101 protein-coding genes and 1 tRNA gene are annotated in these 105,102 nt (G+C 67.6%); 48 read left to right on the top strand and 54 right to left on the bottom strand.

The window, feature by feature from the left end:
- Nucleotides 1-248: 248 nt before the first annotated feature.
- The 3 genes from FFS08_RS15605 to FFS08_RS15615 all read left to right on the top strand — a co-directional run bounded on the left by FFS08_RS15605 (nt 249) and on the right by FFS08_RS15615 (nt 2,087).
- A complete protein-coding gene (locus FFS08_RS15605; RefSeq protein WP_137865129.1) occupies nt 249-1,106 on the top strand; it encodes a flagellin in 858 nt (285 codons plus the stop codon).
- Nucleotides 1,107-1,255: 149 nt separating this feature from the next.
- Nucleotides 1,256-1,657, top strand: a complete 402-nt coding sequence (locus tag FFS08_RS15610; protein WP_137865128.1) for a hypothetical protein — start codon at nt 1,256-1,258, stop codon at nt 1,655-1,657.
- A gap of 97 nt (nt 1,658-1,754) precedes the next feature.
- Nucleotides 1,755-2,087, top strand: a complete 333-nt coding sequence (locus FFS08_RS15615; protein ID WP_137865127.1) for a hypothetical protein — start codon at nt 1,755-1,757, stop codon at nt 2,085-2,087.
- Between the two features lie 390 nt (nt 2,088-2,477).
- Here FFS08_RS15615 and FFS08_RS15620 read toward each other — a convergent pair whose 3' ends face one another.
- The 8 genes from FFS08_RS15620 to FFS08_RS15655 all read right to left on the bottom strand — a co-directional run bounded on the left by FFS08_RS15620 (nt 2,478) and on the right by FFS08_RS15655 (nt 12,127).
- On the bottom strand, nt 2,478-3,191 hold the full coding sequence (locus FFS08_RS15620; protein WP_137865126.1) for a flagellar hook assembly protein FlgD: 714 nt from the start codon (nt 3,189-3,191) through the stop codon (nt 2,478-2,480).
- An 11-nt stretch (nt 3,192-3,202) separates the two neighbouring features.
- Nucleotides 3,203-4,630: a flagellar hook-length control protein FliK gene (locus FFS08_RS15625; RefSeq protein WP_137871838.1), complete on the bottom strand. Its 1,428-nt coding sequence runs from the start codon at nt 4,628-4,630 to the stop codon at nt 3,203-3,205.
- 74 nt (nt 4,631-4,704) lie between these two features.
- Nucleotides 4,705-6,786: a flagellar biosynthesis protein FlhA gene (gene flhA, locus FFS08_RS15630; RefSeq protein WP_137863366.1), complete on the bottom strand. Its 2,082-nt coding sequence runs from the start codon at nt 6,784-6,786 to the stop codon at nt 4,705-4,707.
- A gap of 154 nt (nt 6,787-6,940) precedes the next feature.
- On the bottom strand, nt 6,941-8,263 hold the full coding sequence (locus FFS08_RS15635) for a sigma-54-dependent transcriptional regulator (protein ID WP_137863367.1): 1,323 nt from the start codon (nt 8,261-8,263) through the stop codon (nt 6,941-6,943).
- Nucleotides 8,264-8,280: 17 nt separating this feature from the next.
- A complete protein-coding gene (fliN, locus tag FFS08_RS15640) occupies nt 8,281-8,631 on the bottom strand; it encodes a flagellar motor switch protein FliN (protein WP_137863368.1) in 351 nt (116 codons plus the stop codon).
- A gap of 10 nt (nt 8,632-8,641) precedes the next feature.
- Entirely contained in the window at nt 8,642-10,252 is a 1,611-nt protein-coding gene (gene fliF / locus FFS08_RS15645; RefSeq protein WP_137863369.1) for a flagellar basal-body MS-ring/collar protein FliF, read from the bottom strand.
- A 165-nt stretch (nt 10,253-10,417) separates the two neighbouring features.
- A complete protein-coding gene (locus tag FFS08_RS15650; protein WP_249341135.1) occupies nt 10,418-11,080 on the bottom strand; it encodes a FliH/SctL family protein in 663 nt (220 codons plus the stop codon).
- 12 nt (nt 11,081-11,092) lie between these two features.
- Nucleotides 11,093-12,127, bottom strand: a complete 1,035-nt coding sequence (locus FFS08_RS15655) for a flagellar motor switch protein FliG (RefSeq protein WP_137863370.1) — start codon at nt 12,125-12,127, stop codon at nt 11,093-11,095.
- A 97-nt stretch (nt 12,128-12,224) separates the two neighbouring features.
- Between FFS08_RS15655 and FFS08_RS15660 the strand changes: the two genes are divergently transcribed.
- From FFS08_RS15660 to FFS08_RS15670, 3 genes are all read left to right on the top strand, one after another.
- Complete coding sequence (locus FFS08_RS15660) at nt 12,225-15,008, top strand: WD40 repeat domain-containing protein (protein ID WP_137863371.1); 2,784 nt, start codon at nt 12,225-12,227, stop codon at nt 15,006-15,008.
- Nucleotides 15,009-15,011: 3 nt separating this feature from the next.
- The gene (locus tag FFS08_RS15665) at nt 15,012-15,428 is read left to right on the top strand and encodes a flagellar basal body protein (protein ID WP_137863372.1); all 417 of its coding nucleotides are present in this window, start codon (nt 15,012-15,014) and stop codon (nt 15,426-15,428) included.
- A gap of 78 nt (nt 15,429-15,506) precedes the next feature.
- The gene (locus FFS08_RS15670) at nt 15,507-15,902 is read left to right on the top strand and encodes an endonuclease domain-containing protein (protein WP_137863373.1); all 396 of its coding nucleotides are present in this window, start codon (nt 15,507-15,509) and stop codon (nt 15,900-15,902) included.
- 187 nt (nt 15,903-16,089) lie between these two features.
- On the opposite strand, the gene FFS08_RS15675 is transcribed toward FFS08_RS15670, so the two are convergent.
- The 3 genes from FFS08_RS15675 to FFS08_RS15685 are packed head-to-tail and all read right to left on the bottom strand — an operon-like array spanning nt 16,090 to nt 17,921.
- Nucleotides 16,090-16,515, bottom strand: coding sequence for a flagellar protein FlgN (locus FFS08_RS15675; RefSeq protein WP_137863374.1), 426 nt, complete (start codon nt 16,513-16,515; stop codon nt 16,090-16,092).
- The gene (locus tag FFS08_RS15680) at nt 16,516-16,818 is read right to left on the bottom strand and encodes a rod-binding protein (protein ID WP_502702043.1); all 303 of its coding nucleotides are present in this window, start codon (nt 16,816-16,818) and stop codon (nt 16,516-16,518) included.
- A complete protein-coding gene (locus FFS08_RS15685; RefSeq protein ID WP_137863376.1) occupies nt 16,818-17,921 on the bottom strand; it encodes a flagellar basal body P-ring protein FlgI in 1,104 nt (367 codons plus the stop codon). Before FFS08_RS15685 ends, FFS08_RS15680 begins: the two co-directional genes overlap by 1 nt.
- 81 nt (nt 17,922-18,002) lie before the next feature.
- On the opposite strand from FFS08_RS15685, the gene FFS08_RS15690 reads away from it, so the two are divergent.
- From FFS08_RS15690 to FFS08_RS15700, 3 genes are all read left to right on the top strand, one after another.
- A complete protein-coding gene (locus FFS08_RS15690; RefSeq protein WP_249341136.1) occupies nt 18,003-18,425 on the top strand; it encodes a flagellar assembly protein FliX in 423 nt (140 codons plus the stop codon).
- A 182-nt stretch (nt 18,426-18,607) separates the two neighbouring features.
- Nucleotides 18,608-19,021 carry a DUF2147 domain-containing protein gene (locus FFS08_RS15695; RefSeq protein ID WP_137863377.1) on the top strand — a complete coding sequence of 138 codons (414 nt, stop codon included), beginning with the start codon at nt 18,608-18,610 and terminating at the stop codon, nt 19,019-19,021.
- 49 nt (nt 19,022-19,070) lie between these two features.
- Nucleotides 19,071-20,372, top strand: a complete 1,302-nt coding sequence (locus FFS08_RS15700) for an OmpP1/FadL family transporter (RefSeq protein ID WP_137863378.1) — start codon at nt 19,071-19,073, stop codon at nt 20,370-20,372.
- 33 nt (nt 20,373-20,405) lie between these two features.
- Here FFS08_RS15700 and flhB read toward each other — a convergent pair whose 3' ends face one another.
- Genes flhB through flgC form a run of 5 tightly spaced genes read right to left on the bottom strand, consistent with a single transcriptional unit; the run spans nt 20,406 to nt 23,237 of the window.
- Nucleotides 20,406-21,476: a flagellar biosynthesis protein FlhB gene (flhB, locus tag FFS08_RS15705; RefSeq protein ID WP_137863379.1), complete on the bottom strand. Its 1,071-nt coding sequence runs from the start codon at nt 21,474-21,476 to the stop codon at nt 20,406-20,408.
- Nucleotides 21,476-22,234, bottom strand: coding sequence for a flagellar biosynthetic protein FliR (gene fliR / locus FFS08_RS15710; RefSeq protein WP_137863380.1), 759 nt, complete (start codon nt 22,232-22,234; stop codon nt 21,476-21,478). The genes flhB and fliR overlap by 1 nt, the downstream gene beginning before the upstream one ends.
- Nucleotides 22,231-22,497 (bottom strand): flagellar biosynthetic protein FliQ, encoded by a 267-nt coding sequence (locus tag FFS08_RS15715; protein WP_086130151.1) that lies wholly within the window; start codon nt 22,495-22,497, stop codon nt 22,231-22,233. The genes fliR and FFS08_RS15715 overlap by 4 nt, the downstream gene beginning before the upstream one ends.
- A gap of 5 nt (nt 22,498-22,502) precedes the next feature.
- Entirely contained in the window at nt 22,503-22,817 is a 315-nt protein-coding gene (fliE, locus tag FFS08_RS15720; protein ID WP_137863381.1) for a flagellar hook-basal body complex protein FliE, read from the bottom strand.
- A 12-nt stretch (nt 22,818-22,829) separates the two neighbouring features.
- Nucleotides 22,830-23,237 carry a flagellar basal body rod protein FlgC gene (gene flgC / locus FFS08_RS15725; protein ID WP_137863382.1) on the bottom strand — a complete coding sequence of 136 codons (408 nt, stop codon included), beginning with the start codon at nt 23,235-23,237 and terminating at the stop codon, nt 22,830-22,832.
- Nucleotides 23,238-23,353: 116 nt separating this feature from the next.
- On the opposite strand from flgC, the gene FFS08_RS15730 reads away from it, so the two are divergent.
- The 4 genes from FFS08_RS15730 to FFS08_RS15745 all read left to right on the top strand — a co-directional run bounded on the left by FFS08_RS15730 (nt 23,354) and on the right by FFS08_RS15745 (nt 25,332).
- Nucleotides 23,354-23,590, top strand: coding sequence for a FliM/FliN family flagellar motor switch protein (locus tag FFS08_RS15730; RefSeq protein WP_086130154.1), 237 nt, complete (start codon nt 23,354-23,356; stop codon nt 23,588-23,590).
- The gene (locus FFS08_RS15735) at nt 23,590-24,117 is read left to right on the top strand and encodes a flagellar biosynthetic protein FliO (RefSeq protein WP_137863383.1); all 528 of its coding nucleotides are present in this window, start codon (nt 23,590-23,592) and stop codon (nt 24,115-24,117) included. The genes FFS08_RS15730 and FFS08_RS15735 overlap by 1 nt, the downstream gene beginning before the upstream one ends.
- Nucleotides 24,110-24,844, top strand: coding sequence for a flagellar type III secretion system pore protein FliP (fliP, locus tag FFS08_RS15740; protein WP_137863384.1), 735 nt, complete (start codon nt 24,110-24,112; stop codon nt 24,842-24,844). The genes FFS08_RS15735 and fliP overlap by 8 nt, the downstream gene beginning before the upstream one ends.
- Nucleotides 24,845-24,936: 92 nt before the next feature.
- A complete protein-coding gene (locus tag FFS08_RS15745) occupies nt 24,937-25,332 on the top strand; it encodes a hypothetical protein (RefSeq protein ID WP_137863385.1) in 396 nt (131 codons plus the stop codon).
- 78 nt (nt 25,333-25,410) lie between these two features.
- Here the strand turns inward: FFS08_RS15745 and FFS08_RS23565 are convergent, their stop codons facing one another.
- From FFS08_RS23565 to FFS08_RS15820, 15 genes are all read right to left on the bottom strand, one after another.
- Nucleotides 25,411-26,028 (bottom strand): PilZ domain-containing protein, encoded by a 618-nt coding sequence (locus FFS08_RS23565; protein ID WP_171012639.1) that lies wholly within the window; start codon nt 26,026-26,028, stop codon nt 25,411-25,413.
- Nucleotides 26,029-26,131: 103 nt separating this feature from the next.
- Nucleotides 26,132-26,578 (bottom strand): hypothetical protein, encoded by a 447-nt coding sequence (locus FFS08_RS15755; protein ID WP_137863387.1) that lies wholly within the window; start codon nt 26,576-26,578, stop codon nt 26,132-26,134.
- 11 nt (nt 26,579-26,589) lie between these two features.
- On the bottom strand, nt 26,590-27,444 hold the full coding sequence (locus tag FFS08_RS15760) for a flagellar motor protein MotB (protein WP_137863388.1): 855 nt from the start codon (nt 27,442-27,444) through the stop codon (nt 26,590-26,592).
- Between the two features lie 2 nt (nt 27,445-27,446).
- A complete protein-coding gene (locus FFS08_RS15765) occupies nt 27,447-27,782 on the bottom strand; it encodes a hypothetical protein (RefSeq protein WP_137863389.1) in 336 nt (111 codons plus the stop codon).
- Nucleotides 27,782-28,306, bottom strand: a complete 525-nt coding sequence (locus FFS08_RS15770; protein WP_137863390.1) for a chemotaxis protein CheD — start codon at nt 28,304-28,306, stop codon at nt 27,782-27,784. The genes FFS08_RS15765 and FFS08_RS15770 overlap by 1 nt, the downstream gene beginning before the upstream one ends.
- Entirely contained in the window at nt 28,306-28,695 is a 390-nt protein-coding gene (locus tag FFS08_RS15775; protein WP_171012640.1) for a response regulator, read from the bottom strand. The genes FFS08_RS15770 and FFS08_RS15775 overlap by 1 nt, the downstream gene beginning before the upstream one ends.
- Entirely contained in the window at nt 28,695-29,732 is a 1,038-nt protein-coding gene (locus FFS08_RS15780) for a protein-glutamate methylesterase/protein-glutamine glutaminase (RefSeq protein ID WP_137863391.1), read from the bottom strand. The genes FFS08_RS15775 and FFS08_RS15780 overlap by 1 nt, the downstream gene beginning before the upstream one ends.
- The gene (locus FFS08_RS15785) at nt 29,732-30,610 is read right to left on the bottom strand and encodes a CheR family methyltransferase (RefSeq protein ID WP_502702041.1); all 879 of its coding nucleotides are present in this window, start codon (nt 30,608-30,610) and stop codon (nt 29,732-29,734) included. Before FFS08_RS15785 ends, FFS08_RS15780 begins: the two co-directional genes overlap by 1 nt.
- The gene (locus FFS08_RS15790; protein ID WP_137863392.1) at nt 30,607-31,104 is read right to left on the bottom strand and encodes a chemotaxis protein CheW; all 498 of its coding nucleotides are present in this window, start codon (nt 31,102-31,104) and stop codon (nt 30,607-30,609) included. The genes FFS08_RS15785 and FFS08_RS15790 overlap by 4 nt, the downstream gene beginning before the upstream one ends.
- Nucleotides 31,101-33,233, bottom strand: a complete 2,133-nt coding sequence (locus tag FFS08_RS15795; RefSeq protein ID WP_137863393.1) for a chemotaxis protein CheA — start codon at nt 33,231-33,233, stop codon at nt 31,101-31,103. Before FFS08_RS15795 ends, FFS08_RS15790 begins: the two co-directional genes overlap by 4 nt.
- Nucleotides 33,230-33,595, bottom strand: coding sequence for a response regulator (locus FFS08_RS15800; protein ID WP_137863394.1), 366 nt, complete (start codon nt 33,593-33,595; stop codon nt 33,230-33,232). The genes FFS08_RS15795 and FFS08_RS15800 overlap by 4 nt, the downstream gene beginning before the upstream one ends.
- Nucleotides 33,592-33,915 carry an STAS domain-containing protein gene (locus tag FFS08_RS15805; protein WP_137863395.1) on the bottom strand — a complete coding sequence of 108 codons (324 nt, stop codon included), beginning with the start codon at nt 33,913-33,915 and terminating at the stop codon, nt 33,592-33,594. Before FFS08_RS15805 ends, FFS08_RS15800 begins: the two co-directional genes overlap by 4 nt.
- On the bottom strand, nt 33,884-34,774 hold the full coding sequence (motA, locus tag FFS08_RS15810) for a flagellar motor stator protein MotA (protein ID WP_137863396.1): 891 nt from the start codon (nt 34,772-34,774) through the stop codon (nt 33,884-33,886). Before motA ends, FFS08_RS15805 begins: the two co-directional genes overlap by 32 nt.
- A gap of 80 nt (nt 34,775-34,854) precedes the next feature.
- Entirely contained in the window at nt 34,855-35,673 is an 819-nt protein-coding gene (locus FFS08_RS15815) for a class I SAM-dependent methyltransferase (protein WP_137863397.1), read from the bottom strand.
- Nucleotides 35,670-38,069, bottom strand: a complete 2,400-nt coding sequence (locus FFS08_RS15820; protein WP_137863398.1) for an HAD family hydrolase — start codon at nt 38,067-38,069, stop codon at nt 35,670-35,672. Before FFS08_RS15820 ends, FFS08_RS15815 begins: the two co-directional genes overlap by 4 nt.
- A gap of 116 nt (nt 38,070-38,185) precedes the next feature.
- Here FFS08_RS15820 and flaF point away from each other — a divergent pair, with 116 nt between their 5' ends.
- Entirely contained in the window at nt 38,186-38,548 is a 363-nt protein-coding gene (gene flaF / locus FFS08_RS15825; protein ID WP_137863399.1) for a flagellar biosynthesis regulator FlaF, read from the top strand.
- 250 nt (nt 38,549-38,798) lie between these two features.
- Nucleotides 38,799-39,962, top strand: a complete 1,164-nt coding sequence (locus FFS08_RS15830; protein ID WP_171012641.1) for a serine hydrolase domain-containing protein — start codon at nt 38,799-38,801, stop codon at nt 39,960-39,962.
- Nucleotides 39,963-40,067: 105 nt separating this feature from the next.
- Here FFS08_RS15830 and FFS08_RS15835 read toward each other — a convergent pair whose 3' ends face one another.
- Both FFS08_RS15835 and FFS08_RS15840 read right to left on the bottom strand, forming a co-directional pair.
- Nucleotides 40,068-41,948 (bottom strand): HAMP domain-containing methyl-accepting chemotaxis protein, encoded by a 1,881-nt coding sequence (locus tag FFS08_RS15835; protein ID WP_137863401.1) that lies wholly within the window; start codon nt 41,946-41,948, stop codon nt 40,068-40,070.
- Nucleotides 41,949-42,023: 75 nt separating this feature from the next.
- Nucleotides 42,024-43,919, bottom strand: a complete 1,896-nt coding sequence (locus tag FFS08_RS15840) for a HAMP domain-containing methyl-accepting chemotaxis protein (protein WP_137863402.1) — start codon at nt 43,917-43,919, stop codon at nt 42,024-42,026.
- A 450-nt stretch (nt 43,920-44,369) separates the two neighbouring features.
- Here FFS08_RS15840 and FFS08_RS15845 point away from each other — a divergent pair, with 450 nt between their 5' ends.
- Both FFS08_RS15845 and FFS08_RS15850 read left to right on the top strand, forming a co-directional pair.
- Complete coding sequence (locus FFS08_RS15845) at nt 44,370-45,707, top strand: alginate export family protein (RefSeq protein WP_137863403.1); 1,338 nt, start codon at nt 44,370-44,372, stop codon at nt 45,705-45,707.
- Between the two features lie 118 nt (nt 45,708-45,825).
- Nucleotides 45,826-46,176, top strand: a complete 351-nt coding sequence (locus FFS08_RS15850; RefSeq protein WP_137863404.1) for a hypothetical protein — start codon at nt 45,826-45,828, stop codon at nt 46,174-46,176.
- A 13-nt stretch (nt 46,177-46,189) separates the two neighbouring features.
- Here the strand turns inward: FFS08_RS15850 and FFS08_RS15855 are convergent, their stop codons facing one another.
- Both FFS08_RS15855 and FFS08_RS15860 read right to left on the bottom strand, forming a co-directional pair.
- Nucleotides 46,190-46,804, bottom strand: a complete 615-nt coding sequence (locus tag FFS08_RS15855) for a response regulator transcription factor (protein ID WP_137863405.1) — start codon at nt 46,802-46,804, stop codon at nt 46,190-46,192.
- Nucleotides 46,805-49,483 (bottom strand): PAS domain S-box protein, encoded by a 2,679-nt coding sequence (locus FFS08_RS15860; RefSeq protein ID WP_137863406.1) that lies wholly within the window; start codon nt 49,481-49,483, stop codon nt 46,805-46,807. It abuts the gene before it with no gap.
- Between the two features lie 210 nt (nt 49,484-49,693).
- Between FFS08_RS15860 and FFS08_RS15865 the strand changes: the two genes are divergently transcribed.
- The 4 genes from FFS08_RS15865 (at nt 49,694) to FFS08_RS15880 (ending at nt 54,530) form a co-directional block, all read left to right on the top strand.
- Nucleotides 49,694-51,112 (top strand): amidohydrolase, encoded by a 1,419-nt coding sequence (locus FFS08_RS15865; RefSeq protein WP_502702042.1) that lies wholly within the window; start codon nt 49,694-49,696, stop codon nt 51,110-51,112.
- Complete coding sequence (locus tag FFS08_RS15870) at nt 51,112-52,431, top strand: amidohydrolase family protein (RefSeq protein WP_137863407.1); 1,320 nt, start codon at nt 51,112-51,114, stop codon at nt 52,429-52,431. Before FFS08_RS15865 ends, FFS08_RS15870 begins: the two co-directional genes overlap by 1 nt.
- Nucleotides 52,432-52,489: 58 nt before the next feature.
- Entirely contained in the window at nt 52,490-52,867 is a 378-nt protein-coding gene (locus FFS08_RS15875; protein WP_137863408.1) for a hypothetical protein, read from the top strand.
- Between the two features lie 469 nt (nt 52,868-53,336).
- Nucleotides 53,337-54,530 carry an NUDIX domain-containing protein gene (locus FFS08_RS15880; protein ID WP_137863409.1) on the top strand — a complete coding sequence of 398 codons (1,194 nt, stop codon included), beginning with the start codon at nt 53,337-53,339 and terminating at the stop codon, nt 54,528-54,530.
- A 101-nt stretch (nt 54,531-54,631) separates the two neighbouring features.
- Here FFS08_RS15880 and FFS08_RS15885 read toward each other — a convergent pair whose 3' ends face one another.
- Nucleotides 54,632-57,103, bottom strand: coding sequence for a PhoX family protein (locus FFS08_RS15885; RefSeq protein WP_137863410.1), 2,472 nt, complete (start codon nt 57,101-57,103; stop codon nt 54,632-54,634).
- A gap of 160 nt (nt 57,104-57,263) precedes the next feature.
- Between FFS08_RS15885 and FFS08_RS15890 the strand changes: the two genes are divergently transcribed.
- From FFS08_RS15890 to FFS08_RS15900, 3 genes are read left to right on the top strand one after another with little or no spacing between them, the layout of a single operon-like run.
- A complete protein-coding gene (locus FFS08_RS15890) occupies nt 57,264-57,800 on the top strand; it encodes a hypothetical protein (protein ID WP_137863411.1) in 537 nt (178 codons plus the stop codon).
- Complete coding sequence (locus FFS08_RS15895; protein WP_137863412.1) at nt 57,797-58,267, top strand: hypothetical protein; 471 nt, start codon at nt 57,797-57,799, stop codon at nt 58,265-58,267. Before FFS08_RS15890 ends, FFS08_RS15895 begins: the two co-directional genes overlap by 4 nt.
- A complete protein-coding gene (locus FFS08_RS15900; protein WP_249341137.1) occupies nt 58,258-58,698 on the top strand; it encodes a hypothetical protein in 441 nt (146 codons plus the stop codon). The genes FFS08_RS15895 and FFS08_RS15900 overlap by 10 nt, the downstream gene beginning before the upstream one ends.
- 161 nt (nt 58,699-58,859) lie before the next feature.
- Here the strand turns inward: FFS08_RS15900 and FFS08_RS15905 are convergent, their stop codons facing one another.
- From FFS08_RS15905 to gspG, 6 genes are all read right to left on the bottom strand, one after another.
- Nucleotides 58,860-59,936 carry a sialidase family protein gene (locus FFS08_RS15905; RefSeq protein WP_249341138.1) on the bottom strand — a complete coding sequence of 359 codons (1,077 nt, stop codon included), beginning with the start codon at nt 59,934-59,936 and terminating at the stop codon, nt 58,860-58,862.
- A gap of 67 nt (nt 59,937-60,003) precedes the next feature.
- The gene (gspD, locus tag FFS08_RS15910; protein ID WP_249341139.1) at nt 60,004-62,076 is read right to left on the bottom strand and encodes a type II secretion system secretin GspD; all 2,073 of its coding nucleotides are present in this window, start codon (nt 62,074-62,076) and stop codon (nt 60,004-60,006) included.
- Between the two features lie 11 nt (nt 62,077-62,087).
- Nucleotides 62,088-62,903 carry a type II secretion system protein N gene (locus FFS08_RS15915; protein ID WP_137863413.1) on the bottom strand — a complete coding sequence of 272 codons (816 nt, stop codon included), beginning with the start codon at nt 62,901-62,903 and terminating at the stop codon, nt 62,088-62,090.
- On the bottom strand, nt 62,903-63,271 hold the full coding sequence (gene gspI / locus FFS08_RS15920) for a type II secretion system minor pseudopilin GspI (RefSeq protein WP_137863414.1): 369 nt from the start codon (nt 63,269-63,271) through the stop codon (nt 62,903-62,905). Before gspI ends, FFS08_RS15915 begins: the two co-directional genes overlap by 1 nt.
- On the bottom strand, nt 63,271-63,753 hold the full coding sequence (locus tag FFS08_RS15925; protein WP_249341140.1) for a prepilin-type N-terminal cleavage/methylation domain-containing protein: 483 nt from the start codon (nt 63,751-63,753) through the stop codon (nt 63,271-63,273). Before FFS08_RS15925 ends, gspI begins: the two co-directional genes overlap by 1 nt.
- A 5-nt stretch (nt 63,754-63,758) precedes the next feature.
- Nucleotides 63,759-64,226, bottom strand: a complete 468-nt coding sequence (gene gspG, locus FFS08_RS15930) for a type II secretion system major pseudopilin GspG (protein ID WP_249341141.1) — start codon at nt 64,224-64,226, stop codon at nt 63,759-63,761.
- An 84-nt stretch (nt 64,227-64,310) separates the two neighbouring features.
- Here gspG and gspL point away from each other — a divergent pair, with 84 nt between their 5' ends.
- Genes gspL through gspE form a run of 3 tightly spaced genes read left to right on the top strand, consistent with a single transcriptional unit; the run spans nt 64,311 to nt 67,377 of the window.
- A complete protein-coding gene (gspL, locus tag FFS08_RS15935) occupies nt 64,311-65,402 on the top strand; it encodes a type II secretion system protein GspL (RefSeq protein ID WP_249341142.1) in 1,092 nt (363 codons plus the stop codon).
- Nucleotides 65,399-65,896 (top strand): type II secretion system protein GspM, encoded by a 498-nt coding sequence (gene gspM / locus FFS08_RS15940; protein WP_137863417.1) that lies wholly within the window; start codon nt 65,399-65,401, stop codon nt 65,894-65,896. Before gspL ends, gspM begins: the two co-directional genes overlap by 4 nt.
- On the top strand, nt 65,893-67,377 hold the full coding sequence (gene gspE / locus FFS08_RS15945) for a type II secretion system ATPase GspE (RefSeq protein WP_137863418.1): 1,485 nt from the start codon (nt 65,893-65,895) through the stop codon (nt 67,375-67,377). Before gspM ends, gspE begins: the two co-directional genes overlap by 4 nt.
- A gap of 21 nt (nt 67,378-67,398) precedes the next feature.
- Here gspE and FFS08_RS15950 read toward each other — a convergent pair whose 3' ends face one another.
- The gene (locus tag FFS08_RS15950; protein ID WP_137863419.1) at nt 67,399-67,767 is read right to left on the bottom strand and encodes a hypothetical protein; all 369 of its coding nucleotides are present in this window, start codon (nt 67,765-67,767) and stop codon (nt 67,399-67,401) included.
- Nucleotides 67,768-68,079: 312 nt separating this feature from the next.
- Between FFS08_RS15950 and FFS08_RS15955 the strand changes: the two genes are divergently transcribed.
- Complete coding sequence (locus FFS08_RS15955) at nt 68,080-69,306, top strand: type II secretion system F family protein (RefSeq protein ID WP_137863420.1); 1,227 nt, start codon at nt 68,080-68,082, stop codon at nt 69,304-69,306.
- Nucleotides 69,307-69,348: 42 nt separating this feature from the next.
- Here FFS08_RS15955 and gspN read toward each other — a convergent pair whose 3' ends face one another.
- Nucleotides 69,349-69,969 (bottom strand): type II secretion system protein N, encoded by a 621-nt coding sequence (gspN, locus tag FFS08_RS15960; RefSeq protein WP_249341330.1) that lies wholly within the window; start codon nt 69,967-69,969, stop codon nt 69,349-69,351.
- A gap of 95 nt (nt 69,970-70,064) precedes the next feature.
- Here gspN and FFS08_RS15965 point away from each other — a divergent pair, with 95 nt between their 5' ends.
- Genes FFS08_RS15965 through FFS08_RS15975 form a run of 3 tightly spaced genes read left to right on the top strand, consistent with a single transcriptional unit; the run spans nt 70,065 to nt 72,628 of the window.
- Nucleotides 70,065-71,105 carry an ABC transporter substrate-binding protein gene (locus tag FFS08_RS15965; protein WP_137863421.1) on the top strand — a complete coding sequence of 347 codons (1,041 nt, stop codon included), beginning with the start codon at nt 70,065-70,067 and terminating at the stop codon, nt 71,103-71,105.
- A gap of 12 nt (nt 71,106-71,117) precedes the next feature.
- Nucleotides 71,118-71,756, top strand: a complete 639-nt coding sequence (locus tag FFS08_RS15970) for a PulJ/GspJ family protein (RefSeq protein WP_137863422.1) — start codon at nt 71,118-71,120, stop codon at nt 71,754-71,756.
- Entirely contained in the window at nt 71,753-72,628 is an 876-nt protein-coding gene (locus tag FFS08_RS15975; RefSeq protein ID WP_137863423.1) for a type II secretion system minor pseudopilin, read from the top strand. The genes FFS08_RS15970 and FFS08_RS15975 overlap by 4 nt, the downstream gene beginning before the upstream one ends.
- Before the next feature lie 41 nt (nt 72,629-72,669).
- On the opposite strand, the gene FFS08_RS15980 is transcribed toward FFS08_RS15975, so the two are convergent.
- Entirely contained in the window at nt 72,670-73,995 is a 1,326-nt protein-coding gene (locus FFS08_RS15980) for a sensor histidine kinase (RefSeq protein WP_137863424.1), read from the bottom strand.
- On the bottom strand, nt 73,985-75,373 hold the full coding sequence (locus tag FFS08_RS15985) for a sigma-54-dependent transcriptional regulator (protein ID WP_137863425.1): 1,389 nt from the start codon (nt 75,371-75,373) through the stop codon (nt 73,985-73,987). Before FFS08_RS15985 ends, FFS08_RS15980 begins: the two co-directional genes overlap by 11 nt.
- A gap of 137 nt (nt 75,374-75,510) precedes the next feature.
- Here FFS08_RS15985 and FFS08_RS15990 point away from each other — a divergent pair, with 137 nt between their 5' ends.
- The 5 genes from FFS08_RS15990 to pelA all read left to right on the top strand — a co-directional run bounded on the left by FFS08_RS15990 (nt 75,511) and on the right by pelA (nt 81,930).
- Nucleotides 75,511-75,777, top strand: coding sequence for a hypothetical protein (locus FFS08_RS15990; protein WP_137863426.1), 267 nt, complete (start codon nt 75,511-75,513; stop codon nt 75,775-75,777).
- Nucleotides 75,774-77,078: an efflux RND transporter periplasmic adaptor subunit gene (locus FFS08_RS15995; protein WP_249341145.1), complete on the top strand. Its 1,305-nt coding sequence runs from the start codon at nt 75,774-75,776 to the stop codon at nt 77,076-77,078. Before FFS08_RS15990 ends, FFS08_RS15995 begins: the two co-directional genes overlap by 4 nt.
- 20 nt (nt 77,079-77,098) lie before the next feature.
- On the top strand, nt 77,099-77,779 hold the full coding sequence (locus FFS08_RS16000) for an ABC transporter ATP-binding protein (RefSeq protein WP_137863427.1): 681 nt from the start codon (nt 77,099-77,101) through the stop codon (nt 77,777-77,779).
- A gap of 23 nt (nt 77,780-77,802) precedes the next feature.
- Entirely contained in the window at nt 77,803-80,301 is a 2,499-nt protein-coding gene (locus FFS08_RS16005; RefSeq protein WP_137863428.1) for an ABC transporter permease, read from the top strand.
- A 345-nt stretch (nt 80,302-80,646) separates the two neighbouring features.
- A complete protein-coding gene (pelA, locus tag FFS08_RS16010; RefSeq protein ID WP_171012642.1) occupies nt 80,647-81,930 on the top strand; it encodes a pectate lyase in 1,284 nt (427 codons plus the stop codon).
- A gap of 473 nt (nt 81,931-82,403) precedes the next feature.
- Here pelA and FFS08_RS16015 read toward each other — a convergent pair whose 3' ends face one another.
- Nucleotides 82,404-84,275: an ABC-F family ATP-binding cassette domain-containing protein gene (locus tag FFS08_RS16015; protein ID WP_137863429.1), complete on the bottom strand. Its 1,872-nt coding sequence runs from the start codon at nt 84,273-84,275 to the stop codon at nt 82,404-82,406.
- Between the two features lie 248 nt (nt 84,276-84,523).
- Here FFS08_RS16015 and FFS08_RS16020 point away from each other — a divergent pair, with 248 nt between their 5' ends.
- Nucleotides 84,524-85,000, top strand: coding sequence for an RcnB family protein (locus FFS08_RS16020; RefSeq protein WP_137863430.1), 477 nt, complete (start codon nt 84,524-84,526; stop codon nt 84,998-85,000).
- A gap of 170 nt (nt 85,001-85,170) precedes the next feature.
- On the opposite strand, the gene FFS08_RS16025 is transcribed toward FFS08_RS16020, so the two are convergent.
- Both FFS08_RS16025 and FFS08_RS16030 read right to left on the bottom strand, forming a co-directional pair.
- Nucleotides 85,171-85,247 (bottom strand) — tRNA-Pro (locus FFS08_RS16025).
- 77 nt (nt 85,248-85,324) lie between these two features.
- Complete coding sequence (locus tag FFS08_RS16030) at nt 85,325-86,620, bottom strand: FAD-dependent oxidoreductase (RefSeq protein WP_137863431.1); 1,296 nt, start codon at nt 86,618-86,620, stop codon at nt 85,325-85,327.
- Nucleotides 86,621-86,713: 93 nt separating this feature from the next.
- Between FFS08_RS16030 and FFS08_RS16035 the strand changes: the two genes are divergently transcribed.
- The 4 genes from FFS08_RS16035 to FFS08_RS16050 all read left to right on the top strand — a co-directional run bounded on the left by FFS08_RS16035 (nt 86,714) and on the right by FFS08_RS16050 (nt 90,796).
- Complete coding sequence (locus FFS08_RS16035; RefSeq protein WP_137863432.1) at nt 86,714-87,097, top strand: hypothetical protein; 384 nt, start codon at nt 86,714-86,716, stop codon at nt 87,095-87,097.
- 81 nt (nt 87,098-87,178) lie between these two features.
- Nucleotides 87,179-87,733, top strand: coding sequence for a nicotinamide riboside transporter PnuC (gene pnuC, locus FFS08_RS16040; RefSeq protein ID WP_137863433.1), 555 nt, complete (start codon nt 87,179-87,181; stop codon nt 87,731-87,733).
- Complete coding sequence (locus FFS08_RS16045) at nt 87,730-88,254, top strand: AAA family ATPase (protein ID WP_137863434.1); 525 nt, start codon at nt 87,730-87,732, stop codon at nt 88,252-88,254. Before pnuC ends, FFS08_RS16045 begins: the two co-directional genes overlap by 4 nt.
- Nucleotides 88,255-88,471: 217 nt before the next feature.
- A complete protein-coding gene (locus FFS08_RS16050) occupies nt 88,472-90,796 on the top strand; it encodes a TonB-dependent receptor (protein ID WP_137863435.1) in 2,325 nt (774 codons plus the stop codon).
- Nucleotides 90,797-90,920: 124 nt separating this feature from the next.
- Here FFS08_RS16050 and FFS08_RS16055 read toward each other — a convergent pair whose 3' ends face one another.
- Nucleotides 90,921-91,862, bottom strand: a complete 942-nt coding sequence (locus tag FFS08_RS16055; protein ID WP_137863458.1) for a CsgG/HfaB family protein — start codon at nt 91,860-91,862, stop codon at nt 90,921-90,923.
- A gap of 166 nt (nt 91,863-92,028) precedes the next feature.
- On the opposite strand from FFS08_RS16055, the gene lepA reads away from it, so the two are divergent.
- From lepA to FFS08_RS16080, 5 genes are all read left to right on the top strand, one after another.
- Nucleotides 92,029-93,837, top strand: a complete 1,809-nt coding sequence (gene lepA, locus FFS08_RS16060) for a translation elongation factor 4 (RefSeq protein WP_137863436.1) — start codon at nt 92,029-92,031, stop codon at nt 93,835-93,837.
- Between the two features lie 166 nt (nt 93,838-94,003).
- Nucleotides 94,004-95,023, top strand: coding sequence for a phytase (locus tag FFS08_RS16065; RefSeq protein WP_137863437.1), 1,020 nt, complete (start codon nt 94,004-94,006; stop codon nt 95,021-95,023).
- A 40-nt stretch (nt 95,024-95,063) separates the two neighbouring features.
- On the top strand, nt 95,064-95,843 hold the full coding sequence (gene modA, locus FFS08_RS16070) for a molybdate ABC transporter substrate-binding protein (protein WP_137863438.1): 780 nt from the start codon (nt 95,064-95,066) through the stop codon (nt 95,841-95,843).
- Complete coding sequence (modB, locus tag FFS08_RS16075) at nt 95,843-96,532, top strand: molybdate ABC transporter permease subunit (protein WP_137863439.1); 690 nt, start codon at nt 95,843-95,845, stop codon at nt 96,530-96,532. The genes modA and modB overlap by 1 nt, the downstream gene beginning before the upstream one ends.
- The gene (locus FFS08_RS16080; protein ID WP_137863440.1) at nt 96,522-97,130 is read left to right on the top strand and encodes an ATP-binding cassette domain-containing protein; all 609 of its coding nucleotides are present in this window, start codon (nt 96,522-96,524) and stop codon (nt 97,128-97,130) included. Before modB ends, FFS08_RS16080 begins: the two co-directional genes overlap by 11 nt.
- Here FFS08_RS16080 and FFS08_RS16085 read toward each other — a convergent pair.
- From FFS08_RS16085 to FFS08_RS16095, 3 genes are read right to left on the bottom strand one after another with little or no spacing between them, the layout of a single operon-like run.
- Nucleotides 97,127-97,906 (bottom strand): GGDEF domain-containing protein, encoded by a 780-nt coding sequence (locus FFS08_RS16085; protein ID WP_137863441.1) that lies wholly within the window; start codon nt 97,904-97,906, stop codon nt 97,127-97,129. The two genes, FFS08_RS16080 and FFS08_RS16085, sit on opposite strands and share 4 nt — an antisense overlap.
- A gap of 25 nt (nt 97,907-97,931) precedes the next feature.
- On the bottom strand, nt 97,932-98,801 hold the full coding sequence (locus FFS08_RS16090) for a 2-dehydropantoate 2-reductase (protein ID WP_137863442.1): 870 nt from the start codon (nt 98,799-98,801) through the stop codon (nt 97,932-97,934).
- Nucleotides 98,801-99,307 carry a DUF1993 domain-containing protein gene (locus FFS08_RS16095; protein ID WP_137863443.1) on the bottom strand — a complete coding sequence of 169 codons (507 nt, stop codon included), beginning with the start codon at nt 99,305-99,307 and terminating at the stop codon, nt 98,801-98,803. Before FFS08_RS16095 ends, FFS08_RS16090 begins: the two co-directional genes overlap by 1 nt.
- Before the next feature lie 233 nt (nt 99,308-99,540).
- Between FFS08_RS16095 and FFS08_RS16100 the strand changes: the two genes are divergently transcribed.
- Nucleotides 99,541-102,315 (top strand): TonB-dependent receptor, encoded by a 2,775-nt coding sequence (locus FFS08_RS16100; RefSeq protein WP_137863444.1) that lies wholly within the window; start codon nt 99,541-99,543, stop codon nt 102,313-102,315.
- Between the two features lie 95 nt (nt 102,316-102,410).
- On the opposite strand, the gene FFS08_RS16105 is transcribed toward FFS08_RS16100, so the two are convergent.
- Nucleotides 102,411-104,168, bottom strand: a complete 1,758-nt coding sequence (locus FFS08_RS16105) for a methyl-accepting chemotaxis protein (protein WP_249341147.1) — start codon at nt 104,166-104,168, stop codon at nt 102,411-102,413.
- A 126-nt stretch (nt 104,169-104,294) separates the two neighbouring features.
- Here FFS08_RS16105 and FFS08_RS16110 point away from each other — a divergent pair.
- Nucleotides 104,295-105,102 (top strand): carbohydrate porin (locus FFS08_RS16110; RefSeq protein WP_137871839.1); only part of this gene is annotated, 808 nt, incomplete at its 3' end.

Here is a 105,102-nt window from a genome sequence, read left to right on the forward strand (position 1 = left end):
CCTCTCCCCGACCCTCTCCCCCGAAGGGGAGAGGGAGTAGGACGACAAACTCCTGGAATCCTGTGCCCGGTACGCGCGAATTTAGATGGTTAACCATTTGCTAACCATCTAAATTCGCGCGGCAATTTTGGTCATCCTATAATTCATCCCACAATGATGATGCGGGCGTACCGATCACGTTCCGTCGCGGGCCGGCGTCACCGGTTCGGGTCGCAGAAGCGGCTCTCCGATCCAAGAAGGATAGTAACATGGCATTTTCGGTTAACACCAACGTCGGTGCGATGGCGGCTCTCCAGAGCCTCAACGAGACCAACAAGGGCCTGTCGCAGGTTCAGAGCCGCATCAACACCGGCCTGAAGGTTGCGTCGACCAAGGACGACTCGGCTTCGTACACGATCGCTCAGGGCCTGCGTGGCGACATGGGCGGCCTCGCGGCCGTGTCTTCGTCGCTGAGCCGCGCCAAGAGCGTGACCGACGTGGCGGTGGCTGGCGCCGAGCAGATCTCGGACGTCGTGAATCAGATGAAGGCGAAGGCTTATCAGTCGGCCGACGCTGGCATCGACGCGTCGACCCGTAACGCGCTCAACAGCGACTTCGTTGCGCTGCGCGACCAGATCACCACGATCGTGAACTCGTCTGACTTCAACGGCACGAACCTGCTGAAGGCTTCGGGCGGCACCGTTACGGCGCTGCAGTCGCTCCAGGACGCTGACACTTCGTCGGCGACCACCTGGAACCCGGACTCGCTGAGCGTTGCCAATCAGGGTCTGGATCTCGGCGGCTCGGTCGTCACGATCTCGGCTTCGGGCGACATCAGCAGCCAGGCGAATGCCCAGGCGATGATCGACACGATCACCACGACCCAGGCGAACCTGAAGACCAGCCTGAGCACCCTCGGCGCGGCTTCGCGCAAGATCGATGCTCAGTCGACCTTCACCAGCAAGCTCTCCGACGTGATCGAGGGCGGCATCGGCAATCTCGTCGACGCCGATCTCGCCAAGGAATCGGCGAAGCTGCAGGCGCTGCAGGTCAAGCAGCAGCTCGGTGTGCAGGCTCTGTCGATCGCCAACCAGGCGCCGTCGACCATCACCTCGCTGTTCCGTTAAGGCCGGACTTTTCCCTGGAGTCTATGGCCCTGACGCGGAGGCCGGGACGCAAGTCCCGGCCTCCTTTTTCGTGCCCGCAATTTTCTTGCGCGCGCCGCGCCGCGCCTTGGTTGACGCCTCTATAATGATCCCAAGAGGAGAATAGGCCCTTGTTTCCCAGGATCAGAGAAATCACCGATGCGTTCGGCGGCCGCCTGCAGGTGAGCGTCGAGGAGCACCCCTCGGGTGCGCTCGTCGTGCTTGAGCGGCCGGACATGGCCGGCCGGCCCCGCGTGATGCTCGACGGGTACGGCGTCGACATCCTGTCGGGCTACATCATGTCGGCGCGCCTCGCCGTGCCGCACGACCTTCCGGACGAGCATATCGACGGCATGTTCGCCACGCGCTTCCGCCTGGGGCTCGATCCCTGCGCGGTGCTCGCGCTTCAGCAGTCCGACGGTCCGTCGCTCGAGATTCCCGCGCCGTTCTGGGATCGGCTCTATGCCGAGCTGTGCCTGGTCGCGGCGCACGCCCGCGAGCTCGGGCGGCGCGCGGAAGCGCGGGTCCATTGATTCCGCAAAACCACATACGGGCTTGCCCGTACTACGCCGAGGGCCGGCTTTGAGGCATTTAAGACAAAATTCACACGAACAGGTCGGGGGCAGACAGATGGGCGTTGGTGAAATCAGGCAGGGTTCGGAAGCGGCGGCCGGCTACACGGTGACGTTAACGCTAACGGTCGAGGATGCCCGGGTGCTCTGGGCGGCCGCCGCCGATCGCGCGCTGGCGGCGCCGGGCACGACGCTGGCCGATGTGCTCGACACGATCGGCCCGCGCGAGGATCCGTCGATCGCCGATTGCATCGCGATGCTTACCGCGCCCGCCGCGATGCCGGGCTGCACGCTCGATGCCTTCGAGATCGCCGAAGCGGGGGACGAACTGCCCCCGATGCAGATCATCCAGCTGCCCACGCAGCCGATCCTGCGTGCCGCGCACGCCTGATCCCGCCACTATCCGTTTCAAAACCGCGAACGGGGCCCCTCTGGGCCCCGTTCTGCTGTCAGGGTCTCTTCCTTGCCCGGAAAGAAAAAAGCGGGCCGGTGGAGGTCCGGCCCGCTCGTTTAAGCGAAAGGAAGACAGGACGCCGAAGCGCCGGCCGAGAGACGGGCGGATCGCGAGGGGATTGATACGTCCGCCCGCCTCTCTGATTTCATTATAGAGGCGGGTAGGAGGCGCCCCAAACGCCCGTGCCTCCGGAAAACTCCTAGGCCGGATCGATACTTACGACCTCCACCAAGGGGCAGGGGCCTACCGCGCGGTGGACCCCGGCATGGGCCGGGGTGACGGCATGATCCGAGCGACGGCCGGGTTCGACCTTGGGGGCGAGCCGTCCTAGCTACCGGTACCGGTACCGGTACCGGTGTCGGCACTGGCGCCGGTGCCGGCGGCTCCGATGCGGACGAGCTTGCTCGCGTCGACCTGGTTGCCGTTCACGGTCACCAGCACCGCGCCATTGCCGAGCTGCACGTCGCTCACCGTGCCGATGCTGTGGACCGTGCTGGTCAGCTGGGTGCCCGAACTGTCGAGTGCCTTGATCGACAGCGAATATTTGCCGGCCGGCATTTCGCGCCCGTTCGAGGTCAGGCCGTCCCAGGCGAGCGTGCCGGTGTTGCCGGTCACCTGTACGGTACGCGTGTCGACCACCTTGCCCGAAGCGTCGGTGATCGTCGCGACCACCGAGGCCGCATCGCGCGGCGTGCTCCAGCTCCACTGCGCCGCCCGCGTGTCGGTGAGCCCGGAGACGGGCGAATCCACTTCCACCGCGCGGCCGATCAGCGACGAGGCCTGGGTGAGGTTCTGCGTCCCCAGTGCCGACAGGATCGACTTGAGCGTGGTGGTCTGCGCCATCGACTGCTCGACCTGCGAATATTGCACCAGCTGCTGGGTATATTGAGTCGTGTCCATCGGGCTCAGCGGGTCCTGGTTCTGCATCTGCGTGGTCAGCAGCTTCAGGAACATCGTGAAGTCGCCGTTGAGGCCGGTGCTCGAGCCATTGGCCGTGCCGTTCGTCGCCGGCGTGTTGGTGGTGGTGTTGACGGTGGTCATGCGCGTTGCTCCTAGGCGAGGAGATCGACCTGCCCGTCGCCGCGGACGCTGCGATAGGCGATGTCGGTCGTATCGGGTTCGTCATTGCCGGCGAACTGGCCGGCGGACGCATTCTGGCGTTGCTGCTGCTGTTGCTGCGCCTGGGCGCTGCCATCGCCGGTGCGGCTCTCGAAGCGGAAGCTCTGCGCGTCGGCGCGGATGCCTGCCTGGTCGAGCGCGCGGCCGAGATCGGGCGCATCCTGGCGGAGCAGATCGAGCGCGTGCGCGCTCTCCGCGCGCACCGTGGCGCGCAGCGTGCCGGCATCGTCGAACGACAGCGTCACCTCGACTTTGCCGAGATTGTCCGGGCTCAGCCGGACGCGCAGCATGTCCTCGCCGGCTTCGACCTTGTGCGCGATCTCGACTCCGAGTGCCTGGCCGAGATGGCCCGGCCGCGCGGCGACCACCGGCTCTGCCGCAGTTGCCGCCGGGCTTGTGCCGGTGGGCGGCACGGCCGTGGGGCGAGCGGCATCGCTCGAGGCATGCGCGGCCGTCGGTGCGGCGTGCGCGTCGTGACGCAGAGAGAATATCGGCGCCTGGCCGCGATCGTCGCCCGGCGCATTTTCGTTCTTCTCGCCCGTCTTGCCGGCGATTGCCGCAGGCGCGGCCGGAATCCTCTCGCCGCCGGTCGCCGGTTCGGCGCCCTGCACCGCAGTCTGGAGCCCGCGTGCGGGGTCGGCCTTGCGCGTGGGCGGCGGGACTTCGCCGAGCTGGCGGGCGGGAGCGGGCTGCGGCGCGGCGACAAGCTCGGGGTGCGGCGGCGCCTGGACGATGGCGGCCGCGGCCATGTCGGCGGCCGGTGCATTGTCCGGGGCGGTTGCGGGGTCGGCGGCGATCGGTTCCTCGCCGGTGCCGGCCGGGCGCGGCGCGCGCTTGATCGGGCTCTTGGGCTCTTCCGGCTGCCCGCCTTGGACCGGCGCATCGCTCGCTTCGGTCGCGACAGGGGGCGTATCGGCTATGGGCGGGGCGGGTGGAGGCATGGCGTCTGCCGCCGGCTTGGCGGGCTTGGTGTCCGTGCCTGGCATCGGGGGCTTGCCCGGCGTGACGGCGGGATCCGCAATTGCCGCCGGAGCATCGGCTGGAAGCTGCGGCCCCATCGGCTGTGCCGGCTCTGCCGGCGCGCGGCCCTGCGCCGGCGCTGTTTCGGCCGGCGGCAGCTCGGCGGGCGCCTTTGCAGGCATCTCGGCAGGCGCCGGCGGAGCGGCGGTGGTCAGCAACTGCGCCATGCTCAGCGGCGCGGCGGGCGCGAGCATGTCATTGGCGGCCGGCGGCATCGGGGCGCCGTTGCCGGCGGCATTGCCCGTCCCGCCGAGCATCTGCGCGAAGCCGATGCCGGTGGCGGGATCGGCGCTCCCTGCGCCGAGGAGACCCGCGGGAAACCCGATATTGTTTATCTGCATTCAGGCGCCTCATGGGCGGGCGTCGAAGGCCCGCATCTTCATTATAGGACGTGCGGGGACGAAACGGTCCGCGCTCAGCCGATCGTGCCCAGCGCGCGGATGCGGGCGCGGGCGTGGATCTCGTTCTGCGACAGCACCACCGTCGCCGGGCGCACCCGCTCGATGATCGAGCGGACGAACGGGCGGATCGCGGGGCTGGTCAGCATGCAGGGGATCTCGCCGTCCTGCGCCAGCCGGTCATAGGTCTCGCGGACATGTGCGATGAACTTGTGGAGCGACGAGGGCGCCATCGCCAGCTGGCGGTCGTCGCCCTGGCCCAGGATGCTCTCGGCGAACTCCTGGTCCCATTCGGGGGACAGCGTCACCACCGGGATCGCCTCGCCGCGTACCTGCGACGCGCTGATCTGCCGGGCCAGGCGCGAGCGGACATGCTCGGTCATCTGGGTGAGGTTGCTGGTCAGCGGCGCGGCTTCGGCAATGCCTTCCAGGATCGTCGGCACGTCGCGGATCGAGATGCCTTCGCCGAGCAGGTTCTGCAGGATCCGCTGCACGCTCGAGATCGAGACCTTGGCCGGGATGATGTCGGCGACCAGTTTCTCCGAATCCTTGTGTACTTCGGTCAGCAGCTTCTGCGTCTCCGCATAGGAGAGCAGGTCGGCGATGTTTTCCTTCACCAGCTCGGTCAGGTGGGTGGTGATGATGGTGCCGCATTCGACCACGGTGAGCCCGCGGAAGCCGGCCTCGTCGCGCAACTCGCGATCGATCCAGAGGGCGGGGAGGCCGAACACCGGCTCGGTGGTCGGTTCGCCGGGCAGGCCGGCCGGGCCGCCGCCCGGATTGATCATCAGCAGCTTGTCGACCCGGATCTCGCCGCGCGCCGCTTCGGTCTCCTTGATCGTGATGACATATTCGTTGGGCTTCAGGCCCATATTGTCGATGATCCGGACCGACGGGAGCACGAAGCCGAAATCGGTCGCCATCTGGCGGCGCAGCGCGCGCACCTGGTCGTCCAGCCGCGGCTCGCGCTGCTCGTCGTTGATCATCGGCAGCAGGGCATAGCCGATCTCGATGCGCACCGCGTCGATCGCCAGCGTCTGCGAGATCGGCTGCTCGACCACGGCGGCCTGCGCCTGTTCCTGTGCCGCGACGGCCTTTTCCAGCGCGGCCTTGGCGGCGGCCTTCTTGCTCATCCGCCAGGCGGCGAAGCCCGAAGCGGCCGAGAAGATGGCGAAGGGCAGGAACGGCATGCCCGGCATGATCGCCAGCGCGCCCATCAGGACCGATACCATGCCGAAGGCCTTGGGATAGCGGCCGAGCTGGTCGCCCAGCGCGGCGCCGGTCTTGCCCTTCACGCCGCCCTTGGAGACGAGCAGGCCCGCGGCGATCGAGATGATCAGTGCCGGGATCTGGCTGACCAGGCCGTCGCCGGCGGTCAGCACGGTATAGGTGTGGAAGGCCTCGCCGATCGGCACGCCGTGCGAGACGACGCCGATGGTCAGGCCGACGACGATGTTGACCGCGGTGATCAGCAGGCCCGCGATCGCGTCGCCCTTCACGAACTTCGAGGCGCCGTCCATCGCGCCGTAGAAGCCGCTCTCGGCCTCCACTTCGGCGCGGCGGGCCTTGGCCTGGTCCTCGTTGATCATGCCGGCGGAAAGGTCGGCGTCGATCGCCATCTGCTTGCCGGGCATCGAATCCAGGCTGAAGCGCGCCGCGACTTCGGCGATGCGCCCGGCGCCCTTGGTGATGACGACGAAGTTGATGACGATCAGGATGATGAAAATGGTGAGGCCGATGATCACCTCGCCGCCCATCAGGAACTCGCCGAACGCCCCGATCACGCCGCCCGCGGCGTCGTGCCCCTCGTGCCCGTGCGTGAGGATCAGGCGGGTCGAGGCGAGGTTGAGGCCCAGCCGCAGCATCGTCGCCACCAGCAGGATGGTGGGGAAGGCACTGAGTTCCAGCGGCTTCTCGATGAACAGGGCGGTCATCAGGATCATCACCGATACGGTGATCGACAGCGCCAGGCCCAGGTCGAGCAGCCAGCCCGGGATTGGCAGGATCAGCATCGCGATGATCGCGACCACGCCGCCTGCGAGCGCGATGTCGCGGTTGAGGCCGAGCTTGTTCAGGAAGTTCAGGATCGCGGGCGGCATCAGGGGCGTGCTTTCCAAATGGCCTTGGCAGGCGCTGGGGTCGACTGGCCCAGCGTGAAGCGATTGCAGGGCGTCGCGTGGGGCATGCCCTCAACTGTCTCCGCCGCGGCCCGCGGCAGGCGCAGGCGCTGGAGGGCGAAGAGCGGGTGCGGGCTCATGCGGCGGGCGGCACGGCGATGCCGCCCTCGATGAACGTCCGCAGCTTGTTGCGCATCGTGCGCACCGAGATGCCCAGGATGTTCGAGGCGGAGGTGCGGTTGCCGTGGCAGCGCTCCAGCGTGCCCAGGATCAGCTCGCGCTCCACTTCCTCGACGGTGCGGCCGATCAGTCCGTCCACTTCGATCCGGTTCTCGGCGGTCGGCAGGGAGACGAGCGCCGCGAGCGGCGAACCGTCGGCGCGGGTCAGGTCCTCGGCCTCGATCCGCGAGCCATGGGCCAGCAGCGCGGCGCGGTGGATGCATTCCTTCAGCTCGCGGATATTGCCCGGCCAGCCATAGGCGCGCAGTACTGCGATCGCATCCTCCGAGAGCGGGCGTGCCGCGAGCCCATCGGCCTGGGCGAACTGCTCGATGAACAGCCTGGCCAGCGCGGCGATGTCGTCGTCATGCTCGACCAGCGGCGGCACTTCGATGCGCGCCAGGCTCAACCGCACGAGGAGATCCTCGCGGAAGCTGCCCGCGTCTACCGCGCCCTCCAGGTCCATGCTGGTCGAGGCGATCAGCCGTGCGCCGAAGGGCACGTCCTCTTCGCCGCCGAGCCGGCGGAAGCGCTTCTCGATCAGCGCGGCGAGCAGCCGCGCCTGGGTGGCGGGAGCGAGCGTGCCCACTTCGCGCAGGAAGATCGTGCCGTCCCGCGCGCCTTCGAGCCGCCCGATGCGGCGTGCCGCTGCACCCGGAAAGGCATCGGCCTCGTGCCCGAACAGCTCGGATTCGAGCACGTCGGCGGCGACGCCGGCGCATTCGACCGAGACGATCGGATCCGGCCGGCCGGAAAGGCGGTGAATCTCGCGCGCCATCATCTCCTTGCCGCTGCCCTTGCCGCCCGAGACGAGCACGGGCGCGCCGCTCGGCGCGACGGCGGCGGCGAGCGCCATGGCGCGATCGAGCACCGGGTGGCCGCCGATACGCACCTGCGCCTGGCGCTCCACCACCGAAGCGATGGCGGCCGCGATCAACTCGCGCTGCGGGGGCAGGGGCACATAGTCGCGGGCGCCTGCGCGGATCGCCGCCACCGCGCGCTCCGCCGGAGCGGAAATGCCGCAGGCCAGCACGGGCACGACGAAGCGCTCGCGGCGCAGGTCGTCCAGAAAGCCCACTACATCCTCCAGCACGTCGATCATCACGAGATCGGCGCCCTGCTCGCGCAGCGCCTCCAGTGCGGGGGCGGGAGCGTCGGCCATGGTAACCTCCGCGCCGGCGCTCTGCGCCAGCTCCGCCGCTCGGCGGAACTCGCTGCCGGGCGCGCCGATCAGCAACATTCGGATCGGTCCCATCGTCAATGCTCGGCCCGGACGATCTCGGTGAGAGTCACGCCCAGCGCATTGTCGATCAGCACGACTTCGCCGCGGGCGATCAGCCGGTCGTTGACGAAGATGTCCACGGGCTCGCCGACGCGGCGGTCGAGCTCGACCACGGTGCCGGCACCCAAATGGAGCAGCTCGCCGATCGGCATGCGGGCACGGCCCAGCACCGCCTGTACCCGCACCGGGACGTCATGGACGGCTTCGAGGCCTTCGCCGCCATGGTGCGGCTCGGCGCCGCCCTGGTTGTCGAAATCCTCGAACACGGGCGCGGGCTGGTCGGTCGCCGGATCGGTGGGAATGATGTCGTGGGGTTCGGTGTCCATGGGTCTGATCCTATGCGTTCATCCACTGACGGATCACCGAGGCCGCCTCGGGCGGGCTGGCGGCGATCGCGTCTCCGATGCGCTTGAGCGCGGAGAGCTTGATGCGGCCGTCGACCTGGGCGAGCGCGATCTCCTGATCGAGCTGCGGCACGTCGGACGGCGTCATCGCTTCGAGCTGGGCCATCGCGTCCACGTCGCCGTCCGCGGCGCGCTCGGCGAGTGCGAGCATCTCGGGCGAATGGGTGGGCAGCGCGGCCGGGGCCTCGGCCATTTCCGCCGAAGCGGGCACGGGCCTGGGCCTCAGCATGCGCAGCGCGAGGAGGCCGACGGCGCCGATCACCACGAGCTGGAGCAGGCCCCAGATCCGGTCCATCGGCAGCGACGAGAGGAAGCTGCCGGTCGCGTCGGCGGGCGCGTCGCCGGTATTGAACTTCATGCTCTCGACGACGACGCTGTCACCGCGCTGGGTGTCGGCGCCCACGGCATTCTCGACGAGGCGCTGGAGCCGGTCGATCTGCGGCTGGGGCAGGCCCTTGTCGCCGCCATCGACCATCACCGCGACGCTGAGGCGGGTCACCTTGCCCGGGGTGCGGACGGTGACCGTCTTGGTCGAGCTGTTATCGTAGGTCGTGTCTTCCGAATTCTGGTTGCTGCCCGACTGGCGCGAGGTGCCGGGCGTGTTGGCGGCGGCGGTCTGCGCGGCGGGTAGCTGGTTGGCGACCGAGGCGGTCTGCGCGCCGGCATCGGTCTCGCGGTTCTGCTCGCCGGTCTCCACGCTCACCTGGCGGGAGATCACCTGCTTGTCGGGATCGAAGACGTGCGATTCCTCGCGCGACTGGTCGCGGTCGATCTGGGCGGAGACTTCGGCGCGGACCTTGCCCTGGCCGACGATCGGCTCGAGCAGCGATTCGATCTCGTCGCGCAGCTTGCCTTCCACTGCCTGCTGGCGCTGGTCTGCGTCGCCGGCGCTGGCGGTGCTGGGGTCGCCGGCCCGGGCGAGCAGCGCGCCGGTCTGGTCGACGACCGAGACGGCGTCGGGCGAAAGCTCGGGCACCGAGGAGGAGACGAGATAGCGGATCGAGGCGACGGTTTCGCTCGGGATGCGGCCGCGCGTCTTCACGGTCACCGCCGCAGTGGCCTTGCGGCTCTCCTCGGCGAACATGGCGCGTTCGGGCATCACGATGTGCACGCGCGCGCCGGTGACGTTCTGGATGGTCTGGATCGACTTGGCCAGCTCGCCTTCGATCGCGCGCGTCTCGTTCATCTTGGCGCGGCTGGCGGAGACGCCGAACGGCTGCTCCTGATCGAGCACTTCATAGCCGATCTTGCCGCCCAGCTTCTCGCCGGCCAGGCTCATGCGCAGCTCGGCCAGCTTGTCCTGCGGCGCCATGATCGAAGTGCCGTCGGCCGAGAGCTGGAAGGCGATGTTCTGCGCCTTGAGCTTCTCGCTGATCGCCGAAGCGGCCGAGGGATCGAGATCGGTGTAGAGGAAACCCATGCTCTGGTTCGAGCCGCGGGTGGCGACGAAGGCGAGGGCAGCGAGCAGCGCGAACGCCACTCCTCCCATCAGCATCAGCCGCTTGGGGCCGATCTGGCCCACCAGGTTCTTGATCGCTTCCAATGTCGCCCCGTTCGATGGAACTGGCGGGGCGGATGCCCCTTGCGATCATTATAGAGGGGCGGGGAGGGCGGCAGTTTTTGCCGGGGGAAATTTTTGCCTAGTGGGTTGAGCGGACTGGCCTTTCCCGGAATCAAGGCCCCTCCCTGAAAGGGAGGGGGATTCGGGTCATCCCGCCTTGAGCAGCGTCTCGAGCTCGTTCAGCACCGCTTCGCGGCGCGCGGCGGCGTCGAGTGCCAGGCCGCCTTCCTCCCAGCCGATACGGGCGTCGCCCACCGGGATGGTTTCGTCGGGCACCACGATCAGGTTGAGCTTGCGGCGGTCGCGCGACTGGCGGTCGGCGATGCGGCCCTCGATGTCTTCCAGCAGATCCGGGTGCACGCGCACCTGCAGCTCGGTGCCGCGCGCGACCTGGCCGAGGGCCCGTCCGATCGCTTCGTCGATCGCGGTGCCTGGCGCCACTTCGAGTGCGCGGCCGGCGATCAGATCGGCAGCGGCGAGCGCGACTTCGGCGGCCTCGCCGGTCACGCGCTCCGAGACCTGGCCGAACTGCGCGTCGATGCCCTCGATCCCCGCCTGCAACGCATCGACCGCGCTGAGCAGCGCGACTTCGCGTTCCGTCCGCGCCTGGGCGAGCCCGGCCTCATAGCCTTGCGCGCGGGCGAGGGCGAGGGCCGATTCCTGCTCGGACCTGAGCAGCGCGAGCTCGGCGCGCAGCGTCGCCACTTCGAGCGCGGCGTCGGGTCCGATCGGGGCGCCCCGGCCCGGCGGCACGGCGAAGATACGGTCGAAGCCGAAGCGCTCGACATGGACATGGGCGTGCATGCTCATCGGCAATGCTCCTTAGATGATCATCGCATCGTCGGACTTGGGATCGACGAGCAGGATCTCGCCGCGGTCCGCCAGGTCCTTGGCCAGGCGCACCAGCGCCGACTGGGCTTCCTCGCAGTCGCGCGCACGCACCGGGCCCATGCCTGCCATGTCCTCGCGCAGCAGCTTCGAGGCGCGCTCGGTCATCGCGCCGAAGAACAGCTGCTTCAGGCTGTCCGGCGCGCCCTTCAGCGCCAGCGCCATCTGGCGCTTGTCGGCGTTGCGGACGATCGACGAGATCGCCGGCGGCAGCAGATTGCCCAGATCCTCGAAGGTGAACATCAGCGCGCGGATCCGCTCGGCGCTCTCCGGCGCACGGTTGTCGAGCGCGGTGAGCATCGCTTCCTCGGTCGAGCGGTCGAGCGAATTGAACAGCTCGGCCATCGCCTCGTGCGGATCGCGCTTCTGCGAGCGCGAGAGGTTGGTCATGAACTCGGTCTTGAGCGTCTGCTCGACCTGGTTGATCACGTCCTTCTGCACCGTCTCCATGCGCAGCATCCGCATGATCACGTCGACCGAGAAGTCGCGCGGCAGCTCGGAGAGCACGCGCGCGGCATGATCGGGGCGCAGCTTGGAGAGGATCACCGCCACGGTCTGCGGATATTCGTGCTTCAGCGCCCCGGCGAGCACGGATTCGCTGACGTTGGAGAGCTTGTCCCACATCGTCCGGCCGGAGGGGCCACGGATGTCCTCCATGATCTCCTTCACCTTGTCGCCGGGCAGGATGCCGGCGAGCAGGCGCTCGGTGGTCTCGTAGCTGCCGTGCAGCGTCGCCATCGAGGCGACTTCGCTGGTGAACTGGACGAGCAGATGCTCCACCACCTGGGCCGGGATGCGGCCCAGGCCGGCGATGGTCGAGGACAGTTCCTTCACTTCGTCGGTGGAGAGCTGCTCCCAGATCGGCGCGCCATGATCCTTGCCCAGCGCCAGCATCAGGGCGGCGGCGCGCTGCGAGCCGCTGTAGCGCTTCAGTTCGGGCGGTTCTGCGATCTGCGCCATCACGGACATGCTTTTTCGTTTCCCTCGCGAAAAAATTGCGGCCGCGCGCACGGGCGGGGGCCGCTGTCCCTCTATTATAGGAGCAAGGGAGGCAGGGCGGATCGCGATGACGGTTAATTTATCTGGAAACCTGATCGGCTTGAGCATCCTGACGGGCTCGAGCTCGACCATGACCTCGGCGGTCTCGACCATCGCCTATGACAGCAAGGCCGTGCGCACGGCCAAGGCGCAATTCACCACCGCGGCCACCGTCGCGCCGTGGAAGAGCAGCGACGCGCTGCCGGTCAACGCCAGTCAGGTCGCTGCGATCACTGCGCTGCGCTCGATCATCACGCCCGCCACCACCGACGGCAACGGCACGTTCCTGCCCAAGGACGTCCAGACCAGCTTCACTGCCTATCAGGCGCTAGACAAGCTGCGCGTGCTGGCGGAGACGGCGAGTGCCAAGACCACGTCCGACGCGCAGCGCGCCCAGTTGCAGAAGACTTTCCTCAAGGGGCTGGACGATCTCCAGTCCTATCTCGGCACCGCGCCCTCGGACCTGGTGAAGCTCGCCTATGGCAAGCCTTCGTCCAGCGTCACCTCGAACAAGCTCGCCGCCACCAATGTCTACGAGACGGAGGGCAAGGGCCTCGTCAAGATCCGCAGCGATGCGATCCCCGGCCTCACCGGCACCGAGCAATTCTCGATCACGCTGAGCAAGCCCGGCACCGCCGCGCAGACGGTCACCATCGATCTCGCGCAGGGCGCGCAGCCGCCCACGCTCGACTCGGTCGCCGCCCAGTTCAACGCCGCGATCGCCTCGATCCCCAATCTTAACACCAACGGCACGCCCCAGCTCGACGCCAACGGCAATGTCGTGCCGCGCTGGAAGTCGACCTTCAAGGTGACCAACGAGGGCGGGAAATGGGGCTTCACTCTCTCGAACCCCACCGGCATCGAGCAGGTCACGCTCGACCAGACCAACGCCAAGGACGCGCTGGTCGTCGCCACCGGCCAGACCGCGCTCGATGCGCCGAGCTCCACCCAGCTCTTCCGGTTCGACGATCCGGCGGGCGATAACACCCGCGTGGCGATGGGCACGATCCAGGCGCTTGACCGCCAGGCGACCGCGCAGAACGTCGCCGCCGGCAAGACGATAACGACCACCTCGACCACGACCGACCTCGACGGCAAGGTGAAGACGGTCAAGACGTCGACCAGCAACGTCTATGCCAATACCGATGCCGCCGCGGTGGTCACCGACGCGCAGGGCAACAGCTATATCGTCGGTACCACCAAGGGCGATCTCGGCGCCAATTTGTCGGACGGCGACAACAATCTGTTCCTCACCAAGGTGGACGGCGCGGGCAATGTCGTGTGGCAGCGCGGCCTCGGCGCCACCGGCTCGTCGACCGGCGCGGCGGTTAGCCTGGGCCCCGATGGCAGCATCGTCGTCGCGGGCACGGTCACCGGCAGCTTCGGCGGCGCTTCCACCGACGGCGATATGGTCGTCGCCAAATATGCGGCGAACGGCGACGAGAAATTCTCCACCGTGATCCGCTCGGCCGGCACCGATGTCGCCAAGGCAGTCGCGGTCGGTGCCGACGGCTCGGTCTATGTCGGCGGCCGCATCGCCGCCGGCAATGACGGTTTCGTCGCGCGCATCGACGCAAGCGGCAAGATCGCCGAGCGTCGCACCCTGGCCGGCCCGGGCAGCGACAGCGTCAACGCGCTCGCCATCGATGATGACGGCAATGTCCTGGCGCTCGTCTCGCATGACGGCAATGCGGAACTCCGCAAGCTCCAGGGCTCGTCGCTCGCCACCGACATGGGCAGCCTGAGCCTCGGCACCGCCGATGCCCGCGTCATCGCCATCGCCGACGACGGCACGATCGCGGTGGGCGGCGCGACCTCGACGGCGCTCTCGGGCGCGCAGGTCAACGGCATCAGCGGCAATCGTGACGGCTTCGTCACCAGGATCGACGCCGGCCTGGCCAACGCCAGCACCACCTATCTCGGCTCCTCGGCCGACGACCAGGTCGACAGCATCGCCTTCATGAACGGCGAGCTCTATGCCGGCGGCCGTACCACCGGCGACCTGGCGGCGCCGCGCCGCGGCCCGACGGACGGTTTCGTCGCGCGCATCGACACCGCGACCGGCGCCGTGCAGAACACTACCCAGTTCGGCCAGGCGCTGCTGCGCACCGAGCCGGTCCGCATCGCCGCTGATACGGGCGGCGCCAGCGCGGTCTCGGCGCTGGGCTATGGGCGCGGCACGATCAATGCGGTCGCCTCGAGCAAGGTGACGACGCAGACCGGGCTCAAGGCGGGCGACTATTTCTCGTTCAAGGCCGATGACGGCGCGGTCCGCAAGCTCACCGTCCTTGCCGACGATACGCTTCAGTCGATCGCCACGCGGATGCAGGGCATGCTCGGCGCGTCCAAGGCGACCGTCACCGCGACTGCGGTCGACGGCGTCCAGCAACTGCGCATCACGATGAAGTCGGGGCATCAGCTCCAACTCCTCGCGGGCACCGGCGACAGCGATGCGCTCGCCAAGCTCGGCATGGAGCCGCAGCGCATCTCAAGCCCGGCGCCGGTATCGAGCAACGCACCCAAGGTGCGTCCGGGCGGCAGCTTCGGCCTCGATCTGGGCGAGGGGCTCAGCCTGTCCACGGCGGACATGGCCAAGACCGCGCTCGGCAAGATCAAGGACGCGATCTCGATGTCGCAGACTGCCTATCGCTCGCTCTATTGGGACGACACCAAGGCGAAGATGGTCGACGGCAGCAAGAAGAACTCGGCGACCGGCACCGAGAGCACCGCGATCGTGAACGCGCAGCTCGCCAATTATCAGGCGGCGCTCGCGCGCCTGACCAGCTCCACGCCTTCCACGTACGGATTTTGATCCATGGACATGCCCCCGATCCTTTCCGGCATCCGCCGTCAGATGGATACGCTCTCCGATCGCCAGCGCGTGATCGCCCAGAACATCGCCAATAGCGAAACCCCGGGCTTCAAGGCGCGAACCGTCGAGGATGCCGATTTCTCCGACCTGCTCGGCAGCACCAGCACGGGCAGCATCCGCGTTGCCAAGCCGCGGGTCGAGCTGACCGCCGGCATGAAGGGCCTGGGCGCGATCCAGCCGGCGGGCGCCGGGATCGTGCTGGACAAGGACATCAGCGAGACCAAGCCCGACGGCAACAACGTCACGCTCGAGGACCAGCTGCTCAAGCTCGGCCAGGTCCAGGCGGATTTCAGCGCGATGACCAACCTCTACCGCAAGCAGCTGAGCATGCTGAAGACGGCGGTGGGGAAGGGCGGGTAGGTTCCTTCCTTCTCCTTAGCCCTCTTCCGCTTGCGGGAGAGGGTTGGGTGAGGGTGTGAGGTGGGTCACTCTGCCCGAATGCCGGCGATACGTCCCACCAATCCGCATGCGCGCCGCCTTCGCAGGGAACCCGGCGTTGAACGCAAGCTATGGTCCGCACTGCGAAACCGGCAGCTCGAGAACCACAAGTTCCGGTTCCAGGCGACCATCGGCACGTTCGTCGTCGATTTCCTGTGCGTGGAAAAGCGGTTGGTCGTCGAACTGGACGGCAGTCAGCACAGCGAAGAAGGCGATAGGCGCCGCACGGCCTATCTTGAAGCCCAAGGCTATGTGGTGATGCGCTTCTGGAACAGCGATCTGGTCGAGAATTTCGATGGCGTCGTCGAAGCGATACGCCTCAAATTGGCGACATCGCCTGCGACGCCTGACACACCCTCACCCAACCCTCTCCCGCAGGCGGGAGAGGGCTATTAGCTCCCATCTTGCAATGCAGGATTTCGCCGGCTTCGCTCCCCGGGCCGGCGGCGGATCCGGCCGCTCTTTGACCTATGTTGGACGCGCCTGCCTGCCCGGCGCGGCTTAGGGGGCCCCGGGCGGTGCCCCCATAGTCTAAACTTCCGAAACTCCGGCCGCGCGAAACCGGCGCCCCGCGCAGGAGATCTCAGAGCCGCGCGTTGATCGAGATCGGCGCCGGCGCGTCCATCCCGCCCAGGCCGCCACAGGCGCCATAGGTCATGCTGCGCGTGCCCGTGAGGCGCTGGGCCTCGGCGGCGATCGCGCCCATCATCTCGACCGAGAGCTCGATCTGGCGCTTGAGAATGTCGGCATTGATGCTTGAGGCGTCGCGCAGTCCGCGGCTGGCCTCGGCCAGCTGCTCGCGCGCTTCCGGATCGAGCCGTTCGGCCCAATCGTCGGGCGCCTCGCGCTTCATCCGCGCCACTTCGGCCTCGATCCGGCCGGTGAGGCGCAGCTTGGCCTGGGCGATCTCGGGCAGTTCGGCGAAATAGGGGCCTCGGCCCAGCCGCTCGCTCTCCTCCTCCATGATCTGGGTGAGGGACACCATCGCGTCGATGAGCTGCTCGGTCATTTACTTGTTACCCTGTTGGAGCTTGATGATCTGGTCGAGCACTGCCGGCGCCAGGCCGATGCCGCCCTTGGCGGCCATCGCGTTGCCGAGTTTCTCGGCCATGATGCCACGGAACATTTCCTCGCCATGCCCGCCGGAGAATTCCCCGTCGCCCTGCTGCACGCTCTCGAGCATGAGCTGGGTCATCTGGCCGAGGAACACCGCCTCGAAATTCCTCGCGGTCTCGCGGTTCTTGGCGTCGAGCTTCGGATTGGCCGGGACGGCCGGGGCCTGGGGCCCGGTGGCGGAAGTCACGTCGCGCATCATTGCACCTCGATATCGGCCTGGAGCGCGCCGGCGCTCTTGATCGCCTGGAGGATGGTGATCAGGTCGCGCGGGGAGACGCCCAGCGTGTTGAGCCCGCTCACCAGCGTCTGCAGGCTGGCGCCGTCCACCATCGCCAGGCTGGCGCCGTTGCCGTCGTTCACCTGCACGTTGGTGCGCGGCACTACCGTGGTCTGGCCGTTCGAGAAGGGCGCTGGCTGCGAGACCTGCGGGCTCTCGGTGACGGTGATGGTCAGGCCGCCCTGGGCGATGGCCACGGGCGTGATGCGGACGTCGGCGTTCATCACCACGGTGCCCGAAGCCTCGTTGATCACCACCCGCGCCGGCTGGTCGACCTTGACCGACAGTTCGCCGATGCGCGTGACCAGGTCGATCACATTGCCGACGAAGTTCGCGCCAGCCGTGAGCTGCACGGTCGCCGGATCCAGCACGGCGGCGCTACCCGGATATTTGGCGTTGATCGCGCCGGCGATACGGTCGGCAGTGGCGAAGTCGGGGTTCTTGAGCGCCAGCTTCAGGCCGTTGGCCGAAAGCAGCGAATAGGGCACTTCGCGCTCGATGATCGCGCCGCCGGCGATGCGGGCGGACGTGGTCACGCCCCGGCTCACGCTGGCCGCTGCGCCCTGGCCCTTGAAGCCGGAGACGGCGACATTGCCCTGCGCGACTGCATAAATCTCGCCGTCCAGGCCGCGCAGCGACGAGACGATCAGCGTCCCGCCCTGCAGGCTGGTCGCGTCGCCCAGCGCCGAGACCTGGACGTCGATCCGCGAACCCGAGCGGGCGAAGGGCGGCATCGTCGCGGTGATCGAGACGGCGGCGACGTTCTGCGTCTTCATCTCGGTGCCGCGGATGTTCACGCCCATGCGCTCGAGCATCGCCTGCATCGATTCCTCGGTGAACGGCGTATTGCGCAGGCGATCGCCCGTGCCGGCCAGGCCGACGACCAGACCATAGCCGACAAGCTGGTTGTCGCGGACGTTCTCGACGTTGACGACGTCCTTGATCCGCGTCTGGGCCATTGCGGCCGGCGCTAGCCCCATGCTCAGGAGCAGGGCCATCAGGGGGGCGGCGAAGCGCAGCATATACCCTCGAAAGTGGAAAATTTCCGATAATTCTCTTATAGGATAGAGGACGGGCCATGCGGGCCCGGAGGACTAGATTTCGTGCGGATCGAGAACCTGCAAGCCCCCCTGCTGCAAAGCCTGATGGCCGCGCTGCCCAAGGTCGCGTCCGGCTTCTCGGTCGGGGAGGGGGATGGCCCCGCGGCGCCCGCGCCGCTGCCCCAGGGCCCCAATGCGGCGCAGATGCTCAACCCCTCGGTCGCGATGCTCGTCACGCTCGCCGCCGCTGATCCGGCGATCGAGCGCCGCCGCAAACAGGCGATCGACGCCCAGCGCGGCATCGACATGCTCGATCAGCTCCACCGCGAACTGGTTGCCGGTGTGGTGAGCCCGGTCCGGCTCCGGGCGATCGTCGAATGGTCCGAGACGTTCGAGCGCAGCGACGATCCCGCGCTGGCGGCCATTTTGTCGGACATCGAGCTGCGCGTCCGAGTCGAACTGGCCAAGCTCGATCTCCAGGCCTGACGGCACCCTGTCTTTCCCCTACGGCTTCTCGGGCTTTTCAGTTTCAAATCCGAACGCAATTGCATACCGGATCTTTGGAACCTAGGGAGGCGTCACCGGTTTCGCGTTCGAAAGCGCGATGCCGTTCCTTCCATGACTGGCCGGCAGAGCGCGGCATGGACAGCCCTCAGGAGAGTATGCCTATGTTGGCTTTGCTGATGGGGTTCGCCGTCGCAGCGGCCCCCGTACCTCAGTCCGCCGATGCCGTGGTCGGCCGCTGGAAAACCCCCGTCCACAACGGCATCGTCGAGATCACCCGATGCGGTGCGTCGATCTGCGGCAAGATCGTCGGATCGGACAAGTTGCGCACGAATCCGAACCTGGCCGACGGCAACAACGGCAATGCGGCGCTGCGCACGCGCAAGTTGATGGGCCTGCAGATCCTGTCCGGCTTCAGCCAGCAGGGCGGCGGCTGGTATGGCGGCAAGATCTACAATGCCGAGGACGGCAAGACCTACAGCGCCGAGATCACGTTCTCCGGCAACGATCAGCTCAATCTGCGCGGCTGCGTGTTCAAGCCCTTCTGCCGCACCCAGACCTGGACCCGCGTGCGCTGACGCGCGTTTCCGAGTTCTCAGTATCCGTACGCGTACAAGGATTACCCCGATGTCCCCCTTCAAATATTCGCTGGCCGCCGGCAGCGCGCTGTTCGCGCTGCTCGGCTTCTCCCAGGCTGCCTGCGCCCAGGCCTTCTACCTCCAGGAACAATCCGCCCGCGGCGCCGGCCGCGCCTTCTCGGGCGAGGCTGCCGATACCGGCTCCGCTTCGATCTGGTGGAACCCCGCTGCGATCGGCGGGATCGAGAATGGCGATGCCACGCTCTCCGCCTCGGTCATTCTGCCGCGCGGCCAGGTTGCCGACAACGGCACGCTGATCGTCCGCCCGGGCCAGCCGGCAGCGCCGGTGGGCGGCAACGGTGTCACGCGCAATCCGATCAACAACGGCGTGCTTCCCTCGGGCGCGATCGCGGTGCCGCTCAACGACCGCATCGCGCTCGGCGTGTCGATCACTTCGCCCTATAGCTTCACCACCGATTATCCGGCGGACAGCTGGGCGCGCTACAGCGCCGCGCGGACCCAGCTGCGCACGGTCGACATCCAGCCGAGCATCGGCGTGGCGGTGACCGACTGGCTGCGCGTCGGCGCGGGGCTCAACATCGAATATACCGATGCCAGCCTCGGCAACGCGCTGCCCAATCTCGCAGCGGCGCTGCCGGACGGCCGCCAGGAACTGAAGGGTGACGGCTGGGACCTCGGCTGGACCGCGGGCGTGCAGCTGCATTCGAACCGCTTCACCCTGGGCCTCAGCTACAAGTCTGCGATCGAGCACACGCTGAAGGGCAATCTCACCGTCTCCGGCCTGGTCGGGCCGCTCGCTGGCTCGAACATGGCGCTCTCGGGGGTCGAGGCGAAGTTCTACACTCCGTCCCAGGCGATCGTCGGCGCCCGCTTCGCGGCCACGAACAAGCTCACCCTCAATGCCCAGGTGATCCGCTATGGCTGGGACAAGTTCGATGCCATCCGCCTCGGCGCGCCGGTCAACCAGGCGATCCCCGAAAATTATCGCACCAGCTGGAGCTATGCCGGCGGCATCGACTATGCCCTGTCGCCCAAGGTGACGCTGCGCGCCGGCGTCCAGCGCGCGATCACGCCGACCCAGGATGGCGAGCGCGATGCCCGGGTGCCGGATTCGAACCGCTGGAACTTCGGCCTGGGCGGCAGCCTGGCGGCGAGCAGGAAGCTCTCGTTCGACCTGGCGGCCAACTATGTCAGCTTCGCCGATGCCCCGATCGACCGCGTGACCGCCGCCTATGCCGGCACTGCGGCGCAGACGCCGATCCTCACCGATGGCGAGCTGCGAAACGCCCATGCCATCGTGCTCTCGGCGGGCGCGCGGCTGAAGTTCTGACGCTGCCCCGGGGATCGCGGGGAAGCGTCGCGTTCAGCGCCGCTTCTTCGCGATCCTCAGCACATAGCTGATCACTTCGGCCACGGCGGCGTAGTGCTCCACCGGGATCGGGTGATCGATCTCGGCACTGGCGTAGAGCGCGCGGGCGAGGGGGCGGTTCTCCACCAGCGGGATGCCGTGCTCGCCCGCGATCTCGCGGATCTTGAGCGCGATCCCGTCAACGCCCTTGGCGACCACCACCGGCGCCGCCATCTGGCCATGGTCATAGTGCAGCGCCACGGCATAGTGGGTCGGGTTGGTGATCACCACGCTGGCCTTGGGCACGTTCTGCATCATCCGGCTGCGCGAGCGCTGCATCTGGATCTGGCGAACCTTGGCCTTGATGTGCGGATCGCCTTCGCTCTGCTTGTGCTCGTCCTTGATCTCCTGAAGGCTCATGCGCATCCGCTTCAGGAAGGCGCGGCGTTGCCAGACGAAGTCGAACAGGGCGAGCGCGCCCACCAGCATCGCGATCGGGCGGAGCATCGAATAGACGATGCCGTGCGTCGCGCCGCCCACTTGCTGCAGGTCCGCGCCCACCATGGAATCGACCGTGGCGGCATGCGGCCATGCCAGATATGCCGCCACGCCGCCGACCAGGCAGAGCTTGGCGAGCGTCTTGGCGAACTCCATCAGCGCCATCTTGCCGAACATGCGCTTGGCGCCGCTGGCGGGATTGAGCTTCGACCATTTCGGCTTCACCCGGCTCCAGCTGATCATCGGCCGGCCCTGGAGGATGCCGCCCAGCAGCGCGATGCCGAACAGCGTGCCCAGGACCGGCAGCAGCGCCGATGCAGTCGCGCTCATCACGCCGGTCACGAAGCTCTCGGCGCCCTGCGGCTCCATCCGGAAGTCGTCGGCGCTGCCCCATAGGCGCACGAACAGCGTGCCCATCAGCTGGAGCGTGTAGGTGCCCAGGCCGCCCATCACCACGAGCATGCCGACGAAGATCGCGGCGTGGCGCATCTCGGGCGCCATCGGCACATCGCCCTTGGCGCGCGCATCCTCGAGCTTCTTGTCCGTCGGGTCGTGAGTCTTGTCGTCCTGGTCGGTATCGCCCGACATCACCAGCCTCCCTGCATCGCGTCGCCCATGGCGCGGGCGAAGAAGGTCAGCATGGTGCCGAGCGTGGCGGCGGCGAGGCTGATGCCGAGCAGCAGGTTGAGCGGCTGGGCGATGAAGAAGACCTGGATCGCCGGGGCGACCCGCGCGGCGAGGCCGAGCGCGACATTGAAGACGATGCCGTAGATCAGCAGCGGGGCGGCGAGGCTGAGCCCGAGCGTCATCGAGCGGGTGATCGCCTCGACCGCGAGCATGGCGAAATCATGCGCCGGCGGCAGCCCGCCGACCGGGAAGCTCTGATAGCTGTGCACGATCGCGCCCAGCCACAGATGATGGACCTGCATGCCCATGCACACCAGGGCCGCCGCCATGGCGACGAACTTGGAGAGCTGGGGCGCGGCGCTGCTCTGCGCGGGATCGAAGATCACCGCAGAGGATAGGCCGATCTGGGTCGAGATCACCGAGCCCGCCATGGAGACGGCGAAGAACAGGATCTTGACGATCATGCCCATGGCGAGGCCCGTCATCAGTTCGGCGACGAGCACCGCGGGCAACGCCGCGCCGGCTTCCGCCGCCACCCGGGCGGGCGCTCCGACCAGGCCGTACATCGCCGCCGACAGTGCGAAGGCGATCATCAGCCGGATGCGGCCGGGGATGGCGTCGTCGCCGAACACCGGCAGCAGCATCAGCACCGCGCCCACCCGGGCGAAGACGATGAAGAAGGCCGACGCCTGCAGCGTCAGGTCGGGAGGCAGCGTCATCCGGCGGTCACGATCAGGCTGCCGATCCTGGTCATGAAGTCGTTCAGCGCCTGTCCGATCGTGGGCAGCATCAGCAGCAGCACCAGCCCCATCGCGAGCAGCTTGGGCACGAAGGTGAGCGTGGTTTCCTGGATCTGGGTCAGCGCCTGAAGCAGGCCGATGACGGTGCCCACGATCAGCGAGGTCAGCAGCAGCGGACCCGCGATGGTGAGCACCAGCATCAGCGCGCTCTGCGCCAGGGCGAGGACCTGGGACGGCAGCATCGCGCCTAGATCTGCATCCGCATGATGTCGGAATAGGCGTTCACCACCCGGTCGCGCACGGCCACCATGGTGTCGAGCGCCGTCTCGGCCGCGCCGATCGCGGTCACCACGTCGATCAGGTCGCCCTTGCCGGCAACCTGTTGGGCCGAAGCCTTCTCGGCCGCGCGCAGCTGGTCCGCGGTACCGGTGACCATGTCCTCGACCATGGCGCCGAAGCCGCCGGCGCTGCCGCCGGTCTTTACGGGATCCGTCTTGCTGTTGCCGCCAAGGCCGGCGACGCGGCCATAGGCCGACATCGCATCAAGTGCGCCGATGGACATTCTGGGTATCCTTTACTTGAGGAGGTCGATGGTGCGCATCGTCAGGCTCTTGGCAGCCTCGATGGCGTTGAGATTGGCTTCGTAGCTGCGCTGCGCCGCCTTCATGTCGGCCGTCTCGATCAGGCCGTTGACGTTCGGCTTCATGACATAGCCGTCCTTGTCCGCGGCCGGATGGCCGGGCTGATAGACCTTCACGAAGTCCGACTTGTCGTTCTCGATCGCCTTGACCTTGACGCCCAGGCCGCCGGTCGCACGGTCCATATCGGCCTGGAAGCTGGCGACGCGGCGGCGATAGGGATTGCCGCCCGGCGCGTCCGCCACCGAGTCCTGGTTCGCCAGATTCTCTGCGATCACGCGCATGCGCAGCGATTGCGCGCGCAGGCCCGAGGCGGAGATGCCGAGCGAGGTCTTGAGGTCCATGATCGTCCTTCCAGCGAGGCCGCAGGGGCCGTTTCCTCCATTGTAGGCAAAAATTGCCGGGGCAGGCGCCGGACGCGGAAAAAAGGTTCCTATAAGTCCTCCTGAAAGGAAGACGCATGTCAGTGCTCGACGGAATTATGGTCGATATGTCGATCGTGCTGGGCTCGGCCAATGTGCCGATCCGCCAGGTCCTGCAGATGAGCCGCGGCGCGATGATCCCGCTGGAAAGCAGCCAGGACGATCCGTCGCTCGTCTATGTGAACGACGAACTCGTCGCGAAGGGCGTGGTCCTGGTCGACGGCGAAGTGATGTCGCTCGAGATCACCGAACTCGTGAAGAAGCAGCGCAACTGATGGACATCCTGTCGATGCTGCGCACGCTGGGTGCGCTCGGGATGGTGCTCGGCATGCTCGCCGGGGCGCTGTGGTTCGTGAAGCGATACGATCTGAAGCTGCCCGGCCGCGTGACCAGCACGCGCCGCAAGCGGATTGAGATCGTCGAGCGCCTGTCGGTCGACGGCAAGCGCTCGGTGGCGCTGATCCGCCGCGACGGGATGGAGCATCTGGTGATGTTCGGTCCCGAGGGACAGGCGACGATCGAGAGCGGCATCGTCGCGCCCGAGCCGGTCGCACCCGAGCCGGCCGGTGCCCCCGCGCCGGCGGCCAATCTCGCCGAGGACATCGCGGCGCTCCGCACCAATTTCGCCAGGCTGGTCGACCTGCCCAGGCTGGCCGAGCTGCCCCGTGCCGTCGCGGCGCGCGCCACGATCGCCGCCGCCGCGCGCAATGGCCATGCGCCGCGCGCGCCCAAGCGCGTCCGCGAGCAGCGCAACACCACGCGGTGGAACCGCGCCGCGGTGCGGGCCGCGCTCGATGCTTAGGCTGGTCGCGGCGGCCTTCGCCGTCCTGATCCTCGTGCCGGCCGAGGCGTTTGCCCAGTCGAAGGGCACGTCGATCAACATCGGCGGCCCGGACGGCGCGCTCTCGGCCAAGGCGATCCAGCTGGTGCTGATGCTGACGGTGCTCAGCCTGGCCCCAGGCCTGCTGATGACCGTCACCAGCTTCACGCGCATGGTGGTGGCGCTGTCGCTGCTGCGCACCGGCATCGGCGCCCAAGGCGTGCCGCCCAATCCGGTGATCATCAGCCTGGCGCTGTTCCTCAGCTTCTTCGTGATGGCGCCCACCTTCAACAAGGCGTGGGAGCAGGGCGTCGATCCCTATACCAAGGGCAAGATCTCCGAGCAGGTCGCGTTCGAGCGCACTGCCGAGCCGTTCAAGAAGTTCATGCTCGGCCAGGTGCGCGACAGCGATCTCAAGCTGTTCGCCGATCTGGGCGGCAAGCAGATCCAGAACCGCGCAGAGACGCCGCTGACCACGCTGGCGCCGGCCTTCATGATCTCCGAGTTGCGCCGCGCCTTCGAGATCGGCTTCCTGCTGCTGCTGCCGTTCCTGGTCATCGACCTGGCGGTCTCGGCCGTGCTGATGGCGATGGGCATGATGATGCTGCCGCCGCCGACGATATCGCTGCCGATGAAGATCATCTTCTTCGTGCTGGTGGACGGCTGGGCGCTGGTCGCCGGGTCGCTGGTCAAGAGCTTCGCGCAGTAGCGAAGCCGCCAAGGGTCAGGGAGGGGGCGGATGCCGGGGGGCGTCCGCCCCTATTTGCTTGTGGCCGCGAATGGTGGTGGTTAGCTTCGCGCATGAACCGCCGGAGAGGCTGCATCGTCACGCTCGCCGCCCTGGCCGTTCTGGCAGCCTTGGCGATCCTGGTGCTGCTGGCGGGCTGGCCCTGGCCGATTTCCGATCCGGTGAAGCTGAAGGCGATCCAGGCCGAAGCCCAGGCCTTGACGGCAACGCATCCGGCGAGACCTCCGGAACATTATGCACGCGTGCCGGAGAACCAATTGCCGCCGGTCGCCGCCAGCCTTCACCCCGAATGGGTCACGGTGCACGAATGGGGCGTCGACATCGTCATCAAGCCCTATTTCGATGGCGGCTGGGGATATCATGTCGCCCGGAGCCGGCGCGATCTGCCGATGCTCGACGGATGCTATTCGGAAGTCGGCCAAGGCGTATTCTGGCACGGTCCCTGCTAGTTCGCCGGCGCGGTTCCGCCGTTCCGCCGAGAGCAGGATAGCGGCCGTGTCGCAGCGCTTCGGGTTGTCGCGAGAGACTCAACCCCGCGCGGCGGGGCTATCCAGCCAGGCCGAGAGCTCGGCATAGGAAATGGGGTCGTGGAAGGCGACGCCGGCATATTCCTCGTTGCTCCAGCGCGCCGTGCAGCGGCGCGGGGGCAGGCCGGGGATCATCAGGATCACTTCGCTGTCCACCCGCAGCGTGCGTTGCAGCTTCAGGCAGGCGCCGCCCTGCGACAGATCGGCGACGACCACGTCGATCGAGCGGCCGAGGGAGTTGATCCGCGCCGGGATGTCGGCCGCGAAGCGCGGCGAGCGCGGACGCAGGGTTGCCGCTTCGGGCTGCGGCTTGCCGAGGATGGCGCCGACATCGGCGGGGGTGTCGAACCGCACGCCGGCCCGGCCCGCCTTGGTCCAGGCGATCGCGCCGTGCAGCAGCGCGCCGCCGCGCAACTCGACGGCGATGCGCAAGCCGGGCAGCAGCGATGCGATCGTGTCGATCTGCATGCCGTGCTCGGAGATGTTGCGCACCCGGCAGAGCTGGCCGGGATTGCCCTCATGGCTCAGCTTGCCGACGAGGAGCGTCGCCACGGCCCGCGGCGCGCGCTCGATCCACTCTTCGTGGCTTTCGCTTGCGATGGCGGGATTGGCTTCCACTATGTCCTCGGCGAAATTGCGTGATCTCTGTTTTTTATAGGCGGATTGCCGGCGCGAGCGGGCCGCCTCCACGCAAAATACGCAATTTATGCTGCGCGTCGCCTCATGCGGGCGTCGCTTGCGTGATCGCCACCTTGCGCACCACGCCGGCGCCGAACGCTTCCGGGGCGGCGGCTTCCACGACCTTGCGGAACTGCTCGAGGCTGGGCAGCAGCCCCTCCTTGCCGGCCGCCATCGGCGTCCTGAAGGTGCGCATGTTGATCGCGTGCAGGAGCAGCGGCAGCCGCTTGGCCACCTCGCCGGACTTGTCCTTGGGCACTTCGAGGTTGAACTGGAACTGGACATAGCCGGTGAGCCGCCCCTCGTCGGGCGAGACCAGCGGGGCGAGCAGCTTGTCCACCTGGACGAATGCCGTCTCGACTTCCGCGGCCGGTGCCGGGGCGGCGTGGGCGGGACGGGGGCCGAGCACCACCAGGGTGCCGAACGCGGCGGCGCCCCCCAGGCCGAGCCCGGAGAGCATCACGATGGCCAGGAACAGGATCTTTTTCATGACGCCGATACTCAGAATTTGAAGCTGCTGTCGGTCGGAAGCGATGGTGCCTCGGCCTTCAGCACGATGGTGATGCGGCGGTTCTCCGCCCGATCGGGCTGATCCGGGAAGACCGGCCGGGTGCCGCCCATGGCGACGATCTCGGAGAAGCGGTCGGTCGTCATGCCCGAGGCGATCATCGCCTGGCGTGCGGCGAGTGCGCGCGCGCCGGATAGCTGCCAGTTCGCATCGCTCTGGCCGCCGCCGGTCGCGTCGGTATGGCCCTCGATCGCGATCTGCCCGCCCGCCTGGGCGAGCTTGGCCGCGGTCTTGGCGAGCAGTGCGCGCGCGAAGGGGTTCAGCTCGGCGGTGCCGGGACGGAACATCGATTGCTTGTCGGTGTCCATCAGCGTGATCCGCATGCCCGCGCGGTCGGGCTCGATCGCCACATTCTTGCGTGCCTGGTCCTGCGGCACGGCGTCGAGCGCGATCTGCAGCTCGCTGGCGAGGACTCGCATCGACGTGTCGGGTATGTCGGCGGTGCCGCCGCGCGCGGCGCCGTTGGTGGCGGCCTCGGTGGTCGGCGTGCCGTTGGCGCGGCTGCTGTCGTTCGACGAGCGGCGCGCCTGGCCGCCCGCACCTTCGGACGTGCCCATCACCGGCGTCGAGGGCGCGGTGTCGGAGATGGTCGGCGAGAAATAGGCAGCGAGGCCCTTCAGCCGCTGCTTGTCCGGATTGGCGATCAGCCACAGCAGCATGAAGAAGGCCATCATCGCAGTCACGAAGTCGGCATAGGCCACCTTCCAGGCGCCGCCGTGATGTCCGGCCGCGACCTTCTTGACTCGCTTGATGACGATGGGGCGATCATTGGCGCCGGGCACGGGCATGGTCAGACGCTCCCGAGCGCGTCGCGCATGCGCTGCTGCACTGCGCCCAGGCGGATATGGCCGATCGCCGACAGCGAATCCTCGCCGCGCGCGATCCGCTCGAGCAGGTTCACGCACTCGTCGGCATGCTGGATGAGATAGTCGAAATCCTGGAGCTGCTCGAGATAGGCGCTGGCGAAATGCGCGTCGCCGACGAGCACTTCGGCAAGCGCTTCCAGCTTCGCGCGCATCTCGCGGATCTCGCCGGCAATCACATTGTGCAGCGTCGCCGAGAAGGGATCGAAGCCGGTGATCGCCTGCACGTTGGGGAGCTGTGCGGGAACGGGCATGCAGGACATCAGAACAGCTCCAGATCGCCGCCGGAGACCGGGGCGTGAACGGGGACCGGCGGGCGCTCGGGCACGCGGTCGGTAACCTTGACGCAGCGGCTGCGCCCTTCATGGGGAAGGAACTCGATCTTGCGGGCGCTGGTGCCGCCGAGATCGGTGTGGCCGACGGCGATCCCCTCGGTCTCCATGAAGCGGCGCGCGAAGGCGGCGTTGGAGGAGCCGATCGAGCCCAGCCCCGAGACGATGTTGGCGCCCCCGTAGAGATGCGCCATCAGCCGGCTGCGGACTGCGCCCTTCTGCATCATCCCGTTGATCAGCAGCTCCATCGCGTGCACACCGTAGCGCGCCATTTCCGAGGCTCCGACGCGCTGGTCCGCGCCGGGCTCGCCCAGGAGGAAATGGTTCATGCCGCCGATCCGGGCGACCGGATCGAACAGGCATGCGGCGACGCAGCTGCCGAGCAGGGTGGAGACGACCACCCCGGGCTCGGCCACCACGGCATGCTCGCCCTGGACGATGGCGAGCCGGCGCATCAGGTGAGCTCGCCGAAGACGCGCTCGATCTTCTCCTTCAGCGCGGCCGGCGCGAAGGGCTTCACGACATAGTTGTTCACGCCCAGGGCCGCGGCCTTCTGGACAATCTCCTTGTCCGACGAGCCGGTGAGCATGATGAACACCGTCTTGCCGATCACCGCATCGGTGCGCACCGCCTCCAAGAACTGGAGGCCGTCCATCTCCGGCATGTTATAGTCCGAGATGATCAGATGCACGCGGTCGCTCTTGATCGCCGCCAGTGCCTCCTGGGCGCTGGGCTTGTCCCGCACGTCCTTGAACCCGAGATCCTGCAAGGCGCGACGGATCATCGCGCGCATGCTGGTCTGGTCATCGACCACCATCACCTTGATCGCTGCTGCAGCAGGCATCAGACGCTCCCAATCTTCTCGCGGCAGGCCTTGAGGATCGCCTCAGGCATGCCAGACAAACCAACTTCCTGTTCCACCGCGCCCAGCTCCTTGGCCGAACGCGGCATTCCCCAGACCACGCAGGTTTCCCTGCTCTGGCCCAGCGTGCGGGCGCCCGCCTGGCGCATCGCCAGCATGCCCTGGGCGCCGTCGGCCCCCATGCCGGTGAGGATCACGCCGACCGCGGCTTTGCCGAGCGGCGCCACCGAGTTGAACAGCATGTCCACCGACGGCCGGTGGCCGGAGACCGGGTCGCCGTCGCGCAGCCTGACATGGCCGCGAACGCCGCCGCGCAGCTCCATGTGGCGCTGCCCCCCAGGAGCAATATAGACGGTTCCCGGCACCACCGGCGCGCCGTCGGTCGCTTCCACCACATGCACCCGGCATTCGCCGTTCAGCCGCTCCGCGAAATTGTGCGTGAAGGCGGCGGGCATGTGCTGGACGATCAGCACCGGCGGGCAATTCTCAGGCAGCGCGGGCAGCAGCGAGAACAGCGCCTCGACGCCGCCGGTGGACGAGCCGATCGCGATGACCCGCTCGCCGACGCTGCCCGCCGCGAGCGTGGGCTGGGCGGGCAGGCGCTGCGGGCCGGCACGGGCGACCGAACGGGCGGCGGCCTTCACCTTCTCGCAGAGCAGGACGGCGTCGCGCTCGATGTCTTCGGGCGTGCCGCTGGGCTTGGTGACATAGTCGACCGCGCCCAGCCGGAGCGCCTCGATCGTCACTTCCGCACCGCGCGCGGTCAGCGTCGAGCACATCACCACCGGCATCGGCCGGAGTCGCATGATCCGCTCGAGGAAGGACAGCCCGTCCATCCCCGGCATCTCGACGTCGAGCGTCAGCACGTCGGGGTTGAGCGTCTTGATCATTTCCCGCGCCGCGAAGGGCTCGGGCGCCATGCCGACGACCTGGATCGCCGGATCGGCGGAAAGCATGCGGTTGAGCGTCGCGCGCATCGAGGCGCTGTCGTCGACGATCAGAGTGCGTACCGGTGCCATCAATGCACCTCCGGCTTCTGGTAGATGGTGTGCCCGCACGAGCGCATCTGGCGTGCCGCCGGGCCGATCAGCCGCTCCGAATGCCCGATGTACAGGTGCCCGCCGGGGGCGAGCTGGTTGACGAAGCCCGCCTCCAGCTCTTCCTTCGCGGGATCCCCGAAATAGATCATCACGTTGCGGCAGAAGATCACGTCATAGGCGGCCTTGAGCGGCCAGGGCTCGAACAGGTTCAGCACCTTGGCCGTCACCAGCGCGCGCGCCTCGTCGGCCATCTGGAAGCCGCCCTGCACGGGCTTCATCCACAGGTTGCGCCAGGGCTCGGGCACGGCCTGGGCGACATTGTCGGCATAGAAGCCGCGCCGCACCGATTCCACCACATGGGGGGCGATGTCGGTCGCCAGCAGGCGGACATCGGCATTGCGCAGCCAGGCGGCGGAAGTGCGGTCCGGCCCGAGCAGGCACATGGCGATGGTGTAGACCTCCTCGCCCGACGAGCAGCCCGCCGACCAGATCCGCACCGGCCCCTGCTTGCGCTTGAGCGCCGGCAGCACCGTCTGGCGGAAATGATCGAAATGATGCGGCTCGCGGAAGAAATGCGTGTGGTTGGTGGTCAGCGCCACCACCATCGCATGGCGTTCCGCCGGATCGCTCTGCACAAGCGCGACATAGTCGGAGAACCTGGCCAGGCCGTGCTCGCGCAGCCGCCGCCCCAGGCGCGACTGGACGAGCGTGGTCTTCGCCTCGCTGAGCGAGATGCGCGCGTCCTCGTGCATGATCGCGGCGATGGCGGCGAAATCGCGGGCGGTGAGCTCCGCATTCGCCGCCGTCATGCCGCCAGCGACGCCGGTGAGCGCCGCGGCGCCCCCGGCGACGGTCACGCTGCGAGATCCAGGTGCTTGGTCAGGCTCAGCGCGTCCAGGTCGAGAAGCAGCACCATCGTGCCCTTTTCGTCCCGGGTGCCGTCCTTCTGGCGGGTGGCGATGCGCACCAGGCCGGCGATCACGCTCGGCTCGATCGTTTCGACCTCGGGGGCTGGCTGGATCTCGGCCTCGCCGATCGCGACGATGTCGTTGACTTCGTCAACCAGGAAGCCGGCCTGCTTGCCCGCAATATGGACGACGAGGATGCACGAGCGGGCATGGATCACGCTCGGCTCCCAGCCCAGCCGCTCGGCCAGGCCCACCACGGGCACCACGTTGCCGCGCAGGTTGGTCACGCCCTTGATGAAGCCGGGGACGTTGGGGAGCGGCGTCGGCTCGTCCCATTCGCGGATCTCGATCAGCGCCCGCATGTCGATCCCGAAGGTCTGCTGGGCGAGCGAGAAGGTGACGATCTTGCGGTCGGTGCCGGCGTTGTCGTTGGTGGTGGTCATGCTGCCAGTCCTTTCGGGGTGAAGCGATTGGTGGAGGCGACGAGCGCCTCGATGTCGAGGATGAGCGCGATCGAGCCGTCGCCGAGGATGGTGGCGCCGCCCAGGCCGCGGATCGGGTGGAGATTCTGGTCGAGGCTCTTGATCACCACCTCGCGGCGATCGTCGATGGTATCGACCACCAGGCCGACCTTGCCCGAGCCTTCGTTCTCGACGATCACGACCAGGCTGTCCTCGATCGCGCGATCGTCGTTGAGGCCGAAGATCTCGGTCGCGCGCTTCACGGGGACATATTCGCCGCGCATGTCGATCACTTCGCTGTCGGGCGAGGTGCGCTTCACCTGGCCCGGCTCGGGCTGCACCGTCTCGAGCACATGCGCGAGCGGCAGCACGAAGCGCTGGCCGGCGAGGCGGACGATCATGCCGTCCAGGATCGCCAGGGTGAGCGGCAGGATCATCGTGAAGGTGGTGCCTTCGCCGGGGATCGAGTGGATCTCCACCCGGCCGCCCAGCGCCTCGACGTTCGAGCGGACCACGTCCATGCCCACGCCGCGGCCCGAGATGTTCGAGATCGTGTCGGCGGTCGAGAAGCCCGGCGCGCAGATCAACTGGTCGATCTCTTCGTTCGACAGCTGCGCGTCGGCGCTGATGATGCCCTTCTCGACGGCCTTGGCGCGAACCTTCTCGCGGTTGATGCCGCGGCCATTGTCCTGCACCCGCACGAAGATGCGGGCGCCGCGCTGCTCGGCCGAGAGCTTGATCGTGCCCTCCGGGCTCTTGCCCGCGGCGATGCGCTCCTCCGCGCTTTCCAGGCCATGGTCGGCGGCGTTGCGGATCATGTGCGTCAGCGGATCGCCGATCTTCTCGATCACGCCCTTGTCGACTTCGGTGGTCTCGCCCACCGTCTCGAGCAGGATCTGCTTGCCGGTCTCCACCGAAAGGTCGCGCAGCATGCGCGGCACGCGGCTGAAGGCCTGCTTGATCGGCTGCGCGCGCAGCGACATCACATTGTCCTGGATCTGCCGCGTCAGGCGCGCGAGCTCGGGCAGCTCGACGCGCTGGCGATCGGCCGGCGACAGCCGGTCGGCCAGGATCGAGTTGCGGATCACCAGCTCGCCGACCAGGTTGAGCAGCAGGTCGAGCTTGCCCAGGTCTACGCGGATCGTCTGCTGCCCTTCGCCGCCTGCCTTGGGTGCGATGGCGGGCGTCTCGATGCCGCCGACGGGCGGCGAGGCGGCGGCGATCGTCTCGACGACGCGCTGCATCTCGGCGGCGAAATCCTCGATGCCGGCGGTCACCGGCACGAAGCCGAATTCGTCGGCCGTCGGTGCGGCTTCGGCCAGGGGCGCGGCGGTCGCTTCGTCGCGGCGGACCTCGATGATCGAGTCCGGCGCCACGAAGTCGAAGCAATCGTTGATGTCGCTCTCGGCCACTTCGCCCGGAACGCGCAGCGTCCAGGTGAGATAGGCGTCCTCGGGATCCAGATCGCGCAGCGGCGGCACCGCGGCCGTGTCGACCGCGACGACCTCGCCACCCAGCGCCTCGAGCTCGCGGATGATCAGCAGCGGCTCGCCGGCATTGGCGAGCGCCGCGCGCGACGGCTTGAAGGTGACGATCCAGGCGGCATCGGCGACGGGCAGCGCGGCGGGCGCGTCGAAATCGTCGAGCGAGACGGCCATCGGCACGAAGCCGAACTCGTCCGCTTCGCCGGCCGGCGCCTCGGCGGCAGGGCTGCCGTCATCGGCGCCCTTGTCCGCAAGCACCTGCTCGAGTGCGGCCAGCGCGGCCTGGTCGGCCGGGCGGGGCGCCAGGCCCTTGGCGGATTCGACATGGTCGGTCAGGATGTCGAAGGCGCTCAGCATCACCTTGACCACGCCGGGGCTCGGCGGGATCTTGCCGGCGCGTACTTCGTCGAGGACATTCTCGAACTTGTGCGCAAAGGCAGTGAGGTCGGCATGGCCGAACGCGCCGGCGCCGCCCTTGATCGAATGGACCGCGCGGAACACGCCTGCGATCGTCTCGGCCGAGACGTCGCCGGCCTGCATGGCCGACAGGCCCTGCTCGGCGGTGGTCAGGCCCTCGGCGCATTCTTCGAAGAAGATCGCCTGGATCTCGTCGAGTTCCTCGCTCACGGGCACACCCGGCGGATCGCCGCCCCCAGCTTGGTCGCTTCGAACGGCTTGGTGATCCAGCCGGTGGCGCCGGCCTCACGGGCGCGCGCCTTCTTCTCGTCCGAGAATTCGGTCGACAGCACCAGGATCGGCGTGCCGCGGAAGCCGGAGACCGCGCGCACTGCCTCGATCAGCTCGAACCCGTCCATCTTCGGCATGTTGATGTCGGTGATCAGCAGGTCGGGCTGCACTTCGTGCATGCGCTCCAGCCCGTGCTCGCCGTCATTGGCGCTCTCGATGCGGAAGCCCTGCGCGGTCAGCGACGTCTTGAGCAGCATGCGCATGCTCGCCGAATCGTCGACGGTAAGGATCAACTTGCTCACTGGACGTCTCCGGTCTCGAGGCCGATCGTCGCGGCCAGGTGGCAGCGCTGCACGCGATCGACGAATGCGGGGCTGGGATTGGCGATGCGGAACTCCTGGCCGCCTGCGGCCGCCTCGGCGCGCGCCGCGACGAGCAGCTGGAGCACGGCCTGGCCGACGCTCTCGACTTCGGACGCGTCGATCTCGATCGCGTCGTCCAGGTCCGCGGCGAGCACGAGGCGCACGCGCAGGTCTTCGGCCGTGACGGTGGTGCCATGGACGGGGAGGCGCAGCGCGCGCTCCTCGGCGTCAGGCAGCGGCAGCGACTGGGACTGGTCCATTCTTGGCCTCGTCAAGTGCGGTTTCTAGTTGCTGGAAGCTCGGCGCATAGGCCGACGGAGTCATGCGGCGGGCGATCTCGATCGCCACCTGGACCGGCTGGTTCTGGGCATAGGCGACGATCGCCGTCTTCACGATCGAATAGGGCTTGCCGTCGGCCTCGAGCGTCTCGAGCAGCTTGGCGGCGAGGGGGCCGACCACGCAGTAGCTCAGCAGCACGCCCAGAAAGGTGCCGACCAGCGCGCCGCCGATCATCGCGCCCAGGATCTCGGTCGGCTGGTCGATCGAGCCCATGGTCTTGATGACGCCGAGCACGGCGGCGACGATGCCCAGGGCGGGCAGGCCGTCGGCCATGATCTGCAGCGCGTGCTGCGGGCCGGCCTCTTCGTGGTGATGCTTCTCGATGTCCGCGTCCATCGCGGCCTCGATCTGATGCGGGTCCTCGAAGTTGACCGTCATCATGCGCAGATAGTCGCAGATGAACTCGATCAGGTGATGGTCCTTGAGCAGGCGCGGATAGGGCGTGAAGAGATTGCTCTCCTCCGGCAGGTCCAGATGCGGCTCGAGCGCGGTGGCGCCCCCCTTTTTGAAGGTGGAGAGCACGGTGAACATCAAGGTGAGCAGGTCCTTATAGTCCTGCGCCTTCCACTTGCCGCCCTTGAACGCGCGCATGATGCCGGTGCCGGCCTTCTTGATCGTCGCCATCGAGTTGGCGACGATGAAGGCGCCGATCGCGGCGCCCGCGATCGCCATCATCTCGTGCGGCAGCGCATGCGCGATGATCTCGAACTTGCCGCCCGACATGATGAAGCTGCCGAAGACGCAGACGAGAATGATGATGAATCCGATGCCGTTGAGCATGGCGGTTCGCCCGATGTCCCTGTTGTTTCCAGAATTATAGGAAGGATTTGCCGGCCATGGTTGCCGCGCCGGCAAATAGCTCAGGCTGCTTCGGCCGCCCGATCCTGCCAGTCGATGACCGCGAGATAGTTGCGCAGCCGGTTCGCCTCGAGCGAGGCGAGGAGCTTGTTGTTGTGCCAGGGCACGATCATCTCGGCCAGCGCGGGAGCCCAGGGCGCCGAGCTGTCGAACAGCACGCCGAGACCGAACACCGCGGGCACGTGCGCCCAGGCGAGCGGACGCTCCTCGGTCTGCGCCTCGGCCCGGAAATCCTCCACTGCAGTTAGCACGCCGTTGCGGGGGCCGCCTTCGTGCAGCGCCCAGGCGAAGCTGCCCGCGCCGCGGAAGCCGCGATTGGGCAGGCAGTCGGGCTGGCCGAGCGAGACGCCGCCGTCGAAGCTGTGCGGGTGGCGATGCTCCTCCGGGATCCGGTCGGGCGCATAATAGCAGTCGCGGCGGGCGCACGGCCACGAGACGTCGTGCATGAGCGCCAGCAGCGGCTTGCCGTCGCGCCGCGCGATCTGGTCGGCGATGCGCAGCTCGTTGATCACCGTGTAGTAATTATGGTCGCCGTCGATCACCCAGGCATCGATGTCCGACAGCTTCGGCATCGCCTCATGGCTCGGCTCGGCAATGTGGCGCACTTCGGGCGTCTGGCGGGCCCAGGCCAGGAACTCGGCCTTGGGCGCCGGATCGATGCTGGTCAGGCTGCCGCCGGCCAGGCGCGCATAGGCGGCAAGCTGCTGCGACATGCCGCCGAACTCGGCGCCCACCTCGGCAATGTTGCGAGCCTCGGCGATCTGCAGGCTGCGAAGGATGATGTCCGAGAATTCCGACATGGAATGGATCAACAGGCTCATGCGATGGCTCCCTGGAGCGTGGCGTTGGAAGGCGAGGGCGCGGCCGGCTGGCGCGCGGCGATGGGGCGGAAGGCCAGGGCCAGCATCATCTGCCGGTCTCCCTGCCGCGGCGGCGGCGGGACCATCATGAAGGCGAACTCGTTCTCGCAGCGGAAGAGATAGGGCGCGACCTGCTCCATGCCCTCGAGCGAAGGCAGCGCGTCGGTTTCCTGATTGCCGTCGGGATGCTGCTTGTCGCTCAGGAAGCGGTCGACGGGCATGAAGCTCACGCTCTCCACCTGCACATAGTCGAAGAGCTGGCCGAACTGCACGCCCACCGAGAAGCGGCTGTCGCCGATCGGGATGGGGGCGAGATAATAGCCGTCATGCGTCGGCGTGGCGGTCACCGTGCCGGTCGAGACCTGGTTGCCGTCGGCGACGATCAGCGGCAGCGCGATCGAGTTGTCGACGAAATCCTGATATTTGAGCGGCATCGCGAAGCGGCGCTGCGCCAGCAGGCTGAGCTTGAGCGCCAGCCCCTCGCCGTGCAGCTCCGCCGGCAGATACATGCGCTCGGCACCCTTCATGTAGAACAGGCCGCGCTGGCGCAGCCCGCGCCGTGCGATGGCGGGGTCGAACAGCGAGACGGTATTGTCCACGCCCAGGTTGATGTCGTGCTCGAACGCGCCGAGCACTGCGAGCTCGGCTTCGAGCGGCACGTACATCAGCCGGCCGAGCACGCCCGCCGCGCCGCGGCGCCACATGATCGCCTCGTGCGCGGGGCGCCCCGCGCGGATCGTCACGCTGCCTTCATCGCGCACGAAGCGCAGGCAGCCTGCCTGCACCCGGTCGCGCACGTCCGACTGGCGCGACTTGATCGAGCTGCCGCGGCGGATCGCAGTGCCGTCGGCTTCGTAATCGACCACCGATCCCTGGGCGGCGGTGCACAACTGCTCGAGCACGGCGACATTGGCGCACAGCGCCTCGAGCGCGGCGCAGTCATAGTCGTCGTGGCCGATAAAGCCCTTCTTGTCGAAACCACTGCGCGACTGCTCGCGCAGCAACAGGTAGCGGCCGGCGATCTGCACACCCAGCTCGCGGGCGAGCAGCGGCTCGACATCGTTCTGGACCGATCCGTTATAGCCCAGGTCGACCAGCATCAGCGTATCGCCCCTGGCGGGATTCACTGCCTTGCGGACATGCGCGATCAGCCGGTCGGCGAAGCTGCGCGACGCCTGGGTGATGCGGCGCATGCGCTGCGGGTCCTGGATCGCCTTGAGAAAGGCGCCGGGGCGGGGATTGTCCTTGACCAGCCTGGCCGCTTCGGCGGCCGGCAGCAGCAGCTGCTTCGCCACCGCGGTCAGGTCGCCGCAGATCTCGCGCTGGAGATAGCGATCGACCGCTCCCGGCGTTGCCAGCGCGGCGGCGGTGCCGGTGAAGCGGCTGATTTCCACGGCGTGGCCGACGCTGCCGCGCGCTTCGTGGACAAGCTGCGGCAGATGGCCGTCGCGCATCAGGAACACCGCGTGCACGGTGCCGCCATGCTGCGCCCGCAGCGCCGCGGCCTCGTCGTCCAGCCAGCGGTCGAACCCGTTCAGCACGGGGCCCAGCGTGGTATAGCCGAGCACTTCGGCGGCATCGCCCAGCTGCGGTTCGACGGCGGCGATCGTCGCGCGGTGTGGCTGGTGGGTGATCGCGACGCCGGCCGCGGTCGGGTGAAAGATGTTGCTGATCGCGCTTTCCAGGCGGATGCGCTGCTCGCTGCCCTCGGTAAACTGCTTGAGATGCAGCGTGTTCACCCCGAACGGCGCGACGCCGTCGACGTCTGCCTTCTTGTTGTCGCCGATGTGCAGGATCTGCTCGGGCGCGATCCTGAGCGCCTTGAGCACCGGGCCGTACAGGCCTTCGCCCTTGGCCTTGCCGTGGAAGGACGAGCAGAAGATCCGGCCGATCAGCCCGGCGACTTCCTCGCCCGCCGCGGCGGCGATCAGGCCGCGCAGCTGCTTTTCGTCGAGATAGGTGTCGGAAACGATGATCGTCTCGATGCCCTTCGCCTTGGCCGCGCGCATCAGCGCCACGGTGGGCGCGAAGGCGAAGCAGTGGCGTGCCTCGGCGTCGAGCTCGTCCCGCACCGCGGCGGCGCGCTCGGCGGCGCTCGCATTGGGCATCAGCTCGGCATAGACCTCGTCGATATGGACTTCGTTGCGGCGGTGGCGGACGGCGGCGGTGCTCCGCGCGGTCTGCTCGGCCCAGCCGCGCTGGAGGAGGTTGGCTTCGCCGAGCGCGCCGAACAGATCGCGCGGGGCATGCACGTCGCGCCACAGCAGCGTGTCGAAACAGTCGAGCGAGAGCAGGGTCACGCCCGGATAGGCGTCCAATGCCGACGGCAGCGCGTGCGGAAGGATTGCGTTGACCAATGATTTTCCCCGGATGCGCGCCCGCAATTCGGTAGGGCGCACTAATCTTATAGGATGCGCGCACCCGGAACGGTCGCGATCGTCCTAGAATGAAGGGTCAAGCAAATGGAGCGAGCATGACCCTTAGTGCCTATCAGGCGGCCCGTGCACGGGCTGAAACGCCGCGCTCGGCAGAGCTCAGGCTGCTGGGCGAGATCACCGGCGAGATGATGGAAGCGGAAGAGCGCGGGCTGAAGGGCGCGCTGCTGATGCCGCCTCTGCATCGCAATCGCCAGATGTGGGACGCCTTCTCGACCGATTGCGGCATCGCCGGCAACGGCCTGCCGCACGAGTTGCGCGCGCAGATCATTTCGCTGGCCTTGTGGGTCGATCGCTTCACCAGCGACGTGATCGCCGGCCGCGAGCGGATCCGCGAGCTGATCGAAGTGAACCGCATGATCATGGACGGGCTGCGGACGCCGCATCGCGCCGCCGCCTGATCCTTCCCATGGCCGATGGAGAGAGGCGCCCGGCGAGAGCCGCGGCGCCTCTCTTCGTTGCTCGCGCCATCGTCCGGCGGCAGTCGTGCCGCTGCGGTTCACGCCGCCGATATGCCGATATGAAGCGGGAAGAAGAGGCGCGGACGCAATGTTCGCGCAATGTAGCGCCACAAGTGCTGAGCCTGCGCTCGTGTGCCGACGGACATCACCCGGATCGTGCCGGGCCGCCGGTATCGCAGCAGGAGATGGTGTGCGCCCGTCGTTTCTCTCGTTGATGATGGTCATCGGCCTGCTCACTACGTTCGATCAGGCTGCCCGCGCGCAGGAGGCGCCGGCCATTGCGGCGCTCCCCCGGCCAAAGGCCGGGCAATCGCCCGGGGAATTCATTGCTGGCTATGCCGCGGAACATGGCTTCAGCGGCACGATCCTGGTGCAGAAGGGCGGTCGGGTAGTTTTCGAGCGCAGCTTCGGCCTCGCCAACCGCGCGCACAATGTTCCGAATGCGAACCGGACGCTCTATTGGGCCGCTTCGATCACCAAGCTGTTCACCTCGACGCTGATCCTCCAGCTCGCGGAGCAGCAGCGGCTGGATCTCGACCGGACGATCGGCGCCTATCTTCCCGAGTATCGCGGCGAAGCGGCGACGAAGGTGACGGTCCGCCAGCTTCTCAACCACACCTCGGGATTGAGGAATATCGACGCCATCCCCAATATCGAGGACGAACGGCAGGCCATCCGCGCGCAGACCGAGGACGCCGTCCGGCACGCCCGGCTGCCGCTCTATCAGACGCCCTACAGCAGCGACGATCTGCTTCGGAAGTTCTGCAGCGATCCCCTGGTCGGCGAGCCGGGCAAGGTCTTCGACTACAACAGTGCGGACTATATCATCCTGGGAAAGATCATCGAGCAGGCGTATGGTAAGCCGTTCGGCGCCGTGCTCGGCGAGCGCATCCTGATCCCCTTGCAGATGCGTTACAGCGGGTTGATGCGCCACGAGGACGTCGTTCCCAACCTTGCCGACGCCTATTCGCCCGGCGCCGATCGCCACGCGCTGCAACATGACATGCCGGTCTATCCTGAGAATTGGTACGCAGCCGGTGCGCTCTATTCGAGCGTCGGCGATCTGCTGCGCTTTTCCAATGCGCTGTTCGGCGGCCGGCTGATCGGCCGGCCGATGCTCGACCAGATGACGACGCCCGGGCTCGATCGCTACGGCCTGGGCCTCTGGGTGTACGACACCAAGGCCGGCGGGACGACCCATCGCGTCGCGAAGCGTCCGGGCCATATCATGGGCACGCAGAGCCAGCTCTACCGGTTTCTGGACAGCGATCTGACCGTGATCATTCTGAGCAATGCCGGAACCACCGATCTCGATGCCTTTGTGGCGGTGATTGGGAAGCGCATGTTCGAATGAGCAAGGCGAGGTCCGCGAACCCGGAGGAAACGGGATGCGGGGCCCACAAGGAAAGGGCGCCCCGGCCGAAGCCGGGACGCCCATTTCGTCAGATGGAGCCGGGCCTCAGAACGAGGCCCAGTCCTCGCCGGTCTTCATCGCGGCCGTGGCGGCAAGCGCCTTCACCGGCGAGACATAGCCCGGCTTCTTCGCAGCGGGCTTCGACGCGCGCGCTGCAGGTGCCGGGGCCGGGCGCATCGCCGGGCGCACTGCGGCGGTGCCGCCGACAGTGAAGCGGCCGGCCTGCTCCGAGAGTGCGCTGACTTCGGTGTTCAGGTTGCGCGCGGCGGCGGAGGTTTCCTCGACCATAGCGGCATTCTGCTGGGTCGCCTGGTCCATCGATCCGATCGCGGTGCTGATCTGGGTGATGGCGGTCGACTGGGCGGCATTGTCGGTCGCCATCTCGGCGAGCAGCGTGTGGACTTCGCCCACGTCGCTCGAGATGTTGGCGAGCGCGCCGTCGACCTTCTCGACCATCTCCACCGCCGCGACGATGTCGGTCTGGGTGGCAGTCAGCTGGTCGCGGGCGCGGCCGGCCTCTTCCTCGGCGCGCATCGCCAGCGCGCTGACCAGATCGGCGACCACGGCGAACCCGCGCCCCGCCTCGCCGGCACGCCCGGCTTCCACCGCGGCGTTCATCGCCAGCACCCGCGTCTGGAAGGCGATCTTGTCCAGCCCCTCGATCACGCTGTCGATGCCCTTGGCGCTCTCCGACACCCGCGTCATCGCCTGCACCGCTTCGTCGGCGATTGCGCGGCCGCCCGACACGGTCGAGATCGCGCCGTCGGCCCGTTCCACCGTGCGGCCGGCCGAGGCAGCCATCGTCTTCAGCCGCTCGTCCATCTGGGTGACCGCAGCGGAGGTCTCTTCCAGGCTGGCGGCATTGGCTTCGGTGCGGCGGGCCAGGTCTTCCGAGGCCTGGGCGATCTCGCTCGAGCCGGTGTGGATCGTCGAAGTCGATTCCATCACCGAGCCGATCAGCGTGCGCAGGCTGGTCAGCGCCGCGTTGAAGTTGGTCTTCAACTCGGCATAGTCGGCCGGGAATTCGCGGGCGATCTCGGCGGTCAGGTCGCCCTTGGCGACTTCCCCGAGATTCTGGCCGAGCGTGTCGACCACCATCTTCTGCTCTGCGTCGGCGACGGCCTTGGCCGCGGCCGCGGCTTCCTGCGCCTGGGCGGTGTCGCGGAAGACCAGCACGGTCTTGGCCATGGCCCCCAGTTCGTCGCCACGCTCGGTGCCCGGCACTTCGACGCGGTTGTTGCCGCCGGCGAGCGCACGCATCGTATCCTGCAGGCGCGCGAGGGGCAGGGTAATGCCTGAGCGCGAGACGAAATAGCTGAAGCCCATCGCGATCAGGATCGAGACCAGGCTGACGATCAGCATCGTGTAGATGGTGTTGCTGCTGATCGTGCCGAGCTCGCTCGACCGGGCCTTGCCGTTGGCGACCAGATCGTCGTTGAACTTCATCATCTGCGCCGAAAGGTCGATGATCAGCGGATCCACCTTGGCGAGCAATGCCCTGGCGCCGTCATTGTCGTTGCGCTGGCCGAGCACCACCGCCTGTGCCGCAAGCTCGTGGACCTTGGCGATCTGGCTGCGGTACGCGTCGAGCTGCGGCTTCAGCGAAGGCTGAAGTTGCTCGGCATTGTCGAGCAGCTTGTTGGCCGTCTCGAAATTGCTCTGCTCCGCCTTGCCGGCATCCTGCGCCATCTTCGAGGCGCCGTCATAGGAAAGCGCGCGATAGCCGGCATAGGCGATGTCCGATGCGCGGCGATTGGCGCGCGCCAGCTCGGTCGCCACCGGCATGTGGTTCACGACGAGATCGGAATAATTCCGGTCGATGCGCCGGAGTTCGCTCGATCCGAATAGCGCGACGCCTATCCCGACGGTGGCTACGATGGCGACGAGCGCCAGAATCTTGGTTGGAATCTTCAACTTCGCGAGCATTTCGTGCTTCTCCTGGAGGGGGCGGGCTCTCACCGAGAGCCCGCTTCGACTAGAACGCAATTGCGCGTAGCGGCATCAGAACGACGTCCAGTCGTCGTCGCCATTCGGCGGGGACTGGGTGAGCGGCAGAGCCTTCACCGGGGAAACATAGGCCTTGGTCTTGCGGGCAACCGGCTTGGCCGGACGCGAAGGCATCTGGGCCGAGATGGGGGCAGGGCGGGCCGCCGGGCGCACCGGGGCGGTGCCGCCGACAGTGAAGCGGCCGGCCTGCTCCGACAGCGCGCTGACTTCGATGTTCAGGTTGCGCGCGGCGGCGGAGGTTTCCTCGACCATAGCGGCATTCTGCTGGGTCGCCTGGTCCATCGATCCGATCGCGGTGCTGATCTGGGTGATGGCGGTCGACTGGGCGGCATTGTCGGTCGCCATCTCGGCGAGCAGCGTGTGGACTTCGCCCACGTCGCTCGAGATGTTGGCGAGCGCGCCGTCGACCTTCTCGACCATCTCCACCGCCGCGACGATGTCGGTCTGGGTGGCAGTCAGCTGGTCGCGGGCGCGGCCGGCCTCTTCCTCGGCGCGCATCGCCAGCGCGCTGACCAGATCGGCGACCACGGCGAACCCGCGCCCCGCCTCGCCGGCACGCCCGGCTTCCACCGCGGCGTTCATCGCCAGCACCCGCGTCTGGAAGGCGATCTTGTCCAGCCCCTCGATCACGCTGTCGATGCCCTTGGCGCTCTCCGACACCCGCGTCATCGCCTGCACCGCTTCGTCGGCGATTGCGCGGCCGCCCGACACGGTCGAGATCGCGCCGTCGGCCCGTTCCACCGTGCGGCCGGCCGAGGCAGCCATCGTCTTCAGCCGCTCGTCCATCTGGGTGACCGCAGCGGAGGTCTCTTCCAGGCTGGCGGCATTGGCTTCGGTGCGGCGGGCCAGGTCTTCCGAGGCCTGGGCGATCTCGCTCGAGCCGGTGTGGATCGTCGAAGTCGATTCCATCACCGAGCCGATCAGCGTGCGCAGGCTGGTCAGCGCCGCGTTGAAGTTGGTCTTCAACTCGGCATAGTCGGCCGGGAATTCGCGGGCGATCTCGGCGGTCAGGTCGCCCTTGGCGACTTCCCCGAGATTCTGGCCGAGCGTGTCGACCACCATCTTCTGCTCTGCGTCGGCGACGGCCTTGGCCGCGGCCGCGGCTTCCTGCGCCTGGGCGGTGTCGCGGAAGACCAGCACGGTCTTGGCCATGGCCCCCAGTTCGTCGCCACGCTCGGTGCCCGGCACTTCGACGCGGTTGTTGCCGCCGGCGAGCGCTTGCATCGCAGCCTGTAGTCGGGCGAGGGGCAGCGTGATGCCCGAACGCGAGACGAAATAGCTGAAGCCCATTGCGACCAGGATCGAGACCAGGCTGACGATCAGCATGGTGTAGACGGTGCCATAGCTGTTATCGGTCAGCTCGGCCGATCGTGTCTTGCCGCTGGCGACCTGATCGTCGTTGAACTGCGTCATCTGCGCCGAAAGGTCCATGATCAGCGGATCCACCTTGGCGAGCGATGCCTTGGCGTCGTCATTTTCGTTGCGTTGGCCGAACACGACTGCCTGTGCCGTAAGCTCGTGGACCTTGGCGATCTGGCTGCGGAACCTGTCGAGTTGCGGCTTCAGCGAAGGCTGGAGCCGTTCGGCATTGTCGAGCAGCTTGTTGGTCGCCTCGAAATTGCTCTGCTCTACCTTGCCGGCTTCCTGTGCCATCTTCGAGGCGCCGTCATAGGCAAGTGCGCGATAGCCGGCATAGGCCATGTCCAATGTGCGGCGATTGGCGCGCGCCAGCTCGGTCGCCACGGGCATGTGGTTCTCGACCAGTTCGGAATAGCTCCGGTCGATGCGCAGGAGCGCGTTCGATCCGAATAGTGCGACGCCTATTCCCACGGTGGCGACCATGGCGACCAGTGCCAGGATTTTGATTGGAATCTTCAACTTACCAAGCATCACCTGTTTCTCCTGCAGAAGGGGGCAGGATCTCGACGAGAGCCTGCTTCGACTAAAACCTGATTGCGCGCGGCAGCATCAGAACGACATCCAGTCGTCGCCGCCATTCGGCGGGGACTGGGTGAGCGGCAGAGCCTTCACCGGCGAGACATAGGCCGCAGCCTTGCGGGCAGGCCGAGGACCAGGGTCCCGAAAAGAGCGAAGGCCACCAGCATCTTCCTTGCCAGGGGTCAGTTGTTAATCATGCCGAGCATCCTTGATCTTCCGTTGTCTTCCGGCGTCTTCATTGTAGGCGCCGTGATTGAGGGTGGGGGGCTGCGGGTAGGAAAGCAGATCCATTATAGGACTAACTCCTTGACTCCCTCCCGGGCTGCGTAGTTTCCACAGTCGCTCGATCCGAATTTACGAATCATCCTATAATTGCTCGGGTAACCATTTCCGGAGTGTTCCGTGGCCCCTGTCGTTCGCCTTCCCGTCGCCTGTGCGGCGATCCTGCCCTTCGTCGCCGTCCCGGCATTCGCGCAGGAGAAGGTGAAGCTGAGCCTGAACGGCAGCCTGCGCGCCCGGGCCGAGACGATCCGCGGGCAGTTCCGCCCGAATACGCCGGAAAGCGACAGCTTCCTCTCGTTTCGTTCCATGGTCGCCGCGAAGGCGGAGATCGGCAATTTCACGCTGGGCGGCGAACTGGTCGATGCGCGCGGCTATGGAGAGAGCGACCGCAGCTCGGTGCGCACCAACGAAATCAACGACCTCGAGCCCGTGCAGGCCTATCTCGCCTGGCGGCCCGTCAAGGGCGCGCAGCTGAGCGCAGGCAAGTTCGCGATGGATATCGGTGCGAGCCGCCTCGTGGGTCGTACCGATTTCCCCAACGGCGTCCCCACCTATCTGGGCGCCAAGCTCGAAATGCAGGACGCGCGGGGTAACCAGCTCTTCCTGTTCTGGACGCGCCCGTTCACGGCCTTGCCCGATACGCCCGCGGACATCTACGACAACAAGGTCCAGCTCGACCGCGCGACCGAGAATATCGAGTTCTTCGGCGGCAACGCCGCGTTCGCCGGGCTGCTCGGCAAGGCCGTGGTCGAGACCTATGCCTTCCGCCTGATCGAGCATGATCGCGCCACGCACCCGACACGCAACCGCCGCCTGGTGACCTTCGGCCTGCGCCTGCGCCTGGCGCCCCGGAAGCTCGCGCTGGACTATGAAGTGGAGGGCGCGCTGCAGCGCGGCCTGGCCCGCGCCACCGCGGCGGTGACGGACGTGCGCGATCTCGATGTCCGGGCGGGTTTCGTCCATGCCGAGGCGGGCTGGACCTTTGGCGGCAAGTGGGCGCCGCGCGTTGCCGCGTTGTTCGACTATGCCAGCGGCGAGACGGCCAATCCCGGCACCTATACCCGCTTCGACACGCTCTATGGCGCCCGTCGCGCCGATTTCGGGCCGCTCTCGCTCTACGGGGCGCTGGGCCGGGCGAACATTGTGTCACCGGCCATCCGCGTGGAGGCGAGGCCCTCCAGGCGGCTCGACCTGATGGCATCGGTGCGCGGCGCCTGGCTGGCTTCCGCGATCGACAGCTTCGCTTCCACCGGGGTGATCGATCGGACCGGTGGCGCGGGCAGCTTTGGCGGCACGCAGTTCGAGTTGCGCGGCCGCCGCTGGCTGGTGCCCCAGATTCTGCGCCTGGAACTGGGCGCGGCCTGGCTCGCCAAGGGGCGTTTCCTGCACGATGCACCCAATGCGCCGCGCACCGGCGACACCCGGTTCGGGCATGCCGATCTCACCTTCTCGTTCTGATCCGCCTTTGCGGTCCGACACTTAGGTAGAAGCCACGGATAGTGGTATCTGCATGGTCCCGCATAGATCCGATCGCCCGCGGGCGGGAAGTCCGGGTCGCAAGTTTCAGGAGGGCCAAGTGAGCCCGAGATTCCCACTACTGGTGCTCGTTGCGCGTGAGGCGGGCCTCCGCAGCACGTTGATCGCGCGCCTGTCGATGGCCGGAGCGGATCTTGTCACGATCGACAATCTCGATGATCCGCGCGTGGAGCGCTGGCTGGCCAAGAGCCCGGTCCTGATCATCGATGAGGCCGCGCTCGCCACGCGCCCGGGCGGCGAGGCCGCGCTGCGCGCGGATCCCCGCTGGTGCGCCATTGCCGTGGTCGGCGGTGCGGCAACGGATGCCGCGCATCCGCCACGCATCCCGCGCGACGATCCCGCCAGCGCGATCGAAGCGATGCTGCCCGATTGGGGCTATCCGGAGCGCTGAATTCCGGAACCGCTCAGTTCTTGGGGAACATCCCCGCGGCGAAGGCGATGCGCAGCGCTTCGGAAAGGCTGCGCACTTCCAGCTTCTCCATCAGGTTGGCGCGGTAGATCTCGACGGTGCGCGGGCTGATGTCGAGCTCATAGGCGATGATCTTGTTCGATCGCCCTTCGATCAGGCCCTTGAGCACGTCTCTCTCTCGCGGCGAGAGCTTGCCGATCTTCGATTCCGCGGCATTGACTCGCGTCGCCGCCTCGTTGCCTTCCTCGAGCCGCGAGAAAGCGAGGTCGATCGCCGTCATCAGGAATTCGGCTTCATAGGGTTTTTCGATGAAATCGAGCGCGCCGGCCTTCATCGCCTGTACCGCCAGGCCGACATTGCCCTGGCCGGTCAGGATGATCGCCACGAAGCGCGGATCGCTCGTGACTGCGTTGAGCACGTCGAGCCCGGTCGAGCCCGGCATATGGAAATCGAGCAGCAGAACGCCCGGATCGAGATCCGGCAGCGATTCCAGAAAAATGTCGCCCGAACGAAATGCCCGGATCACGAGATCGGAGCGAAGCGAAAGGAGACTGTGCAAAGAGGCCCGGACGGCATCGTCGTCGTCCACGATATAGACCGTTTTTGTCATCTACTCTCCACCCTGTTCCGTAGTGGGTAGCGTGAAGCGGAAGACCGCGCCACCCTCTGGCCGGTTCTCTGCGCTGAGGACCCCACCATGCGCCTCAATGATACGCTTGCTGATGGAAAGTCCAATACCCATTCCTGCGCCTTCTTTCTTCGTTGTCGTAAAACGGGAAAAGAGTTGGTCGAGCATTGGTTCCGGTATGCCTGGCCCACTATCGGCGATCTCTATTGCAATCATATCTTTACTGGACTTGCGCGATCTGACGGTAATCCGGCGATCGTTTGCGCCCTGTTGACGAAGAACATCTATGGAATTGCGAAGAAGATTAACTACAACTTGCTGAACCTGCACGCGATCCGCGAAGACGCAGGGTATTTCGGGGTCCAGATCATAGGTCAGCCGGATATTGAACTGGCTGGTTCCGATGAGCACCAGATCGGCCGCGTCACGAATTGTCGGGCCCAGCGGCGTCGCGCGCAGATCCACTTCGCCGCGCATGGTAAAGCTGCGCAGACGGCGAATGATCTCTCCGGCGCGCAGCGTCTGTTCATTGGCCATGCGCAGCAATTCGCCGACCCGTTCGAGCTCTTCGCCCTTGTCGAGCAGCATCCGCGCCGCGGCGAGGAAATTCGATGTCGCGGCGAGCGGCTGGTTGAGTTCATGCGCCATGTCCGCCGCAAGCTCGCTCATCGCCGATTGGCGGCCGACATGGGCGAGCTCGGCGTTGAGTTCACTCAGCCGCTCCTCGGCGGCGAACTGCTCGCTCAGGCTGCGGGCGAAGAGCGTGTAGAGCAGGTGTCCGTCGATCTGGGCGACGCCGCCGCGCACCTCCATTGGAAAGCGTTCGCCACTGCGGGTCAGGCCGGCGGCGGCGATGGTCTGCCCCGGCTCCAGCGGCTTGCCCGCCTTGAGGAAGGCGCTCAGCCGCGTTTCGGATTCCGCTTCCTCGTCACGCGGATAGGGCGTGAGCATCGCGAAATTGTGGCCCAGCACCTCATGGGCGCGATAATCCCACAGCGTTTCCGCGGCGGTGCTGAACACGCGGATCGTGCCTTCCTCGTCGACCGCCAGCATGGCCTCCGGCACGGTCTCGATGATCGAGCGCAGCTGCGCCTCGCGGCGGCGCAGCGCGGCTTCGCGCTCCTCGCGCTCGGTGATGTCGAGCATGGCGCCGATGGTGCGGACCAGATTGCCCGCGGTATCATAGAAGGCGCGCGAGGATCCCTCGACGGCGCGTACCGAGCCGTTGCTCTTCTTGAAGCGGTAGCGGAAGCCGAAGCGCGGCGCGCGATCGGCGACGGCGGCCTCGATCGTCTCGATCACGCGCTCGGCGTCGTCGGGCTCGATCTGGTCGCGCCAGCTGTCGAAGCTGGTGACCGTGCCCGGCACCAGCCCCAGTCGCTCCTCCGCGCCGGGCGCCCAGGCGAACCGGCCCGTGGCGACTTCCCATTCGAACACGCCCACTTCATGCGTCGCAGTGGCGATGGCGAGCCGCTCCTCGCTCTCGCGGAGCTCGGCCACGGCGCGGGCCCGGTCGGAGATGTCGGTCATCTTGTGGATGATCACCGGATCGCGGCCGGCGATCTCGACACGGTGGACACGCTCGAGGATGGCGATCTCGCATCCGTCCCGCGTCGTCTCCACCAGTTCCTGGGTCTCGTCCTGCGGGCGGCGGGGCAGGGTGGTCTCGGCGCTCTCGCAGCGCGAGCGAAGCAGGAGATATTTGTTCTGCCCGCGCGCTTCCTCCTCGCTCCAGCCGAACAGCCTGGCCGCGCCTTCGGACCAATGGACGATCCGCCCGTCGGGCGAGGTAAGCGCCATGGTGGTGACGTCGATGGCTTCGCTCAGCTCCACCTGCACCGATTGCTCGCGAGCGACGCGCGTGACCGCCCAATAGGCGATCGTGCCGACGATCAGGACGTTGCCGAGCATCGCCAGCAGCTGGCCGGGGGCGGCGGTGATCACCATGTGCCGCGCGAGCACGAGCTCGAGCACTGCGGGCAGCACCGGCAGGATCAGCGCGGCCGGCAGCAGGACCTGCAGCATGCGGCGATTGTCGGGGTCGCGCGCCAGGTCGCGCATCCAGCCGAAGCCGCTGTTCCAGGCGATCGCGGCCAGCGCCAGCGAGATCGAGACGATGGCGGCGGGCAGCGAGGTGGTGAGCAGCGGCAGGGCCGGGCCGGCGCCGGCGCGCGAGAACAGGATGATGATCGCCGCTGCGGCCGCAAGCCCAAGCGCGATCATTGCGACCAGGCTGCGCATCTCCTTCGCCACAAGGTCGTGCACGCATTGCCCCAGCCCGGCCAGGCCGAGCACGAGGAAAACCGCGGCCGGATTGATCCCGACCCGGCCCGGCTCGGTAAAGCTGAACTCGCCGAGCTGGCTCGGGAAGAGCAGCTGGTCGACGCCGAGATCGATCTCGGTCCAGCGCTCGAACAGCGCGACCAGGGCAATCACCAGCGGCACGGCGAGGCAGTTCATCGCCAGCCGCCGTCGGCCCAGGAAGGAAGCCAGGAAACCCAGCGAGAGGCCGATATAGCCGACGGCGGTCCAGGGCCAGATCGGGAAATCGTTCAGGCCGAACCCGCGCAGGGCCGGAAAGTGGAGGAACCAGCCCGCGAAGGCTGCCAGGCTGCAGGCCAGCCCGAAAAAGGCGAGCGCGAGTGCGACTCGTCGATTCACGGGTGCCGCCACCCATGATGGCTCGGCGGGGTCAATTGCGAAGCGCAACGATGCACCTTCCCCTTCCGGGAACTGTCAATAACACCAATCAAGCCCAAGAGAAAATGGGGATAGTCCAGAGTGGTTCAGTTTCTTTGCGAGCAAGGACGGCTTGCCAACTGGACAGCACCTGCGCGATCACTCGATCATTACGCAAGGGGGAGGATTCGCTTGATCCGGACGTTAATCATCTTTGGTGCGCTGGCCGGACTCGCCGCCTGCGATTCCAGCGGCACCAGGGCGCAGAGCGCCGCTTCCGATCCCGCCCCGGCGAGCGGTCCCGGCAAGGGCAAGGGCTATAGCCACGATCCCTTCCCGTCGACCTATCATGCCTATCCGGGCGCTCCCACGCTGCTGACCAACGTCACCGTGCTCGACGGCGAGGGTGGGCGCATCGATCACGGCCAGCTGTTGTTCCGCGACGGCAAGATCGTCGCGGTCGGCCAGAATCTCGCCGCCGACGGCGCGACCGTGATCGACGGGCAGGGCAAATATGTCACTCCCGGCGTGATCGACATCCACAGCCATCTGGGCGACTATCCCTCGCCCGGCGTGCAGGCCAATTCGGACGGCAACGAGATGACCGGGCCGGTCACCGCCGAAGTCTGGGCCGAGCACAGCGTCTGGCCGCAGGATCCCGGCTTCGGCCGCGCGCTCGCCAATGGGGGCGTCACCACGCTGCAGATCCTCCCAGGCTCGGCCAATCTGATGGGCGGCCGCTCGGTGGTGGTGAAGAACGTCTATGCCCGCACCATGCAGGGCATGAAGTTCCCCGGCGCGCCCTATGGCCTCAAGATGGCCTGTGGCGAGAACCCCAAGCGCGTCTATGGCTCGAAGGGGCGCATGCCCTCCACCCGGATGGGCAATGTCGCGGTCGATCGCCAGACCTGGGCCCGCGCGGTCGAGTACAAGCGCCGCTGGGACAAATATGAGGAGAAGGGCGGGGAGGCGCCGGGGCGGGATCTGGCCATGGACACGCTTCGCGGCGTGCTGGAGGGCGAAATCCTCGTCCAGAACCATTGCTACCGCGCCGACGAGATGGCCGTCGTCATGGATATGGCCAAGGAATTCGGCTACCACGTCTCGGCCTTCCACCACGCGGTCGAAGCGTACAAGATCGCCGACCTGCTCAAGGCCAACAACACCTGCGCCGCCGTCTGGGCGGACTGGTACGGCTTCAAGATGGAAGCCTATGACGCGGTGCCCGAGAATCTCGCCATCCTCGACAAGGAAGGCGCCTGCGCGATGATCCATTCGGACGACGCCAACGGCATCCAGCGCCTCAACCAGGAAGTCGCCAAGGCGCGGGCCTCGGGCATCAAGGCTGGCATGAACATCAGCGAGGAACATGCCTGGACCTGGCTGGCGATCAACCCGGCCAAGGCGCTCGGCATCGCCGACAAGACCGGCAGCCTCAAGCCCGGCAAGATGGCCGATGTGGTGCTGTGGAACGGCAATCCGTTCAGCGTCTACACCCGGCCGGAAAAGGTCTGGGTCGACGGCGCGCTGCTCTTCGACGCGAGGGATCCCAAGCGCCGCCCGGTTTCCGATTTCGAGCTCGGCCAGCCGGGCGAGGGGGATGTGAAGTGATGACGAAGCAGCTCCTTCTCGCCGCCGCGGCGGCGCTTGCCCCGATCGCCTTTCTCGCTGCGCCCGCCGCGGCCCAGACCGTGGCGATCACCAACGCCAGGCTGGTCGTCGGCGACGGCGGCCAGCCGGTCGACGGCGGCACCGTCGTGATCCGTGACGGCAAGGTCGTCGCCGCCGGCACGGGCGTCGCGGTGCCCGCCGGGATCCGCGTGATCGATGCGGGCGGCAAATGGGTGTCGCCCGGCATCTTCGCCGGCTTCACCCGGCTCGGCATCGTCGAGGTCGACGGCGTCGACCAGACGAACGACACCGGTCCCGGCAATATCGGTTTCCACGCCGCGATCGACGTCGCCCCGGCGGTGAACCCCAAGTCCAGCCCGATCGCGATCAACCGGGCAGAGGGCATCACGCGTGCCGTGGTCGCCCCCGACAATTCCGGTTCGATCTTCGCCGGCCAGGGCGCGATCATCGATCTGGGCGCGGACATGGACGCAGTCAGCAAGCCGCGCGCCTTCCAGTTCATGGAATGGGGCGAGAGCGGCGCGCGTGCCGCGGGCGGCAGCCGGACCGCCGCCTATGCCGCGCTCAAGAACGTGCTGTTCGAAGTGCGGAACTATATCCGCGCGCCCGGCAGCTACACCGATCGCGGCAAGGATTCCTTCCTGACCCGCGCCGATGCCGAGGCGCTGGTGCCGGTGGTGCAGGGACGCATGCCGTTGCTCGTCCATGTGGAGCGCGCGTCCGACATGCTGGTGCTCCTGCAGCTAAGGAAGGAGCTGCCGGGGCTCAGGCTGGTGTTCGTCGGCGCGACCGAGGGCTGGACCGTCGCACCGCAGATCGCGGCCGCCGGCGTGCCGGTGATCGCCACTGCGCTCGCCGACCTGCCGGAGAGCTTCGAGCAACTCGCCGCGAGCCAATCCAATGTCGGTCGGATGGCGGCGGCGGGCGTCGTCGTCGCGATCGGCACGATCAACCAGGACGAGGCGCGCCAGGTCCGGTGGGAGAAGCAATATGCCGGCAACCTGGTCGCGCTGACCAAGGTGCCCGGCGCCACCGGCCTCGACTGGGGAGCGGCCTTCGCGGCGATCAGCTCCAGGCCGGCCGAGGCGCTCGGCCTGGGCGGCGAGTTCGGCTCGCTCAAGCCCGGCCGCCGCGGCGACGTGGTGATCTGGGACGGCGATCCGCTCGAGATCGGCACTTCGGCGGTCAACGTCTTCATCGATGGCGTCGAGCAGCCGCTCGAGAACCGCTGGACGCGCCTGCGCCAGCGCTATCTCGATCCGAAGGACGGCGCGCTGCCCAAGGCCTATCAGCGCTAGGAACCTTGGTTTCGGTCCCGCATTGATTGCGGGACCGTCTTTTCTGAAGGGATGCGACATGTTGAAGCGGATCATCGTGCCGACGCTGGCGGCGCTGGCGCTTACGGCGTGCGGCGGAGGAGCGAGCGACGTCAACCTCTCCGCCAACGAGGCAGTGACCGCCGAGCCGCTCAACGAGCTGGACGCAGCGAACGCGGCGGACACGACCAACTACAGTGCCGCCGTGCTGGGTCAGAACGACGCCCAGCGCAACGCGACCTTCATTCGCGCGTTGCAGGACGCCCCCTTGCCCTGTGACCATGTCGACAGTTCGACCCGCATCGCCGATCAGGACGGCGTCCCCACCTGGCGCGTCACCTGCAAGGGCGGGACGAATTACATGATCGGCATCCCCAGGGACGGGGTGGCGAAGATCATCAGCCGCACGGACCGGTAAGGAAGCGTCGCTGCGCGCACGGCGGGCGGCGCAGCCCGAGCCGTTGTCCGTCCTCGCCCGCTGCCATATGAAGCGGCGCGCCGGCTCGAATCGAGCTTCGCGCCGCTGGGTCACAAAATGCCGCTGCTGTCAAAGCAGACCTGCGTGCCGGTCCGCCAGCCCGTTTTGGCCAATCGTCGATCCCCAATCCAGTATCGCATCAGTGCTTGATGGAGGCTGTGATGTCGATGTTGGTTGGTGCACGAAATACCGATCCAAATGCATCTTCGAAGGCGGGCCGGCAGTGGCCTGCGCATCTGCTGCAGATCGCTGGACTGTGCGTGCAGCTGATGGTGGCGAGTTGCCCCGGTGAAACGCTTCCCACTCCGATAATATTGAAAGTGGAGCACGGAGATATTTCCAGATCATATTGCCATTCGGCCATCGTGGAATCGAAAATATAAGTGAAGCGCGCGCCAGGGAGGGAGGAATGACGTACCGAACCACGATTGGATTTCTCAGGTCTCGCGTGAATATCTGGGTCAAACCGGCGGAGCGTGAAGAGGTTTTTCGTGATCTGATCTGCGACCTCAGGGGCGACGAGCCGACCTGGAGCCGGATTCGGGATCAGGACGAACTCGTCTTTCGGGAAGAGGATGCGCGATATGCCTTCGAACGAATCAGTGATCAGCCGATCAGGCCGAATGCGCGCTGGGCATATCCGAACGAGTTTCGCCATTTCCTGTCGGGCTTGATGCCGCATCCGGGCGGCGGGCTTCCCGACGCTCCATGCCACGATCTCCGCAAGGGGCAGGTGCGGGTGAACAGTTGGGGCACGGAGAGCCTGGTGGAGGTCACGCGGCCAGGGATTGGGGGAAGGATATTCTTCTATCAGGATGAGGTTGAGCTCAGGACGGCGGTGATCGATGGGGAAATCGAGAGTGTCCACGTCACTTTCGCGCGTATTCAGCCAATCAGGCATTTCGATCCGCAATCGGATCGCGGACATGGTGGAGTGCTGCTGCCGTTCGATCCGAAGCACGGTCGCGTTCTTTGCGTCACGCAGTGGCGGCACGATCGCCAGCGCTTCATGACCGAGCTGCCCCGGGGTTTCGCCCGACCCCAGGAATCCGGGGTGGATGCCGCGCTTCGGGAAGGTAAGGAAGAGGCGCGGGCCCAGCCGACCAAGCGGGTCGTCGACGCCGTCGATCGAATCCGGGGCGCCTCTGCCCATGTCTATGAGGTGTACGAACTCGGCAATGTGGCGACGGACAGCGGCAAGCTCATAGAGACGCCGGCCCTGGTCATGGCCTATGTGGATTATGAGGCGGTCAATAGCGAACTGGAGAAGATGACGGTCGCCGGCGAGAATCCGGTGTGGATCGGCGCAGCTCCGTTCTTCGCAGCCGCCTTGCGGGAAGAGGCCGTGCAGATCGGGAAGCACGACATTCGGAGACTGGATCGCTTCACGCCCTGGTTCGGGGACGATCCGGACTGCCATGTCGATGTGGAGACCGGAGTCGGCCGGCTGGCGTTCAGCGACAACTTCACCATCGCCGCGGCGGGACGTGCGCTGGTTCGGCTGCATGCCAACAACGCGTCACGAAGGGGAAAGCAGCGGCCCGCCTGGCTCGACGGGCTGGATCCCGCGGCTCTTGCCCGGTTTCCGGCGGCAACCGGCTGAGGGGCGGCCGGTCAGGCAAGCAAGCAAGTAGGCAAGTAGGCAAGGAAAAGGGAGGCTTCCCATGCGGGGAGCCTCCCTCTCAATTTCCGGCGATGCAGAGATCAGAGGCCGATCACGCCGCCATCGTTCTTGGTGATGATCACGATCGCCGAGCGCGGGCGGACCGTGGTACCGGCCGTGCCGGTCGCCTGGCTGTCCGGCCAGTGGCTCGACGGCGCCGCCGGGGAGCCGCCTTCGCCGGGGTGCTGGATGCCGACGAACATAGTGCGGCCGTCCGGAGTGGTGTCCACGCCGGTGATCTCGCACTCGATCGGGCCGACCAGGAAGCGCTTCAGGTTCGCCCCCGGCGCCGCGCCGACGCGAGTCGCCTGGGTCGCAGTCGCGCCGCCCGAGCCGGTGTTGGTGATCGTGCGCGCGCCGCCGTCGCCCACGGTGCCCGGCTGGGCCGCCAGCATCATGCAGTTGGTGACGTCGGTATAGGCGCCGTCGTCGGTCTGGACCCACATCAGCGGCTTCACCAGGCCCGAAGGGTTGGTCGCGCGACCGAACCACAGGCCGTCCGGGCTCGAGAAGTCGTTGTCCGCGGTCAGGCCCGACAGGTTGATGTTGGTCGCATCCAGGTCCGCGCCCGCGCCGAAGGCATAGATGTCCCAGGTGAAGGTCGTCGCTTCGGTATTGGCTTCCTTCAGGCGGATGATGTGGCCGTTCGGGTTGCCGTACTGCGCCCGCAACGTCGGGCCATAGGGGTCGTTATAGTGGCGCGGATTGGCGGCGTCGGTGCCGTTGAGCGGACGGCCGGTGGCATTGTTGTTGGTCAGGGTGAGGTAGACCTCGCCGGTCACCGGGTTCACCGCGGTCCATTCCGGGCGATCCATCGGCGTGGCGCCCGCCACGTCGGCGGCGAGACGGGTGTTGACCAGCACGTCCGCCTGGTCCGCGAACGGATAGACGGCGCTCGAGGCGTCGATGCCGTTCTGGCCGAACACCAGCGGCAGCCAGGTGCCGGTGCCGTCCGCGTTGAACTTGGCGACGTAGAGCGTGCCGGCATCGAGATACTTGTCGCCGATCGACAGGCGATCAGTCGCGTTCGCGTCCGCCGCCACCCACGCGGTGTCCGAGACGAACTTGTACAGATACTCGCGGCGCGCGTCGTCGCCCATGTACCAGGCCGGCTTGCGACCGGCGACGAACGCGCCCGGCCAGCAGCCCTCATGGCCCATGCGGCCCAGCGCGGTGCGCTTGCGCGGTGCAGCCGACGGATTGTACGGATCGATCTCGACCACCCAGCCGAACTGGTTCGGCTCGTTGCGATAGTCGGCCAGCGCATCCGCCGCAGTGGCGCGGGCGTCCCAGCGGCGGAACGTGGTGTTCGCCGAATCGGCGGCGATCACCGACGACCAGCCATAGCTGCCCGAGACTTGCGTCACGCCGTAGCGGCGCAGCGAGGTCACTTCCTTGGCGGTGCGGGCCGCGTCATCGCCCGTGCGGCGGAAATAGCCGGCCCAATTCTCTTCGCAGGTCAGCAGCGTCGCCCAGGGCGTATAGCCGTTGGCGCAGTTGTTGATCGTGCCGCGACCGGCCACGCCGGTCGGCGAATGAGGCGTCCTGAGCAGGTTCGAGCCCTTGGCCGGGCCGTTGAACACAGTGGGGGTGTTCGGCGTGATGCGGCGGTTGAAGGTCGAAGTGGCGGAGAACGACCAGACGTTCTTGGCGCCCTGCGTATATTCGACGACCGAGACGCCGTGGCACTCGATCTCCTTGATCGCCTCGGCCTCGGGGCGGACGCCGCCGGTCGAGGTTCCGCCGTTCGGATGGAGATACTGGTCGTTGATGTTCTCGTGGTTCTGCACGATCAGGCCGCGGTTCGAACTGGTATCGTCGCGGGCACCCGAAGCGCTCAGGCCGAACCAGAAGAGCGCGTCGCCATGGTCGCCCACGCGCTGCGCGAAGCCGGTATCGGTGCCGTCATTCTTATAGGCTGCGGCACCGCCCAGAATCGGATCGCCCAGGCGAGCGCCGACCTGCACGGTGTAGCCGGCCGGCACGGTGACGATGTCGAGCTTGTTCTTGGCGACGGCAGCGAAGCCGATCGCGGCCGGGCTGACGGTGATCGTGGTGCGCGCGACCGTCGGCTTGCCCGCCGCGTCGGCGGCGGCGAACTGGAACACCAGCGGGGTGGCGGCGCTCACGCTCGGCGCGATGAAGGTCGCGGTGTTGCTCGCGGCGCTGTCCAGCGTCACGGTGGGGCCGCTGATCTGGCTCCAGGCAGTGGAGAGGCCGTTGCCGCCCGTCGCGGTGCCGGTGAGGGTGACGACACGGCCCGAATTGGTCGCCGCGTCGGCGCCTGCGCTCACGGTCGGGCCGGCGCCGGTATCTGCGACCTTGCTGTCGCAGGCGGCAAGCACGGAGCCGCCCATGGTGGCCGCGACGATCGCGGCGCTGCCGCGTTGAAGCGTCTCACGGCGCGAATAGCGCTGGGCCGCGAGTTCGTTCAACGTCGGGCCGTTGTTGTGGATGTTGGTATCGACGTCGCCGTCGGTATAGCCGAAGCCCGTCTCGGTCAGATTGGTCATGGAAACCCCCAAGCAGCCGAGTCACTGGCGACCCGGATGGCCGGTCCTTGGAAGCGCGACATGACGCTAGAATGCGATTGGCGTTTCGGCTGCATGACTTTTTCGTGGCTGCTTAGTGACACTTTGCGTGGTGGCCCTGCAGCGTCTAGGCAGGCACGCGATGGACGCTGCCGAGCCCGATCCCGCATTGCCGCCCGCACCGCCCCCCATGCCGGCCCAGGGCCTATTGCGTCGCATGTCCGCGGTGCTTCGCGGCATGCCGGTGCCCGGCGGCTGGGGCGCGGCGGCGGCACTGGGCGCGTTGCTCGCTGCCGGGCCGCTGCTCACTTTGGTGGGCGCCAGCATGCTCGCCAAACGTGAAAGAAACGCGACAGTCCGGTTGCAGGCGCAACTCGCCCCCCGGCTGGCGGCGGAAACCGTCGCGCGCGAGGCGCGCACCGCGCTCGCCAACGCCGCCGGGCGAACCGCGCCGGGGCAGGTGCTCGAGATCCTGGCCGGTGCGCTTCCCGCCGATGCCCGGCTCGCTCGGGTCGAGCGCACGCGCGACGGCGGGCTGGAACTCGACGTTGCCGGCAGCGATCCGGACACGCTGCGCGCCGCGATCCGCCGTGCGCCGGAGCTCGCCGGCATGCGCAACACCAGCCAGCGGCGGACCGATGCGGCAATGATCGTCTCGATGCGCGAGGACGCGCAATGACCTGGAAGTTGCCCCCGATTGCGGTCGGCGGCATCGCCGGCCTGGTCGCTGCACTGCTGCTCGCGCCGGCCGCCGGCACAGCGCTCGGCGATCTCGCGAAGGCGCGCGCCGAGCGTGCCCGGATCGCCGCGCTCGCGGCCCGGCCGGCTGCGCCGCCGCCTCTGCTCGCGCCCGGGCTCGGACTGAACGTCGCGGACGCGGCGGCGGGTCGGGCGGCGATCCTGGCGCGGGTCCATGCCCTTGCCCGGTCGGGTGGCGTGTTGGTGGAGGAGGCGAGCGTCGCGCCGGTGCCTGCGGGCGTGGCGGCGCTGCGCATCCGCGTCTCGGGCGCGGAGAAGGCAGTGGTCGTGCTTGCCGATGCGCTGGAGCGCGGCCGCCCGCTCATGCGAATGCGCAGCTGGCGGATCGAGCCGATTCCGGAGGGCGGTGTGCGGCTGATCGGCGAGGTGGTCGCGGCATGGCAATGAAGCCGCGCCCCGAGGGCATCGCGCTCGCCGCCGCCGGTGCGCTGGCGATTGCCATGCCGGTTGTGCTGCTGCTGCCGGGCAAGGCCGACAGGAGACCCAGGGCCGCGCCCGTTCCCGCGCCGATCGGTGCCGGCACGATGCCGGCGCTGGCGCGCGTCTATGAGCGGCCGCTGTTCGGCGCCGCGGAGCCCGCCGAAGCACCCGCCGACGCCCCCCGGCTGGTGGGCATTGTCGGCCGGCTCAACGTCGATGCCGTGGCGCTGGTCAAGGCCGGCGACGGCGCGACCCGCACGCTCGCGATCGGGGAGAGCGTTGACGGCTGGAGCCTCGCCGGCCTTGCGATCGACGCGGCCTTCTTCACACGCGGCAGCGAGCGGGTGCGCGTGCCCTTGCCGATCGAGCCGGCGGGGTCGGGAGAGCCTGGGCAATAGCTGGAAGGGATGCCTGCGACCTTTGGTCGGCGCGGCGGGACGTCCATACGTGTTGTGCCCTAGTGTTGTGCCCTAGGTTGAGAACTCAAACAAGTATCTGATGTTCCTTCGTCATCCCCGCGCAGGCGCGGATGACGGAGTTAGCTGAATAAGTCCCCAACCTAGTCCTTCAGGCGCGTCGGATCGACCACGACGTGACGAATCCGCTGCCGATCCCAAGTATAGGTGATGTGCACCAGCCCGTCGGTCGACTGGATCACCGCCGGATAGGCATAGCCGTCGGGCAGCGGTTCGGTTTCCAGCGTCAGCGCCGGGCGCCAGTGCACTCCGTCGCGCGACATCGCGATGTTGAGCGGATAGCGTCTGCCGGAGCCGGGCGTCTCGGGTAGTTGGGCGGCGTGATTATAGACGATCAGCTGGCGCCCGTCCTTCAGCGTCATGGCATCGGTGCCCGAATTGGGATTGGGGAGGTCGACCGCGAACAGCTTGCCCCAGCTCTTCCCATTGTCGGCGGACTGGGTTGCCGCCAGCACACCCTCGCGCGTGCGGGCGATCGCTTCCAGCTTGCCGCCGGGAAGGAACAGGATGCTGGGCTGGATGGCATCGAAGCGCGTGTCGGGATCAACAGGGCCCGTTGTCGACCAGCTTCCGCCGGCGTCCTCGCTGCGCTCGAAATGCAGCTTCCAGCGCCCGCTGCCTTCGTCCTCGGTGCTCGACGGTGAAAGCCAGGCGCCGCCATGCAGTATGACCGGCTTGTTCTTGATCGGGCCAAGGATGCCTGCCGGCAGCCGCCGCGCACCGCTCCAGTGGCGCCCGCCATCGGTGGAGGTGGTCACCATGCCCCACCATCGTTGAGGGCTTGGGCCGACCTTGTAATAGAGGTGCAGCGGGCCGGCCGGGTCCTGGAACAGGACGGGGTTCCAGGTCGGCAGGCGGGTGCCGTCCGGCTGGATGCCGTTGGCGACCGATTTCGGCGTCTCCCAGCCCTTTGCGCCGCGCCGCGCGAACCAGATCTCGACGTCGGGATTCCGTTCGTGCGTGCCGCCGAACCAGGCAGCGGCAAGCGTGCCGTCCAGGGTCTGCACGATCGTCGAGGCATGGCTCTGGGGGTAGGGTGCCGTCCGATAGATGAACTCGCGTAGCAGCACGGCGTCCTGCCCCGGCGCCGCAGTCATGGGCGCCCCCGATGGAACCGCCGAAATCGGGAGCGTCACGGCAAGCATCAGAATGCGCATCATCAGGACTGCCTTTGTGCGGTCGAAGACGGAGGTTCGGCAGCATGTCGTCCGTGCGGAGGGCGGCCCCTCAGTAGATCCCGTCGATCTCCACCGTCAGCCGCGGCGTCGGCGGAGCGAGCAACAGGCTGCCGCGCTTGGAATTGGCGAGCTCGTCCGCCCGCAGGCGGTTGTAGCGGTCCTTCGACGCCGCAGCCGCATCGGCGCCGTCACGCAGGATCGTCGGCTTGAGGAAGATGAACAGCGTGCGCTTCTGGTGCGTTTCGCGCCGGCTCTTGAACAGCTCGCCGACGATCGGGATGTCGCCCAGGATCGGCACCTGCTGGCGCGTGTCCTGATAATCGTCCGCGGTCAGGCCGCCGAGGATGATCGTCTGGCCATTGTCGGCGAGCACCGTAGTGGTGATCGCGCGGCGATTGGTGACGAGGTCGGACGCTGCCTGGGTTTGCGCCTCGGCGATCGACGAGGCTTCCTGGTTCACTTGGAGCCGGATCGTGTCGCCCGCATTGATCCGCGGCAGCACCCGCAGCGTGATGCCCACGTCCTTGCGCTCGATCGTGGTATAGGGGTTCACGGTCGAGGAATTGGTCAGGATCGAGCCGGTGAGGAACGGTACGTTCTGGCCCGAGACGAACTCGCCCGCGACATTGTCGAGCACGGTGATCTGCGGAGTGGAGAGCAGGTTGGCCCGCGTCGAGGTGCCAAGCGCCTGGACCAGCACGGAGAAATCGTTGCCGATCGCGATATTGGCGTTGAGCCCGGTGCCGATTGCCCCAGCCGCCGGCACCTTGAGCGCGGTCAGGATCTGGCCCAGGGACACGCCCGACTGGGTGAACGAAGTCGCCACGCCCTTCACCTGGTTGATCACCGCGCCGCTGGTACCGATCTGCACGCCCAGCGCTTCCGCGTCGTCGCCGGTGATCTCGGCGATCGCCGCTTCGATCAGCACCTGGGGGCGGCGCACGTCGAGATCGGTGATCAGCGGCTCGATCGAGGCGATGGCGGCCGGCGTGCCGCGCACCACCACGGCGTTGAGCTCGGGCGCCGGCTGCACGGTCAGCTCGGGCGTGACGAAGCCCTTGGGCGTCTGCGTCTGCACGCTCTGCATCGTCGTGCCGGTGGTGCTGGCGCTCTGCATCGCGCTGCCGATGCCGCCGCTGGTCGAGGCCGAGCTGTTGGGCAGCGCCGAGAGATTCTGGTTGTTCTGGCTCAGCCGCGCAAACGGATTTGAATTGCTGTTGCTGCCCAGGCTGGTCGCGATCGGATTGTCGGCGCTCTCGCCCTGGCCGAGTACGCCGCGCAGCACGTCGGTCACTGTCTCGGCATCGGCATAGTTCAGGCGGAACATGCGGGTGATCGGCGTCGCGCCGCCCGGCTGGTCGAGCGAGATCAGCATCTTGCGTGCCTCGGCGACCGAAGCCGGCGTGCCGCGCACGATCACCGTGTTGCTGCGCGCATCGGCCGCCACGCGGGTGCCTTCGCCCAGCACGGTCTGGAGCGACTGGGCCACGTCGGTGGCGTTGCCGTTCTTCATCGCCAGGGTGAAGAAGGTCGCGCCGCTGCCGCCGTCGAGCTGGCGGGCGATCGCCTCCACGCGGCGGACATTGTCGGCATAGTCGGTGATGACCACGGCATTGGGCGTGCTCAGCGGCTCGACGCTGCCGAAAGTCGCGACCAGCGGGCGCACCACCCGGGCGACGTCCGCCGCCGGCACGTTCTGCAGCCGCACCATCCGGGTCACCAGTTCCTGGCCCGATACGCCTCGGCTGGGGATGCCGCCGTCGCGCACCGCATTGGCCGCCGGCACGATTCGCCAGGCACGCCCCGAGCGCACCGCCGCGAAGCCGTTGGCGCGCAGGACGGACTGGAACAGCTCCCACACGCCCTGGGGCGACAGCGGCGTCGACGAGGTGACGGTCACCACGCCCTTCACCGCCGGATCGAGGATCAGCGTGCGCCCGGTAATGCGCGAGATCTGGTCGGCCACGTCGGAAATCTCGACGCCGCGCATGTTCACCACCACGTCGCCGGTGCCCGCATCCTGCGGGGCGGGCGCGGAGCTGGATGCCGTTTGGGCGACGGCGACCGTGTCGAGGGCGATCCCGGCGAGCGCGAGGGCGGCGATGGCGGAGCGAATCTTCACGGGGAGTCTCTCTATCGGAGCGGCACGGTAAGCGTCAGCCGCTTCCCGTCGCGCAGGATCTGAATCTGGGCGGAGCCGCTCGTCTGGGCCGCCGCGAAGGCGCCCTGGGCGGCGATGGGGTCGGACAGGGCGGTACCGTTGACCGACTGGATCACGTCGCCCGCCACCATGCCCGGCGGGCCATTGTCACCGATGCGGTAGCCGCCGGAGACGGGCGTCGCGTCGAAGCGCTGGAGGATGCCGGCCACCGTCGCCTGGGGCGGTGCCGCGGTGGGCGCGGGCGGGCCGCCCGCCGTGCGGGCCGGCGCGGTCACCGGGTTGGCGGCGGGCGCGGGCGGGCGGCCGGCGGCGGCGGCCTGGCGCTGCTCGGGCGTCAGCGTCGGATCGGGGAAGGCGAGGAACTCGCTCCGCCCGCCACTGGCCAGGATCACCCGGTCGGGCAGGATCGACTGGATCGTCGCGCCCTCGATGGTGTCGCCCACCTTGTAGCTCTTGGGCGGCTGTCCGCTCACCGAGATGAAGGCGGTGGAGCGTTCGGCGGGGCCCGCCGCGATCACGCCCTTCAGCTCGAGGGGCAGGCCGGTCACCTGGCCCGCTTCCGAGGCGGGCGCCTTGCCGAACGGCGCGAGCGCCACCGCTGCTCCGATATCCGGCACCGCCGCGGGGCCGCCGCTTCCGGAAGATACGCTGATCGCGCCGGTGCCCGCATGGCCGGCGATCCGCCAGGTGAGGCCCGCAAGCGCCACCGCCACCGAGACGACCATCGCGCCGGTGAACAGGTTGAGCCCGATGCGCGCCTGGCGCGGAGTGAGGGTGAGGGCGGCCATTACAGCTTGCGTCCGTCCACGAAGCCGTCGAGCGATGCAAGCGCGCTCTTCTCCGTGCCGGCGAACACTTCGATGCGGACGCGCTCGATCTCCGGGTCGTCGGTCCGCCGTTTCTCCACCGCGACCCGCCATTGCTGGCCCAGCATCTCCACCTGGTCGCTGCCCGGGGCATTGGCCTGCAATTCGGCCATGCGGTTTTCCGCGACCCACATGGCGGTGGTGCGGCGCTCCATCGCCCGAGTGGAATCGATGTGCGATTCGACGGTGCGCATCAGCCCGACGGTGGCGATGGCGAGCACGGCCAGCGCGACGAGCGCCTCGATCAGCGAGAAGCCGGCCTCGCCGTCATGATCGACAGCCCCGGCCATCACGACGCCACCGCCGGGAACGCGCGGACGGTCATCCCGTCATAGACGACGGTCCAGCGCCGCTGCCCGCTCTCGATCACCGCCTGCATCGGCTTCCCCGCACCGTCGACGCCGAGCACGACCGGCGGCTTGACGCTCAGCGTCATCACCATGCCGCCCGGCAGCTTGTGGAAGCCGAATGCGTCGTCGGTGCGCGGCATGGCCTTGCCGTTGGCGCCGATCGTCGCAAAGCCATAGCCGTTCTTCTGCACGGTGAAGGCGATCGTCCGGTCGGCGAGCATCGCATCGTCGGCGGCAGCCTGGAGTCGCGTCGCGAGCCGGCGCGCCTCGGTCTCCACGCTGGGCGCGCGGGTCACCGAACCCATGCCGAGTGCCACCGCGCCCGCCATCACCGCAATGATGACCAGCACGATCATCATCTCGATCAGCGTCATGCCTGCCTCGGACGGGCGACCGCGCATCGCGATGTCGGCCCCCCGCATCGGGGTCAGCCCTTGCCTTCGATATCGGCGTCCACGCCTTCGCCGCCGGGCTTGCCGTCCTTGCCGAGCGAGCGAATCGTGAAGCTGCCGCCCTCGGACCGATACTCATAGGGCTTGCCCCAGGCATCGAGCGCCGGCGCAGAGAGATAGCCGCCCTGCGGATAGGTCGACGGCACCGGTGGCGCGGTCGGCTTCTCGGTCAGCGCCTTCAGGCCCTGCTCGGTGGTGGGATAGTCGCCATTGTCGAGCCGGTACATCTTCAGCGCGCCCGAAATGGTGGCGATGTTGCTCCTGGTGGCGGTGGCCTTGGCTTCGTCCGGCCGGCCCATCACGTTCATCGCGATCAGCCCCGCGACGATCGCGATGATCACCAGCACGATCATCATTTCGATGAGCGTGAGGCCGGCCTCGCCGTCGGGAACGGCGTGCTTGCGGTTGCGCACCTTAGGTGCGATGTCACAGAACTGTTTCAAAACTATGCGCATCCCCGCCCCATGCGTCCTGCCCATGAAGCAAATGTGACAATGAGCCCGAACACCAGGCCAAACACCAGGGGTGTGTCCGACCCATCCGAGCCGCCCGCCGCGGGCGTGTGGACGCTGGCGGGTGACCGCCTGATCATAGCCGTGCGGGACTGGCCCGCAACCATTCTCGTCCCCACTGGCCAGGTGCGGCTGCTCGCGGTCGATCTGCCGCTGCCCAGCCATGCGCGCCGCGTTGCCGCATTGCCTTTCGCGATCGAGGATCGAATCGCCGAGCCGGTCGATTCGGTGCATCTTGCCCTGGGCGAGGCGATCGCACCGGGCCGCTATCTGGTCGGCGTCGTCCGCCACGAGACGATGGCGGGCTGGGTCGCCCAGGCGGAGGAGGCCGGCATCGGCCATGCCGCGATGGTCCCCGACGTGCTGACCCTGCCGCGACCGGCCGAGGGCTGGGCGGTGTCGCAGGCCGGCGGCCGCGCCGCGGTGCGCGATGCGGAGGGGACGGGCTTCGAAGTTCCCGCCGCCTTGCTCCGGCCCGCCTGGGAAGCTGCCGCCCGCCCGGCGGTGACCAGCTATGGCGAGCGCCTGCCCGACGACATGCAGCAGGGCGCGGCCACGCTCGACCCTTCCGCCTTCGGGCCTGCTGCCGCCGCCGCGGTCGCTGCGCTCAACCTGCGCCAGGGCGCCTATGCGGTGCGCAAGGCGGCGGGTTCGGGCCTGTGGCGCAAGTTCGCCTGGGTTGCCGCGATCGGCGCCGCCGCGCATGTCGTCATCGCGCTGGGCGATGTGATCATGCTCCGGAGCATCGCCGATCGCCGCGAGGCGGAGGCGCGCGCCACGGCTTCGCTCGCCGCGCCGGGCGTGGCGCTGGGCGACGATCTCGCCAATTCGATCACCGGCATGCTGCCGGCGGGCGGCGGCGCCCGGGTGCCCCAGCCCTTCCTGCCGCTCGTCAACCGCGTTTCCGTTGCGCTCGAGCCGCTCGCCGGCGCGTTCGTGGTGCGGGCGATGACCTTCCAGGGCAAGCTGCTCACGCTCGATCTCGACGCCTCGCCCGATGCGGGTCTGGTGTCGCGGATCGAAGCGACGCTCAAGGGAGCCGGGGTAGGGGCGCAGGTCGTGCGCTCGCCCGAAGGCGCGATCCGTATTACGGCGAGCGCCGCATGAGACTGATTCTCGCCCGCATGCCGGCGCTCGACGCCGCGTTGATCCGCTTCGACGGCTGGTGGGGCAGCCGCAGCCGCCGCGAGCAGGTCATGCTCGGCGGCCTCGCCCTGTTTCTCGCTGCGCTGGTGTTGGTCTTCGGCGTGATCAAGCCGCTCCAGTCCGCCCGGGCCGCCGCGCTGCAGGACATCCGTACCTATGAGACGCTCACTGCCCGCATCCGCGCGGCGGGCACGCTGAACGCCAGCCAGCCCCAGCGCCGCCAGGGCTCGCCCGCCGAAGTGATCACGGGATCGGCGCCCGGTTTTGGCCTTGCCGCCACCGTCGCGCCGATTCCGGGCGGCGCGCGTGCGACGATCGCCGACGGCGGCTATGATTCGGTCATGGCCTGGCTTGCCGATCTTTCGGTGACCAGCAGCCTGCGCATCAAGCGCGTCGACCTCCAGAAGGCCGCGGCGCCCGGCCGGGTCAGCGCCACCGTGGATTTCGGCGGATGAACGAGATGCTGATCCTCGCCGACGAGGCCCCCGTCACGCTGCCCTATGGCTTCGCGCGCCGGAACGGCGTGCTGCTGCGCGTCACCGATACGGGCGTGGAGTGCGTCCACAAGACGGGCGCCGCGCTCGACGGCCTGCTCGAGGTTCAGCGCCTCGCCCCGGCCGCGCGTTTCGTCCCGGTGCCCGACGACCAGTTCGACGCGGCCCTGAGCGCAGCCTATTCGGGCGCCGGCGCCGCCGCCGACATCGATCTGGGCGACATGGACCTGGCCGCGCTCGCCGACAGCGCTGCCTCGGTCGATGATCTGCTCGACACGCGCGACGACGCTCCCGTCATCCGCCTGATCAACGCGCTGCTGCTCGAGGCGGTGCGCGAGGGCGCCTCGGACGTGCATGTCGAGACGCAGGAGAAGCGCCTCGTCGTCCGCTTCCGGATCGACGGCGTGCTGCGCGACATGATCGAGCCGCCGCGCGCGCTCGCGCCGCTGCTGGTCAGCCGCATCAAGGTGATGGCGAAGCTCGACATCGCCGAGCGTCGCATTCCCCAGGACGGCCGCGTGACGCTGCGCATCGGCGGCCACGACGTAGATGCCCGCGTCTCCACGATCCCGACCCAGCATGGCGAGCGGGTGGTGATGCGCCTGCTCGAAAAGGGGTCGCTGCGCCTCGACATGGAAGTGCTCGGCATGAGCGAGCGCGATCGCGGCGTGTTCACGCGCCTGCTCGAACGCCCGCACGGCATGCTGCTGGTCACGGGACCCACCGGCTCGGGCAAGACGACCACGCTCTATGCCGCGCTCCACCGCCTGAACGACCGCAAGCGCAACATCATGACGGTCGAGGATCCGATCGAATATGAGCTGGCGGGCATCGGCCAGACCCAGGTCAACCCGCGCACCGACATGACCTTCGCCCGCGGCCTGCGCGCGATCCTGCGGCAGGATCCGGACGTGATCATGGTGGGCGAGATCCGCGATCAGGAGACCGCCCAGGTCGCCGTCCGCTCGTCGATGACCGGGCACTTCGTGCTCTCGACGCTGCACACCAACAGCGCGGTCGGCTCGGTGACGCGGCTGATCGACATGGGCGTCGAGCGCTACCTGCTCTCCCCGATGGTCGTGGGTCTGTGCGCCCAGCGCCTGGTCCGCAAGCTCTGCCAGAATTGCGCGAAGCAGGACGAAGCGAGCGAGGCGGACTCGCTGCTGCTCGGCGGCGCGATCAAGCCCGGCAAGAAGATCTGGCGCGCGGTCGGCTGTGCGGAATGTCACGGCGAAGGCTATCGGGGCCGCGCGGGCCTCTACGAAGTCGTCGCGGTCGACGAGAAGTTCCAGAAGCTGATCCATGACGGCGCGTCCGAGGCCGAGCTCGAAGCCTATGCCCGCAAGGACAATCCCAGCCTGCTCGACGACGGCATCGCGAAAGTGAAGGCGGGCGTCACGACCGTCCAGGAAGTTGCGCGCGTGACCAAGGAAGAGTCCTGACGCCCGCCGGCAGGCGTCAGCTCAGCACTTCAGGAACTTTTTGGTGAAGATGACGGAGCCGTTGAACGAAACCGTCAGCTTCACGCCGGTCGGAATCCCCCACGTCGTGCAGAGGCTGATGCATGCCTGCAATTCGGCTCCGCTCGGGATCCAGCTCGGGACCGGAAGGCAGTAATTGCCGACGAGCGGCAAGTTGAGGCAGACTTTGCCGTTCTGGGACTTGACGGAGATACAGCCGGCGCTGACCGCGAATTCGGTGGCGGCGTAGATGTCCATCGTGGACAGACCGGCGCTTTCCAGCGCGGTGTCCGCGCCCGCACCGGCATGTTCTCGCGCGGCTTCAAGGGCGGCGTTGATCTTCGACTGGTCGAAATCGGCATAGGTTGTCATCATGGTCTCCTGTCAGAATTGCCATTCTACGGCGATGGCTCAGGAGTAATACGGGATGTTGTGCCAGATATATCTTGGAGTCTTGTCCATTTTGATTTGATGATTTCAGTTTTAGATGTCCATTATATTCTAATGGTGCCGGACTCATTATCCATTACGGTCTTATTTATTTATACCATTCTGGCTCCGAAATGGAGCAACGGCAGCTTTTGTCGCTACGATGCGGCTGCACGACCGGTCTGTCCTCCGCTGCGCACCTGTGCTTAAGCTCGGCCGCCGTTCCGCGCGGCGTTCACGCCTGGAGAGCTTTCGATGCCCGCCTTTGCCTACCGCGCCGCCGACAAGGCCGGCGCTTCCAGAAAGGGCATCATCGAGGCCTCCAGCCCCGCCGCGGCGCGCGCGCTGCTGCGCGAGCAGGCGCTGCTGCCGCTCTCGGTCGAAGTCGCCGCCGAGAAGGGCGCCAGCTTCGGCAGCATCCAGCTCCCGCGCTTCCGCCGCGCCGGCCTGTCCTCCAAGGCGCTTGCCACCGTCACGCGCCAGATCGCCACGCTGGTCGGTTCCGACATTGCGATCGAGGAAGCGCTGCGCCTGGTCGCCACTCAGTCCGAGCATGCCCCGACCAGCTCGCTGCTGCTGGGCGTGCGCGCCGCGATTCTCGACGGCCGCAGCTTCGCCGCGGCGCTCGCGCAGCATCCCAGGGCCTTTCCCGAATTCTATCGCGCCTCGGTCGCGGCGGGCGAGGCGTCGGGCAAGCTGCCCGACGTGCTCAACCACCTCGCCGAGTTCGTCGAGAACCGCCAGGCGAACGGCCAGAAGCTTCAGCTCGCCCTGATGTATCCCGCGCTGCTTGCGCTCGTGTCCTTCGGCATGATGGCGCTGCTGCTCGTCTATATCGTCCCCGACATCGTGAAGGTGTTCGTCTCGCGCGGCGCCGACCTGCCGTTCCTCACCAAGGCGCTGATCGCAGTAAGCTGGTTCCTCCAGAATTTCGGGCTGTACCTGCTGCTCGGCCTCGCCGTCGTCGCGCTGGTCTTCTTTCGCTGGGCGCGGGTGCCGGCCAATCGGCTGCGCATCGATCGCTTCTTCTCGGAGCGGCGTCCGTTCCGCCGCTTCAGCCGCCAGCTCAGCGCCGCCCGCTTCGCCGGCAGCCTGGCCACGCTGGTCGGCAGCGCCGTTCCCCTGGTCGACGCGCTGCATGCCGCGGCGGCGGTCACGCCCAATCGCTGGGTGCGCGAGCGGGCGCTCGGCGTCGCGGCCCGGGTTCGGGAAGGCATCAGCCTGCGCTCCGCGATGAGCGAGGCGGGAGTCTTCCCTTCGATGCTCGTCGCGATCGTCGCGTCGGGCGAGAGCTCCGGCCGTCTCGCGCCTGCCCTCGACCGCGCCTCGCACGAGCTTCAGCGCGAGCTTGACGCGATCGTCGGCACGCTGGTCGCGCTGGTCGAGCCGCTGGTGCTGCTGGTGATGGGCGGGCTGGTGCTGATGATGGTGCTGGCGATCCTGCTGCCGATCATCAACCTGAACAATCTGGTCGGCCTTTGATCCGGGTTCCTTCCCCCGCTTGCCGGGGGAGGATTTGAGAGATCACATCTGCCCCTGGATGTTCGCGCCGCCTGGCAGGCCCATGAACGGCAGCACCGCCGCGCCTTCCGGCGTCATCGCGATGTCGAGCGCGCCGTCCTCGCGCAGCACGGCGGTCATCAGCGTCTTCAGCCGCTGGGTCGAGGGGGCCACCCGGATCGTCGTGCGGTCGCCGACATGCTCGGCGGTGATCAGCAGCGCCGGCACCGCCACCGGCCCGCCGCCCTTCTTCGCCCGGCAGCTGCCCGGATCGGTAGTCACCTTGCCCTCGGCCATGCGCGCGCCGCCGCCGCTGGCGATGCGCTGCATCTCGACCTGCAAGGTCAGGTTGCAGGTGAAGGGCAGGTTGGGCTGGAGCGCGCGGAACAGGCTCGCATCGGCCGAGCCGCTGACATGGTCGAGCACCGTCCGTCCGCCCAGATGCTGGAGCATCTGCCCGCCCAGATCGGTATCCGGCCCGGTCGCCTTCCAGTCGGCCGCGAAGCCGAGGCTGGTGAGCGAGCGCAACGGCGCCAAGTGCCAGGCGAAGGTTGCGCCGCCGGCGATGCCGGCCTCGCCGTTCCACACCGTGCCCGCCACGCCGGTGCGCCAGACGGTGTTGCGGAAGATCACGCTCGCCGGCATCGTCACGAGCAGCGCGAGCAGATACGCCCCTATGCCGATCAGGGCGAAGAGGATAATAGACCGCCGTGCCCCGCTATCCCCTCCCAGAGTCGGCAATGGATCGACGGACCCTGCTGAAGTCGCTGCAATCGGGCCTGGTCGCGTCAGCGGCATCGGTCGTGCTTCCCTCGCATGTGTTCGCGGCGGACAAGAAGGACAAGCGCCCGATCGCCCTGCTGCTGCCGCTCACGGGCCCGCGAGCGCGGCTGGGCCTTAGCATGCGCCAGGCCGCCTTGCTCGCGGAAAACAGTGCCTATGTGCAGAGCTTCGACACGGCGGGTGCCGCCGCCGGCGCTGCCTCGGCCGCTGCCCAGGCACTCAAGCTCAAGCCCGCGCTGATCCTCGGCCCGCTCTCGGCGGAGGAAGTCCCCGCCGTCTCCAGCACCATCGCCGGCCGCGTGCCGGTGATTGCATTCAGCAACGATTCGGTGCTGCGCGCGCCGGGCACCTGGATCTTCGGCATCACCGCAGGCCAGGTGACAACCGCGATCCTGCGCTATGCCCGCACGCGGGGCGTGAAGACCGTGACGATGATCGACGACGGCTCGCCCTGGAGCGCCGCCGCCGCGATCGCCGCCGGCAAGAGCGAGGGCGAGATCGGCATCACCGTGCGCCTGCTCCAAGTGAAGCCGGGCCAGCCGTTGCCCAATCCCGGCGAGGCGCCCGATGCCGTGCTGCTGCCCGGGAGCGGCGAGGCCGTGCTCGCGGCGGCGCGCGCGCTCAAGGATACGGGTGTCCAGCTCCTCGGCACCTTTCAGGCGCTCGACAATCGCCCGGCGGCGCTCGCGGCGCTGGACGGTGCCTGGCTCGCCAGCCCGGATCCGAACGCCTTCGGAACCTTCGCCAGCGCCTTCCAGGCGCGCAACGGCGGCGAGGCGGGCATGATCGCCGCGCTCACCTATGATGCCGCCGGCATCGCGAACACGCTGCGTGCCGACAATCGCCTGAACCTCGACGGGCTGCTCGATGCCAAGGGCTTCCACGGCGTCACCGGCCCGGTCCGCTTCCGCACCGACGGTTCGGTCGCCCGCGACTTCGCGATCCTCGTCGCGGGCGAGACCGGCTACACGCCCGTGGCGACGAGTTCGGGTTCCTAGGTTCGACCGGCAATGTCCGTCTCTTGCCGTCATCTCCGCAAAGGCGGTGCGCCGGGGCCGGCAGCGGCTTCGGCCGTTACCCGGGGTCCCCGCCCTCGCGGAGATGACGGGGAGGGGGAAGGCGAGCGCGGCTTCACGCTGATCGAGCTGATGATCTCGCTCGGCCTGTTCGCGCTGATCGCCGTGGCGGGCCTCGCGCTGGTCGACGGCATCATCAAGGTGCAGGGGCGCACCGAGAAGCGGCTCGATCGCCTCGCCGATCTCCAGCGCGCGTTGTTCGTGGTGTCGAGCGACATCGATCAGATCGCGTTCGGCCGCGTCTCGGGCGGCGGCGAGAAGCTGAACTTCACGCGCGCCGCGCCAGGGTTCGGCGGCCCCGCCGTGCCGCTGCAATATTCGGTCGCCAACGGCAATCTCGTCCGCGGATCGGGCGCGATGGTGCAGACGGTGGTCGGCGGCGTCGCCCATGTTCGCTGGCGGTTCTTCGACGGCGGCGCCTGGGCGGATCGCTGGCCGCTGCGCGACGAGGACAAGGACAAATGGCCCCGCGCGATCGCGATCGAGCTTCAGGCGCTGGGGCCGGGCGGGGCACCCGGCGCGCTGCGCCGGGTCGTCACGCTGCCCGACCAGGCGGAGTATCCGAAGCAATGAAGCGGGTCCGCGACGACGACGCGGGGATGATCCTCGTCAACGTGCTGATGTTCGTCGCGATTGCGGCTGGATTGGTGCTATTGCTAATCAATCGCGAAGAATTGGCGCTTGACCGCGCGCTGCGCACGCGCGAGGCGGCGCGTGCGCTGGCGGTGGTGCGCGGCGGCGAGCTTTCCGCCGTGGTGGCGCTCCGCCGCGACATGGTCGTCGCGCCCAACGAGGACGATGTCACCGAGCCCTGGGCGCGCCTGTCGGAGAGGGGCGCACCGATCGAAGGCGGCAGCTTCGACCTTGCGATCGCGGACGCCGAGGGCCGCTTCAACCTGAACGCCCTGCGCGCGGGCGATGCCGGCGCGATCGTGCTGTTCCAGACGATCGCCAAGGAAGTGGGGTTTTCGCAGGACGACGTGGTCAAGGCGATCACCTATGTCCGCCTCTACGGCCCGGTCACCGATATCCGTCCGCTGCGCCTGGCCGGCTTCGATCCGGAGGCGACGGCGCGGCTGGAGCAACTGGTGACTGCCTTGCCCGGCACCACGACGATCAACCTCAACGCCGCGGACCCCGAGATGCTGCGCATCCTCTTCCGCGATCCGCTGGCGGCGCAGCGGCTGGCCGAGATTCGCAAGCGCAACGGCAAGCTCACGCTCAAGGACCTGAGCGACCAGAACCTCGCGCTGCCCTGGGGCACCAGCTTCCGCTCGGGTACTTTCTGGGTTCGCACCCGTGCGACGATCGGGAGCACCAGCCAGCAGGCCGCGGTGCTGATCCAGCGCGTGCAGCACCCTGATGGCAAGATCGCGGTGGGCGTGGTCGAGCGTTGGCGCGGCACCTCGATCCCGCCGGGCGTCCCGGCCTTTCCCGCCAGATAGTTCCTTCTCCTCCTCTTCTCCAGACAGGCTGGGGGAGGAAGCTACAGCAGGATCCGGAACAGCGCTCCACTGCCCGGAGCATCGGTGATCTCGATGCTCCCGCCATGCGCCACCACGATCTGGCGCGCGAGGTTGAGCCCCACGCCCGTGCCCGTCGCGCGCGTGGTGAAGAAGGGCAGGAACACGTCCTGGCGCAGGCCCCCGGGCACGCCCGGCCCATTGTCCTCCACTTCGATCACGAGCCTTTCCTGCCCGGAGAGCAGGCGCAGCGCCAGCCGGGGCGCGTGTTCCTGGCCGGCCATGGCCTGGGCCGCATTCTGGAGCAGGTTGATCAGCACCTGTGCGAGCAGATCGGGGTCGGCGTCGATCGCCAGCCGCGCCGGTGCCACTTCGATCTCCAGCGGCAGCTCCGGTTCGCGCGCCGCGAAGATGCGACCCAGTTCTTCCGCCCAGGGCTGGGCGGCAAAGACCTGGCGCTGGATTTCCGGCGTGTGCGCCACGGCGCGATAGGCCTCGATGAAATGGCCGAGCCCATGCGCGCGCCGGGCCAGCGTCGACACTGCGGCGCGGGCATCGCCGATCCGCGGATTGGCGGCGAGATCGGGATCGTCGAGCAGGTCCGCCGCGGTGGCGGCGAGCGAGGTCACCGGCGTCAGCGAGTTGAGGATCTCGTGCGTCAGCACGCGCACCAGGTCGGTCTGCGCCGCCATTTCGACTGCGTCGAGCGTGCCCTGGATCGGTTGCACGGTCACGACGCGGATGCTGCGCCCCAGCCGTTCGAGTGTTCCCGAGCGGACCAGCGCGCGCTGGGTCCGCCCTTCGATTGCCAGCAGCAATATCTCCTCGGCGGCGGCGCCCCCCGCCAGCCGCTTGGCCAGCGTCGCGCCATAGACGGCATAGTCCTCGGCCCGGGTGCCCGGCGTGTTCCGGAACAGCCGCCGGGCCGCCTTGTTCGCGGGAGCGACCTGGCCGTCGCCGTCGATGGTGAGCAGTGCCACCGGCATGTCGTCGACCAGCGCCTCGAGGAAGCGCATCTCGGCCGCCGTCGCCATCTGGCGGGCGCGCAGCCGGTCCATCGCGTCGTCGAGCGCGGCGCCCAGCACTTCGAACCCGCCGCCGCTCGTGCCTCCGAAGCGGGCGGAGGTATCGTCGAAGCGCAGCGCCTCGACGAAGCGTGCGACGGCGAAGTTGGTGCGCCATACGTGGCGCCACAGCCCCCAGACGGCGCCGGCCACGAGCAGCAGCGCGACGATCCGCGCCGCGCCCAGGCCTGGGGTGAAGAGAGCCAGGGCGGTGGCGGCCAGCGCCCCCGCCAGCGCTGCGATCCAGGCGATCAGGCCAAGCGTGAAGCGCCGGTCAAAGCCCATGCTTCTCCATCCGGCGATAGAGTGCCGCGCGCGACAGGCCGAGTTCGGCGGCCGCGAGCGAGATATTGTAGCCGTGCTTCTTCAGCGCCTCTTCGACGATCCGGCGCTCGATGCGCTCCAGATTGAGGTCGTCGCCCTGCTGCGGGGGCGGCGGCGTGATCGCCGCGGCCGGGAGGCGCGGCATCGCCCGGACGAGCGCGAAGTCCTCCGGCTCCAGCGCTTCCTGGCGCGCCAGGATCACCGCGCGCTCCAGGGCATGGCGCAGCGCACGGACATTGCCCGGCCAGTCATGCTCGAGCAGCGCGATCCGCGCCGCCGGGCTCAATATGGGCACCGGCCGGCCATAGCGCTTGGCATAGTGCTGGAGATAGTGCGTGATCAGTTGCGGCACGTCCTCGCGGCGCGCGCGCAGCGGCGGCAGGTCGATCTCCACCGTGTTGAGACGGAAGAGCAGATCCTGGCGGAAATGGCTCTCGTCGCGCAGTTTCTCCGGCGGCAGGTTGGTCGCGGCGATCACGCGGATATTGACCGGCACCGGCTTGTTGGCGCCCACCGGCGTCACTTGGCGCTGCTCGAGCACGGTGAGCAATTTGGGCTGGAGCCGCAGCGGCAGGTTGCCGATCTCGTCGAGGAACAGCGTGCCCCCGTCCGCCGCCTGGATGCGACCCACCCGGTCGGTGCGGGCATCGGTGAAGGCGCCCTTCACATGGCCGAACAGCTCGCTGTCGATCAGGTCCTCGCTGATCGCGCCGAGGTCGACCGTCAGCATCCCCTGGTCCGCGCGCAGCGACTGGCGGTGCAGCTCACGCGCCACCAGCTCCTTGCCGGTGCCGTTCTCGCCGAGCACGAGCACGTTCGCGTCGGTCGGCGCCGCGCGGGCGATCAGCGAGTGGACGCGCGCCATGACGGGCGAATCGCCGAGCAGGGGCGATGCGCCGGCCGCCGGGACGGGCGTGACGGCCCTGCCTCCCACGGCCCTGCGCGAGCGGCGCAGCGACGCGGCGGTCCGCACCGTCGCCAGGAGCTTCTCGTTCGACCAGGGCTTGGAGACGAAGTCGGTCGCCCCGCGCTTCATCGCCGCCACCGCGACCTGCACGCCGCCATGCGCGGTGATCATCACCACCACCATCTCGGGATCGACAGCCAGCAGCTTGTCGAGCCAGGCCAGTCCCTCGGCCGCATCGGTGGCGCCGCGCGCGAAATTGGCGTCGAGCAGCACCGCGTCGGGCGCGCGCGCCTGGATCAACGGCAGCGCCTCTTCGGGGCTGCGCACTGCCTCGACGTCCTTGAACAGGCGCCGCAGCAACAGCCGCGAGGCCATCAGGATATCGTCGTCGTCGTCGATCACGACGCAGAAATCGAATTCCGGATCGCTCATGCTGCCCGCTCCCGTACAGATACTGTGCGGAACCGGACAATCAATTTGTGTGCCAAGCCCTGGTCCCCCCTGGAAACGACTTGGCACGGCTCATGCTGATCCTCCGATGAACGGCGCGGCTGCCGGAGGAGGAAATCGTGCAACGCTCGGGCAGGGGAATACGCAGGGGAGCGCTTGTCGCGGCGGCGATCCTTCTCCTGTGCACCTTCCGCAGCCCCATCGGCGTCGATCTGCGCGTGGACGGCGCCGGCGGCCATGCCGTGCTCAAGCTCGGCATGGCATCGTTACGGATAGCGTTCGATTCCGGACGCGCCTGTCCGAAATCGAACACTTGCCGGGCTGCCATCGACACGCCGTCGCAGGAGATGCGGCTGGCATGGCAATTGCGAGGACAGGGGGCATGACGGTGTTACGGATGCAGAAGGAAAAGGGGGGCGCCGTCTCGGGAAGCGGGATGGACCAGCTGGTCGAGAAGCGGGGGCTGTCGATGCGGCTCAAGCTCGCGCTCGGCGGCGCGGCGCTGTTGCTCGCACTGGGCGGATTCTGGTGGTTCGCACCCTCGGGCACGAGCCAGACGGTGGGCGCCGACCGGGTGACCATCTCCAGCGTCACCAAGGGCACGTTCGACGATTTCATGCCGCTGCGCGCTCGGGTCACGCCGCTGCTCACTGTCTATATCGACGCGGTGGAGGGCGGTCGGGTCGAGAAGATGCTGGTCGAGGACGGCGCTACCGTCGCCGCTGGCCAGCCGATCGCGCTGCTCTCCAATGCCGAGCTCCAGCTCTCCACGCTCGCCCGCCAGACCGAAGTGGAGCAGCAGATCAACAACATGCGCAGCCAGGAACTCGCGCTTGCCCAGACGCGCCTGTCCAACGAGCGCGCCGTGCTCGCGGCCGAGACGGTCTATGACAAGGCCCGCCGCCAATATGATCGCGAGAAGCCGCTGGCCGATCGCGGCTTCGTCTCGGGCAAGCAGTTCGCCGACACCCAGGCCGACTACGCGCTGAGCCAGCGCAACCTCGCCGCGCTCAGGCGCAGCCAGGCGACCGACGCCCGGCTCCAGGGCAGCCAGCTCTCGCAACAGCAGGCGGCGGCGAAGTCGATGCAGTCGGGCCTTGCCATCGCCCGCGCCAATCTCGACGCGCTCCAGCTGCGCGCGCCGGTCGCCGGCCAGCTTTCGGGCTTTTCGGTCCAGGTCGGCCAGTCGCTGAACCGCGGCGAGCGCGTCGGTCAGATCGACAGCCCCGGCCGCAACAAGCTGATCGCCGGGGTTGATGAATTCTATCTCGGCCGTGTCCAGCTCGGCCAGCAGGCGACGCTCGACTGGAACGGCAGGCGCTACGGCGCCAAGGTCACCAAGATCTATCCGCAGGTGCAGAACGGCCAGTTCCAGGTCGACCTGCAATTCACCGGCGGCGAGCCGTCCCAGCTCCAGCGTGGCCAGACGATGCAGGCGCGCCTGACGCTCGGCGATTCCGCTCCGGCGCTGCTGATCCCCAACGGCGCCTTCTACAACGACACCGGCGGCGCCTGGATATTCGTCGTGGCGCCGGGCGGCGGCTCGGCGGAGAAACGCAACGTGCGCCTCGGCCGCCGCAACACCGATTTCGTCGAGGTGCTCGAAGGGCTCGATCCCGGCGAGAAGGTGATCACCTCGCCCTATACCGGCCTCACCGACAAGACCCGCCTGGACCTGACCAAGTGACCGAAAAGAAAGGGAATCCGATGCTGCAGATGCGCGAACTCTCCAAGGTCTACCGCACCGATACGGTGCAGACGACGGCGCTCGACGCGATCGACCTCGAAATCGCCCCGGGCGAGTTCGTCGCGATCATGGGCCCATCGGGCTGCGGCAAGTCGACCCTGCTCAACATGATCGGCATGCTCGACAGCCCCTCCTCGGGGTCATACCTGTTCAACGGCCAGGAAGTCGCGGGGCTGAGCGAGAGCCGGCTCGCCGATGTCCGCAAGGAGAATATCGGGTTCATCTTCCAGAGCTTCAACCTGGTCGACGAGCTCAGTGTCCGCGACAATATCGAGCTCGCGCTCCTCTATCACAATGTCCCCGCCGCCGAGCGCAAGCGCCGCGTCGAGGAAGTGATGGACCGCACCGGCATCGCCCATCGCGCCAAGCACCGGCCGAGCCAGCTCTCGGGCGGCCAGCAGCAGCGCGTCGCCGTAGCCCGCGCGCTGGTCGCCAGCCCGAAGCTGATCCTCGCGGACGAGCCGACCGGCAATCTCGACACCCAGCATGGCGAGGAAGTGATGCACATGCTCCAGACCCTCAATGCCGAGGGTTCGACGATCGTGATGGTCACCCACTCGCCGGCGCATGCCGACTATGCCGGCCGCATCGTCAACATGCTCGACGGCCGCGTCCTCCAGGAACGCCGCCGCGCCGCCTGAAACTCCGGGGGAGGAGAAAGCCCATGTGGCGCAACTATCTGACGGTCGGCCTGCGCGCGCTCGCGAAGAACCGCACCTATGCCTTCATCAACCTGTTCGGCCTGGCGATCGGCCTGGCGGCCTGCCTGCTGATCCTGCTCTACGTCCAGTATGAGCGCAGCTACGACAATTGGCTGCCCGATGCGGAGCGCACCTATCAGTTCCAGGTCTATTTCAAGAGCAAGACCACCGGCGACGGGTTCGACAATCAGGGCGCCCCCTATGTGACCAAGGGGGCACTGCTCAAGGATTTCCCGCAGATCGAGAGCGCCACCTATATGGGCGGCCCACCGCTCACGCTGCTCAAGGACGGCGAGGCCAGGCAGGTCGACGAGGGCCGGCTGGTCGACAGCGCGTTTCTCGACACGATCGCGCTGCCGATGGCGCAGGGAGATCGCAAGGCGCTCTCGCGGCCGGGCACGGTGGTGCTGAGCGAGGACGAGGCGAACAAGATCTTCGGCACCAAGAACGTCGTCGGCCGCACCCTGACGCTGCTGGCCTCCGGCAGGAAGGCCGATTACCGCATCACCGGCGTGTTCAAGGACCTCCCCAAGAACTCGCACATGGACCTGCGGATGCTCGTCCGCGTCGATTTCCCGAGCATGTTCCCCGAGGGCAATGGCTATCTCACCAGCTGGGGTTGGACCTCGGGCTGGGTCTATGTGAAGCTGCGCCCGGGTGCCGACGTCGCCACGGTGAACAACCAGCTGGAGGCGTGGAAGAAGCGCAACATCCCGGACGACACCTTCAACGGCCAGAAGCACAATCCGGGCGACGAGCGCACCTTCAAGCTGGTCGCGGCGCCCGACGTCCATCTTGGCCGTGCCAGCGGGTCGGGGATGACCCCCGGCAACGACGTGCAGACGATCATCACCTTTGCGGTGATCGCGGTGATGATCCTCGCCATGGCCTGCATCAACTTCACCAACCTCGCCACTGCCCGCGCCAGCCAGCGCGCCCGGGAAGTGGCGTTGCGCAAGGTGCTGGGCGCCACCCGTCGCCAGCTGATGACGCAGTTCATCGGCGAATCGATCCTGCTCGCCACCATCGCGATGCTGCTCGCGCTCGCCCTGGTCGAGATCGTGCTGCCCTGGTTCGGCAACTTCCTCGATGCCGATCTCAAGCTGCATTATTTCGGCAATGGCGGGCTGATCCTGCCGATGGTCGGCCTGGTGCTGCTCGTCGGCGCGGCGGGCGGGCTGTATCCTGCCTTCTACCTGTCGCGCTTCCAGCCGGCGCGCGTGCTCAAGGCGAACAAGTCCGCGGCGGATGCCGAGGGCTCGGGGCTCCTGCGCAGCGTGCTGGTCGTGATCCAGTTCGCCGTCTCGATCGGCCTGATCATCTGCACCGCGGTGGTCTATTCGCAGAACGTCTACGCCCGCTCGCTCGATCCGGGCTATAAGCGGGCAGGGCTGATCCAGCTGGCCGGCATCGGCTCCAAGACGCTGGAGCCCCAGGCCGACGCGCTCACCCGCGCGATCGCCAAGGTGCCGGGCGTCGATTCCGTCGGGCGGACGATGATCGGCGTGGTGACCGGCAACTCCTCCTTCACGTCGGTGGTCGTGCCCGGCCGGCACGATCCGGTCGACATCGGCGTCTACGGCGTCGATGCCGGCTTCTTCCCCACCATGGGCATTCGCGTGATCGCCGGCCGTGTGTTCGAGGAGAACCGCCCGGCCGACGACATGACCACGCCGATCCCCGAGGATCCGGCGGCGGAGAAGGCGCTGGTCGCGCGCGGCGGCCATATCGTGGTCAACGAGGGTGCCGTGAAGCGCATGGGCTTCAAGAGCGCGCAGGAAGCGATCGGCAAGACGATCCGCTATGGCGTGAAGGACGAATATGGGGGGCTGATGAACCTCACCATCATCGGCGTCGTCGCCGATGCGCGCTTCCGCACCGTGCGGACGGCGATCGAGCCGACCATGTTCCTCTACGACAAGCACAGCGTGAACTGGCTGGTAGCGCGCTTCCACGGCGATCCGCGTCCGGTGCGCGAAGGGATCGAGCAGGTCTGGCGCCGCTATGCGCCCGACGTGCCCTTCGCCGCCACTCTGGCCGACGAAGTGATCGCCCAGGTCTATAAGCGGCTCGATGCCCGGGCGCAGATGTTCGGCATGTTCGCGATCCTGGCGGTGGTGATCGGCTGTCTCGGCCTGTTCGGCCTCGCTGCCTTCACGGCGGAGCGGCGGACCAAGGAGATCGGCATCCGCAAGGTGCTGGGCGCGCGCACCGCCGATATCGCGCGGCTGCTCGTCTGGCAGTTCACCCGGCCCGTGGTGATCGCCAACATCATCGCCTGGCCGGCCGCCTGGTGGCTGATGCGCGAGTTCCTCAACGCCTATGACGCGCGCATCGCGCTCACGCCGGTGCCGTTCATCGGCGCGAGCCTGCTCGCGCTGGTGATCGCGGTGCTTACCATCGGCGCCCATGCCTTCCGCGTCGCGCGCACCAATCCGGTTCATGCCCTGCGCTACGAGTAGGCGCGTCAGTTCAGGGTCATGCAGGGCGGGCGAGGGGGCAACCTCTCGCCCGTTCTTCGTTCGGCGAAGCTGATATACTCTGATGGCGCTTGTTCCTCTTTGGGCAAGTACCCCCTCGTTATCCCCGCGCAGGCGGGGACCCAGGGTTTCTCCGCTCCATCGCCCGTGACACTGGATCCCCGCCTGCGCGGGATGACGGTCAGTGGACCATCCTTGTCTCAAGCGGATGAGCCCCTTCTCCGATCGGGGCGGCCGCGACGGCGTGCGCCGGTCGATACCGGCGCCCCGGCTGGCGCTCCCCGCCAAACCCGTTATCCTCGGACAAAATCCAAATCGGGAGGGGACATGATTCGCATCGCAAAGATCGCTCTGCTCGCAGCTATAGCGATGACACCGGTAGCATATGCGGCGGTCGAAGTGATCGGCCAGATGACGCCGGCCGCGCCGATCACCGAAGCGCGCATCGCCGCGCTTCCCAAGGCGGAGCAGGGCGCCTGGAGCGCCTATCTCACCCGCTCGCGCGCGCTGATGGCCGCGGACAAGGCCGCGCTCGCTGCCGAGCGCGCCGGCCTCGCCGAGGTCCCCGCGCCGCCGCCCAGTGGCAAGTCGGGCGGCAGCGGCATGCCTGCCAATCTTGCCGTGGCCTTCTATGCCACGCCCGAGGCGCGCCGTGTCGCCGACAACATCGTCAGCTTCCAGACGCCCGCCGGCGGCTGGGGCAAGAATGTCGATCGCGACGGCCCGGTCCGCGTGAAGGGCCAGCATTATGTCCCCGTCGAGCATCTGCCCGCCAATGCGCGCACCGGCGATGACGAGGCGTGGAGCTATGTCGGCACGATCGACAACAACGCCACCACTTCCGAGCTGCGCTTCCTCGCCCGCGTCCAGGCGATGGCGCCGGGGGCGGAAGGGGAGCGGTATCGCGCGGCCTTCCTCAAGGGCGTGCGCTATCTTCTGGAGGCGCAGTTTCCCAATGGCGGCTGGCCGCAAATCTATCCGCTCCAGGGCGGCTATCACGACGCGCTCACCTATAACGACGATGCGCTCTCCTCGGTCGTGACGGTGCTCGCCGACGTCGCGCGTCGCCGCGACGATTACGGCTTCGTGCCTGAAGCGCTCGCGGCGCAGGCAAGGGTCGCCTGCGACAAGGCGATCCGGCTGATCCTCGCGACTCAGGTGGTCGTCGACGGCAAGCGCACCATCTGGGGCCAGCAGCACGATGCGCTCACGCTTGCGCCCGCGGGGGCTCGCAACTTCGAACCGGCCGCCCTGTCCTCCGATGAGAGCGCCGACCTGTTGATCTTCTTGATGAAGCAGGCGGGCCGGTCTCCCGCGGTCGAGGCGGCGGTGCGGGACGGGGTGGCGTGGATCGAGGCGCACGCCATCCACGGCGTCGCCTTCGAGAAGGGCCCCGACGGCCGCAAGCTGGTCGACCGGCCCGGCGCCGGCCCGATCTGGTCGCGCTATTACGACATCCGGACCGGCAGGCCGATCTTCGGCGACCGCGACCGTTCGATCCACACCGACGTCAACGCGCTCAGCCAGGAGCGCCGCAACGGCTATAGCTGGTACAATGCCGGCCCCGCCAAGGCGCTGGCGGCCTATGGGAAGTGGGCGGGGCGGAAATAGACAGCGTTGGCGACCCAACGCTGGGGCATAACGAAGCTGGGGATGCTCATCCCATCGACAGATACCCTATCTAGGGTCGGGACTCATTCAGCAAACCTTGTCATCCCCGCCTGCGCGGGGATGACGGCCGTTGGCCCCCCTATCGGAAGGGGGATAAGTGCCAAGCTGCTGGTTGGGTAATCTCCGGGGAGCGATATCGCCGGGTGCGCTCTACCCCTCCCTAGCTAGCGCAGGCAGGCCCCGTCTCCCTCGGGGAGGACCCGCTGTCCTACACGCCAATGTTCCCTTAACGTTCCTAGAATCGCCGCCAGGCCGCTCTTTGAACCGTCTAGACCCGCATCTGCGCGAACATCCGCGCCTCGAAGCGTCCGCGCGTGCGTCACGCCCGCTCTCGCGCAGCATATGCAATATGCCCGCGCGCGAGCGCGGCCCTGTACGAACATCGCCAGCTTCCGCGACCGGAAGCGTCTGGTTCAGTTCGCCGCTTCCAGCGCCTCGCTCGCTTCGAGCCAGCTTGCTTCGGCCGCCTCCAGCCGCGCCTCGACTTCGCCCCGGCGCTTCATCAGCTCGCCCATCGACAGGCCCTTGAGCGCGGGCGAGGCGATGCCCGCCAGCGCCCCGTCCACTTCGGCCAGCGCCCGCTGCGCCTTGGCGATCTCGCCCTCGGCGTCCTTCACGGCCTTGCGGAGGCCGGCCGAGGCCTCGCGCGCCTGGGCGGCGGCGCGGCGCTCCTCCTTCTTGTCCACCGGCGCGGCGGCGGGCGAGGGGGCCGGCGCCGGCTCCTTGCCGGAGACGACGAAGGCGGCATATTCCTCGATCGTGCCGTCGAACTCGCGGGCGGTGCCGCCGTCGACGAGGAGCAGCCGGTCGGCGACCAGCTCGAGCATGTGGCGGTCGTGGCTGACCAGCACCACCGCGCCCTTGAACTCGGCCAGCGCCTGGACCAGCGCCTCGCGCGTATCGACGTCGAGGTGGTTGGTCGGCTCGTCGAGGATCAGCAGATGGGGCGCATTGTGCGTCACCAGCGCCAGCGCCAGCCGCGCCCGCTCGCCGCCCGAAAGCTTGCCCACCGCGGTGAGCGCCTTGTCGCCCGAGAAGCCGAACCGGCCCAGCTGCGAGCGCACCTGCACCGGCGTCGCGCCCTTCATCACTCGGCCCATCGTCTCGACGGGCGTGTCCTTCGGGTCGAGCTCCTCGACTTGATACTGGGTGAAATAGCCGACCGTCAGCTTGGTGGCGGTGGTCATCTCGCCTTCCATCACCGGCAATTCGCCGGCCATCAGCCGGGCGAGGGTGGTCTTGCCGTTGCCGTTGCGGCCGAGCAGCGCGATCCGGTCGTCGGGATCGAGGCGGAGCCCCACGCGCGCGAGGATCGGCTTGCCGGGCTGATAGCCGACCGCGACATGGTCGAGCGTCAGCAGCGGCGGGCGCAGGCCCACCGGATTGGGGAACTGGAAGGTGAGGCTGGGGTCCTCGGCCACTGCCGCGATCGGCTGCATCCGTTCCAGCGCCTTGACTCGGCTCTGCGCCTGCTTGGCCTTGCTCGCCTTGGCGCGCCAGCGATCGACGAATGCCTGGAGCTTCTCGCGCTCGGCGACCTGCTTCTCGCGCGCGGCCGCCTGCTGGGCCAGCCGTTCGGCCCGCTGCCGCTCGAACGCGTCATAGCCGCCCGGATAGAGCGTGGTCTGGCCGCGATCGAGGTGAAGGATATGGTCCGCCACGTTGTTGAGCAGGTCGCGCTCGTGGCTGATCAGAAGGATCGTGCCCCGATAGGCGCGCAGAAACCCTTCGAGCCACATCACCGCCTCGAGGTCGAGGTGGTTGCTGGGCTCGTCGAGCAGCAGGATGTCGGGATTGAGGAAGAGGAGCGAAGCCAGCGCGACGCGCATCCGCCAGCCGCCGGAGAAGCTGTCCATCGGCCGGGCCTGCATCGCCTCATCGAAGCCCAGGCCCTTCAGGATGCGTCCGGCACGCGCCGGGGCCTCATAGGCGTCGATCTGGTCGAGCCGCTCATAGATATGGCCCAGCCGGTCGGGTTCGGTCTGCGTCTCGGCCTCGAGCAGCAGCGCGGCGCGCTCGACATCGGCTTCCAGCACCGTGTCGAAGGCGCTGGTCTGGCCGCCCGGCGCGTCCTGGCGGAGATAGCCGAAGCGGGCGTTGCGCGGGATGTCGACCGAGCCGGTGTCGGTCTCGATCATCCCGGCGATCGCCTTCATCAGCGTCGACTTGCCGGCGCCGTTGCGCCCGATGAAGCCGACTCGGGCGCGCGGCGGGATCGCGGCGCTCGCGCCCTCGATGATCGCACGGCCGCCGAGCCGGATGGTGATGTCGCGGAAGGAAAGCATGATTGGGCGCCTAGCAGCACTCGGCCGCTTGCCCAAGCCGGGTATCGGCGTGCCCGAACACTTCGTGACGCGGATAGCTATGGGTGCCCGCGCGGGGCGGCGCCGTCCGGGCGGGTGCGAATCGAGCGAAGGGCAGAATCAACGAGTTCTCGCTCAGGAACAACGAGTCAATTACGCAATCCTACGTATGCCCCCGAGGGGGCGGCATTCCCACATTCCAGCTGATCGAGTCAGTGACGGAGATCGTTATGCGCAAGAATCTGTTCTGTTCTGCCTTGGCGCTTGCCTGTGCGGGCGCGGGTTTGACGCTCGGCGTGTCGCCGGCGATGGCGCAGGCCCATCATCAGGGCGGGGGGAGGCCCATGGCGTCGCCCGAGCGGGAGCGTCCGCCGATGGCCTATCCCCGCCTGGAACGCCCCCAGGGCACCCAGACGCGCCCGAACCAGCTCGATCGGCCCTATTACAACCACAACTTCAACGCCGATCGCACTTATCATATCGGTCCCTATCATCCGCCGCGGGGATTCCAGTATCGCCGCTGGTCCTATGGCGAGATCCTGCCGGGGATCTTCTGGGCGCAGAACTACTGGCTGACGGACTATTGGCTGTTCGGCCTCGACGTTCCGCCGCTCGGCTATGAGTGGGTGCGCTACGGGCCCGACGCGCTTCTGGTCAACATAACGACCGGAGAGGTCATCCAGGTCGTCTATGGGCGTTTCTTCTGAAGACAGCGCTTCCTGAGCAGGGCCTGCCGGGCAGTGCGCTTGCGGTCACGACGGAGATTGTCACCAGAGCGAATCGCCCTGCCCAGCGGCGTTTCACCGGAAGGACGCCAAGGTGGTGCGCCCGCACCTCCGGCTCGTGGAGGGCTGAGTATATCAAAGCGGGAATAAAATGGTCGGGGAAAGAGGATTCGAACCTCCGGCCCCTGCGTCCCGAACACAGTGCTCTACCAGGCTGAGCTATTCCCCGACCGGCGCATCCGGAGCAAACCCCGACTGCGAGGGGGCGCCTATAACCACGCTGCTTGCGTCACGCAAGCCGCTGAATCAGCTTTTCCGCGCATCCAGCATCGCGTCGACCGAAACGAACTTCTCGCGTGGTGCGCCGATGCGGGCGGCGGCGATCTCGGCCGCGTCGATCTTCTGCCAGTCGCGGAAAGAGACCAGCTCCACGCCGCGTCCCGCCAGCAGCGCGTCGAGCCCCGGCCGGCCGGGCTTGCCGGCGCCGTCGCCGACATCCTCGGCGATCTTCTCGGCGATGGCGAAGCCGTCGGGCCGGTTGGTGCCGATCGTTCCCGTCGGCCCGCGCCGGGCCCAGCCCACCGCGTAGAGGCCCGGCAGCACCCGCCCGTCGAGATTGGCGAACCGCCCCGCCTTGTCGTCATAGGGCACGCCGTCGATCGGCGGGGTGCGATAGCCGATACAGCTCACTACCAGGTTGGCCGGCACCGCATAGGTCTCGCCCGTGCCGTGCGCGTTGCCGTCCAGGCCCAGCGCGGTGCGTTCGATGATCACCCGCTCCGCCTTGCCGTCACCCTCGATCGCCACCGGCATGGCGAAGAAGTCGAAGACGATGCGCACCGGCTTGTCGGGCATGCCCTGGGCGAAGCGGCGCAGATGCCCCACCGATTTGCGCTGGCCGGGATCGAGCACGGCATCGTCCTCCGCCGGCGGCAGGTCGGCGGGCTCGACCACCGGCACGGCGCGGCTGAGCTCGCCCAGTTCGCCCAGCTCCTTGGGCGTCATCGCGATCTGGTGCGGCCCGCGCCGGCCGAGCAGGGTGATCGTGCCGACATGCGAATCGTGGAGTGCCCGGAGCGCGTGGTTGACCAGGTCCGATCCCTCGAACTCGTCCTCGTGCTTGGCCAGCACCCGGGCGACGTCGAGCGCGACATTGCCGTTGCCGATCACCACCGCCGGCCCGTCGAGCGGCGGATCGAGATCGGCAAAGTCGGGATGGCCATTGTACCAGCCGACAAAGGCCGCCGATCCGACCACGCCGGGCAGTTCCGCGCCGGGAATGTCCAGCTTGCGGTCGTGCGGCGCGCCGGTGGCGAGGACGACGGCATCGTAGAGGTGGCGCAGTTCGTCGATCGACACGTCCTTGCCCAGCGTGACGTTGCCGACGAAGCGGACATTGTCGGTCAGCGCCACTGCCTCGTAGCGGCGCGAGACGCCCTTGATCGACTGGTGGTCGGGCGCGACTCCCGTGCGGATCAGCCCGAAGGGCACGGGCAGCCGGTCGATGATGTCGACTCGAACCTGGTCGCCGAACACCTTCTGACAGGCTTCGGCAGTGTAATAGCCCGCCGGGCCGGAACCGATCACCGCGACATGACGCATGAATTCCCCCAAAGAGGTTCTATTCCCGGCTAGCTTAAGCTCTGCCGCGCCGAGAATATAGCCTCCGAAATTTCCGCTTGGGGGGAAGGGAAAATGCCGATTCCGTTATTGGTTTGGGGTGCTGCCGCGCTGATCGGGTATATCGGGTGGCGAAACAGGGACAAGATTGCCGAGTTTCTCGACAGCGATGCCGGAAAGGAATTCCTGCACAAGCTCAACGAGAGCGCCGAGGAGGTCACGAAGGCGCATTACGACAAGCCGACCCAGCAGCGCATGGACCGGTATCTCGAGACTCTCCTGAGGATCGACGAAGTGCCGGCGATCCTGGGGGTTCCGGCCTATCTCAGGACCATCGATAAATCCGATCTGGGGATTCTGGCGGTCTATTCCGACACGATGTCGCAGACCGTCGACGATTCGACGATCAAGGCGAGGCTGCGGAGCATTGCCCAGACGGCCCGGGCCCTCAAGAAATAGGCCCATTCCGGCGCGGATCGGGATGGCCCGGCATTCGGATCCGCGCTGGAACGCCATTGCGGTTGTTGCTACCCGGTAACGGTGAGCCCGATCGAAGCGACTGCCAGCCTGCTCGGCTTCGTCAACGTCGTGCTGGTCGTCCGGCGCAGCACCTGGAACTATCCGTTCGCGCTGGCGATGGTCTCGCTCTACGCCTGGGTGTTCTTCCGCGAAAGGCTCTACAGCGACGCGCTGCTCCAGCTCTTCTTCTTCGCGGTCAATCTCTATGGCTGGCGGAACTGGATGCGTTCACGCGCCGAGAGCGGGGAAGTGCGCGTCGAGACCCTGGCCTGGCCGCGACGCGCGGGCTGGGTCGCCGGCAGCGCGATTGTGATCGCGCTGTGGGGCTATGCGATGCACCGGCTCACGGATGCGGCCTATCCCTGGTGGGATGGCAGCATCGCGGTGCTCAGCATTGCCGCGCAGATCCTCCAGTCGCGACGGAACTGGGAATGCTGGGTATTGTGGATCATCGTCGATCTGCTCGCGATACCCCTTTTCGCCATGAAGGGTTTGTGGCTTACGGCGAGCCTGTACTGCGTATTCCTGGCCCTTTCCGCTTGGGGGCTGATCGACTGGTTGAAGGCACGGGAATGAAGTTGCGCACCATCTGTCTCCATGGGCCGGAGAGCACCGGCAAATCCACGCTGGCACCGCGTATCGCCGAGTATCTCGGCGGCGAAGTGGTGGAGGAATATGGCCGCGAATATGCCGAGGCGCGGGGCATCGACTTCACGATGCGCGATTTGCTGGAGATCGCCAAGACGCACGATGCGGGCGCGCGCACCATGGTTGCCGCCGGCCTCAAGCCGCTGGTGCTCGACACCGATCCGCTGATGACCGCGGTCTGGGCCGACATGCTGTTCGGCGAGCGCGATCCCTGGTTCGACGAATGGCGGGGGACGGCCGATCTCTATCTCCTGTTCGACATCGACATGCCTTGGCGGGCCGACGGCACGCGCATGTTCGGCACCCGGGAGCTGCGGCAGAAATTCTACGATCTCAGCAAGGCGGAGCTGGAACGCCGCGGAGTCCGCTGGGCGCATGTCTCGGGCCAGGGCGAGGAGCGCTACGTCAACGCGATCGCGGCGATCGAGGCGGCCCAGGCGGACGGCTGACGCGCGGGATCGACGGTTGTAAGATGCGCATGCTGCACTTGCGAGAATTTGTCGGTACTTGTCATAGTTCGTACACAATCCGATCCTAACGGCGCCCTTGCAGGGGGCGAGAGCCACTCTTCGATAACAAGAATGCCCGGCGTGACGGCGGCACGATTCTGCGAATGCGGAGTCGTGGCCGTTGTTGCGCGTCGGGCGCACAGCAGGGAAGAACCACATGAAGATCCGCATCACCAGATCTGCCCTATTCCTGGGCGCGGCATTCGGCGCGCTCGTCACGGGCGGGACCGCGCAGGCGCAGGATACTGCCGCCCCGGCCGCCGACGAGCCCACGACCGAGATCGTCGTGACCGCCGAGCGCCGCCCTGAAGCGCTGAGGAACACCCCGGTCTCGGTTGCCGTGATCGGCGGCCAGGACGCCCGCGACTTCACCGCCAGCGGCGAGGACACGCTGCTCTCGCTCTCGGGCAAGGTGCCGAGCTTCTATGCGGAGACCACCACCGGCCGCATCTTCCCGCGCTTCTATATCCGCGGCCTGGGCAATATCGACTTCTATCTGGGCGCCTCGCAGCCGGTGTCGATCATCCAGGACGACGTGGTGCTCGAGCATGTCGTGCTCAAGTCGAACCCGGTCTATGACCTCGATCACGTCGAAGTGCTGCGCGGCCCGCAGGGTTCGCTGTTCGGCCGCAACACCACTGCCGGCATCGTCAAGTTCGACACCGTCCGCCCGACGCTGGACGGCCTCGATGCCCGCGGCACGCTGAGCTATGGCAGCTACAACAGCATCAGCCTCGACGCCGGCATCGGCGGCCCGCTGGCCGACAATGTCGCGATCCGCGTCTCGGGCCTGATCCAGCATCGCGACAACTATGTCGACAACACCTATGCCGGTCCGAACTCGGACGGCACCCAGCGTCCGAAGAAGAACGCGATGGGCGGCTTCGACGAGCGCGACGCTCGCGTCCAGTTGCTGGTGAAGCCGACCGAGGACTGGACTTCGCTCTTCTCGGCGCACATGCGCAACTACCACGGCACCTCGACGCTGTTCCTGCGCAACGGGCTCAAGAAGGGCTCGAACGACGTCAGCAACGTCTCGCGCACCACGGTCCAGTATGACGAGGCGGCGAACAATCCGCAGGACTATGACACCTACGGCATGTCGTGGAACAACAGCTTCGATTTCGGCCCGGTCATGCTGACGTCGATCACGGCCTTCGAGACCAGCTCGGGCTATAGCCGCGGCGACACCGATGGCGGCTTCAGCCAGCTCGGCTACAATCCGGCGACGGGCACGTGCCGCGATTGCGGCCAGTCGATGGGCCGCCTGCGCGGTCTCGACCAGTGGACGCAGGAAGTCCGCCTCGCCAGCAACGGCGACGGCGCATTCAAGTGGCAGATCGGCGGCATGTATTTCGACAGCCGCGACATCACCGAATTCTACCAGCGTGCCTGGTTCCTGAGCCCGGGCGTCGTCGGCCGCAACCCGAACAACTGGGTGCGCCTGCACGACGTGAACACCAGCTGGGCGCTGTTCGGCCAGGCCAGCTACCAGGTGACGCCGCGCTTCCGCCTGACCGGCGGTGCGCGCGTGACTCAGGACACCAAGACTACCGATCTGCTGAAGACCGCCGATACCGCGGCGGGCGCCGTCACCTATGCGGGCCGCCGCCACGTCCGCCTGTCGGACCGGCAGCCGAGCTGGGACGTGAGCGCGCTCTATGAGGCCAGCGACGATCTGAGCCTCTATGCCCGCGTCGCGCGCGGCTTCCGCGGCCCGACCATCCAGGGCCGTTCGGCGGTGTTCAACTCGGACTTCACCACGGCGAACTCGGAAACGATCCTGTCGTGGGAGGCGGGCATCAAGTCGAGCCTGTTCGACAACAAGGTCCGCTTCAACCTGACCGGCTTCTACTACACGGTCAACGACATCCAGCTGAACGGTAACGACTCGAACGGCAACGGCGTGCTGTTCAACGCCGACAAGGCCAAGGCCTATGGTGTCGAAGCCGAGCTGGACGTGCGCCCGGTGCGCAACCTCGCGCTCTCGTTCGGTGCCAGCTGGCTCCACAGCGAGATCAAGGACAAGCGCGTCTATGCCCAGGTCTGCGCGCTGGCCGGCACGGTGGTCTGCACGGTCAACGATCCGACCATCACCCGCACCGTCTTCGGTTCGCCGGCGGTGTTCGCGCAGATCGACGGCAACCCGCTGCCGAACGCGCCGGAATATAATCTCAGCGCCACCGCGCGCTACGATATCCCGGTCAGCGACAGCGGCAAGGTCTTCATCTCGACCGACTGGAACGTGCAGGGCTACACCAACTACGTGCTCTACAAGACCAACGAGTTCTACTCGAAGGGCAACTTCGAGGGCGGCCTGAAGATCGGCTACCAGGGCGGCAACGGTGCCTGGGAAGTCGCTGCGTTCGCCCGCAACATCACGAACGAGAAGAATCTCAAGGGCGTGATCGAAAACTATATGGCCGCGGTGCTCAACGAGCCGCGCGTCATCGGCGTGTCGCTGACCGGCCGGATCCGTTAACCCTCATCCGGCGGTCAGTCGGGCCCGGCGGATTGCAACCTCGCCGGGCCCGTCCCCTTTCCAGGGCAAAAAAGGGGCGGGTGCCGATGGCGCCCGCCCCTTTTTCTTGCCGGTTTCCGGAATGTCAGTTCGACGGCGCCAGCTTGGTGTTGAGCACCCAGCCGACATTGTCGTTCTCGTCGGCGACTTCCCACCACAGGCCGTTCTTGTTGCCCGTCGGATAGACGATCGCGCCCACCGGGAGCGTGCGGATGATCTTCCCGGCCGCGGCCGGCGTGGCGCGCATCGCGACCGGGGCCTGGGCAGTGAAGGTCTTGGCGGGCGCCGCCTGGGCGGTGCCGGCATCGCCGGGCCGGACCAGGCCGAGATCGGTGACCATCTTGGCATAGGCCTGGATGAAGGACAGCGTCACGATCCGGCCGATGTCGGTATTCTCGTAGCCGCCGCCGACCGCGCCGGCCGCGCCGCCGAAGAAGCCGACGCCGGCGCCCGCACCGAACCCGATGTCGTTCTTGGCGGCATAGCCTTCCTGCACGGCGATCGTCTCGGTCGTGCGGACATTGGTGAGCGAAAGCACGGTGTTCGCCTCGAGCTTGCGCGACTTGATGCCGCCGAGCAGCCCGCCGACGCGACCGCCGACCAGGCCGCCCACGATACCGCCCACGGCGTTGCCGCTGGCGTTGCTGTTGGCGCCCTGGACCTCGGCGACGAGCACATAGTCGGCGGCCTTGATCTGGCCCTGGCCGACATTCGCCCCGCGCTGCAGGCCCAGGCCGCCGCCGATGTCGCGCTCGCGCGCCGCGGCCTGCAGACCCGAGCCGCGATCGACGAGGTTGAAGCATCCGGAGCGCTGCACGAGCACCTTCAGCAGCTTGGCGGGCGGGGCGAGCTGATACTGAGTCCAGCCGCTGGGATCGTCGCCGTCGACGATCGAGAGCGTGCCGAGCTTGCGCGAGCAGTGCGGCACGTCGTTGACGGCGGCCTGCTGCAGCTTCTCCCCCTTGGTCGGCTTGGCCTGCTTCTGGGCATAGGCTCCGCTCGCGCCGAACAGCGCGGCCGAAGCCATCAGTGACTTGATGACGAACGCGGTCTTCGAGGTCATGGTTCTCTCCCTCTGTTTGAAACCATCGCCCGGATAGCGGCAAACGCGTCGCGGTGAAATCATAGAAGGTGCAAGAGGCGTCTTTCGGGCCCTTTGGCTTTCGCGTGCAAGCTGCTAACGGGCCCCGATCATGGCAACCGACCTTTCCAAGATCCGCAATTTCTCGATCATCGCGCATATCGACCATGGCAAGTCGACGCTGGCCGATCGGCTCATCCAGCGCACCGGCGGGCTCTCCGAACGCGAGATGTCTGCGCAGGTCCTCGACAACATGGACATCGAGAAGGAACGCGGCATCACCATCAAGGCGCAGACCGTGCGCCTCGAATGGAAGGGGCATGTCCTGAACCTGATGGACACGCCCGGGCACGTCGACTTCGCCTATGAGGTGAGCCGCAGCCTGGCCGCCTGCGAAGGCGCGCTGCTGGTGGTGGATGCCGCCCAGGGCGTCGAGGCGCAGACGCTCGCCAATGTCTACCAGTCGATCGAGCATGACCATGAGATCATCCCGGTCATCAACAAGATCGACCTGCCTTCGGCCGAGCCGGAGAAGGTGAAGAACGAGATCGAGGAGATCATCGGCCTCGACGCGTCGAACGCCGTGCTCGCCAGCGCCAAGGCCGGTATCGGCATCGACGAGATACTGGACGCCGTCGTCGAGCGCATCCCGGCGCCCAAGGGCGATCCGGATGCGCCGCTCAAGGCGATGCTCGTCGACAGCTGGTACGACCCCTATCTCGGCGTCGTCATCCTGGTCCGCGTGATCGACGGCACGATCAGGAAGGGCCAGCAGGTCAAGTTCATGCAGACCGGCACGACTCACCTGATCGATCGGGTCGGCTGCTTCCGGCCGAAGATCGAGAACCTGCCCGATCTGGGGCCGGGCGAGATCGGCTTCATCACCGCGCAGATCAAGGAAGTCGCCCAGGCCCGGGTCGGCGACACGCTGACCGACGCGAAGAGGCCCGCCGCCGAGCCGCTGGAAGGCTTCAAGGAAGTCCAGCCGGTCGTCTTTTGCGGCCTGTTCCCGGTCGACGCCAACGACTTCGAGAAGCTTCGGGAAAGCATCTCCAAGCTGCGGCTCAACGACGCTTCGTTCAGCTTCGAGATGGAGACCAGCGCCGCGCTCGGCTTCGGTTTCCGCTGCGGTTTCCTCGGCCTGCTCCACCTGGAGATCATCCAGGAACGCCTCAGCCGCGAGTACGACCTTGACCTGATCACCACGGCGCCGTCGGTGGTCTACAAGCTCAAGCTCACCAAGGCGGCGGGCGAAGCGGAGGCGCGCGAGATCGAGCTCCACAACCCCGCCGACATGCCCGATCCCAACCGGATCGCGGAGATCGAGGAGCCGTGGATCAACGCGGTGATCTATGTGCCGGACGAGTATCTCGGGCCGATCCTCAAGCTTTGCCAGGACCGGCGCGGCATCCAGAAGAACCTTACCTATGTCGGCGGCCGCGCCCAGGTGACCTATGAACTGCCGCTCAACGAAGTGGTGTTCGACTTCTACGACCGGCTGAAGAGCATTTCGCGCGGCTATGCGAGCTTCGACTATGAGCAGATCGGCCACCGTGCCGGCGACCTCGTCAAGATGAGCATCCTCGTCAACAACGAGCCAGTCGACGCGCTGAGCATGATCGTTCACCGCTCGACTGCCGAGAGTCGCGGCCGCGGCATGTGCGAGCGGCTGAAGGACCTGATCCCGCGCCATCTGTTCAAGATCCCGATCCAGGCGGCGATCGGCGGCAAGGTGGTCGCGCGCGAGACGATCGCGGCGCTGCGCAAGGACGTGACTGCCAAATGCTATGGCGGCGACATCACCCGCAAACGCAAGCTTCTGGAGAAGCAGAAGGAAGGCAAGAAGCGGATGCGCGAGTACGGCTCGGTGCAGATCCCGCAAGAGGCATTCATCGCAGCGCTGCGGATGGGAGAGGAATAGGGGCGCCGCCCCGTTCCGAATCCCTCTGTCCCACCCCGTTCGTTCGACCGCCTCTCATCCCATCCGCATTCTCGCGATGGGGCGCCGGGGCCCGTTGTCGCGGAATTGTCATGGTCCCGTCGCACTGCGTTTATAGACGGCGCGCTTCCGCAACGAGGGGAATCCCATGCTGCTTGCCACGCTGATGCTGCTCCAGACCGCGCCGGTTGCCGCTGCCCAGGATATGCAGGCGGTGACGACCGCCGAGGTGAAGGCGATCGGGGAGACGCAGGCCGTGGCGAGCCTCGAGGATGCGGCGGACGATCCTGCGATCTGGCGCAACGCGCGCGACCCGAAGCGCAGCCTGATCGTCGCGACCGACAAGAAGGCCGGGCTCAACGTCTATGACCTGTCGGGCAAGCTGCGCTCTTCGCTGCCGGCGGGGCGGGTGAACAATGTCGACCTGCGCGCATGGGGCGGCCAGGTGATCGTGGCGGCGAGCGACCGCAACGACAAGGCAGCGGCGAAGCTGGCGCTCTATACGCTCGATACGCGGACGGCCACGCTCGCCGAGATCGGGCGGTTCGATGCAGGCGCGGGCGAGGCATATGGCCTGTGCATGTACGCGCCGCGCGGCGGGCGGCTGCATGCCTTCGTCGTGCACAAGGGCGGCACGATCGTGCAGATGGAGATCCTGCGCGAAGGCGGAGCGATCAAGGCGGACCGGGTGCGCACGATGCAACTCGCCACGCAGTCCGAGGGATGCGTGGCGGACGACCGGACGGGCACGCTGTTCGTGGGCGAGGAGGATGTCGGCGTGTGGCGCTTCGGCGCGGATCCGCGCGATGCGATCGCGGGCGAGAAGGTGATCGCCGTGGACGGCAGGCGTCTGGTCGCCGATGTCGAAGGCGTGGCGATCGCGGCCGAGGGCGCGCGCGGCGGCTGGCTGGTGGTGTCGAGCCAGGGCGACAGCGCCTATGGCGTCTGGCGCCTGCGCGACATGGCTTATGCGGGGCGTTTCCGGATCGCCGCGGGGAAGTTCGGCGCGACGAGCGAGACCGACGGGATCGAAGTCTCGACGGCGAGTTTCGGGCCCGGGCTGTCGGGCGGGCTGATGCTGGCGCAGGACGGCGACAATGCGCCGGCTGCGCAGAACTTCAAGCTGGTCCGCTGGGCGGATGTGCGCAAGGCGCTGGGGTTGAAGTGAGGGCCTTGCCTCGCTGCGTGGCGGGTGTCAGGCAGGGGGCATGACGATCGAGGAACGGATCGACCGGCGGGCGCTGCTCGTCGGGCTGGGCGTGGCGGCGATGGCGCCGCGCGCGGTGGCGGCTGCAGGCGCGCGGGCACCCCTGGTGCTTGCAGCGGCCAGCCTTCAGGAATCGATGACGGCGGCGGCGGATGCCTGGGCGCGGAAGGGGCATGCCCGGCCGGTGTGCTCGTTCGCCGCGTCCTCGGCGCTGGCTCGCCAGATCGCGGCAGGTGCCGCAGCGGACCTGTTCGTCTCCGCCGACGAGCCGTGGATGGACGATGTCGAGAAGCGCGGCCTGATCGCGCCCGGCACCCGTGCGGCCTTTCTGGGGAACCGGCTGGTGGTGGTGCGGCCGAAGCGCGCGCCAGGCGATGCCGGACCGCGCGTGCCGCTCGCCCGGCTGCTGGGCGGCGGGCCGCTGGCGCTCGCCGATCCGGATGCGGTGCCCGCCGGGCGCTATGCCAGGGCTTCGCTCGAGGCGCTGGGCGCATGGGATGCGGTGAATGCTCGCGTGGTGCGCAGCGAGAGCGTGCGCGCGGCACTGGCATTTGTGGAACGCGGGGCGGCGCCGTTCGGGATCGTCTATGCGACCGATGCGCGAGCCTCGGCGCGGGTGGAAGTGGTCCGCGTGCTGCCCGATGGCAGCCATCCGCCGATCCGCTATCCGCTCGCGCGCCTGAAGGCGTCGACCAGCCCCGATGCGGAGCCCTTCCGGCGCTTCCTGCTCGGCGGGGAGGGGCGGGCGATCTTCCGGCGCTTCGGCTTCCTGCCGCTGTGATGCTCACCCCTGCGGAATGGGGCATCGTCATGCTGTCGCTCCGCGTGGGCGGCGTCGCGGTGCTCGCCTGTTTGCCGGTGGCGTTCGCGCTGGCCTGGCTGCTCGCGCGCGGGCGTTTTCCGGGGAAGCTGCTGCTCGACGGGCTGGTGCATCTGCCGCTGGTGGTGCCGCCGGTGGTGACCGGCTGGCTGCTGCTGCTCGCCTTCGCACCGGGAGGGCCGATCGGCGGCTGGCTGGAGAGCTGGTTCGGCATCTCGGTGCTGTTCCGCTGGACCGGCGCGGCGATCGCGTCGGCGGTGATGGCGTTGCCGCTGATGGTGCGCGCGATGCGGCTCTCGATCGAAGCGGTCGACCGGCGCCTGGAACAGGCAGCCGCTACGCTGGGCGCGGGGCGCTGGCGCGTGTTCGCGAGCGTGACGCTGCCGCTCAGTCTGCCCGGTGTGCTGGCCGGTGCGGTGCTCGGCTTCGCCCGGGCGCTGGGTGAGTTCGGCGCGACGATCACCTTCGTCTCCAGCGTGCCGGGGGAGACGCAGACACTGCCGCTCGCCATCTATGCCGCGCTGCAGCTGCCGGGTGGCGAGGGGCAGGTGCTGCGCCTCGCCGGCATCTCGGTGCTGCTCTCGCTGGGCGCGCTGCTCGCCTCCGAGCTTATCGCGCGGCGCGCGGGCAGGGGGCTGCATGTCCTTTGACCTCGATCTGGCCAAGCGGCTGGGCGGAACCGATATCGCCTGCCGGATCGTCGCGGATGCGGGACTCACCGTGCTGTTCGGGCCTTCGGGCGCGGGCAAGACGAGCGTGCTCAACATGGTCGCGGGGCTGGTCGAGCCGGACGCCGGGCATGTGCGGGTGGATGGGGAGACGCTGTTCGACGCAGCGGCGGGGATCGACATGCCGGTGGCGGCGCGCCGTGCGGGCTATGTGTTCCAGGAACCGCGATTGTTTCCGCACCTGCGGGTGCGTGCGAACCTGCTCTATGGGCATCGTGCGGGAAACGGGCTCGATGTGGACGAGACGATCGCCCTGCTCGGCATCGCGCACCTGCTCGATCGCTGGCCCCGCACGCTTTCGGGCGGCGAGGCGCGGCGCGTGGCGATCGGGCGGGCGCTGCTGTCGGACCCCCGCTTCCTGCTGCTCGACGAGCCGCTGTCCTCGCTCGACCGGGCCCGGCGCGAGGAGATCATGGCGCTGATCGAGCGGCTGCGCGACGCAGTGCGGATGCCGATCCTGATGGTGACTCACGACCGCGAGGAAGCGGCCCGACTGGGCACCCAGGTGGTCGAGATCTAGGCTTCCAGCTCGGGCGCGTAGAGGCGCCAGGGTTCGCCGCTGCCGCGCTTGGCCGCATAGAGCGCGACATCGGCGCGGCGCACCAGCTCGGCGGAATGGAGCTCGCCGCTATGGACCAGGGCGATGCCGATGCCGGTACCCACCTGATGCGAGCGTCCGTCGAGTATGATCGGGCGCGTGAGGCTCGCGGCGAGCCGGCCCGCGATCGAGATCGCCACTTCGGCGCTGAGCACCGATGGCGCGATCACGGCGAATTCGTCGCCGCCCAGCCGCGCCGCGCAATCGCCGTCGCGCACGGCGTCCGCGATGCGGCCCGCCGCGGCGCGCAGGATCGCGTCGCCGGCGGCATGGCCATGCGTGTCGTTGATTGCCTTGAATCCGTTGAGGTCGAGCATGAACACCGCGGTGAGGCGCGCCGGCGCCGCCCGATCGACCAGCCGGACCAGCGCCTCGTCAAAGGCGCGGCGATTGGGCATGCCGGTGAGGGCGTCGTGATAGCCGAGATCGCGGACGCTGTGCTCCGCCTGGATGCGCCGCACGCGCTCGCGTTCGCGCGCGCGGTGCTGGTTCAGCCCGAAGCCGAACAGGAGGAGGATCAGCGCCGAGGTGAAGAGCAGGAACTCGTCCACTTCCATCCGGAACTTGCGATCCGCGACGTTGGTGCCTTCGTCGCGGAAGATGTCGAACGCGAATATGCCATAGAGCCCGGCCATTGCCAGGAGCACGACGAACCAGGTGCCGCGACTGAGCAGCAACGCACGAATACCAGCTTCCATGGCCGGCACTCCTCTACCGTAACGGTTAATTCCGAGTGGACGCCGCCATTAGTAGAGATGCGAGCGCGCGGTTCATCGGCGCATCGATCCCGTGCCGCGCGCCCAGCCGCACGATCACCATGTTGCGCGCGTCGACTTCGGTCTGGCGGCCCGCCTCGAAATCCGCGTGGAGCGAGTTGACCGATTGGGGATGTGCGAGCGTCGTCCATTTGACGACCTGGTCGGCGAGCCTGTCCGGCAGCTCCGCGCCTTCCGCCCGGCCCACCGCGATGCACTCGCGCACCAGGACACGCATCACGTCCGCGGCGCCTTCGTCATTCGCCACTTCGGCGGCGCGGTGGGTGAGCGCGCTGACGATTCCCGAGCAGTTGATCGCGAGCTTGCGCCAGGCAGCGGTGATGAAATCGGGCGTGGTCCGCGCGTCGATCGGCGTGTCGGCGAACAGTGCGACCAGGGCCTCGCCCGCTTCGCCTTCGGGCACATGGATCGTGCCGTTGCGGCGCTGGACGATGCGGCCGGGGGCATGGCGCTCGGCGGGCAGGTCGATGATCACGGGCACGGTGCGCTGCGCCGGCACTTCGGGAAAGCGGTCGCGCTGCTCGACGCCGTTCTGGATCACGGCGAGCCGCGTGGCGGGTCCCATCAGCCCGGGCAGCCAGGCAGCGGCAGCCGCGCAGTCATAGGTCTTGGTGGTGCAGAGCACCCAGTCCATCGCGGTCGCCCGTGCCGGATCGGTGAGGATGTGCGGCGCGGCGCGGATCACCCCTTCGGGCGTCTCGACTTCGAGATCCGTGAGCGGTGAGCGCGCGCAGAGCGTGACCGCGTGGCTCTGGGCCAGCCAGGCGGCCAGGGTGCCGCCGATGGCACCCGCGCCGATCACCGCGATGCGGACCATCAGATGCCGCCCAGATAGTCCATCTTGCCCACCGGCGCGCCCTTGTGGCGCAGGATCGCGTAGGCAGCCGTCATGTGGAAATAGAAGTTCGGCATCACGAAGCCGGTCACATAGGGCAGGCCCTTGAAGTGGAAGCTGCGGCTGGGCGTCTTCACTTCGACGTCCGCTTCCTCGCGCCCGTCGATCACGTCGCGCGGGATCGACTTCAGGAAGTCCATGGTCGCAGCGATGCGCGCCTGGAGATCGTCGAAGCTCGCCTCGGTATCGGCCATCGCCGGCGCCTCGACCTGGCCGAGCCGCGCGATCGCGAACTTGGCGGAATCGCTGACGCGCTGGATCTGGGCAATGAGCGGCGCCATGTCCTCGTGAAGGCGTGCCGTGAGCAGCTCTTCATGCGGAATACCATTCTCATCGGCCCATGCGCGGCTCTTTTCCAGGAACGCCGCCATGGCCCTGAAGCCGCGGAGGAAGACGGGGACGGTGAGGTCGTAGAGCTCGGTAGCCATGGCGCGGGAAATAGGCCGGCAACAGGCGCCGTGCAACGGGTGCGACGCGGGCGAAATGTTTCTACCTATCGTCGCCCGGTTGCGCCGAAGCGCTGGGCAAGGGCAGCGGATTCGAAAAGATATAAGCGCTGACAATGGCTTAGGGGAGTGTCACGGAAGTGACTTCCTCGTGCAATGTACCGTTCATGTCCCGTTGCAAACCGGCCCCCCGCATTTCCAAGGGGGGTTCTTCCATGCTTCGCAAACCGTCTCTCCGCACGCGCCTGTTGCTTGGCGCCGTGCTCTTCGCCGCGCCCGCGGTCGCCCATGCCAATGACGTGACGGGCACCGTCTCGGAGGCGAGCGGCACTCGCAACCTGCAGGGCGCGCGCGTCACCATCGTTGAGTTGCGCCGGACTACCGAGGCCGATGCATCGGGCAGCTTCCGCTTCGGTGACGTGCCGGCGGGCACCTACACGCTGCGTGCGGAATTCGCCGGCGTGCCGGCGAGCGAGGCGAAGATCCTGGTGCCGGAAGGCGGCGTCGCCCGGCAGGACCTGGTGCTCGGCACCGAAGGCAGCCAGATCCTCGTGGTCGGCCAGCGCGCCAACCTGCTCGGCGCGCTTTCGCGCCAGCGTGCCGCCGACGGCGTGGAGAGCGTGCTGACGCGCGACGCGGTCGGCCAGTTCCCCGATCAGAACGTCGCGGAATCGCTGCGCCGCCTGCCGGGCATCAACATCCTGAACGATCAGGGCGAGGGGCGCTTCGTGTCGGTCCGCGGCCTCGATCCCGAGCTCAACGGCACCTCGGTCAACGGCACGCGCCTGCCGGCGCCGGAATCGGATGTCCGTTCGGTCGCGCTCGACGTGATCTCGAGCGACACGATCGAATCGATCGAAGTCAAGAAGTCGCTGACGCCGGACATGGACGCGGACACGATCGGCGCTTCGATCGAAATCAACACGGTGAGTGCCTTCGCCCGCAAGAAGGACCTGCTGACCGCTTCGATCGAGGGCAGCTACAACAATCTGCGCGAGACGGTGACGCCTAAGGCGAGCTTCGACTTCTCGACGCGCATCACCGACAATTTCGGCATTGCCGGCGGCGTCTCCTATTATCAGCGCAAGTTCGCGACCAACAACGAAGAGATGGACGGCTGGGACGAGGATGGCGGCACCGTCTTCGCCGATACCGTGGAGTATCGCGACTATGACGTGGAGCGCCGGCGCTTCAGCTCGTCGCTGTCGCTCGACTGGAAGCCCAGCGACAGCACGACGCTCTATGCCCGCGGCCTGTATTCGCGCTTCGACGACCAGGAATATCGTCGCCGCCTGACCTTCGAGATGGACGAGGCGCCCAGCACCGGCACGGCCACCGGCGCCAGTTTCGACTCGCAGGATGGCGAGATCACGGTCACGCGCGACCTGAAGGACCGGTTTGAGCGCCAGGAGATCAAGTCGGTCACTTTGGGCGGCGAGACCAAGGCCAATGGCTGGAAGCTCAACTATTCGGGCAGCTGGGCCCGATCGAGCGAGCGCGAGAACGGCTCGATCGATCCGGCCGCGTTCGAGCGCAAGTTCGACGATGGCGACAATTTCGCCGTCGCGTTCGATTATGCGAACCCGATGAAGACCCGCTACAACATCCTTGCGGGCCAGGCGGCGTTCGTCGATCCCACCGGTTATGAATTCGACAAGCTCGAGCGCACCACGCTGAGCGACTCGGTCGACACCGAATGGGCCGGCAAGGCGGACATCGCCAAGACCTTTCCGACCGGCGCGGGCGAATTCACCGTGCAGGGCGGCGCCAAGTTCCGCTGGCGCACCAAGCGCTATGACGCGAACATCGACGTCTATGAATATGACGGCCCCGGCGACTTCACGATGCGGGACCTGCTCGGCCCGCAGGACTATGACCTGGCCAATATCGAGCCGGCGCTGTCGAAGACGGGGTTCCGCAACTATTTCGGTGCCAATCCTGGCCTGTTCGCGCTGGACGAGGGCAAGACGTTCGAGAGTTCCAACGACAGCGACTACAAGGTGAGGGAAGACGTCTCGGCCGGCTATCTGCTCGCCCGCTGGGACAGCGCCAAGGTCCGGGTGATCGGCGGCTTGCGCATGGAGCGCACCCATAACGACATCCATGGCCAGGAGCTGGACCTGGATGCCGAAACGGTGACGCCGATCCGCGTCGCCCGCAGCTATACCGACTGGCTGCCCAGCCTGACCACGCGTTTCGAGCCGACCAACGGCCTGGTGCTGCGTGCCGCCGGCTATCGCAGCCTGGTGCGCCCGAAATTCTCGAAGCTGGCCCCGCGCGTGGTGATCGAGGACGACGAAGGCGAGTTCGGCAATCCGAACCTGCAGCCCTACAAGGCGTGGAACTTCGATGCGTCGGTCGAATATTATTTCGGCAAGGGCGGGGGCCTGTCGCTTGGTTATTTCCACAAGGACATCAAGAACTACATCGTCGACCGCGTGTACCAGGACTATGCCTATAACGGCCGCACCCTCGATCAGGCGCTGATCCCGTACAACGGGCCGAGCGCGCGCATCAACGGCGTCGAGTTCAGCTACAGCCAGGTCTACAGCTTCCTGCCGGGCGCGCTGAGCGGACTGCTGACGCAGATCAACTACACTTTCACCGACGCCAAGGGCACGGTGCTCGAGGATGGCGACATCGGCGATCCCCGCGTGATCCCGCTGCCTTCGTCCGCGCGGAACACGTTCAACCTGGTGCTGGGCTATGAGAAGGGGCCGATCTCCTTCCGGGTCGCCGGCACCTATCGCGACAAATATCTCGACGAGCTGGGCGACGATGCGAGCGAGGATCGCTACGTCACCGATCACTTCCAGCTCGACATCAGCGCCAAATACTGGATCACCAGGAACATCCGGGTCTTCGGCGACCTGATCAACCTGACCAACGAGCCCTATTACGCCTATCGCAACTTTGCCGGCCGCTCGCGGCTCCTGCAGTATGAGGACTATAGCTTCACCGGCAAGTTCGGCGTGAAGATCAAGTTCTGATCCCGGCGGCCTGAACGACGAAGACAGCCGGCGCGGTCCCCGACCGTGCCGGCTCTTCTCGTTTCGGTGAACCTGCAAAAATGTGAGTCCCCTGCCTAGTGCAGCGTCGTCCCGGTCATCTGGCGCTGTCCGCCGCCGCGATGGCCGTGCGGGGAGGCGATGGTGAAGCTCGCGGCGCCGTCGGCGAGCGTATCGACTTCGCGGGTGAGGTTGCGTGCCGCCGCGGAGGTCTCCTCGACCATCGCGGCGTTCTGCTGGGTGCCCCGGTCCATGTCGCCGATCGCGTCGCTCACCTGGCTGATCGCGTGCGACTGGGCGTTGTTGTCCTCGGCCATGGTGCCGATCAGGGCATGGACCTGCCCGACATCGCCCGAAATGTCGGAAAGGGCGCCATCGACTTTCTGCACCGCATCGACCGCGGCGACGATGTCCGCCTGGGTGGCGGTCAGCTGGTCGCGGGCGCGGCCGGCCTCTTCCTCGGCCCGCATCGCCAGCGCGCTGACCAGATCGGCGACCACGGCGAAGCCGCGCCCCGCCTCGCCGGCACGCCCGGCTTCCACCGCCGCGTTCATTGCCAGCACCCGCGTCTGGAAGGCGATCTTGTCCAGCCCTTCGATCACGCTGTCGATGCCCTTGGCGCTCTCCGACACCCGCGTCATCGCCTGCACCGCTTCGTCGGCGATCGCGCGGCCGTTGCCGACCACGGCGATGGCGCCGTCGGCACGCGACAGCGTCTCGTTGGCCGAGAGTGCGATCGACTTGAGGCGATGATCGATCGCATGGATGGCGGCGGACGTCTCTTCCAGGCTCGCGGCATTGCTCTCGGTGCGGCGGGCCAGGTCTTCCGATGCCGAGGCGATCTCGCTCGCGCCGGTGCGGATATTCTCGGTGCCGGTCACGACATTGCCGATCAACGCGCGCAGCCCATGCGCGGCATCGTTGAAGCTGCGCTTGAGCGCGGCGAACGGCCCGGTGAGGTCGGCCTCGACCTCGACGCTGAGATCGCCGCGCGCCATCGCGTCCAGGCTGGTGCCGATCGTATCGACGATCAGGCGCGTCTGCGCTTCCTTGGCGGCCTCTGCCGCCTCCAGCTTGTCGCGGAAGGCGTCGATCGCCTTGGCCATCCCGCCCAGCTCGTCCTCGCGATCGGCATGCGGCACGCGGACCGAAAGGTCGCCGCCGTCCAGCGCGCGCATCGTGTCGGCAAGATCGAGCAGCGGGCGGACGAGCAGGCGGCGCGCGGCCTGGGCGAGCAGGAAGGTGGCGGCCAAGCCGGCCAGCAAGGTGACGAACAGGACGATCATCGCCACGGTGCCGAGCGTCGCGGCGCCGGCGGCGACCCGATCCGCATGGCTATCGATCGCCACCGAAGCGGCTTCCATCGACTTCTCGAGCGCGCGGAACTGCTCCATGAACCCCGGCATCTGCGCGCGGGCTGCGGCGGGATCGGCGGCGGCGATGTCGACGATCCGCCGGGCGGCGGCGGCATAGGCGTCCATCGGCGCCTTGAGCTGGCCGGTCGCTGCGACGATGCTGTCGACTCCCTGGAAGGCGGCGTCCTTGTCGATCGCCTTGGACAGCGTGTCGAGATGCTCCTTCAGGTCGTTCAGCGTCTCCTGGCGGGCGACGTCGTCGCCGCCGAGCAGGGCGCCGAGCACGTCCGCGCGCACCGCATCATGCATCATGTCGGCCTTCATGTGGTTCTGGAGCAGGTTGGACGCGGTCGCCTGTTCGGCGATCGCGCTGTTCTCCTTGGCCACGATGAACAGACCGGTGCCGCCGGATAGGGCGGTGATGCCGATCAGAACGGCGGCGGCCTGCGTCGTGGCTTTATTCAGCGACGTGATCTTCACGAGAAATCTCCCGTGCGGAAGCCTCCGCGGCGTCCGCCTCCGAGCCAATTATAGGGGGAGCGCCGCCCGCCGGGCCGGAGCCCTCTATTATTGTGTCCGGGGGATGTTCACAGCGGGGGCTTGGGCATGGGTAGGACGCTTGGCGGGGGCTCGACGGCGCTTGCGCTGCTATTCTCGACATCGGCACTGGCGCAGGAGACCGGCGAGCCGGCTCTGGACATCGGCGCGACCTATCGCGTCGACGTTTCGGGCGTGGTCGCCGACGGCCGCCGGATGCGCGGTTTCGGACTCGACGATCTGAACATCGAAGCGGATGGGGATCTGGCGCGACTGGTCGGCTGGAAGGGCGCGCGCTTCCATATCGGCCTGCTCAACAATTTCGGCGGCCGGCCCAATGACGTGGCCGGCACGCTGCAGGGCGTCGACAATATCGAGGTGGCTTCGCCCAGGCTGCGGCTGTTCGAGATATGGGTGGAGCAGAAGCTGGGCACGGCGACAACGCTGCGCGCCGGCCTCTACGACCTCAACAGCGAATTCTATGCCAATGGCGCGGCGGGCCTGCTGCTCGCCCCGGCGTTCGGCGTGGGCTCGGAAATCGCGGCGACGGGCCCCAACGGCCCCTCCATCTTCCCAGCCACCGCGCTGGCGATCCGGCTTGAGCAGCGCTTCGGCGAGGCTGGCTTCGCGCGCGTCGCCGTGCTGAATGCCAGCGCGGGCGCGCTCGGCGACGATCGCGGCTCGGCGCTCGATTTCCACCACGGTGCGCTGCTGATCGGCGAGGCGGGGGTGGAGAAGGACGGCGACAAGCTCGCGCTCGGCGCCTGGGGCTATACCCGGCGCCAGGACGACGTCGTCGAGACCGACAATGCCGGCAATCCCCTGCGCCGGGACGCGCCTGTCTCTTATACACCTCTCCGAGCCCACGAGACATCTC

Source organism: Sphingomonas sp. 1F27F7B, from assembly GCF_005503355.1.
GTDB lineage: Bacteria > Pseudomonadota > Alphaproteobacteria > Sphingomonadales > Sphingomonadaceae > Sphingomonas.

Excerpts from the sequence above, each read along its gene's own strand:
- FFS08_RS15765 (WP_137863389.1), bottom strand. The coding sequence starts at position 27,782 with ATGTCCTGCATGCCCGTTCCCGCACAGCTCCCCAACGTGCAGGCGATC.
- FFS08_RS15790 (WP_137863392.1), bottom strand. The coding sequence starts at position 31,104 with ATGACCACCACCAACGACAACGCCGGCACCGACCGCAAGATCGTCACC.
- FFS08_RS15715 (WP_086130151.1), bottom strand. The coding sequence starts at position 22,497 with ATGCTGCCGTCCCAGGTCCTCGCCCTGGCGCAGAGCGCGCTGATGCTG.
- FFS08_RS15895 (WP_137863412.1), top strand. The coding sequence starts at position 57,797 with ATGACCTGGAAGTTGCCCCCGATTGCGGTCGGCGGCATCGCCGGCCTG.
- FFS08_RS15770 (WP_137863390.1), bottom strand. The coding sequence starts at position 28,306 with ATGCGCCGGCTCGCCATCGTCCAGGGCGAGCATGCCGTGGTGGCCGAG.
- FFS08_RS15900 (WP_249341137.1), top strand. The coding sequence starts at position 58,258 with ATGGCAATGAAGCCGCGCCCCGAGGGCATCGCGCTCGCCGCCGCCGGT.
- FFS08_RS15815 (WP_137863397.1), bottom strand. The coding sequence starts at position 35,673 with ATGAGCCTGTTGATCCATTCCATGTCGGAATTCTCGGACATCATCCTT.
- modA (WP_137863438.1), top strand. The coding sequence starts at position 95,064 with ATGACGATCGAGGAACGGATCGACCGGCGGGCGCTGCTCGTCGGGCTG.
- FFS08_RS15915 (WP_137863413.1), bottom strand. The coding sequence starts at position 62,903 with ATGGCCGCCCTCACCCTCACTCCGCGCCAGGCGCGCATCGGGCTCAAC.
- FFS08_RS16065 (WP_137863437.1), top strand. The coding sequence starts at position 94,004 with ATGCTGCTTGCCACGCTGATGCTGCTCCAGACCGCGCCGGTTGCCGCT.
- modB (WP_137863439.1), top strand. The coding sequence starts at position 95,843 with ATGCTCACCCCTGCGGAATGGGGCATCGTCATGCTGTCGCTCCGCGTG.
- FFS08_RS15905 (WP_249341138.1), bottom strand. The coding sequence starts at position 59,936 with ATGATGCGCATTCTGATGCTTGCCGTGACGCTCCCGATTTCGGCGGTT.
- flhB (WP_137863379.1), bottom strand. The coding sequence starts at position 21,476 with ATGTCGGGCGATACCGACCAGGACGACAAGACTCACGACCCGACGGAC.
- FFS08_RS15670 (WP_137863373.1), top strand. The coding sequence starts at position 15,507 with ATGCCGGCGATACGTCCCACCAATCCGCATGCGCGCCGCCTTCGCAGG.
- FFS08_RS15840 (WP_137863402.1), bottom strand. The coding sequence starts at position 43,919 with ATGCTTGGTAAGTTGAAGATTCCAATCAAAATCCTGGCACTGGTCGCC.
- FFS08_RS15665 (WP_137863372.1), top strand. The coding sequence starts at position 15,012 with ATGGACATGCCCCCGATCCTTTCCGGCATCCGCCGTCAGATGGATACG.
- FFS08_RS15885 (WP_137863410.1), bottom strand. The coding sequence starts at position 57,103 with ATGACCAATCTGACCGAGACGGGCTTCGGCTATACCGACGGCGACGTC.
- fliE (WP_137863381.1), bottom strand. The coding sequence starts at position 22,817 with ATGTCCATCGGCGCACTTGATGCGATGTCGGCCTATGGCCGCGTCGCC.
- FFS08_RS15970 (WP_137863422.1), top strand. The coding sequence starts at position 71,118 with ATGTCCGTCTCTTGCCGTCATCTCCGCAAAGGCGGTGCGCCGGGGCCG.
- FFS08_RS15660 (WP_137863371.1), top strand. The coding sequence starts at position 12,225 with ATGACGGTTAATTTATCTGGAAACCTGATCGGCTTGAGCATCCTGACG.
- FFS08_RS16090 (WP_137863442.1), bottom strand. The coding sequence starts at position 98,801 with ATGGTCCGCATCGCGGTGATCGGCGCGGGTGCCATCGGCGGCACCCTG.
- fliN (WP_137863368.1), bottom strand. The coding sequence starts at position 8,631 with ATGGACACCGAACCCCACGACATCATTCCCACCGATCCGGCGACCGAC.
- FFS08_RS15675 (WP_137863374.1), bottom strand. The coding sequence starts at position 16,515 with ATGACCGAGCAGCTCATCGACGCGATGGTGTCCCTCACCCAGATCATG.
- FFS08_RS16030 (WP_137863431.1), bottom strand. The coding sequence starts at position 86,620 with ATGCGTCATGTCGCGGTGATCGGTTCCGGCCCGGCGGGCTATTACACT.
- FFS08_RS15695 (WP_137863377.1), top strand. The coding sequence starts at position 18,608 with ATGTTGGCTTTGCTGATGGGGTTCGCCGTCGCAGCGGCCCCCGTACCT.
- FFS08_RS15875 (WP_137863408.1), top strand. The coding sequence starts at position 52,490 with ATGTTGAAGCGGATCATCGTGCCGACGCTGGCGGCGCTGGCGCTTACG.
- FFS08_RS15780 (WP_137863391.1), bottom strand. The coding sequence starts at position 29,732 with ATGGCACCGGTACGCACTCTGATCGTCGACGACAGCGCCTCGATGCGC.
- gspM (WP_137863417.1), top strand. The coding sequence starts at position 65,399 with ATGAGACTGATTCTCGCCCGCATGCCGGCGCTCGACGCCGCGTTGATC.
- FFS08_RS15870 (WP_137863407.1), top strand. The coding sequence starts at position 51,112 with ATGACGAAGCAGCTCCTTCTCGCCGCCGCGGCGGCGCTTGCCCCGATC.
- FFS08_RS16020 (WP_137863430.1), top strand. The coding sequence starts at position 84,524 with ATGCGCAAGAATCTGTTCTGTTCTGCCTTGGCGCTTGCCTGTGCGGGC.
- FFS08_RS15835 (WP_137863401.1), bottom strand. The coding sequence starts at position 41,948 with ATGCTCGCGAAGTTGAAGATTCCAACCAAGATTCTGGCGCTCGTCGCC.
- FFS08_RS16000 (WP_137863427.1), top strand. The coding sequence starts at position 77,099 with ATGCTGCAGATGCGCGAACTCTCCAAGGTCTACCGCACCGATACGGTG.
- FFS08_RS15965 (WP_137863421.1), top strand. The coding sequence starts at position 70,065 with ATGGATCGACGGACCCTGCTGAAGTCGCTGCAATCGGGCCTGGTCGCG.
- FFS08_RS15980 (WP_137863424.1), bottom strand. The coding sequence starts at position 73,995 with ATGGGCTTTGACCGGCGCTTCACGCTTGGCCTGATCGCCTGGATCGCA.
- fliR (WP_137863380.1), bottom strand. The coding sequence starts at position 22,234 with ATGACGCTGCCTCCCGACCTGACGCTGCAGGCGTCGGCCTTCTTCATC.
- FFS08_RS15620 (WP_137865126.1), bottom strand. The coding sequence starts at position 3,191 with ATGACCACCGTCAACACCACCACCAACACGCCGGCGACGAACGGCACG.
- flaF (WP_137863399.1), top strand. The coding sequence starts at position 38,186 with ATGACCCTTAGTGCCTATCAGGCGGCCCGTGCACGGGCTGAAACGCCG.
- FFS08_RS15730 (WP_086130154.1), top strand. The coding sequence starts at position 23,354 with ATGTCAGTGCTCGACGGAATTATGGTCGATATGTCGATCGTGCTGGGC.
- FFS08_RS15745 (WP_137863385.1), top strand. The coding sequence starts at position 24,937 with ATGAACCGCCGGAGAGGCTGCATCGTCACGCTCGCCGCCCTGGCCGTT.
- gspI (WP_137863414.1), bottom strand. The coding sequence starts at position 63,271 with ATGGCCGGGGCTGTCGATCATGACGGCGAGGCCGGCTTCTCGCTGATC.
- FFS08_RS15680 (WP_502702043.1), bottom strand. The coding sequence starts at position 16,818 with ATGCGCGACGTGACTTCCGCCACCGGGCCCCAGGCCCCGGCCGTCCCG.
- FFS08_RS15955 (WP_137863420.1), top strand. The coding sequence starts at position 68,080 with ATGCCCGCCTTTGCCTACCGCGCCGCCGACAAGGCCGGCGCTTCCAGA.
- FFS08_RS15615 (WP_137865127.1), top strand. The coding sequence starts at position 1,755 with ATGGGCGTTGGTGAAATCAGGCAGGGTTCGGAAGCGGCGGCCGGCTAC.
- FFS08_RS15855 (WP_137863405.1), bottom strand. The coding sequence starts at position 46,804 with ATGACAAAAACGGTCTATATCGTGGACGACGACGATGCCGTCCGGGCC.
- FFS08_RS15605 (WP_137865129.1), top strand. The coding sequence starts at position 249 with ATGGCATTTTCGGTTAACACCAACGTCGGTGCGATGGCGGCTCTCCAG.
- flgC (WP_137863382.1), bottom strand. The coding sequence starts at position 23,237 with ATGGACCTCAAGACCTCGCTCGGCATCTCCGCCTCGGGCCTGCGCGCG.
- motA (WP_137863396.1), bottom strand. The coding sequence starts at position 34,774 with ATGCTCAACGGCATCGGATTCATCATCATTCTCGTCTGCGTCTTCGGC.
- gspN (WP_249341330.1), bottom strand. The coding sequence starts at position 69,969 with ATGCCGGCGAGCGTGATCTTCCGCAACACCGTCTGGCGCACCGGCGTG.
- FFS08_RS15995 (WP_249341145.1), top strand. The coding sequence starts at position 75,774 with ATGACGGTGTTACGGATGCAGAAGGAAAAGGGGGGCGCCGTCTCGGGA.
- FFS08_RS15775 (WP_171012640.1), bottom strand. The coding sequence starts at position 28,695 with ATGCCTGCTGCAGCAGCGATCAAGGTGATGGTGGTCGATGACCAGACC.
- FFS08_RS15635 (WP_137863367.1), bottom strand. The coding sequence starts at position 8,263 with ATGTTGCTGATCGGCGCGCCCGGCAGCGAGTTCCGCCGAGCGGCGGAG.
- pelA (WP_171012642.1), top strand. The coding sequence starts at position 80,647 with ATGATTCGCATCGCAAAGATCGCTCTGCTCGCAGCTATAGCGATGACA.
- FFS08_RS16085 (WP_137863441.1), bottom strand. The coding sequence starts at position 97,906 with ATGGAAGCTGGTATTCGTGCGTTGCTGCTCAGTCGCGGCACCTGGTTC.
- FFS08_RS15925 (WP_249341140.1), bottom strand. The coding sequence starts at position 63,753 with ATGCGGGGGGCCGACATCGCGATGCGCGGTCGCCCGTCCGAGGCAGGC.
- gspE (WP_137863418.1), top strand. The coding sequence starts at position 65,893 with ATGAACGAGATGCTGATCCTCGCCGACGAGGCCCCCGTCACGCTGCCC.
- FFS08_RS15890 (WP_137863411.1), top strand. The coding sequence starts at position 57,264 with ATGGACGCTGCCGAGCCCGATCCCGCATTGCCGCCCGCACCGCCCCCC.
- fliP (WP_137863384.1), top strand. The coding sequence starts at position 24,110 with ATGCTTAGGCTGGTCGCGGCGGCCTTCGCCGTCCTGATCCTCGTGCCG.
- FFS08_RS16095 (WP_137863443.1), bottom strand. The coding sequence starts at position 99,307 with ATGGCTACCGAGCTCTACGACCTCACCGTCCCCGTCTTCCTCCGCGGC.
- FFS08_RS15700 (WP_137863378.1), top strand. The coding sequence starts at position 19,071 with ATGTCCCCCTTCAAATATTCGCTGGCCGCCGGCAGCGCGCTGTTCGCG.
- FFS08_RS16005 (WP_137863428.1), top strand. The coding sequence starts at position 77,803 with ATGTGGCGCAACTATCTGACGGTCGGCCTGCGCGCGCTCGCGAAGAAC.
- FFS08_RS15760 (WP_137863388.1), bottom strand. The coding sequence starts at position 27,444 with ATGCCCGTGCCCGGCGCCAATGATCGCCCCATCGTCATCAAGCGAGTC.
- FFS08_RS15655 (WP_137863370.1), bottom strand. The coding sequence starts at position 12,127 with ATGTCCGTGATGGCGCAGATCGCAGAACCGCCCGAACTGAAGCGCTAC.
- FFS08_RS15880 (WP_137863409.1), top strand. The coding sequence starts at position 53,337 with ATGACGTACCGAACCACGATTGGATTTCTCAGGTCTCGCGTGAATATC.
- FFS08_RS16080 (WP_137863440.1), top strand. The coding sequence starts at position 96,522 with ATGTCCTTTGACCTCGATCTGGCCAAGCGGCTGGGCGGAACCGATATC.
- flhA (WP_137863366.1), bottom strand. The coding sequence starts at position 6,786 with ATGCCGCCCGCGATCCTGAACTTCCTGAACAAGCTCGGCCTCAACCGC.
- FFS08_RS15650 (WP_249341135.1), bottom strand. The coding sequence starts at position 11,080 with ATGAGCATGCACGCCCATGTCCATGTCGAGCGCTTCGGCTTCGACCGT.
- FFS08_RS16015 (WP_137863429.1), bottom strand. The coding sequence starts at position 84,275 with ATGCTTTCCTTCCGCGACATCACCATCCGGCTCGGCGGCCGTGCGATC.
- FFS08_RS16050 (WP_137863435.1), top strand. The coding sequence starts at position 88,472 with ATGAAGATCCGCATCACCAGATCTGCCCTATTCCTGGGCGCGGCATTC.
- FFS08_RS15685 (WP_137863376.1), bottom strand. The coding sequence starts at position 17,921 with ATGCTGCGCTTCGCCGCCCCCCTGATGGCCCTGCTCCTGAGCATGGGG.
- FFS08_RS15755 (WP_137863387.1), bottom strand. The coding sequence starts at position 26,578 with ATGAAAAAGATCCTGTTCCTGGCCATCGTGATGCTCTCCGGGCTCGGC.
- FFS08_RS15625 (WP_137871838.1), bottom strand. The coding sequence starts at position 4,630 with ATGCAGATAAACAATATCGGGTTTCCCGCGGGTCTCCTCGGCGCAGGG.
- FFS08_RS15985 (WP_137863425.1), bottom strand. The coding sequence starts at position 75,373 with ATGAGCGATCCGGAATTCGATTTCTGCGTCGTGATCGACGACGACGAC.
- FFS08_RS15805 (WP_137863395.1), bottom strand. The coding sequence starts at position 33,915 with ATGGACCAGTCCCAGTCGCTGCCGCTGCCTGACGCCGAGGAGCGCGCG.
- FFS08_RS16045 (WP_137863434.1), top strand. The coding sequence starts at position 87,730 with ATGAAGTTGCGCACCATCTGTCTCCATGGGCCGGAGAGCACCGGCAAA.
- FFS08_RS16035 (WP_137863432.1), top strand. The coding sequence starts at position 86,714 with ATGCCGATTCCGTTATTGGTTTGGGGTGCTGCCGCGCTGATCGGGTAT.
- FFS08_RS15735 (WP_137863383.1), top strand. The coding sequence starts at position 23,590 with ATGGACATCCTGTCGATGCTGCGCACGCTGGGTGCGCTCGGGATGGTG.
- FFS08_RS15975 (WP_137863423.1), top strand. The coding sequence starts at position 71,753 with ATGAAGCGGGTCCGCGACGACGACGCGGGGATGATCCTCGTCAACGTG.
- FFS08_RS16055 (WP_137863458.1), bottom strand. The coding sequence starts at position 91,862 with ATGGCTTCGGCCGCGCTGTTCGGCGCGAGCGGAGCCTATGCCCAGAAG.
- lepA (WP_137863436.1), top strand. The coding sequence starts at position 92,029 with ATGGCAACCGACCTTTCCAAGATCCGCAATTTCTCGATCATCGCGCAT.
- FFS08_RS16100 (WP_137863444.1), top strand. The coding sequence starts at position 99,541 with ATGCTTCGCAAACCGTCTCTCCGCACGCGCCTGTTGCTTGGCGCCGTG.
- FFS08_RS15950 (WP_137863419.1), bottom strand. The coding sequence starts at position 67,767 with ATGACAACCTATGCCGATTTCGACCAGTCGAAGATCAACGCCGCCCTT.